We start from the raw sequence: 113904 nt of genomic DNA, 5'->3' as shown, positions 1-113904 counted from the left end.
TGCCGGCGGGCGGCTACGAGATCGCGCACGGCGGTTCGGTGCAGCGGGTCCGCCTGGACCCGGCGGGCTGCACCTGCGCCTGGTTCGCCGAGAACCAGGAGAGCCGGGGCCCGTGCTCGCACCTGCTGGCCGCCCGGATGTCAGCGGGCCAGTCGTGAGGCCGCCTTCGCCGCCTTCGAGGACCCGCTGAACCCGCCCAGCCACTGCCGGGTCTCCGCGCTGATCGCCCCGGCACCCCGCTCGAGCTGTTCCGCGGCCAGCTCCAGCAACGCGAACACCCCGCGCAACCCGGGATCCAGCGCGGGCAGCAGTGCGTCCACAGTGGACAGCACCGCGGCCGGATGCTCCCCCGCCACCACCGACAGCCGCTTGACCAGCCGCGTCGGCGTCAGCTCCGCCCCCAGTACACCCAGCGCCCGGCCCAGTGCCCGCGGCCCCAGCAACCGCTGCTCGAACAACGCCACCGCGACATCCACACCCAGCTGCGCGCCCTCCTCACGCCGGGTGTTGAGGGCCGCGGCGATCATCATCACCCCGGCGAACCCGGGCGCCGACGGCCGGTCCAGGTAGGGGGTCAGCCCCGCGATCTCGGTCGGATCGGCGACCTCGATGTCGAAGTAGAACAGGTGCTGGGCCACCGTGGCGTCCACCCAGTCCCGGTCATAGGGCGAGGACAGCACCTCGTGCGGAAGGGTGTACCCGTCCCACACCCCGTCCCACGGCCACTCGGTCGCCCAGCCCAGCCACAGCCCCTTCGGCGTCACCGGCTCCGGGCTCTCCTCGAAGAACAACTTGGTCAGCCCGAAGGAGTCCTGGCCCACCCGCGCCGACCACACCACCTCCGGCCGCGGCTCGCCCCGCAACGCGGCGAGCGGATCAGCCGCCTCCGGATACCGCGCCCTGGTCGCCGCCAGCCCGACCCAGTCCTCCGCGACCACGCCATCGCCACCCAGCGCGTACCGCACGACCTCCGCGTAAGGCCCGCTCAACCCCGCCGCCAGCGCCAGCGCCTCGCGCCGCCCCTCCGGCGCCAACCGCAGCAACGCGTCCACCACATCAACCTCGGCCACCGCCGGGTGCTCGATCATCCGGGTCACGAACACCACCGGATCCAGCCACCCGCCCTCGTGCGTGGCCGCCGACACCGGCACCGCGGTGCCCGCGAGCAACGCAGCCACCCGATGCCGCAACGGCAGCTGCCACCCCGAGCCCAGCTCCGGCGGCACGACCTCCTGCCCCGCCAGCCCCAGCACCAACGACCCGACCAGCTGCTGCAGCAGGCTGGGCTGCCGCCCACCCAGCACCTTCCTGGCCCGCTTGACCAACGGCGCCACCGCCCCAGCCACATCCCCGTCAACCCGGGACGCCCCACCCAACACCGCCAGGAAGAGATCCGCCTGGTGCTCATCGGCCAGCAACGCCGACAACCCCTCCGCCAACGCGGCAGGCGAATCCGGCACCCCCAACGGCCGCACCAACATCCGCCGCTGCGCCCACGGCACCACCACCGGCTCCGGATACGCGGCGTCACTCACCACCACCGGCGCGGGCGCCGCCAACGGCACATCCAGCCGGGCCGCGGCCAACTCCCGCACATCCGATGCCTCATGCCCCAGCCCAGCCCGGAACACCTCGGCCGCCACCGCGGCCAACTCCGGCCGCCGCTTCACCACGACACCGGCCAACCGCACCGCCAGCTTGGCCGTCCCGGCCCCCCGCCCCGCGGCCGCCGCAGGCAGATGCCGCAAGGCGACCTCGTCATCCAACAACCCCGCCTTGTCCACCGCCCCCAACGCCTTCACCGCGAAAGAGACGGTCCGAGGCAACCCACTCCCACACAACCGCGCGTACCGATGCTGCAACCCGGCGCGTTCCTCCGCCGAGGGCGCCAACCCCTCATGCAACGCCGTGTACCACTGAGCCCGATAAGCCGAGAAGTCCCGCCCCAGCACCTCCACGGTCAGCTCCAGCAGCCGCGCCCGGTCAACCTCCCCACTCCGGCTCAACTCCACCAGCGCGGGCCCCCACTTCTCCGACTCCGCCACGTACTTGTCATAGGCGGCGAAACTCGAATCCCCGGCCCCCTCGACCGGCAACAACTCCCACAGCTCTTCCAGCGCCCCCGGCTCCTTCCGCAACCGCTCGGCCAACGGCAGCTCCGGCTCCCCCCAATGCCACCCGAACCACCCGGCGAAGTACTCCGCGGTCCGCACCGGCTCAAGCTCCCCAGCCCGAACCAACTCCCGCACAACCCCCCACCCCACCGGCCCCCGCACCGCCCGCTCAGCCAGTACCGCCCGCTCAGCAGGCTCCCGCGCCAGCAACACCCGCCGCAGAATCCCCGGATCCCCGACCCGCAACTCCCGCCACAACGGATCCCGAGCCGAAACGGAGGCCATCAACGCCACCGAAGCCCGCTCCGCCCCCTCCGCATCCCGCGCGCCAAAACTCCCCGGCGGCCCCTCGACGACCTCCCGCCCCTCCCGCAACACGGCCGTCAACTCCGGCACCAGTTCCCGCCGCCGCTCCCGCGACAACCCCAGCACCCGGGTCAGCACATCCTCGGGCCCACCAGCCAACACCTCACGCAGCAACACCCCGCCAACCTAACCCCCAACCCCGACAAGAGCCCGCCCAATAACCCAGGTCACAGCCCCGCTCACGGCCCGCACACACCCACCGGCGCCCCAACCCACGCGCAAGCCGCTCCGCTCCCCCACCCCATGCGCGGATCCCACGGCCCCACGCCGGACCACGAACCTGATCCTCACCGGTCGCGCTGACCGCGCCAGCCGGGCCGGCCACTCCAACCACGCCAACCGCACTGCCCGCACGGGCGCACGGGCGCACGGGCGCACGGGCGCACGGGACCGAACTTCGCCCGCCAGCACCGAATGCCGGAGGCGGCCCCAAGCCCGGCAGCGCCCGCCGCCGCCACTGCCCGCTCACGCCGCACCGAACCGCACCGGGCCGGACCGGGCCGGGCCGGGCCGCGGCGCGTCACAGTTCCTCGTCCTCGACCTGGGCCCGGGAGGGGCCGAGGCACTCCAGCACTGGCAGCCCAGGCTGCCCGCCCGCTGCCCAGAACCGCGGGCGAGGCCGGTTGCGGGCACTCACACCTGCCCCGTCACCCGGTGACCCTGCCCCATCACCCTGCAGCCTCGGCCGTCACCCAGCACCACCCAACGCCAACGACCATCCCCCACAGCCGACCGCGCCGCCCTACCTCGGCCATGACCTACAACTCACCCGAGCCCCAGCCCGACTCCGAACACGAGCCCGACCTCAAGCTCGATCCCAACCCGAACTCGATCCCGACCTCGACCTCGGCCCCAGGCACCGACCGAACCGAGCCTCCGGCCCTCCGCCCCGCCACCGCTCACTAGCGGAACGCTCAAACCCCCGTTTTGGTTGCCTCGCCGTCTGGATCTTCTAACCCGACCGGGTGAAAGATCCTCGGCGACCAGGCCCTATGCGCCACCAAATCACCCAGATCGCCCGAAACCCATGCCACCGACGACCCGCCTCAGCAACGGGCACCCCCACCACGACGAGCACCCACCACCACCCCACCAGCCTGGCACCCACCCGACCCAACGCCAAACCAGCCAAACCGACCAAACCGCAAGCCCCGAGAACGCAAGCCCCTGAAACGCAGCCCCCAGAACAAAGCCCCTAAAACGCAGGCCAAGGAATAGGCGGCCAGTCCCCACCCGGAGCCGGAAAAACCCCAGCCCCCAGCAACTTCTCCGTCCGCTCAACCAGCATCCGCACCTCGGTGATCGTCAGGTGCTCATGCAACGACTCCCCGAACTCCCCATCCAGCCCGGCCCGCAACCGCCGCAGCCCGTCCACCGCCTCATCCCCCAGCGGCTCCCCCAGCCACCCCCACAACACCGTCCGCAACTTGTCATCGGCGTTGAGACAGATCCCGTGATCCACCCCGTACACCGCGCCGCCGACCTCGTGCAGCACGTGGCCGCCCTTGCGGTCGGCGTTGTTCACCACCACGTCCAGCGCGGCCAGCAGTCGCATCCGCGGATGGTCGGCGTGGGCCAGTGCCGCGGGGTCGCCGTAGCGGTCGTGCGCGCGCAGCACTTCCCGCCAGCCCGGCGGCACGTCATCCGGCGGCAGCAGGTCGACCAGGTCTGCCTCGGGCTCGGTGTCCACCCACAGCTGGACCATGCCCTCGCCGAAGGGGCCCGGACGCAGGATGGTCGGCGGGACCAGGCCGAAACCGGCCGCCTCCGACACCAGGTAGGTCGCCACCTCGCGGCCGGCCAGGGTGCCGTGCGGGAAGTCCCACAGCGGGCGTTCGCCGCGGATCGGTTTGTACACGCACTGCGCCTGCACACCGTTGTGCTCGATGCCGCAGAACAGCGTCGCGTTGGAGGCGTCGACCAGCCGACCCTGCACGTCCAGTGTGCCACGGGTCAGCAGTTCGACCGCGCCGTCATCCCCAGGTCGCACCGGCGTGCTCAGCTCGGCTCGCCGCGGCGGTAGCCGTTCTGCCGCGGGCACACGTGGCCCTCGGCGTCGAGCGGCTCGTTGCACAGCGGACAGGGTTTGCGGCCCGCGCCCACCACCCGTTCGGCGCGCTGGGCGAACGCCCTGGCCTGCACCGGGGTGAGGAAGACCCGGACGGCGTCGGGGCCCTCCTCGGTGTCGTCGAGCACGACCGACTCGTCGATCTCCTCCTCGGTGACGGCGAGTAGTTCGACGACGACGGCGCTGGCCTCGGCGTCCCAGCCCAGACCCATGGTGCCGACGCGGAACTCCTCCTCGAGCGGCACTTCGAGGGGTTCGGTGTCGACGAGGTCGTCCGGCGCGTCGGGTGGCACCTCAGCGCCGAAGCGCCGTTGTACCTCCTCGAGCAGCGCGCCCAGCCGTTCGGCCAGCACCGACACCTGTTGCTTCTCCAGCAACACGCTGACGGTACGGCCGTTCTCGCTGGCCTGGAGGTAGAACGAGCGGTCGCCTGGTTGCCCGACGGTTCCGGCGATGAACCGTTCGGGCTGGCGGAAGAGGTGAATGACACGTGCCATGGCACCACTGACCCTAGGCCACGGCCCCGAGGGCGGCAGAGGCATCCCCGTCATCCGGGATCGGCGACGCGAATTCACCTGCTGACGATCACTGTGGTGATCTTCTGTCGACATCGGACGGTAGCCGGTTAGGCTCGCGATCGTGGTCACCGTACTGGGGTATGGCAACTGGACATCGCCGATCAGCGCCGCCGACGCGAGCGCCGTCACCGCGCCGCCGCACTGGGTGCGCGCGCACGGTGGCTTCACCTACTGGACCGAGGGCAGGCCCACCGAGGGCGGCCGGGTCACCCTGCTGCGCGGCCGGGCTGGCGCGGCGGCCGAGCAGGTGCTGGCCGCGCCGTGGAGCGCCCGCAACCGGCTGCACGAGTACGGCGGCGCGCCCTACACGGTGCTGACCACCGGCGACGGCGACCGGGTCGCCTTCACCGACTGGGCCGACCAGCGGATCCACCTGGTCGACGCGGCAGGCGGCGAACCGGTCCCGCTGACCCCGGCGCCCGAGCGGGAGCACGGCCTGCGCTACGGCGACCTGCGCCCCGGCCCCGACGGCGCCGAGATCTGGTGCGTCCGGGAGACCATCACCGGCGACCGCCCCACCGACCTGCTGCGCGAACTCATCGCGATCCCGGTCTCCGGCGCGGCCGCCACCGACCCCGCCGCGATCCGGGTGCTGGCCGCCAGTCACCGGTTCATGAGCGCGCCCCAGGCCAGCCCGGACGGCCGTCGGCTGGCCTGGATCGGCTGGAACCACCCAGCCATGCCCTGGGACGGCACCGAGCTGTGCGTGGCCGAACTGACCGGCGACGGCACCGCGGGGCCGCACCGGGTGGTGGCGGGCGGGGCGGCCGAGTCGGTCTGCCAGTTCGCCTGGGCCGATGACCACTCGCTGTACGCGATGACCGACCCGGACGGCTGGTGGAACCTCCACCGGGTGAGTCTGGACGGCACCCAGCGCGCCCTGCACCGGGCCGAGGCCGACTATGGCGGTCCACTGTGGACACTCGGCGCGGCCTGGTTCGTCCCGCTCGGCGACGGCAGACACCTGCTGCGCGGCCGGACCGGGCTCGCCGTGCTGAGCGAGGACACCGGCGAGCTGACCGCGCTGGACCTGCCGCTTCCGGTGTGGCGCACCACCTTCGCCAGGGACGGCGACCTGATCACCGGCGTCGCGGCGGGCCCGGCCACCGCACCCGCGGTGGCTCAGGTCGACCTGAGCACCGGACAGCTGACCATGCTCACCGACCAACCGGCCGGACTGCCCGATCCGGCCTACCTGCCGCCGGTGGTGGAGCGGATCTTCACCGGCCCGGACGGCGTCGGTGTCCCCGCCTACGTCTACCTGCCGCACAACCCCGACTTCACCGCCCCCGATGGCGAGCGCCCGCCGTTCCTGGTGCACGTGCACGGCGGCCCCACCGGCGAGGTCTCCCCCACGCTGAGCGCGGATTTCGCCTACTTCACCAGTCGCGGCATCGGCGTGGTCGCGGTCAACTACGGCGGTTCCAGCGGCTACGGCCGCGCCTTCCGCGACCGGTTGCGCGAGGCATGGGGTGTGGTCGACGTCCAGGACTGCGCCACCGTGGCCGAGGCACTGGCCGCCGAGGGCACCGCCGACCCGCTGCGGCTGGGCATCCGCGGCGGCAGCGCCGGCGGCTGGACCACCGCGGCCTCGCTGACCTCGGTGGCCACCTACCGCGGCGGCGCGGCCTACTTCCCGGTGCTGGACCTGCTGTCCTTCGCCGGGGGCGGCACCCACGACTTCGAGTCCCGCTACCTCGACGGCCTGGTCGGCGCGCTGCCCGAGGCCGAGGCGCGCTACCGGGAGCGCTCCCCGTCCAACCGGGTGGACCAGCTCGCCGGGCCGATCCTGCTGCTGCAGGGCCTGGAGGACCAGGTGTGCCCGCCCGAGCAGTGCGACCGGTTCCTGGAAGCCTTGGCGGGCAAGGGGATCCCGCACGCCTATCGATCGTTCGAGGGCGAGCAGCACGGGTTCCGGCGGGCGGAGAACATCCAGGCCGCGCTGGAGGCCGAGCTGTCCTTCTTCGGTCAGACCCTCGGGTTCAGCCCGGCCGGGGTGCCCGCGCTGGAGCTGCGTTCGTGAGCGGGCTGCGCCGACCGGCCAGGGTGCCGCGCGCCGGTCACGTGGCGGTGATCGCACCGGCCGGGCCGGTCCCGCCCGCCCAGCTGGACACCGGCATCGAGCAGCTCCAGTCCTGGGGGCTGACCGTCTCGGTCGGCGCGCACGTCCGGGACACTCACCCGGAGCTGGACTACCTGGCCGGGCTGGACGCCGACCGGGCCGCGGACTTCGTGTGGGCGTGGACGCGGCCGGAGTTCGACGCGGTGCTGTGCGCCCGCGGCGGCTACGGCTGTCAGCGGATGGTCGACCTGGTGCCGTGGGCGGAGCTGAAGTCGTTGCCGCCCAAGGTGTTCGCCGGATCCAGCGATGTCACCGCGCTGCACACCCGGATCGCGGCCGAACTGGGTCAGGTCACCCTGTTCGCGCCGATGACCGCCAGCGCCATGTTCACCGACGACCTGCCAGCCCGCGAACACCTGCGCTGGTCGCTGCTGGACCCGGCCGCGGTCGGCAAACTCGGCCGCGGCGCCGAACCGATCATCGGCGGTCAGGCGCGCGGGGTCACCGTCGGCGGCACGCTGAGCCTGCTCGCCGCCGATCTCGGCCTGCCCGCCGGGCACCGCCGGCGGCCACCGCCGGGGTCCCTGGCCGTGCTGGAGGACGTCACCGAGGATCCGTACCGCCTCGACGGCCTGCTCACCCACCTGCTGCGCTCGGGCTGGTTCGACGGGGTCACCGGCATCGCGCTCGGCTCCTGGACCTCCTGCGGGCCGATGCCGGAGGTGCGGGCGGTGCTGACCGACCGGCTCGGCGGGCTGGGCGTGCCGGTGGCCTGGGAGCTTGGGTTCGGGCACTGCGCCAACCAGCTCACTGTGCCGCTGGGCGTGTCCGCGTTGCTGGACGCCGACGCGGGCACCCTGCTGCTGGACGAACCCGCGCTGATCTAGAGAGCCTGGGCGGCGGTTGCGCCACGTGAGCGGCACCGCCGCTGAACGGCTCAACCGGGTGGTGACCCAAGGTCAGCAACAGCGCGCCCACCGGCCTGCCCGTCCGCGTGAACCCCGCCGGTCCACGCCCGGGATTCGCCTGCAACTACCGCCGCGGGTTCCCCGCACCGGATGACCTGAGCCCAGGTTTTTCATCCGGTGCGGTGGACTCGTGGCCACCCAGCGCGATGGACGCCGGTGTCGCGTTACTCCACGCCCCGGCCCCGCTCCGTCGGGGAATGCCCAGTCCACGCCGACAAGACCACGCTCGGTAGGTGGGTGCACGCCCATCAGCCAACCGATCGGGGAAGTCATGAAACGCACGGCCCGAGCATTCGCCGCCGCGGCGATCCTGGTTCTCGCCGCGTCCACCACCGCGGTCGCCGCGCCGTTACCGGCCAAACCCGCGCCCAGCCCGGTGACCAGCGCCAGCCCGCAGATCATCCCGGACCAGTTCATCGTCACCCTGACCAAGGGCGGCACCCTGGACTCGCTGGACAAGCTGCTGGACAGGTTCAGCCTCGGCATCCAGGTGAAGTTCCGCTACAGCGGCCTGTTCCTGGGCTTCGCGGCCAAGATCAGCCCGCTGGTGGTGCCGCTGCTGCGCGCGCTGCCGGAGATCGAGTCGGTGACCCCGGACGCGGAGATCAAGCTCGACCTGCCGCCGGCCAACGGCGGTTCGGCACGGGCGGTCGGCTCCTGGGGCCTGGACCGGATCAACCAGCGCTCGCTGCCGCTGGACGGCGCGTATTCGGTGTCCCGCAACGGATCCGGCGTCACCGCCTACATCGTGGACACCGGCATCCAGTTCGACCACCCGGACTTCCAGGGCCGGGCGCGCCCCGGTTTCGACGCGATCGGCGACGGCCGCAACGGCAACGACTGCAACGGCCACGGCACGCACGTGGCCGGCACGGTCGGCGGCGCGGTGTACGGGGTGGCCAAGGCGACCCGGCTGGTGGCGGTGCGGGTGCTGGGTTGTGACGGCCGAGGCAGCTGGGGCGGCATCATCGCCGGACTGGACTGGGTCGGCGCGAACGCGGTGCGACCAGCGGTGGCCAACCTGTCCCTGGGCGGCACCCCGGGCCTCGCCCAGGTCGACGACGCGGCGAACCGCTTGTCCGACAAGGGTGTTTTCGTGGCGGTGGCCGGCGGCAACTCCACCGACGACGCCTGCAAGTACAGCCCGGCCCGCGCGGCCCGGCCGATCACCATCGGCGCCACCACCGTCACCGACGGCTACGCCGGCTACAGCAACCGCGGCCAGTGCATCCAGCTGCTGGCCCCCGGCACCGACATCACCTCGGCCTGGCCCGGCAACCAGATCAAGACCATCAGCGGCACCAGCATGGCGACCCCGCACGTGGCCGGCGCGGCGGCGCTGTTCAAACAGGCCTTCGGCGACCAGCCCCAGGCCCCGATCATGAACTGGCTGTGGAACAACGGCACCCCGGACAAGATCGGCGGCACCCCCGCCGCGACCCCGAACCGACTCCTCTACACCGGCGGCCTGTGATCAGGCGCGGCGCACGGGCGGAGGCGCGCACAACCGCGCCTCCGCCCCACTTCCCAGCCGGTCAGCGCCCCAACTCGGCGAGCACCTCGTCGTTGAACGGCGTCCACGCCTGCACCGCCCACGGCCCGAAATCCCGATCGGCCAGCGCCACACACGCGACTTCCGCCGCCGGATCCACCCACAGGAAGGTCCCGGCCTGCCCGAAGTGGCCGTAGGTCCGCGGCGAGTTCCGCAACCCGGTCCAATGCGGCGACTTCTCCCCCCGGATCTCAAACCCCAGCCCCCAGTCACAGGGCTTGTGCATGCCATAACCAGGCACAACACCGTTCATCCCGGGAAAGGCCACCGAGGTCGCCTCAGCCACAGTCGCCGCCGACACCAGGGTAGGCCGCTGCAACTCAGCCGCGAACCGAACCAGATCCCCACACGTCGACACCGCCCCCGCCCCAGCCGACCCGGTCAACACCGACCCCGTCATCCCCAACGGCGCGAACACCGCTTCCTGGAGATACTCGGGAAACCCGATCCCGGAACTCTTCTCCAGGGTCTCCGCCAGCACCTCGAACCCCGTGTTCGAGTAGATCCGCCGAGCCCCCGGCTGCGCCTGCACCGCCGCGGAGTCGAAGGCCAGCCCCGAGGTGTGCGCCGCCAGATGCCGGACAGTCACCCCCGCCGGCCCAGCAGGCTGATCCCACTCCAACGCCCCCTCCTCCACCGCGACCAGCACGGCGTAGGCGGTCAGCGGCTTGGTCACCGAGGCCAGCCGAAAACTCCGATCCTGCGGCCCGTAGGTGCCCAGGACCGCGCCGTCCGCACGGACCACGGCCGCCGCGACATGCTCCACCGGCCACCGCTCAAGGACACCCAGACTCGTCAGGCTGCTCATACCCCTCAACCTAGGCAAGCCGACACGAGGTCGCCCGTTCGGGGGTCAACCCCACGCAAACGCCAACCCCACCGCCCCCCCACCCCCGCCCCAGCTCACGCCAACGCCAGCTCAACCGCCGCGATCGCATGCAGCCGGGTAGTCGGAAACAACGGCAACGCCGAGTCCCCCTCCCCCACCAACAACTCGATCTCGGTACACCCCAGGATGATCCCCTCCACCCCAGCCGCCGCCAACCGAGCCATGACCTCCCGAAACGCAACCCGCGACTCCGCCAGCACAACCCCCCGGCACAACTCCTCATAGATCACCCGATGCACCAGCGCCCGATCCGCGTCCCCCGGCACCACCACCTCAAGCCCATGCCCAGCCAGCCGCTCCCGATAGAACTCCTGCTCCATCGTGAACGCCGTCCCCAGCAACCCCACCCGCCGCACCCCCCGCGCGAGCACCGCCGCCGCAGTGGCATCCCCCAGGTGCAACAACGGAATCTCCACAGCCGCCGCAACCTGATCCGCGACCTTGTGCATCGTGTTCGTACACACCACGACGAAGTCCGCCCCAGCCCGCTCCAAGGCCCTGGCCGCCTGCCCAAGCCGTTCCCCGGCCCCGTCCCAGTCCTGCGCCCGCTGGAGTTCCTCGATCTCGGCGAAATCCACCGAGTACAGCACGCACCGCGCCGAGTGCAGACCACCAAGCCGATCCCGGACCAACTCGTTCACCAGGCGGTAGTAGATCGCGGAGGACTCCCAGCTCATGCCCCCGAGCAGGCCGATAGTGCGCATACCCGCCACGGTATCCGGTACCCGGCTCGATGATCACAACCGCGGCCGCCGGGTGCACGCACCCACGCACGTGCACCCGCGCCCGCGCCCGCACACGAGGGCCACCACCGGCGACCAGCGGTGCCGGAGTCCCAGCCCGGCTCACCGCCGGCCCACTCGCACTGGCCCGATCAACGCCGATCTGCCCGCCGCCGACCCCCTGGCCGCAAGCCTGCCCGACGCCGACTCGCCCCCCCGGTGGTGGCGGATCGCTCGCCGGTGATCCACCGGCACCGCCGAGCCGACCATGACCACCATCGAAGCCGCGGTAGCCGTGACCCCACCGCCGTGGCCCTCAACCGCGGTGGCCCTCACTGCCATGACGCCCACCGCCATTGTCGCCACCGCAGTGGTCGCCGACGCCGTGGCCATCGAAGCCGTGATCGCCGCCGTGATCGCCCCGGCCACACCCGACGGCCCCAGCCGCCTGGCGTCTCCACGGAACACCATCCGGCTCAACGGCCAGCTCCCGCCCCCAGGCACCCACCGCGACAGCCGCCGCCCACAGCGACAACCAGCGCCCACAGCCTCACTGAGCCCCCGCGCCCACTCACCAAGCACCTGTGCCAACACCCGTGCCCAGGCCCCGTGTGCCGAGACGCAGAGATTCGGTCGCCCAACCGTCGCCCAACCGCGCCTCCGGCCCTCCGCCCCGCACACCGCTCTCTAGCGGAACGCAAAAACCCGCGTTTTGGTTGCCTTCATGTTCCACTCTCCCACCCGATCAGGTGATCCAATCCCGTCCATCCCAAGCCCCACCAGCCAAAACGCCACCGCAACTACCTCCGTTCGAGAATCATCGGCAGCGACACCGGATGGTGCGTTGTATAAGCCGCCGACCGCACCCGGCTCCCCGGCGCCAACCGCAACCGCCACCCCGCCGCGATCGTCGCCGTCGCGATCATCATCTCCGCGATCGCGAACCGCTCCCCGATGCACCTGTGCCGCCCCCCGCCAAAAGGCAGATACGTACCCGCCGCGGGCGGCCTCGCCCACCGATCCGGATCGAACTCCAGCGGGCGCGGGTGATGGCGCGGATCGCGGTGGAGTGCGAGTGGGCTGTACACGACTTCCGTTCCGGGCCGGGCCAGTGCCGGGCCGAGTTGGACCTCGGCCTGGGCGGCGCGCATCGACATCGGTACCGGGTTGTGCAGGCGCAGGGTCTCGTCGACCACTCGGCGCAGGTACGGCAGGCGGGGTAGGTCGGCGAAGGTGATGGGGTGGCCGGCCAGTTCAGTGTCCAGTTCGGTGTGGAGCTGGGATTCGACCTCCGGGTGCTGGGACAGTTCCAGGAACAGCCAGGACAGCGAGACCGCGGCGGTCTCGGTGCCTGCGACGAGCAGGGTCATGATCTCGTCGCGGGCCTGTTGGCGGCTCATGCCCTTGCCGGTGTCGTCGTGGCGGGCGTTGAGCAGCATGGACAACAGGTCGCCGCGATCGGTGTCGTCGTCGGCGTAGCTGGACAGGATGCGGTCGATGATCGCGTCGAGACGCCTGCCCGCCACGTCGTAGCGGCGGGACGTCCAGGCAGGCATCCAGGGCAGCGGGTTCAGGGAGCGGGTGACCGCGCCCTGCAGCACCAGGGGCAGGGATCGGTGGATCTCCGCGGCGGCCTGCTCGCCCAGGTCGCTGTGGAAGAGGGTTTTGCCGATGATGTGCGGGGTCACCGCGTACATGGCCTTTTCCCAGGCGATCCGCTGCCCCGACCGCCAGCCCTTGGTCATCCGCTCCACCTCGGCGCGCATCACCTCGCCGTACCCGGCCAGGCGCTGCTGGTGGAAGGCCGGGCTCATCAGCCTGCGCTGACGCAGGTGGAACTCGCCGTCGGAGGTGGCCACGCCGTTGCCGAAGAACGGGCGGGTCTTGCGGAAGATGCGGCCCTTGGTGAACTTGTCCGCCTCGGTGACGAGCACCTGGTGGATCAGCGCCGGATCGGTCAGCAGCAACGCCTCCATCGGACCGAAGTAGATGCGCACCACCGGTCCGAGATCGAGCAGCGAGGAGTAGAAACCGACCTGGTCCCACGCCAGATAGGGCAGGTGGCCCAGACCGGGCAGCCGATGGGGGGCGACGGGGAGGATGGTGGTCATGGCGGGTCAGGTCTGGGCGAGCCAGTTCTGCGCCAGGGTGCTGGCGCCGACGCCCTCGGGGTCGTCGCCGACATAGGTCTCGCGGCTGGCCGCGAGCCATTCCTGGCGGCTGATCTTGCCGTCGCCGTCGGTGTCGATCTGTTGGAACAGCGCGGTCGCGCCCTCCTTGGGCAGGCCGCTGGCGACGTAGAGCGTGACCAGTTCCTCCTCATCGAGGACTTCGTCACCGTCCGTGTCCGCCGCGTCGAAGGCGGTCAGACCGACCGAGAGCACCCGGTCCAGATACCCGGGCTCGGCCATCATGCCCTTCTCGAAGGCGGAGATGAACGAGGGCCGGTCCACCAGGCCGATGTCGCCGTGGCCGGCGTCGTGTTGCAACTGCGCCCACCACCGTCGATAAGCCTGCAGGTAGAGCACGCATTTCGGGTCGTCGACGGTCATCCCGAGGCGAGCGATCACGGTCAGCGCGATGCGCTCCATGTCCGCCCACTCGATGCGGCCGAGGCCGCTGTGGTCGAACACGTCGAACAGCGCGCCGATGTTCTCGCGCTGCAACGCACTGAGCATGGTCATCTCCTGAAGCCGTGGCGAAGTGGTCACGCAGAGATACAGCATGCCAAGACTCAGTGACGTGTTCGAGCGCTGAGCGGGTCAACCGCGGCATCCGCCCGCATCAGGTGAACGAGGACTCCCCGATCAGCTTATGAACGGAAGATGCACACCATCAATGGCGAAGAACCACGTGCTCCAGTCGGGAAAACGGCGGTTCAGACGTTGGAAGTGGTCACTGAGCGCATCCGGATAGCTCCAGTCACCCAGCAACAGCTGCGCGCCAGCCACGATTTCCGGCAGATCGGCGGCGAAACGGGCCTGGCTCATGCTGGGTGCGTGGGGCCCGCCGGGCTCGTCGACCGGGTCGGGGTCGGCGGCGAACATGCTGTAGCAGGGGAAGCGTTCCCGGTCGGGCAGCACCGAGTAGAACGGCACCCCGTTGAAGTAGTACTCGGGCCACCGGTTACCGGAGAGCGCCAGCCATGGCACGCCGAGAGCGCTCGCGGTGAAGGAGAAGCCCGAGTGCGGGGAGATCAGCAGGTCGCAGGCGGCCAGCGCGCCGAGTTGGTCGACCAGGGGCACGTCCACCGCGGCCACGCTGGGGAAGGCGGTGCGCAGCCGGTCGAGTTCGCCCGCGCCGAAGCTGGTGCCGGTGCGCCCGTCCCCGGTGTCGAGCTTGCCCAGGAAGCAGAACCGCGCGCCGGGGAACTTCTCCGCCAGGCCGCCGAGGATGAGTTCCCAGGAGGCCGTGGACGGGTAGTACTCGCGGGGTGCGCTGCCGCCGGGCAGCACCGCGATCTTCACCGGCGCGTCGCCGAGCAGCGCCGCGCCCCGGTCCAGTTCGGCGCGCGGCAGGTTCAGGCGCAGTTCCTGGTGCGGCCGGTAGGACGGGCCGATCTTGACCAGGCCCGCGGAACCGGTGCCCTTGGCCGCGCGGAAGTGGGTGGCGGCGGTGTCGTAGTAGCGGGCCAGCCCGGGGAACAGCTCCCGTTGGACGTCCTGGGTGCCGCGCAGGTCGCCGACCACCCAGTCCCAGTCCCTCGGGATCCCGGCCAGCGCGGGCGCGGCGTCGAAGTCGCCGTCGAAGAGGTCCACCTCGACCTCGAACACCTCGTCGACGCAGTCGCAGAAGGACGCCAGCTCGACCGGGGTCTTCTTGTTGAGTACCAACGCGATCCGCCGGTCCGGATCGGCCAGGTGGTAGCCGTGCGCGTAGTGCAGGGCCTCGATCGCGTGGCCGACGTTGTGGGCGTAGACGAAGTTCACCAGAACGGACTCGGTAGCCATCGCCGCCGATCATGCTCCCGCCGTCCGGCCGGAGCCAACCGGGTTTGCGCCGCCCTAGGATCGCGGGATGAGTGCGGCGGACTTCGGCAGCAGTGACTGGGCCTGGCTCAACGAGCCACCCAGGTGGAGTGTGGCGGACGGGCGGCTGACCGTGCGGACCGCACCGGACACCGACTTCTGGCGCGTCACCCATTACGGTTTCATCCGCGATACCGGGCACTTTCTCGGCCGCCGGGTCGCCGGGGATTTCACCGCGTCGGTGACCTTCCGCGGCGACTACCACGACCGCTACGACCAGGCCGGGTTGATGATCCGCCTCGACGAGCGGAACTGGATCAAGACCGGCATCGAACTAGACGGCAGGCTGTGGCTGAGCGCGGTCGCCACCAGGGAGTTCTCCGACTGGTCGGTGCTGCCCGCGCCGGGTGGGCTGCGCGAGGTGCGGTTGTCGGTGCAGCGCTCCGGCGACGCGGTGACCGTGCGCTACGGCGTGGACGGTGCGGCCCCGGAGACCATGTTGCGACTGGCCTACCTGCCGCCGAAACGGCCCGCCTGGATCGGCCCGATGTGCGCCTCCCCGGACGGCACCGGGTTCACCGCCACCTTCACCGATTTCACCCTGACCACGTAGGGGCTGTGCCATAGTGGCCGACGTCAACCATTAGTCAGCGCCAGGTCGGTTGGTGGAGCGCGCTGGGACCTTGAGAGAGGACCAGTATGTCCACCAACCAGTTCGACTCGCTCGATGCCGCCTATGTGCCGGATCCCGCGGTCGAGATCCCCGCGATCATCGAGGCTTTCCTGACCCGCCTCACCGAATTGGCTCCCGGCTTCGACCCGGCCGCGGCCCAGTCGCTGGCCGCGGAACTGGCTGAAGCCCAGTCCCACCGGATCGTCGACGAGGCGGCTCGGTACAACATCGCGCTGTCCACCACGGTGCTGGCCGCGTTCCGGCTGCTGCCCGGTGGCACCGACCGGCACACGCTGCTGCGGCGTGCGCTGAACGAACCCTTCGCCGAGCAGATCGCCCAGGGCACCCGGTACGCCCTGGACTACGCCGAGGACGCCTTCAGCACCATGGTCGCGATCAGCAAGACTCGCGAGGAACACGCCTTCGGCGCTGGTTTCACCTTCCACCGCGCGGCCGATGACGACCGCGAGTACCTGCTGGAAGTGCGGCAATGCCTCTACCACGAGGTGCTCAAGGCACACGATGCCGCGGAGCTGACGCCGGTGCTGTGCGAGTGGGACGAGAGCTGGATGGGCGCGATCGATCCAGCCCGGCACGGCCTGACCTTCGAACGGAGGACCACGCTGGGCCTGGGCGGCACGCACTGCCCGTTCTCGTTCCGGCGTAGCTGAGCGCGGAACCGGGGCCGGTATGTCCACAGTGGACTACCGGCCCCGGCTCTCAGTTCTGTCTAGCCCTTGTACTTCTTCAGTTCCCGCCGCGCCAGCGAGGCCAGGTGCACCTCGTCCGGACCGTCGGCCAGTCGCAGTGTGCGGCCCTGCGCCCACAGGTGCGCCAGCGGCAGGTCCTGGCTGACCCCGCCCGCGCCGTGCGCCTGGATCGCCTTGTCCACCACCCATTCGGTCATCCGCGGGGTGGCGATCTTGATCGCCTGGATCTCGGTGTGCGCGCCCTTGTTGCCCACGGTGTCCATCAGCCACGCGGTCTTGAGCACCAGCAGGCGGGTCTGCTCGATGCGCACCCGGGATTCGGCGATCCACTCCCGCACCACGCCCTGCTCGGCCAGCGGTTTGCCGAAGGCGACCCGGTCCAGCGCGCGCTGGCACATCAGTTCCAGGGCACGCTCGGCCATGCCGATCAACCGCATGCAGTGGTGGATCCGGCCGGGCCCGAGCCGGGCCTGCGCGATGGCGAACCCGTCGCCCTCACCGGCGACCAGGTTCTCCGCGGGCACCCGGACGTTGGTGAACACGACCTCGGCGTGCCCGCCGTGCGCGCCGTCGGTGTAGCCGAAGACGTGCATGCCGCGCTTGATGTCCACACCGGGGGTGTCCGACGGGACGATGATCATGCTCTGCTGGCGGTGCCGTTCCGCGCCGGGATCGGTCTTGCCCATGACGATGAGCACCGCGCAGTCCGGGCTCATCGCACCGGAGGCGAACCACTTGCGGCCGTTGACCACGTAGTGGTCGCCGTCGCGGTCGATCCGGGTGGCGATGTTGCTCGCGTCGGAGGAGGCCACCTCCGGCTCGGTCATGCAGAAGGCGGAGCGGATCTGCCCGCCCAGCAACGGTTCCAGCCACCGCCGCTGCTGTGCCTCGGAGCCGAACTCGGCCAGCAGTTCCATGTTGCCGGTGTCCGGCGCGGCGCAGTTGAGCGCCTCAGGGGCCAGGCCGGGGCTGTGGCCGGTGATCTCGGCCAGCGAGGCGTACTGCAGGTTGGTCAGGCCCGCGCCGTGCGCGCCGGGCAGGAACAGGTTCCACAGGCCACGCCTGCGCGCCTCCTCCTTGAGGTCCTCCATCACTGACGGCCGGTCCCACTCCGCGCCGGGCGCGACGTCCTTGCCGAGCAGCTCCTGCTCGGCCGGGTAGATGTGGGAATCCATGAACGCCAGCAGCTTCTCGCGCAGTTCGAGGGTGCGCTCGTCGAGGGCGAAGTCCATCTAGCTCTCCTCTGCCAGTGCGTTCAGCCCGCTGCTCACCAGCAGGGGCGTGAGTTTGCCGATCTTGTCGAAGCCCGCGCCGACGGTCTGGCCGGCCACGAACCGGAAGTGGATGCCCTCCACGATCACCGCGAGCTTGAAGAAGCTCAGTGCCACGTACCAGTTCAGCCGCCCGACATCGTGGCCGCTGCGCTGGGCGTAGTGCGCGATCAGCTCGTCGGTGCCGGCCAGTCCGGGCACAGAGTTGCTGCCGGAGATCTCCTCGCCCGCGGTGCCGAGGTCGTGGTTGTAGACCACGAGCAGGCCCAGGTCGGTCAGCGGGTCACCGAGGGTGGACATCTCCCAGTCCAGCACCCCGGTGATGCCCAGCGGATCCGCACCGACCAGGACGTTGCCCAGCCGGTAGTCGCCGTGCACGATCGCGGGCTCGCCCGAGACCGGGATCCGCGCGCCGAGCTGGGCGTGCAGGTCGTCGATCCCGGCCAGTTCCCGGCTCCGCGAGGCGTCCAACTGCTTCTTCCACCGGTTGACCTGCCGGGTCAGGAACCCGTCCGGTCGCCCGAAATCCGTCAGGCCCACCGACTCCGGCGCCACGGCGTGCAGGTCGGCCAGCACCTCCACCAGCTCGAGCGAGAGCGCCCGCGCCTGTTCCGGCCGCAGCCAGGCGGCGTCGGACCGGGTGCGCAACACCTGCCCTGGCGTCCGGTCCATGAGGTAGAAGGGCGCGCCCAGCACCCCGGGGTCGGTGCAGAGCAGCACGGTGGTCGGCACCGGCACCGCGGTGTCCCGCAACGCGGTGATCACCCGGTACTCCCGGCCCATGTCGTGCGCGGTGGCCAGCACATGCCCGAGCGGCGGCCGCCGCAACACCCAGTCGTGCACCCCGTCGCTGACGGAGTAGGTCAGGTTGGACCGCCCGCCCGCGATGAGTTCAGCGGTCAGTTCCCCGGCGCGCAGCCCGGGTCGCTGCTCGTCGAGGTAGGTGCGGAATCGTCCGAGGTCAAGGCCTGGCAGCTCCTCGGCCCCGCCCGCGGAGGCCCCGGCCCCATCCTGGGTCCGGGCCCTCTCCGGGGCCCCTACTCCTTCTTGGGCCCCGGCCTTCTCCTGCGTCCCGAGCTTGCTCAGCGACCCGTCCTTGCCCAGGGTCGCGGGCTTGCCCGTATTCTCCGGTCCGCTCATGCCGATCCTCCCGCCAGCCCCGGCGCGAGCGCCGTCACAGCCGCGATGGTGCTGGCCGCGTCGGTGTGCCACACCCCGTGCATGCCCACCGCCCGCGCGCCCAGCACGTTCGGCTCCGCGTCGTCGACGAACACACAGCGCCCAGCGGGCAGCCCCAGCCGCTCCAGGGTGTACTCGTAGATCGCCGCGTCGGGTTTGCGCAACCCGACATCGCCGCTGATCACGATCACCTCGCACAGCTCGCGCAGCCGCTCCATCGGGTAGCCGCCACCCCAGCTGTTGGACAGCAGCGCGGTGCGCAACCCGGCTTCGCGGGCATCCCGCAGCAGGTCGAGCATCGCCTCGTCCGGGCCCACCCCGGCGAACATCCGCCGGATCAGTCCCTTGGAGTCGATGGCCCTGCCGTCCACGGTGGTGAGCCGGGCGGCCAGGTGCCGCTCGAACTCGCCGGTGTCCAGCTCGCCGGTCTCCAGCAGGTGGATCGGGTTGCCGGGCTCGGCCCGCGCGCCCAGCCAGTCACCGAGCAGGCCGCGCAGGCTGTCCTGGGTGATGCCGTCGGTCTCGCACCAGTCGCGGAAGGACGACCGGATCGAGGTGGTCAGCACCCCGCCGTAGTCCACCACCAGCGCGTCGATCTCTCGGGTGTCCGTCAATGCCACCCCACGGAGGCTACCGACCGGTTGGAATGTCGGCAATGCCGCTCATCGGGTGCAGCGAATCACCCCACTTAGTGGCACTATCAGCACTGTGTCAGCACGATCCGAGTCCGCACCGACCGACCGGTTTGTCCCAGAGCGACTGGTCGAGGCCGCAACCCGCCTGTTCGCCGACAAGGGCTACCCGGCCACCTCGGTCCAGGAGATCGCCGATGCCGCCGGGGTGACCAAGGGCGGGCTCTACCACTACTTCAAGTCCAAGGCAGAGCTGCTGCACGAGGTCTACCGGCGCCTGCTGTTCCTGCAGACCTACCGCCTCGAACAGATCGCGACCAGCTCGGGCTCGCCGGCCGAACGCCTGCGCGCCGCCGCCGAGGACGTGGTGACCAGCAGCGCGAACAGCCTGCGCGAGGTGACGGTGTTCTTCCGCGAGATGCACCACCTCCCGCCGACCACCCTGGCCACGGTCCGCGCCGAACGCCGCCGCTACCACGAGCGCTTCCGCGGCCTGGTCGAGGAAGGCCAGCGCGTCGGCGAGTTCCGCCCGGACATCTCGGCGGACCTGGTCACGCACTCCTTCTTCGGCGCCATCCACCACATGGCGGTCTGGTACCGCCCGAGCGGCCCGAAGAGCGTCACCGAGATCGGCGCGGACTTCACCGAGCTGCTGCTCAGCTCACTCCGCCCAGTCACACCGGCTACCTGACCGGCACCGGCGAGGTCGCCGCCCCCAAGCCCACCACGCGGGCTCTGACCCGGCGCCGCCAGCACGGTCCGGCCGCCCTAACCCAGGTCAGTCCGGCTCTCGGCCAGTCCGCCGAGATCACTCACCCAGAGCGCGGCCCTGGCCACCTCGGCCATGGCCACCGCCTCGCAGCCGCCACACAGTTCCGACCTGTCAGGCCGGTTCGCGACTGGTCACGTCCTGCCCCAGCCACTGCCCGAGCAAGTCAGGCCGACGACCCGGCCCAGCCGGACGCCACCAGTCTCAGTACCGTGCCAACCTGCCCGGCTACGCCAGTTCATCAGGCGGGAGTGCACTGAAACCCAGCCCGACACGGCCCGCACCGTGCCGATCCTTCGCCAGTTCGGGTCGCCGCCCATCGCCCTGACCGCCGTCCGCGCTGACGGTCATGTCCACGACGGTCGCCTGCCCGTCACTCCAGGCCCTCGCCACCGGAACGTGTCACCAGAGTGGCCGCAGTCCGACCGGTCGCCCTGAATCGCGCACGTAGGCCCAGAGCGAGAATCGCACTTCGTCCAGCGCCTGCTTACCAACCAGTTGTTCCCAACGTTCCTCCTCCTCCATCCACATCAGCTCGACTTCGCGGATGCACTGCCGGCCTCGTTCGGTCAGTTCGACGATCTTGGCGCGGCCATCGTCCGGATGTGGGCGCCGTGTCACGAAACCCTGGTTCTCCAGCTCCTCCACGAGCTGCACCGCCGCCTGCTTGGTGACCCCAAGATGGATCGCCAGCGCCACCGCGGTCGTCGTGGGATTGCAGGACAGGAAGTTGAACGCGTATCCGTAGGCGGGCCGCAGCCCGGGATACCCCTGCTCGTCCATCCGCGTGTGCACGCGGTCGTTCATCAATCGGAACACCATCGCGAGCGTCACAGGAAGCTGCCCCTCGGCCATGGCGCCACCCTAGATCCGCTCGTTCGCCCATCTGCATTCAACACCGACTTGCGCGATGTGGTCAAGCTGCTTTACCTTCAATCTCGACAAGCCGCTTGACCATCTCACTGGAGGGACACATGACCAGAACCAACCCCGGACCGACGTTCTCCTTGGGGGTCAACACATTCAGCCCTCGCGAAGAGGGTTTCGCGTCGGCGGGAGACCCGCTGACCGCGACCGTGGACAGGGTCGAACGGATGGTCACGCCGGGCATGACGCCGACCGTCGCCCCCGGTGCGCTGTTCGCCCTACGCGACACCGCCGAGTGCCCGCGCTCGGTCCTGGCGTGCACGAGCGCGGGCATCTCGGCGGAGCTGCACGGTCAGGTGTTCGTGCCCCCGTAGGCGTAGTAAGGAGGCAGATCACGTACCCAGCCAGAGGAGTCGGTCAACTCCGCCGCGCGCGCAACACGGTCGCGGTCGCCTCGTCGGCGGGGAAGAACGACTCGATCGCCAGTTCGGAGACGGTGATGTCCGCCGGTGTGCCGAATGTGGCGACCATGCTGAAGAAGGTCAGCTCCCGGCCCTCGTGGCGCACGCGTAGCGGCACCACCACCTCGCCCGGTCCGGGCAGCTCGATCTCCGGCTCCGGCTCGGCGCACGGATAGCCGGACAGTTCCTCGTACAGCTCGGTCAACACCGGATCGGCGGTCATCGCCACCTGCCGCCGCAGCCGGCCCAGCAAATGTGCCCGCCACTCCCCCAGGTTCGCGATCCGCGACGCGAGCCCTTCGGGATGCAGGCTGGCACGCAACACGTTCACCGGTGGCATCAGCAGGTCCGGTCGCACCGACTCGGTCAGCACCCCGATGCTGGCGTTGGCCTCGACCATGGTCCAGGCCCGGTCGATGACGATGGCCGGGTAGGGCTCATGGGCGGTGAGGATCTGCCGCACCGCGGTCCGGACCGCGGTCATATGCGGCGAATCCAGTGCCGACTCGGCGTAGACCGGCGCGTATCCAGCAGCGAGAAGGAGGTGATTGCGTTCCCGCAGTGGCAGTTCCAGTTGCTCGGCCAGGTGCAGGAGCATGTCCCGGCTTGGTGTGGACCGCCCGGTCTCCACGAAGCTGAGGTGCCGGGTGGAGATGTCGGCCCGCACCGACAACTCGAGTTGGCTGAGCCGCCTGCGGTCCCGCCACTCACGGAGCAGTTCGCCGACCGGCCGCGTGGTCTGGGTCGTGGTGGCCACACGACCTGGCCCAGGCCGGGAACGCTGAACCGTACCGGCGAGCGTCGTGCCCGACGCGGACGGCGGAGACGCGGTCGCGGCGCCTTCGTGCCGGCCATTCCTGGCCGGAGCGGTCCTGCCACCGACGGCGGGCTCGCCGCGGCCGTCGCGAGCGGGACTGCCTCCGGCGGCGTTCCTCGGCCCCCGGCTACCGGAAGTCGTCGGCATGATCGGCCGCCCATCGTGCGTAGGTGTGAGCGGGCCGGTTCAGCACCCGCTCGACGTCATCGGTCAACTCCGCCGCCCCCACCAGATCCGATTCGGAGACAGGAGCGTCCTCAGGTCCCAGCATCCACTCGACGAAGGTCCGGTCACAGCCCTGGGCCAGCCAGTCCGCCCGCGCCTGGTCCGGGCTGATCGCCTCGAAGCGCAGGTCGCGCCCGATCGCCGCGCCGATCGCGGCGACCTGCTCCGGCGGGGTGATCAGTCCGGGTCCGGTGAGCACGTACTTGGCGCCGTGGTGTCCGTCCTCGGTCAGCGCCGCGACCGCGACCGCGGCGATGTCCGCCTCGTGCACCATGCCCGCGGCGATCTTGCCGAAGGGCGAGCGCACCACACCCGCGGCCCGGATGGCGGGTGCCCAGTCCAGCGTGTTGGCCATGAACTCCCCGGCCCGCACGTGTGTCCACTCCACCCCGGCGGCCTCCACCGCCTGTTCCACGGTCACCTCGTCGGCGTGGTGGTAGTCGGCGTCCCCGTAGCCGGGTTCGTCCTCCACCACCGCGCCCGAGGACAGCGTCACGATCCGCCGCACGCCTGCGGTGGTCGCGGCCGCCAGCACGTCGTTCACCGTCGCCGACACAGCGAAAGCAGGTGCCAGGAAGAGTCGATCCACGTTCTCGAACACCCCGGTGAGGGTCTCCGGGTCGGTCAGGTCCCCGCGGAGGACCTCGGCGGACTCAGGCAGGCTGGCCCGCACCGGATCCCGGGTGAGTGCTCGCACCGTGTGCCCGGCGGCGAGCAGTTGCCGCAGCACCTCGCCGCCGATGGTTCCACTGGCCCCGGTGACCATGATCCGCATGACGCCCCCCGTTACTCAAGTTTGAATGGAGCGCAACTGTAGCGACCACCGAGGCCCACGACAAGCCATGGGACTAGCGGGCGGATCGGCGCAGCCCGACCACCTGCAGTTCGGCGAACACCGCCACCGCCGCAGCCTGGACCAGCACAAACGCCACACCCAGGCCGGTCATCGGCAGGATGGCGGCAACCACGACACTGGCCACCACCCACAGCGCGTTGATCACCACGATCTCCCACGCGCCGACCCGGCTGAGCTGCCGCCGCAGACCCACGGTGGCGACTCCGGCCGCGAACACGACCAGCACCACACCCGCCCCAAGCAGCAGTCCGGCGGACAGGCCCAGCAATTCAGCGAGGAAGGAGCTACCCAGCAGCAGAAGCACACCCATGGCGCCGGAGGCCACCGCGTCCAGCCGCAGGGCGAGGCGGAGCAGACCGGTGGGGTTGGCGGTGGCGGCGGAAACCTGAGTGGTCATCGTGACTCCTTGATCGGAAGTTCGGCTGTCCCTGTGGGCATGACGATCTCCCGCCGCAGGTCAAGCTGTCGATTACCTCAGAGGTAATGCCGCAGGTCAGGACCTCACAAGTCCCTGATCACCCGGCAGGGGTTGCCGGCGGCCAGCACCCGCTCGGGCAGGTCCTTGGTGACCACGCTGCCCGCGCCGACCACGGTGTTGGCGCCGATGGTCACGCCGGGGCAGACGATGACTCCGCCGCCGAGCCAGGCGTTGTCCCCGATGGTGATGGGCGCGGCGGTCTCCCAGCGTTGCCGCCGCAGCTCGTGATCCTCGATCGGGTGCAGGGCGGTGAGCAGCTGCGCCCGCGGGCCGATGGACACGTCATTGCCGATGGTGATCGGCGCGCAGTCCATCAGGATCGCGTCGTAGTTGATGAAACTGTTGTCCCCCAAGCGAATGAGGTAGCCATAGTCACACTGGAACCGTGGCATGATCCACGATCCGGCGCCGATCCCGCCGAGCAGCTCGGTCAGGATCTGTTGCCGTGCCTCGTCCTCACCGGAGCGGGTCGCGTTGAACCGGTCCACCAGCTGCTGGCAGTGCCTGCGCTCGGCGACCAGCGCGGGATCGTTGTCGCGGTACAGCTCGCCGCGCAGCATGCGTTCCTTTTGCTCGCTCATGATCACCCACACTAGCCAGCCGAGGTGCTGGGCGGGCTCGAATGCCATGCCGGGAACGCGAGGGCGCCAGGGAGTTCGATCACTCGCTGGGGACCCGGGTGGGAGTGAGGGAAGGACGAGGTCGCCCACCCGGAGCCTGTGTCGCCCGGCCGAGGACGCTCGCGTGCCGTGCCGTGCCTGGCCGGGCTGGGCCGGGCGATGCGGATCGTGCGGTGCGGTGCCGTGCGGGCATGCGGTGCGGGACGCGTGCTTGGCGTCGTGTCATTGGCCTGGCTCGACGGGCTTCACTCGGTGCTCGACTTGCCGATCATGGCGCTGCGGTGGGATCCGTGCCCATCGTGGTGCCCGTGAGCGCGGACAGGGTTTCCGTGAAGCCGGTCCAGGCTTGTTCGGTGTCCGGGGTTCGGGTGTGTGGGGAGCGGAACCAGTGCAGGAAAGCCGCCATGTCGTCGAGGGCCCAGCGCAGGCGGTACAGCTCCAGTGCCGAGTGATCGACCGGGCGGCCGCTGATCTCGGTGTAGTGGGCCAGGTCCTGGTCGTCCTGGGCGACCAGCCAGAGGTCGCGTTCGGGGGCGGCCAGGCCGACGGTGTCCCAGTCGAGCAGGATGTGGCGGTTTTCCAGACGCATCAGGTTGCCGGGGTGGGGTTCGCCATGGGTGATCACCGGGGTGCCATGCGGAGTGGCGGCTCTGCGATCGAACTCGGCCAGGCGGTGGTGGAGGCCGGTGGCGTGCTGGGCGGTCAGGGCGCGGGCGGGTTCGGCGAAGGGGCCGCCGGTCCAGAGGGTGCGCAGGGAGGTCAGGGCCGCGGTGAGGTAGGCGCGGGACGGTAGCGCCGGCTGGCAGATCGGGGTGGCGGCTGGGGGTTTGGTGCGGTGGAGGTGGGCCAGCAGGGTGAGGGTGGCCGTGCGGTCGGGGCGGGTGACGGGGTCGCCGAAGTGGCCGGTGGTGCCGTCCAGGAATGGGAAGACGCTCAGGGCGTAGTGCGGGCCGAGGCGGCGGAGGGTCTCGCCCTCGGGAGTGGACACCGGGGCGGCGACGAAGTCCAGGGGGAGGGTGGCAGAGGTGGTCATGGCTTGGCGGAGGCCGTGCCAGGCCGTGGCGGGAGTGGGGCCGCAGTGGGGTTTGGCGGTGAGGTCCGCGACGGTGATGAACCAGCGGCGGGTGTGCTGGTCGGTGACGGTCCAGTGGTGGTCGCCGAAGCCGACGGGGGCGTGGGTGAGGGTGACGGCGGTGATGTTCCAGGCGTGCAGGGCCTGGTGCAGGGTGTGGTCGTCCAGGTCCGGCGGCCGGTCTTTCATGGCGGGGAAGCTAGTTGGTGGGGACTGGTCGGGGCACTTGGTTTTGGGGAGGTCGTATCGCCGTGCGGTTGGGCGGGACGGCGGCCAGGGCCGCCGCCGGCGTTTGGCTGAGGTGGAGGGGGCCGGGCCGGGCTGAGGTCGCGTGGGCCGGGCGCGGGCTGGGGCCGGGCGCGGGCTGGGGCTGGGGCTGGGGCTGGGGAGGAGGCTCCCATGCCTTGGGCAGAGGGGAACAACGGCTCGGCGCGAGAGGGCGACGGCGCGGTGGGTGGATCGGGTGGTGTCGGCAGCGCGATGCGGCGCGGGGCAGCGTAGAGCGGCGCGGCGGTGGTGTGGGCGGCGCGGATCAGTCGCGGCGCAGAACGGCGCGGCGCGGCGGTGTGGGGATCGGGTGGCAGGCCGCGTGGCTGCGGAGGTTGGGGTCAGACGGGGTACTGGAGGGCGATGTCGCGTTCGGTTTTGCCGCCGTCGAAGTCGGGGGCCTGGCTGGTGTCCTTGGTGGGGCTGGTTTCCGACAGGGGGATGCGGTCGGGGAGTTTGGCGAACTTGGGTTCTGGCTTGTGCTCGGTCATGGACTCACCCCTTTTCTTTCGAGGTTAGCCGACGCGCAGGCCCAGCGCCGTGACGATGACCAGGGCTTGTTCCGGGTCGATCACGGCGCCTTCGAGTTCGGCGGCGCGGGGGTCCAGGGCCGACAGGTCTGTGCCGCGGAGGTCGGCCTGGGTGAGGTCGATCCGGTGGAGTTGGGCGTTGGTGAGGTCGACTCGGTGCAGGGTGGCGCCGGTGAGGCGGGCGGCGGTGAGGTTGGCCTCGTGCAGGCGGGTGCCGGTGAAGGTGGCTCGGCTGAGGTTGGCGCCGGGCAGGGCGGTGTAGGACCAGTCGCCGCCGGTGACCTTGAGCAGCTCGAAGGTGCAGTGCTCGAAGGTGCTGCCGGTGAGTTTGCAGTCGACGAAGGTGGTGTCGAAGAAGCGGCTGCGGGTGAAGGTGCAGTTCAGGAAGGCCGTGCCGGTGTGGGTGGCGGCGTTGAGGCGGCACTGCCGGAAGGTGCAGTCGAGGAAGTTCGCCTGACGACTGGACATCTCGGACAGGTCGACGTCGTGGAAGGCGACCCTGGTGAAGGTCTGGCCGTCGAGGTCCTGCTCGATGTCCCAGTCCCGGTTGTGGATGGTGGTGTCGGCGGCCGGGGGCTGGGCACGGCGGGGGCGCTCAGGCATGGGGGCGCTCAGGCATCGGCAGGGCCGGCCGGGGTTGGGTCAGTCGGGGTAGGGTCGACTGAGGCGGGGTCGGCCAGGTTGGGGTCGGCCAAGGTCGGGTCGGTTGGGGCGGGGTCGACTGGGGTGGGGATGACGCGCAGGCCGGTGACGCGCTCGGTGAGGGCGGTGACCGGGTCGGGGGCGTCCAGGGTGAGGTTGTACTCGGCCAGGGAGCGGGTGAGGCGTTCGGCGGCGTTGCGGCGGCCTGCGGGGCTGACCGCCATCACCAGGCTCACCGTCACCCCGCCGGGGGTGGTGTCGACGCGGTAGGTGCCGGCGCGCATGGCGCGCAGCGCGTGCTGGACTAGCTCGACGGGGATGGCGGGTTCCGGTGGCACGGGTTCAGAATGCCCTGACCAGGTTCTCAGCCGCGCACGGGGGCGGTGGCCAGGTGGCAGGCGACCTCGATGTCGGTGGCTCCGGTCAGGATGGGCAGGTCGCGGCGGCGGCAGGACTCGGCCACCGGGTCGGCGATGCCGGTGGCCAGGGCTGGGCATCGGGGGTGGAAGCGGCAGCCGCCGGGGACCCTGGTGGGGTCGGGGGCCTCGCCGGTGAGCACCGTGGGTGTCTCGCCGAGCACGGAGAGCAGGGCCTGGGTGTAGGGGTGCTGGGGGTGGGTGAGGACCTGTTCGACCGGGCCCACCTCCACGATCCGGCCCAGGTACATCACCGCGACCCGGTCGGCGATGTTCCAGGCCAGGCCCAGGTCGTGGGTGACGACCAGGGCCGCGAGGTCGAGGTCGGCGCGGAGTTTGAGCAGCAGGGCCAGGATCTCGCCGCGGACGGAGGCGTCCAGGGAGGCGACGGGTTCGTCCGCGATGAGCAGGCGGGGGTGCAGGGCGAGGGCGCCCGCGATGACCACGCGCTGGCGCTGGCCGCCGGAGAGTTCGTGCGGGAAGGTCCGGAAGAACCGTTCGGGTGGGCGCAGGCCCGCACGGGAGAGGGCGTCGGCGACCTGGTCGGCCTCGTTGCCGGGGGTGCGGTGGATGCGCAGGCCCTCGGCGACGGCCTCGTAGACGGTCTGGCGCGGGTTGAGCGCGCCGGTGGGGTCCTGCAGGATGAGCTGGACCTGGCGGCGGTAGGCGCGCAAACCCTTGGTGGAGTAGGGCAGCGGCCGGCCTTCGAAGCTGACCTGGCCGCGGGTGGGGCGTTCCAGGCCGAGCAGGGTGCGGGCCAAAGTTGTTTTGCCGCAGCCGGATTCGCCGACCAGGGCGGTGATCTCGCCCGCGTTGACGGTGAGGTTGACCCCGTCCACGGCGCGGGCGGTGGCGCCGTTGCGGGAGCGGAAGTGCACCGCGAGGTCCTCGGCGCGCAGCAGCGGGCTCATCGGGCGGCCTCCTGGGCGGGGACGTGGGCGTGCACGCAGGCGGCGGTGTGTTCGGGTCCGGCGGGCCGCAGCTGGAGGTCCTGGGTGGCGCATTCCGGTTGGGAGACACCGCATCTGGGGTGGAACGGGCAGCCGCCGGGCAGGTCGGCCGGGTCGGGTGGGTCGCCGGGCAGGCCGCGCGGGGCCATCCGGGAGGCGGGGTCGCCGACGGTGGGGAAGGCGGCTGAGAGCGCCGCGCTGTAGGGGTGCACGGGGGCGGTGGTGACCTGGTGGGAGGGGCCGAGTTCGACGATGCGGCCGGCGTACATCACGGCCAGGCGCTGGCAGGTCTGGGCGAGCACGGACAGGTCGTGGCTGATCATCATCAGGCCGATGCCGCGTTCGGCGACCAGTTCGGCCAGCAGGTCCAGGACCTGGGCCTGCACCATGACATCCAGCGCGGTGGTGGGTTCGTCGGCGATGACCAGGCGCGGGGAGCAGGCCAGCGCGAGGGCGATCATCACGCGTTGTTTCTGCCCGCCGGAGAGTTCGTGCGGGTAGGCGCGGGCGTGCCGGGCGGGCAGTCCGACGCGTTCCAGGAGTTCGGCGACCGCTCTGTCCACATCGGACTGTCGGCTGGAGGCGGCGCCGGCGCCGTTGTGCAGCAGGATGGGTTCGGCGATCTGCTCGCCGATGCGCCGCACCGGGTTGAGCGCGTGCATCGCGCCCTGGAACACCACCGAGGCGGCGGCCCAGCGGACCGCGCGCAGCCGTCCCCAGGACATGCCGGTGACGTCCTCCCCGTCCAGGAGGATCTGCCCGCCGATGGTGGTGCTGCGCGGCAGCAGCCGCAGGATGGACATGGCCACGGTGGACTTCCCGCAGCCGGACTCCCCCGCCATGCCGAGGGTCTGGCCCGCGTCCAGGGACAGGTTCACCCCGCGCACGGCGGGTACCGGGCCGCGGGCGGAGGTGTAGGTGATGGTGAGGTCGCGGAGTTCGAGCAGGGTCATCGTCAGCGTCCCCCCGAGGTCCGCAGCCGTGGGTTGAGCACGGTTTCCAGGGCCCGCCCGCACAGGGTGAAGGCCAGCACGACCAGGACGATGCCGATACCGGGCGGGATCACGTACCACCAGGCCCCGGCGGAGACCGCGCCGCTGTTGAGCGCGTTGCGCAGCATCGATCCCCAGGTGACCTGGGTGGGATCGCCCAGGCCGAGGAAGGACAGGGTGGACTCGGCCACGATCGCGCTGGCCACCTGCAGCGTGGTGTCGGCGAAGACCAGCGGCAGGGTGGAGGGCAGCACGTGTTTGGTGATCAGGTGGGTGTGGCCGCCGCCGAGGGCGCGGGCGCGTTCGATGTAGGGCCTGGCCTCCACCGCGAGGGTCTGCGCGCGGACCAGGCGGGCGGCGCTGGGCCAGGAGGTCAGGCCGATGGCGAAGACGATGGTGACCAGGCCGCGGTCGAGCACGCTGCTCAGCGCGATGGCCAGCACCAGGGAGGGCAGCACCAGGAAGAAGTCGGTGAAGCGCATCAGCACCGCCGACACCCAGCCGCCGAAGTGCCCGGCGAGCAGGCCGACCACGGTGCCGATGAGCATGGTCAGCACCGCCGCGGCCAGGCCGACGGTCAGCGAGATCCGGGCCCCGCCGAGCACCAGCAGCAGCACCGAACGGCCGGTCTCGTCGGTGCCGAGCAGGTAGTCCCCGCCCGGCCCCTGCAACGGGCGGCCGGTGGTCTTGGTGACGTCGAGGTCGGCGGGGTCGGTGAACAGCGGCGCGGCCACGGCCAGCAACGCGAACAGGACCAGCCCGGCCAGGCCGACCAGGCCGCCGCGGTCGGTGCGGAACTGCCGCCAGGCGCGACCGGCGGCCTCGCGGCGGCGGGCCCAGGCCAGGGCGCGCGCGGTCTGGGGGGCGCTCATGAGGCACGCACCCTGGGGTCGAGCACCCGGTAGAGCAGGTCGGCGGCCACGTTCATGGCGACCACGGTTCCGGCGAGCACGGTGAACACCCCTTGCAGCAGCGGCAGATCGGGCACGCTGAGCCCGTCGTAGAGCAGCAGTCCCAGTCCTGGCCAGGAGAACACGGTCTCCACGGTCACCGCGCCCTGCACGACCAGGCCCAGCCGCAGGAACACCAGCGTCACCGTGGGCAGCATGGCGTTCGGCACGGCGTGCTTGCGGCGGACCGCGTCGTCGGTCAATCCCTTGGCGCGCGCGGTGTTGAGGTAGTCCGCGCCCATCTCCTCCAGCAGCGCCGAGCGCATCACCAGCTGGTACTGGGCGAAGACCACCGCGACGAAGGTCAGGCAGGGCAGCACCATGTGGTGGGCGATGTCGAGCACCTGCGGGAAGAACTCATCCGGTGTGGACGGATCGAGCATGCCCCGGGACGGGAAGGCGTTGCCGGTGGCCATCATCAGGATCAGGCCCAGCCAGAAGGTCGGCACCGACCACAGGGTCAGCGAGATCCCGGTGGAGAACTGGTCGAAGCGGCTGCCGTGCCGCCAGGCGCTGCGGATGCCCAGGCTCAGCCCGATGACCACCGCGATCAGCGTGCCGGTGCCCACCAGCAGCACGGTGGGCCCCAGGCGTTCCAGGATCAGCTCCCCCACCGGGCGCCGGTAGGTGTAGGAGGTGCCCAGCTCACCCTGGAACAGCCCGCCGAGGTAGTCCAGGAACTGCATCCACAGTGGACGGTCCAGGCCGAATTCGGCGCGCAGCTGGGCGATCTGCTCGGCCCCGACCGGGCGGCCGCGGGTCATGGTCTGCACGGGGTCGCCGGGGATGACCCGGAACAGCAGGAACCCGAGCACCGCCACGAAGAACACGCTGAGCAGCGCGCCACCGAGCTTGCCGAGCAGGTAGCGCGCGGTGCCGGTGGACCTCCTGGTCTCCTGGGCGGTGGGTCCTGGCTGCTCGGTCGGGGCGAGCAGGTCGCTCACGCACTCACTCCCGGTCGTCGGCGCCGGCCTTGCGGCGGCGGGTCACCAGCAGCACGGCGCCACCGCCGAGCACGAGCACGGCGACCACGATGCCGATGATCAGCCCGGTGTTGCTCCCGGATCCGCTGTCGCCGGTGGCCGCGCCCGCCGGGGTGGCGCTGTAGTAGCCCCACATGCCGTTCTGCTCCCGGATGACCCCGCCGGTGCTGGGCTGGAGGGCGAAGGCGGCGAACTTGTCGCTGCGGTAGGCCTCCAGCGCGTTCTCGTAGTAGAGCACGATGCTGGCGGCCTGATCGACGGCGACCTTCTGCATCCGCTTGACCAGTTCGCCGCGCTTGGCCCGGTCGAACTCGCTGAGCTGGGCCTTGTACAGCTCGTCGTAGGTCTTGTCGCACAGGTAGGCGTCCGTGGTGGCGCCCTTGCCGTCCGGGCCGGGCCGCTGGTCGCAGGTGTGCAGGCCGAGGATGAAGTCCGGGTCGGGGTTGGTGCCCCAGCCGGAGAAGGCGATGTCGTACTGGCCGCCGGTGGTGCGTTCGTTCATCTGGTTGCTGGAGATGGTCTGCAGTTCCACGCCGACGCCGATGTCGGCCAGCCAGCTCTTGATGAACTCCGCGCCGGTGATGTCGTTGGGCCGGTCGTTGCGGGCGTAGAGCCGGAAGGTCAGCGCCTTGCCGTCGGGTCCGACCCGGATGTTGTTGGCGCCCTTGGCATAGCCGGCGGCGTCCAGGGCGGTGTTGGCCGCGCCCGGGTCGAACTTGGCGCCTGCGGCCTCGGGGGTGAGGTGGAAGTCGGCGTAGACCGGGGGCAGGAAGCCGCCGCCGACCTGGCCGAAGCCCTGCAGCACCCGGTCGACCAGGGCCTTGGGGTCGATGGCCTTGGCGATGGCCTGGCGGACCCGGATGTCCTTGAGCGCTGGGTGGCCGTCACCGATGGGGGCGCCCGCCTTGGTGGCCGCGCCGGGGTTGAGCACCAGTTCGGAGAAGCGGCGGCCGTTGGCCTTGTTGAGCGTGACGGTGGCCTCGCTCTGCAGCGACTGGTACTGGGCCGCGGTGAGCCGGTTGACCAGGTCCACCTCGCCCTTGCGCAGGGCCTGCACGGCGGCGTCGCTGTTCTTGAAGTACAGGAAGTGCAGCTCGTCGATCTTGGGGGCGCCGCGCCAGTAGTTCTTGTTGGCCTTGAGCTTCACGTGCTGCTCGGGCTTGTGTTCCAGCAGGGTGAACGGCCCGCTGGAGACCACCGGCTGGGTCTCGTTGGTGAAGTCCTTGAGGTTGCTCACCTTGGACCAGACGTGCTCGGGCACGATCGGCACGTCAAGGGCGAGCATGGTGGCCTGCGGTGTCTTGGTCTTGATCACCACCTGCTTGCCGTCGGCCGAGGCGGTCACCGACTCGAAGTTGGCGACGAAGTTGCCGTTGGCGGTGGCCGCGATCGGGTCGCGCAGCATCAGGTTGTAGGTGTAGGCGACGTCCTTGGCCGTGATCGGCGCGTCGTCGGACCACTTCGCGTTGTCCCGGATGGTGAAGGTCCAGGTCAGCTTGTCCGGGGCGGTGGTCCACTCCTTGGCCAGCGCCTCGCCGGGGCTGTTGTCCTCGACCTTGTAGGAGGTGAGGAAGTCATACATCAGCCTGCCGATCTCCGTGGAGGACTGCAGGCTGGCCAGGAACGGGTTGAGCGAGTCGATGCCCTGCAACAGGCCCACCCGCAGGACGTTGCTCGCGGGTTGCTGCGCGGTGGCGGCGGGCGCTCCCGCGAGCATGGCGGGCGCGGCCATCACCGCACCGGCGAGCATCGCGCCGAGCAGTCCGCGCACCCTGCGTGCCGAGGTCATCGACTTCCCCTTCCAGGCTGGTGCCAAGAAATAACCATCTCGCCACATAACAAGTCAACGAGTACCGCGAAGTACTGACCAGGTCGTAACGTGATCAACCGTGCGCATTCTGATCTCGGCCGATATGGAGGGCGTCACCGGGGTGACCTGGGGCGCCGACGTCAAGCCCGGCTCTCCCGGCTGGGAGCGGTTCCGGCCGGTGTTCACCGGTGACGTCAACGCCTGCGTCGCCGGCCTGATGGCCGGTGGCGCCACCGACATCCTGGTCAATGAGGCCCACTCCTCGCAGCGGAATCTGCTGATCGAGGAATTGGATGTGCGGGCGCGGCTGCTCACCGGGCGGCACAAGCCGCTGTCGATGATGCAGGGCATCGACTCCGGGATGGACGGGGTGGTGTTCCTGGGCTACCACGCCGCGGCCGGTCAGCAGGGCGTGCTGGCGCACACCTACCTGGAAAACTCCGTCACCGGGGTGTGGCTGGACGGGGTGCTGGCCAGCGAGGGCAGGCTCAACGCGGCCCTGGCCGCCGAGCACGGCGTCCCGGTGCTCATGATCACCGGGGACGACCGGTGCTGTGCGGACGCCGCGGAGTACGTGCCGGCGGCCGAGCGGGTGGCGGTCAAGGAGTGCGTGAGCCGCTACGCCGCGATCTGCCTGCCGCCCACACGGTCCTGGGAGCTGATCACCGAGGGGGCGCGACGGTCGATGACCCTGGCCGGGCGCACCGCGGTGGCGCCGGGGCCGCACCGGATCGAGGTGGAGTTCGACGCGGCGCACCTGGCGATGGCCGCGGCGGTGATCCCCACCGTGGAGCAGATCGGGGTGCTGCGGGTGGGTTTCGACGCGCCGGACATGACCGAGGCGATGAAGTGCTTCAAGATCGTCACGGCTATCGCGGGCGGGGCGACCGAACCGGACTGGGGCTGAGTCAGCGGGTCCCGGCGGGCGCGGTGACCGGGTAGTCGGGCAGGTCCACGGCGTGCGCGGCGTGCTGGATCTGCTCGTGCATCCTGGCCGCGATCCGGTTGCGGGTGCTGGAGGGGGTGAGCTTGAGCAGCCGGAAGGACAGGCCGCGCAGGCGGCGCTGCCAGGCGGTGTCGGTGATCATGCCCTTGGCGCTGTCCACGCCGAGCCGCTGGTTGACCTCGACGTAGGGCCGCATGATCCGCTCGTAGCCGGCGAAGGCGGTGGTGTGGTCGGCGTGCCTGACGAGTTCGCCTGCCAGGACGTAGGCGCCGACCAGGGCCAGGCTGGTGCCCTGGCCGGAGGCGGGTGAGGCGCAGTAGCCGGCGTCGCCGAGCAGCACGATCCGGCCGGTGCTCCAGCTGGGCAGGTGGATCTGGGCGACGGCGTCGAAGTAGAAGTCCGGCGCGCTGGCCATCTCGGCCAGCAGGTTGGGCGCCTGCCAGCCGATGCGGGCGAAGGCGGTGCGCAGGGCCTGCTGCTGGGCGGCGACGTCGCGGCCGAGTCCGAGGTCTCCGGCGCCGAACATGAGCATGCCCTTGGCCGGGTCCCGGGGGCTGGTGCGGTAGATGCTGGCGGTGCCGCCGACGCCGTTGTGGAACAGCTCCCAGCGGTCCAGGTCCTGGTGGTGCCGGGTGGTGAAGATCGAGATGTAGCGGCCGAGGTGGCGCAGGTAGTCCGATTCGGGGCCGAAGGCCAGCGCGCGGGTGTTCGAGTGCAGGCCGTCGGCGCCCACGACCAGGTCGAAGGTGCGTGGCGCGCCGTGCTCGAAGGTGACCTGCACGCCCTGCTCGGTCTCGGTGAAGGCGGTGGCGGAGTCGCCGTAGACGAACTCGACCTCCTCCCTGCAGGCCGCGACCAGGATGCGGCTGAGGTCGCCGCGCCAGAGTTCGGCGTCGCCGGTGCCGCGGCCGTACATGAAGTCGGCCTCCATGGTGGCGATCGGCTTGTTCTTCGCGGTCACGAAGGTGACGCCGCGGACCTTGGTGTCCACCGCCTCGATGGCCGCGCGGATGCCCATGCGCTCGCACACGGTGATCGCCGCGCCGCGGACATCGATCTTGTAGCCGCCTTCGCGCGGGGCCGGCGCGCGCTCGAGGACGGTGGGACGGAAGCCGTGGCGGCGCAGCCAGTAGGCGAGGGCGGGGCCGGCGATGCTGGCGCCGGAGATGAGCACGGTCTTGGTCATGACCGGAATCATACGAACGTATAGAACATCTGTCTAGTACGTTTGTATAAGACGTCCGTCTGGATCAGCTCCGAGGAGGGTGACCATGACCAACAACCGGGAATCACTGCTGGCCGGAGCCAAGAAGTGCCTCTACGACAAGGGCTATGCCCGCACCACCGCCCGGGACATCGCCGGCGCCTCCGGGGTGAGCCTGGCCGCGATCGGCTACCACTTCGGCTCCACCCAGGAGCTGATGAACCAGGCCCTCTACGCCGCGATCGGGGACTGGGGCGAGGAGCTGGAGGCCACCCTGGCCGCCGAACTGGACCCGGAAACCACCACGCGGCAACGGTTCGAGACCTACTGGGAGCGGGTGCTGACCAGCTTCCGCACCCACCGGCGGATGTGGGTGGCCACCTTCGAGATCTTCCCGCTCATCGACGAACTGCCCCAGGTACGCGCCGGCCTCGCCCAGGGCATGGAGCACGCCCGGATCGGCCTGGCCACCCTGCTGCGGGGCGTCGGCGCGGGCGGTGGGGACGCGCGGGAGGTCGGCGCGGTCCACCAGGCGCTGCTCAGTGGCATCCTGGCCCAGTGGTTGATCGACCCCGAGGCCGCGCCCAGCGCCGCCGAACTCTCCGCCGGACTGCGCCGGATCGCCCAGGACCTCGCCGATGACTGAGTTGCGGGTGGCGCACACCGCCGACCTGGACGCCCGGACCCGGCACGCGCTGCGGGAGCTGCTGGACCTGACCTTCGACGGCGAGTTCACCGACGAGGACTTCTCGCACTCCCTGGGCGGGATGCACGCGCTGCTCCACGCCGAGGGCACGCTGATCGGGCACGCCTCGGTGGTGCAACGCCAACTCCTCCACGGCGACCGGGTGCTGCGCACCGGCTACGTCGAAGGCGTCGCCGTGCACCCCGGCCACCAGCGCCAGGGCCACGGTGGCCGGCTGATGGCACCCCTGGAACGGATCATCCGCGAGGGCTACGAACTCGGCGCGCTCGGCGCGGCGCAGGACGCCCAGCGCCTCTACCGCGGCCGCGGCTGGCTACCCTGGCTGGGACCGACCTTCGCGCTCACCCCCGCCGGGATCGTGCGCACCCCGGCGGAGGACGACGCCGTCCACGTCCTGCCCGTTGGTCCGGCACTGGATCGCACGAGCGGGCTGACCTGCGACTGGCGAGTGGGCGACGTGTGGTGAAAGTTCACCCGATCGCCGGATGTACGTAGTTACACCGACGCGACCAACCCCGGAATGCGACGAGCATTCGCTGGTGCCACCAGTCCGGGAGGGATCCGCCATGACCAGCACATTCGTCGGCCACGACCTGGGCACGCTGCGCCCCGTCCCGCATGTGGCGACCTGGGCGCCGACCGGCAACCCCGGTCTGCCCGAAGAACTGCCCGAACCGGGCGTGCTCGGAACCCACGACGGAGTTCACTACACCGTGGATCCGGCCACCCCACGGTGGCTGCGCGCCCACCACCCGCGGTCACTGACCCCGGACCCCGACCTGGACATCCCACTCGGTCCGACCCCACTGCCGCTGACCGGGATCCGCGGCGGCCTGCTCACCCCGAACTCCCGCGTCCTGCTCATCGCCGCCGACCCGAACGCGGTGTTCTGCTTCGACCTGCTGCACGTGCCCGGCCAGCTCCACCCGGTCGGGGTGTGCACCGGCGCCCGCCTGCTGCCCGAGGTGCCCGGCCAGGCCACCGGTCTGGTGCTGCGGCCGTGGTGGCACGGCGGGGAGTACACGCCGCTGCACGTGCTCACCGCGCACGGCGGCGCACACGGACTGGCCGTGCCGGAGCCGATCGAGCTGTAAAACCGCCGCCCACGCGCCCGATGTCCGTAGTTTCCACGACGCACGGGCGCACACCGATGACAGAAGCTTGATGTGGTGGAGTCGCCCGCGCTTGGGGGTGGCGGGCGCCTCCCCCATGTCAGCGCCGGCGCGGAAGGACCGTCATGGCCGAGTACAGCACAGAAACCCAGCCGCCCGGCTTGGCGTCCCCCGAGGTGTCGGACTGGACCGAGGTCCGCACCGGATCCGTGTGCTGCGACCACGTCTGCTGGTACCTGCCCACCAGCGCACCCGGCGGCCGGGCCCTGGGCGCGCACGCCCACGACGGCGAGAACCTCGGCCTGCTCCACCCCGCCCCGCCCGTGCTGGCCACCGCGGGCAGCTTCGGCGCCCCGGTCTCCCACCGCGGCCACCTCGACGTCCCCGTCACCGGCCCCGCCGGCATCTGGCGACTACGCCCCGACGGCACCGCCCAGAGCTGGCTGCCCGCCAGGGAACTGCCGGAGGAGGGCCTGTTCACCTGGTGCGGCAACCAACTCGGCCTGCTCTACACCAGCGCCACCCACCACCCGCGCACCCTGCGCGCCTACGACCCCACCACCCTGAGCCACCTCCCCTATTGGGACATCGACCTGGGCCCCAGCCCGCTGCCGCTGACCCACATCCGCGGCGGCGTGTTCACCCCCAACCGCCGCCTGCTCCTGGTCGCCAGCGGCCCCGACGGCGTGAACACCCTGGCCTGCTTCGATCTGGTGCAGAACCCCCGGCACCACCGTCACCCGCTCTCGGCCCGCTGCAGCGGGGCGCGACTGCTGCCGGAGATCACCGGCGAGATCACCGGCCTGGCCATCCGCCCGGTCTGGATCGGCGACACCTACGCCCCCGTGCACATCCTGTCCACCGCGGGCTTCCCCGCCCACAGCTTCCGCGTACCCGACCCCGACAACCTGTGACCCGGGTTCGGTTACGGTCTGGGCGTGCCGGCCCAGCCTGACCCCGACCACCACCCGCTCCCCGCCCCCGTTTCGGCGGCGTCGAAGTGGCTGACGGTCCCGATCCGCCGCCGGGTCCTGTTCATCGCGCACAACCTCACCACCGCCACCCGCCTGCTGGACATCCTCCCGATCTTCGAATCCGATTTCCGGGTCCAGATCACCTTCACCTGGCCGGAAACCGACCCCTTCCGCCACGGCCTCCCCGAATTCCTGGAAAACCACGGCTTCCTCACCATGCCCTGGGCGGAAGCGTGCGCCGCGCCGTTCGACCTGGCTGTCACCGCGAGCCACCATGCCGGGATCGACCAGGTCAGCGCGCCGCTGGTGATCTTGTCCCACGGAATCGGCTATACTAAAAAGTCACCCGAATCCCGAATCCCGAATCCCGAATCCCGAATCCCGAATCCCGAATCGCGGCCACCGCGACAGCAGCCCCAATCCCGGCCGCGGCCGAAATCGCGGACCCGACCGAACCTCCACCAGCCCCGGCCCTCTCCGGCGAAGCGCACTCCCCTGACCCACTCCACCCCGGCGCCACTCCCCCACCGGAGGACGTCTTCGGCCTCTCCGACGAGTGGGTCCTGCGCGACGGCGCCCCCTTCGCCAAAGCCCTCGTCTTCTCCCACCCCGAACAAATCACCCGCCTGACCCCCGCCGCCCGCCCAGCGGCCGTGCTCGCCGGCGACCCCTGCTACGACCGCATGCTCGCCAGCCGCCACCTGACCCCCCGCTACCGCGCCGCCCTGGCCGCCCCCACCGGCCGGACCCTGATCGCGATCACCTCGACCTGGTCCGACACCGCCCTGTTCGCCACCCCGGACCTGATCCGCCGCCTGCTGGCCGAACTCCCCGCCGACACCCACCAACTGGCCCTGATCCTGCACCCCAACATCTGGCACCACCACGGCCCCCAACAAGTCCGAACCTGGCTCGCCGACTGCCTCCGCGCCGGCCTGCTCCTACTCCCCGAACACGAAGGCTGGCGAGCCACCCTCCTGGCCGCGGACCTCGTCATCGGCGACCACGGCTCGGTGACCTGCTACGCCGCCGCCCTGGACCGCCCGGTCCTGCTGGCCACCTTCCCCGCCGACCGTGTGGCCCCGGGCTCCCCCGTCGCCCGCCTCGGCGAACTCGCACCTCGCCTGGATCTCGCGGTGGCGCTGCGGCCTCAGCTTGAGCGCGCCATCGCCGGTCACCGGGCGCCGGTCGTGGGGCTGGTTCGGGGTCAGGCGGGTGATGGGGATTCGGGCCGCCGAGGGCGCTCCAGCGGCGCGTCCAGCCACGATCCAGCGAACCCCGCGAGCGTCGCATGGGCCGCGAGCCCCGCAGGTGCCGAGGGTTCTGCCGATTCCGCGAGCCTGGCAAGTCCCGTGGCCAGCGCGGCTCCAGGCGAGGCCGGGCAGGATCCGCGCGCTGGCGGCCGCTACGCCGAGGTGGCGGAGCTGGTGACCTCGGCGCCCGGCGAGTCGGCGCGGCTGCTGCGAGCGCTCTGCTACCGCCTGCTCCACCTGCCGGAACCACCCACCGAACCGCCGGTCCCGGTCCTGCCGCCGCCATCGGCCACCAGCGCGCCTGGCGCACCCGCCGCACCTGGCGCGGCCAGCGCCACCAGTGCGCTGGGAGCCACCAGCGCGCTCAGCGCACACCGCTGGCTCGCCCCACCTGGCACGCCCGGCTCGCCCGCCGCGCTCACCACCACCACGGCGAGCGCGGGGCGCCCAGCCGCGGGGCCTCACGCCGTAGACCTGGGGGCCGATCCGCTCCGGCGCGACCGGCCCGGCGATGCCGACCAGCCCATCGGCGTCGATCACCCCGTCGGCAGCCAGCTCGGCACCAGTCACCCCGGCGCCAATCCGATCACCGACGTCCGGCCGATCGCCGGCATCCCGGCCGGATCCCCCACCCCACGGCCCGTGCTCCACGCCGCCTGGGTGACCTGCTCGCTGATGCCGCCCCTTGCGGGGTCCGCCGCCGCCACCGTTCCTCTGCGGAACGCAAAAACAGGCGATTTGGTTGCCTTCGCGTTTCTGTCGCGTCACCCGGCCGAGCTAACCGAGGCTCCGGACCACGCTCATCTCGCTGTCCACGCCGACCACCCGCTGCCCGGCCTGCGCAACGCGGCTGATGTGCTGTTCATCCAGTTCAGCGAGTTGCGGGAGACTCCGGAGGAGTGGCTTTCCCTTACCTTAGCGGCTCGGCCGGGGGCTGTTGTGGCCGCGGTGGTGGATGGCCGGAACTGCTGGATTCTCACCCGGACCGGGGACAAAGCCGTGTTCGTCGCGGCGGGTGCCGATGATCCGGTGTGCTGGGCTTCGGTGGCGTACGCGGCGGTGCTGGGTGGGCGGCGGCTCGTCGAGCTGGCCGGGGTGGTGCTGCGGTTCGAGTGACGGGGTGGGGCGGGGGCGGGGGCGGGTCAGCGCTGTTCGTCCAGTTCTCGGCGCAGGTCGTCGAGTTCAGTCTGGGCCTCTTCCTGCTTGTCCGGGATCTTGGCGGCGATCAGCTGGTCCAGGGCGTCCCGGTACGCGGTTTCCGCCTCGGTCCGCTCGCCAAGGGCGCGGTGGACCCGGGCTCGTTCCAGGCGGATTCGGGCCAGGTTGCCGGTGTCGGCGTCGGCGAAGCGGGACTTGGCCTCGTCGAGTTTGGCGGCGGCGGTGTGCGGGTCGCCTGCTTTGCGGGCGATGCGGCCGCGGTGCATGGCGTAGAGGGCCAACGAGCGGGGGCGGGTGGGGCCCGTGGCGGTTTCCTCGGCTTCGGCGAGCAGGGCGTCGGCCTTGGCGTAGTGGGTGGACTGTTCGGCGGCGAGGCCGAGGCCTTCCAGGCAGGCGGCCAGGTAGCGCGGGTGCCGGAGTTCGCGGGCCGGGGTCAGGGAGTCCTCGAAGGCGGCGGTGGCCTCGGCTGGGCGGCCCAGACCTTCGTAGCCGTGGCCCAGTTCGTTGAGCAACACCATGCGCGCCAACGGATCCTCGGTCACCGACAGCGCGAACCGGCGGGTGTCGACCAGTTCCTCATAGCGGTTGGTGTCGTAGTACCAGCGGCACAACGCGTGGCTGACCTGCCAGATCAGCTCACCCCGGCCGAGCCGCTGCGCCAGCGCCTGCATCTCGCGCAGGGTCACCGCGTCCGCGTCCAACTCCCGCCGCGCGACCTCGGCGGTGACCTCGGCCGCCGGGATCTCCACGGCGAGCGGCCCCTCCAGCTCCCGCTGCGAGTAGAGCGCCTTGGCCAGCGCGATCGTCCGGCGGGCGTGCCCTTCGACGATGCCGGTCTGGATCCGCACGATCTCCGCGGGCAGCTCGACCAGGTAGGCCCGCGCCACCGACTCGGCGTACTGGGCGGTCAGCCGGTGCCAGGAGAACCGGGTCTGCTCCCGCTGGAGCACGAACGCCCGTTCCAGCTCCCGCAGCACCGCGTCCCGGGCCGCCTCCTCCAGTCCCAGCAACTCGGTCACGGTGAACAGGCCGAACCGGGTGCCGGGCAGGAACGCGAGCAGACGGCAGGCATCCGCGGCCGCCGGGGACAACTCGGTGAAGGTGACGCGCAGGATCGCCTCGACCGGCTTCTCCCCGTCCACCTCCAGACCGCCCGCGCCGTCCCGCCGGATCCGCGCGATGTACTCCCGCAGCGGCACTTCCGACCAGGCGTGCAGGTAGGCCGCTGCCGCGCGCAGGGCCAGCGGCAGCCTGCCGCACACCTCGACCAGCTCGCGCACCTCGGCGGGTTCCCCGGCCCGTTCGATCATCGAACTGACCATCTCCACCGCGGCGTCCTCGCTGAACTCGGCCAGCCGCAACTCGGCGAAACCGTGGAAGGCCAACGCCTCCAGCTTCTGCCGACAGGACAGCAGCACCGCGCATCCCTTGAGCGCGGGCAACAATCCGGTGAACTGACCCGCGACACGCACGTCGTCCAGCACCACCAGCACCCGCGACCCCGCGCACTCGCGGCGGATGAGCGCGATCCGCGCCGGATCACCCACCGGGATGTCGTCCTCGGCCACTCCCAGCTGCCGCAGCAACTCGGCGTAGACGTCAGCGGGCGGCACGTCTCCCTCGAAAGAGCCGAACAACACCCGATCGAAGTCCTCACCCAGCCGGTAGGCGAGTTCCGCCTGCAGCACCGACTTGCCGATACCGGCCGGACCGGTCAGCGCCACCCACCGCCGCGACCCGGTCAGCCACGCCCGTACCTGGTCCAGCTCGTCAAGCCGGTTGTGAAACGCGATCATCGCCAAGCACCCCCTACCGCCCGACCCTACCGGCCCTCGATCGCGGTGCGCGACCGCATCAGCACACCCGGTCAGCGACCAGTTCCGCCACCCGCGCCACCGCCCCCTCCCCCACGATCCGCTCCCGCAACCCCGCCGCCCGCGACCGCATCCCGGCATCCCCGGCCACCCGCGTCACCGCCCGGTACAACCCCGCCGCCCGCACCGGCGCGGCCACCGGAACCGCCACCCCCAGCTCCACCAGGCGCCGCGCCGTCCCCTTCTGATCCCCCGCCCTCGGCGTCACCACCATCGGCACCCCCGCCGCCAGGGACTCCAGCACCGAGTTCATCCCGGCATGGGTCACGAACACCTCGGCGTGCGCCAGCACCGCCCGCTGCGGCAGGCGGCGGCGGGCGATCACGTTGTCCGGCAACCAGCCCAGCTCACCCGGATCGGTCGCGCCGGTGGCCAGCAGCACCAGCCAGTCGGTGTCGGCGAAGGCATCGGCGGCCGCGCGGAAGAACTCCGGGCCGCGCGCGAACACCGTCCCCGGCGACACCAGCACCACCGGCCGATCCTCGATCTCCCGCCACGGCAACGGATCCGGCCCACGATCCGGCTCGCGCAGCAGCGGGCCGACGAAGTGGAAGCGCGGCGGGAAACTCGCCCGTTCCGGCTGCAACTCCGGCAACGTGGTCACCAGCACCGGATCCACGCCCCGGCCCGAGGGGTGCAACCGGCTCAGCCCGACCCGCCCGGCGAGCGCGGCCGCCAGATCGCCGTAGCGGTGGCGGGCGGTCTCGGCCAGCACCGCGTCGTTGACCGCGTACGTCGTGCTCCACACCATCGAGGGCACCCCGGCCGACCGCGCGATCCTCCCCGCCCAGCCACCCATCACATCCCACACCACCAGACCCGGCCGATCCGCGCGGATCACGTTACGCAGCAACGCTTTGCTCGCCTGGTCCGAACGCAGCCGGGTGCTCACCGCCCGCCCGATCCGCGGCAACTCGGCCCAGCGGAAGCGGTCCGGCACCCAGGTGTCGAACCCCACCGGCACCGCGAGGACCTCCGCGCCGGTGGCGGCGACCGCCTCGGCGAAGGCCGGGCCGACCAGCACCCGCACCCGCGCGCCGCGGGCCACCAGCTCCCGCAACACCGGCAGCAGCGGGTTCACATGGCCGTGGGCGGAGTACGGCACGAACATCACATCGATCACACCAACCGACCGTAATCGGTCCGTCCACCACTGGTGGCAGGATGGGTGAGTGCCCACTCAACACGCCGTCGTCCTCGGGGGCGGACTCGCCGGGATGCTCGCCGCGCACGTGCTCGCCGAGCACGTCGACACGGTCACCATCATCGACCGCGACGAGCTGCCCGAGGGCCCCGAACACCGCAAGGGCACCCCGCAGGCCCGGCACACGCACGTCTTCGTCGAGGGCGGCTACACCGCCCTGGAGGACCTGCTGCCGGGCATCGTCGAGGAACTCACCGGACTCGGCGCGCAACGCCTGAACCACCCCACCACCATCCTCATGCGCACCCCCGCCGGCTGGCGCGAACGCCTGTCCCCGGAGGCAGGCGTGCTCAGCGCCAGCCGCGCGCTCACCGACTGGGTGGTCCGCCGCCGGGTCCTCGCCCACCCCCGCATCACCGTGGCCGCACCGGCCACAGTGGTCGGTCTGCTCGGTGATCGCCGCCGGGTCAGCGGCGTCCGGCTGCGCGACCGCGGCGCCACCGACACCCGCCGCCTCACCGCCGACCTGGTCGTGGACGCCACCGGCCGCTCCTCGCACACCCACGAGTGGCTGGCCGAGTTCAAGATGCCGACCGTGCACCGCGAGCACATCGACTCCGGCATCCGCTACTCCACCCGCGTCTACCAGGCCCCACCCGGCACCCCGGCCGGATTCCCGCTGCTGGTCGTGCAGTCCGACCCGCACTCCAACCGCCCCGCGGTGGCCGGGATGCTCTCCCCGATCGAGAACGACCGCTGGATCGTCACCGTGGTCGGCCCGAAGCACGATCCGCCGCCCACCACCGAGGCCGAGTACCAGCCGTTCCTGCGTGGACTGCCCGATCCGGTGCTGGCCGACCTGGTCGCCGCGGCCACCCCGCTGACCCCGCCGCACGGCTTCGCCAACACCGCCAACCACCGCCACTTCTACGAACGCGCCCGGTTCTGGCCGGACGGACTGCTGGTGCTCGGCGACGCCTACGCCACCTTCAACCCGATCTACGGCCACGGCATGGCCACCGCCGCGCTGGCCGCCCGCGCGCTGCGCCGGCGCTGGCAGCGCCACCACCCGCTGCTGCCCGGCTCGGCCCGCCGCGCCCAGCGCACCATCGCCAGGGTCACCGAACCGGCCTGGCGGCTGGCCACCGCCCAGGACCTGCGGCTGCCACACACCACGACCACCGGCCGCGCCCCTGGCAAGCTGGCCCGGCTCAACTACCGCTACGCCGACCGGATGGTGGCCGCCATCCCCGGCCGCCCCGACATCCTGCGCACCAACCTGCGCGTGCTCACCCTGCTCGCCTCACCGTTGCGGCTGTTCAGCCCACGGATGATCTGGCAGGTCCTGCGCGGCCCGCGCGGCGCCTACCTGCCCGAGGTGCCGCTGACCGCGGCGGAGCGCAAGATCCTCACTCCGGCGAACGGAACGACCGCCGATAGCTAGCCGGGGACACCCCGACCAGCAGCCGGAACCGGTCCCGGAACGCCGTCGGTGAACCGAAACCGACCTGTGCGGCGATCCGGTCCACCGAATGCCCGGTGGTCTCCAGGAGGTGCTGGGCCCGCCGCAACCGCTCCCGCGTGATCCACTGCAACGGGGTGGTGCCGGTCTGCTCGCGGAAGCGGCGGCTCAGTGTCCGGGTGCTCAACCGGGCCTGCCGCGCCAGCTCGACCAGGCTCAGCCGCCGTTCCAGGTTCTCCGCCAGCCACACCAGCAACGGTTGCAGCGAACCACCGTCGGGGGCCGGGTCGGAGTGCGCGATGAACTGGGCCTGCCCGCCCGCGCGCTCCAGCGGCATCACCGAGACCCTGGCGATGTCGGCGGCCACCGCGGCGCCGTGATCCTTGCGCACCATGTGCAGGCACAGGTCCATACCGGCCGCCGCGCCCGCGGAGGTCAGGATCTGCCCGTTGTCCACAAAAAGCACATCCGGATCGACCTCGATCGAGGGATAGCGGGCCGCCAGCGCGGCCGCGCCCAGCCAGTGCGTTGTGGCCCGCGCCCCGTCCAGCAAACCGGCCTCGGCCAGCACGAACGCCCCCGAACAGACCGAGGCGATGCGCACCCCGGCCGCCGCGGCCACGCGCAGGGCGGCCAGCACCGCGGGATCAGCCGGAACGGTGACATCGCGGACGCCGGGAACTATCACGGTGTCCGCACCGGCCAGTCCGCTCAGGTCCCAGCGGGTGCGCAACTCGAACAACCCGGCGTCCACCACACCACCGGCCGAGCACACCCGCACCTGGTAGGCCGGGTGCCCGTCGGGCAGCCGGGTCCGCTCGAACACCTCGCACGGAATGGCCAGATCTGAGGGCACCACATCGTTCAACGCCACAATGGCCACCACCCGCATAAGGCCCCACCCTACCCATCACCGCAGCTCAGCGAGGTGGCTGAAACTCGGTGTTTATTGGCTTTCCAGCCACTCCTCTCCTGGCCCGGCACAGGCCAAGGTGGTCACCAACCCAGAGGGGAAAGGATCACCATGCTCGTCCAGATCGTCCTGTTCGACGGCGTCGACCCACTCGACGCGCTCGGCCCGCACGAGGTCTTCGCCGCCGCGAGCCAGTACGCGCCCGGCCCGCTCACCGCCGAACTGGTCACCGTCGGCACGGCCCGGCCGGTGCTCAGCGGAACCGGCGTCACCCTGCACGCCCAAGCGGCACTGGACCCCGACCGCGCCGACCTGCTGATCGTGCCCGGCACCGCGGGCTCCATGGCCGCCGACGCCGCCGAGATCACCCAGCGCCTCATCGCCGCCCTCACCCCCGAACTGCACCAGGCACTGCACACCTTCGCCGCCCGGCCGGACACCGTGCTCGCCTCCGTCTGCGGCGGCTCCCTGCTCCTGGGCGCGGCGGGCCTGCTCGCCCACCGCCCCGCGGTGACCCACCGCAGCGGCATGGCCCGCCTCGCCGACTTCGGCGCCACCGCGATCCCCGCCCGAGTGGTCGACGACGGCGACCTGGTCACCGCCGGTGGCGTCACCTCCGGCCTGGACCTCGCGCTCCACCTGGTCGAGCGTTTCCACGGCGCGGAAACGGCGATCGCCGTGGAAACGTTGTTCGAGCACGAACGCCGTGGCGTGGTATGGCGGGCCAACGCAGCCCTGGCGGGCTGAGCCGATGACGAAGTTCCTGCTCAGCGTGCACGTGCTGGCCGCCATCGTGCTCATCGGCCCGGTCACCGTCGCCGCCAGCCTGTTCCCCCGCTACGCCGGCGCGGCCCTGCGCGCGGAGGCCGGTGCGGTGCCGGTGACGTTGCTGCTGCGGCGGATCACCCGCGGCTACCTGGTCGCCGGGATCGTGGTGCCCGTCTTCGGCCTGGCCACCGCGGTGCAGATGAAGGTGCTCGGCGACGTCTGGCTGATCGTCTCGATCTTCCTGACCGCGCTGGCCGCGGCGGTGCTCGCGCTGGTGGTAGTGCCCGCGCAGACCACCCTGGTCAACGCCCTGCCCCAGGCCGGCGGCGAGCAGCCGTGGCGCGGCCTGCTGAGCCGGCTGCGGATGGGCACCGGCGTGTTCAACCTGCTGTGGGCGGTGGTCGTGGTCCTGATGATCGTCCGCCCCGGCTCCACCACCGGAGCCTGAGATGCGCCTGCTGCGCTACGCCGCCCTGGCCGAGATGATCACCGTCGCCGTCCTGCTGCTCAACCTGGTCACCGTGCACTGGCGCCCCGTCAGCGCCCTGACCGGCCCACTGCACGGAACGGCCTATCTGCTGGTCATCGCCGCCTGCCTGCTCCGCGAGAACACCCCACCCCGAACCCGCCTACTCGCCTTCATCCCCGCCATCGGCGGCTACCTCGCCCTGCGCCGCCTCCAGCGGAGTTAGGTCCAGGAGGTCCTTCTCCCGCCGGGCCCGACCCGGAACCCAGCTCGGCAGCATCCGCGCTGTCGAGATGATCGGCGCTGTCCGCTCGCCGATCCGGCCAACTTGTTGCGCGACAACACCTTTCGATCACGGCGCGCCAGCCCACGGTCCACCTGCGACGGTCGGGGGCCGGTGGGGTCCAGGGCGAGTAGGGCGAAGCTGAGGTCTTCGTCGTGTTTGACGAAGTTGAGCTGTTGTTCCGGGGCGGGCCGGGGGTTGGGGTGAATCCGTTGCGGCGCAGGGTGTCTGAGAGGTGGACGGCGTCCTCGGTCCAGGCGAGGAAGTCGGCGTCCAGGTGAGGTCGGGTGATGCGGCCCAGCGCGAAGTCCATTGCCTGGCCGCTGCGTAGGCGTATTCGATGTCGGCGGTGGCGGCTAGGCGGAGGACCTCCTTGATCAGCTTGAGTTGGGCTTGCGCGGGCATGCGGGTGCACTTCTTGGCTTCTTGGGCTTTGGTTGGTGACCTTTCACCTTCGCGGCGGCTTGGGTTCGTGGTCGCTGGGCTGCTTGGCCGTTTGGGGTGCTTGATCGCCTGGGCTGCTTGGTTGCTTGCTCCTGCGGTTTGGTTGCTTGCTCCTGCGGTCCTCGGGATTCTCGGCTTCCTGCTTTGCCCCAGCGTTGTCAGCTTCACCAGGTCGAGGCGGGCCTGGGGTTGGTCTGGGCGGGGGTGGGTCTGATTTTAGGTTGAGGTGGATTAATTTCGATTGTCACTGAAATTATCGGAGGAGATGACCTTTTGTTGGTGACGTCCGCCAGGACCTGTCTGTTCCCGAACACAAGCCAGCGCCGGTTTGTCGGCTGGCGGCGATGCACAGCCAGGAATCGAGAGGGCAGGAATGCGGTATAGTAGGTGCACTGACCAGCACTTACCTGACGAACGCACACTCCCCCAGCAAGACCAGCCGAGCCGGTCCTCACCCGATCAGGCGACAAGATCCAGACGTCAAGGCAACCAAAACCGGGGTTTTTGCGTTCCGCAGAGGAACGGTGGCGGCGGCGGACCCGGCACGGGCCACGGACACGGCATGAGGCACGCAGCAGGCACAGCGACTCCCCCGGCCTGGGACCCACAAGGCTGGACTCCCCCAGGGTGGCGAGCTGGCCGGTGGCAGCTGTGGCAGTCGCCCGGGATAGGACTCGCGCGCGGAGCGTGCGGTGGCAGGGGGCGGTGAGCCCGGCAAGCGCCATCGGCGTGCAGCGGCCGCTGGACGTCGGCCGACTCGCGGGATCAGGCTGGCCCCGGTGATCAGCGCGCCACTGCCCCGGCCGTCGTCGTTGCGGGCGCGCGTTGCGGGTGTGTCAGGTTAGTGGCGATTGATCGCACCGGCTGTCCGCGTTGCGGGCCTGACCGGGGCGGCCGTTGTACTCGTTGAGCGCCGCGGTCATCAGGCAACCTCCGGGCAGCGATGGCGCCTCCAGGTAGCCCATCGACTTCTCACGCACCGCGCGCAGCCGCCGCAGCCGCGGAGGCTCGCAGACCTGGCAGCTTGCAGCCCCGGCGGCTCGACTGCCCAGCGGCCCGACGGCCCGGAAGCTCGGTCAGCGTGGGCTCGACCACCCGATGCCAGAAGCCCACGAACGCCGTGTCTGGGGTGGAAACCTGCAGCGTCTCCTTGGTGCCGAAATGCTTGTGCACCCCGGACTTGCCCAGCTCCAGTTCCTCGGCGGGCCGCCCGATGGCGATGCCGTCGAGTCCTCCCGCGGAGGCCATATCAGCGGCCCGACCGAGGACCCGGCCCCGGGTGGCCTGCGCCGCGGCCGCCGAGCGCCGCGGCGACCCGCGACCCGCGACCCGCGACCCGCGACCCGCGACCCGCGACCCGCGACGAAGATAGTGTACGTGCGTTCGCTATTGATTTAGAGGACGGTCGTACGCTAACTTTCCCGGCAGCAACCGGGATGAAGGAGTGGGCGATGCGGGTTCGGCGGTTGGGGTGGGCTGGGGTGGAGGTTGAGGTGGGGGGTGTGCGGCTGGTGATCGACTATGTGCGGGATCTTTCGCCGTTGTTCACCGGGTGGGGGGATGGGGCGGGGTTGGTGGCGCCGGGTGGGGAGGTTTCCGTTGCGTTGCTTACTCATCTGCATCGGGATCATGCCGATGCGGGCGCGCTCGCCGAGGTGCTGGCGGTGGGGGCGCCGGTGTTGCGGCCGGGGGTTGGTTTTGGGGATGAGGTGGACAATGTGACCACGGTGCCGGTGGAGCGGGAGCTGGTTCGGTGTGGGTTGGCCGCCTCGGTTGTGGGTGAGTGGTCGAGTTGGGAGGTTGGGCCGTTTCGGGTTACCGCTGTGCCTGCCGTTGACGGGTTGGGTGATCCGCAGGTCAGCTGGGTGGTGCAGGGGGATGGGCGGCGGGTTTTTCATGGTGGGGACACGATGTTTCATGGGTACTGGTGGCTGATCGCGCGTCGGTTTGGGCCTTTTGACGCGGTGTTCCTGCCTGCCAATGGCGCCGTGGTGGACGCGCCGCACTTACGGCCGCCGAGTCCGTTGACCGCCGCGATGGATCCTCGGCAGGCCGCGGTGGCCGCGGAGATCCTTGATGCCCGGTACGCGGTTCCCATGCACTACGAGGCTGAGCAGCCGGACAAGGTCTCGGGTTATGTCGAGGTCGGTGATCCGGCGGCGGAGTTTCGGGCGCATGCCGGGGGGCGGGCGCGGGTGTTGGCCGTTGGGGAATGGTTGGAGCTGGGCGGCTGAACGGGGCTGGGCTGGGCTGGGGTCAGCCGAAGCGGGCTTCGATGGCGGCTAGGTTCTCGGTGGTCATGACCGTGGCCGCGGTGCGTGGGAGTTCGCCGGTGGTGCGGGATCTGGTGAGGATCTGGGTCACCAGGCGGTGCATCTGGGTGCGGACCTTGGTGAAGGACTCGGGGGCGTTGGGGTTGATGTCGCCGAAGAGGGTCCACCACCACCAGGAGTTGGTGGCGGAGTTGGCCACGAAGTCGGGGATGACCACCACTCCCCTGGCGGCCAGGGCCGTTTCCGCCTCGGGGGTCACCGGCATGTTGGCGGCTTCGACGATGAGTCTGGCCGCGACCCGGGTGTGGTTGGCGGTGTTGACGCAGTAGGAGATCGCGGCGGGGACCAGGACCTCGGTGGCCAGGGTCAGCCACGCTTCGCTGGGGAGTTCCTGGTCGGTGGGGCGGAGCTGGGTGCGGTCGACGGCGCCGAAGGGGTCTCTGGTGAGCAGGAGGCGTTCCACGTCAAGGCCTTCGGGGTTGGCGATGGTGCCGTGGACGTCGGCGATGCCGACCACGCGCAGGCCAGCCTCGGCCAGGAACCTCGCCGTGGCACCGCCCATGGAGCCGAAGCCCTGGACGACCACCCTGGCGCCTTCCTGGGGCAGGCCCAGCTCCGCCATGGCGGTGAGGGCGGCCTGGGCCACGCCGGCGCCGCCGACCAGCTCGTCCAGGGAGATGCCGTCGACCTTCACCGCGAAGGCATCCGCCAGGCGCTGGGTGGCGGCGGGTTCGTCGTCCAGCAGCGGGAACACCGCCTGGATGGAGCTGCGCAGGCCGACCTCGGCGACGACCTCGTCCAGGGTGTCCTGGCGCAGGCCGAGGTCCTCCCCGGTGGTCCAGGACCGTTCCAGGTACGGGCGGACCGCCTGCAGGTAGCGGCGCAGGACGGCCCTGGACTCCGGGTCATACGGACTGCAGTCGATGCCGCCCTTGGCTCCGCCCAGGGGCAGGTAGCGGGCCTCGGGGTCGTAGTTGAGGGCTTCCTTGGCGGTCATGCCGCGGGCCAGCCCTCGGACCTCTGCCAGCGTGCAGCCCTCGCGCATGCGCAGGCCGCCGCTGCACACACCGCGGACCAGGCGGTCGATGACCAGGAAACCGCGTTTGCCGGTGATCGGGTCGGTCCAGGTCAGTTCGAGCAGCGGCGGACGCGGACCGACCTGCTCCTCGGCCGGGGCGACCGGCTGCTGGACGACCTCGACCATGGACCACTCCTCACCACGACGGAACCCGGCTGACTGACCAGACAGTCAGCTTAGTATCGATCACCGCTGGCCGGTGTCAACCGCCGCCCGCCGGTTCTGACGGGAACTGGACAGGTATACCCAGGCATCACGCATTATCCCAGAGCCGCGGACTGTGAGCCTCGACAACCGCCCGTACCCTGCGCAAACACTCCGCCACCGGCATGGCGTCCAGGCGACGGCCGTCACGCAGGCGCAGCGCGACCCGATCTTCGGCGACCTCCCTGGCACCCAGCACCGCCTGATACGGGACCAGGCGGGCATTCCGGACGCGGGCCCCCAGGGACCCCTCCCCCGCGCTGATCACCTCGGCGCGCAGGCCCGCCGCCCGGCACTGGCCCAGCAGGTCGTGGGCGGCGGGTTCCTCCGCCGCCGAGATGGGCAGGATGGCCACCTGACGGGGGGCGAGCCAGGCGGGGAACGCGCCGCCGTGGCCTTCGATGAGGTGGGCCACGGCGCGTTCGACGCTGCCGATCACGCTGCGGTGCACCATCACCGGGCGGTGCTTGCCGCCGTCGGCGCCGATGTAGTGCAGATCGAACTGCTCCGGCTGGTAGAAGTCGACCTGGACGGTGGACAGGGTGGACTCGCGGCCGGCGCTGTCGAGGATCTGGACGTCGATCTTCGGGCCGTAGAAGGCGGCCTCGCCCTCGACCGCCTCATAGTCGAGGCCCGACTCGTCCAGTACCTCGCGCAGCACCGCACTCGCGCGCTGCCACAACTCGGGGTCGGCCACGTACTTGCCGCCGGGGCCGGGCAGGGACAGCCGGTAGCGGGCGTCCTGGATGTCCAGTGCCGCATAGGCTTCCCGGATCAGGGCGAGCGCGCCCGCGGTTTCGGCGGCGACCTGGTCGGGGGTGCAGAACAGGTGCGCGTCGTTGAGCTGGATGGCGCGCACCCTGGTCAGACCGCCCAGCACGCCGGAGAGTTCGGCGCGGTACATGCCGCCGAGTTCGGCCATCCGCAACGGCAGTTCGCGGTAGCTGTGCGCGCGGGAGCGGTAGATCAGCGCGTGGTGCGGGCACAGGCTGGGCCGCAGCACGACCTGCTCGCCGCCGAGGTCCATGGGCGGGAACATGTCCTCGCGGTAGTGCGCCCAGTGCCCGGAACGTTCGTACAGCTCGCGTTTGGCCAGCACCGGGGAGTAGACGTGCTGGTAGCCGGCCCGGATCTCGGCGGCGCGGACGTACTCCTCCAGCTCGTGCCGGATGATCGCGCCGTCGGGCAGCCAGTACGGCAGACCGGCGCCGATGAGCGGGTCGGAGTCGAACAGGTTCAGCTCGCGGCCGAGTTTGCGGTGATCGGGCATCGTGGTCTCCTCGCTGGTGGGCGAGCGGGTGACCACATGGCGAAGCCCCGGGGCACCCGCCCCGGGGCTTCGCGTCAAGTCAATGCTGTCAGCGCGCCGGGACGATCTCCGGCGTCGTGGTGACGTTGGCGCGCTGCATGCGGCAGACCGTAGCAGAGCGCTCAGACCAGCGCGCTGAGTTTGTCCGCGCTGATGCCCAGTTCCCTGGCCACCGCCTCGTGCAGCCACCCGGTGAGGTCCTCCGGCCGCACGGTGCCCTGGCGGGCGACCAGCTGCACGGCCAGGCCGTCGAGCAGCGAGGTGATCCGCCAGGCCGCGCCACGCGGGTCGGGGCAGACGAACTCGCCGTCGGCCACGCCCTCGCCGATGAGTTCCTCCACCACGGCCCGCCAGCGCAGGTCCAGGTTCTGGGCGACCTTGCGCAGGTTGTCATCGTGCAGGGAGGCGGCCCAGCCCTCGATCCAGAGCACCCAGCCCGCGGCGTCGCCGGTGGGGGCGTAGAAACGCAGCACCGAGGACAGCCGGACCAGGGCGCTGCCCGCGGCGCGGAGTTCCTCCAGGCGGCCGAGGTCGTGCTCGGCGGCGGCGGAGAACGCCTCGGTGATCAGGTTCTCGATGGTGCCGAAGTGGTAGAAGACCAACGCGGTGCTGATACCCAGCGAGGCCGCGATGTCCGCGGGCCGTGTGGCAGCGATTCCCCTGGTGCGGATGTGTTCGATCGTCGCGCCGAGGATGTCGTGCCGGCGTCCACCGTTTTGCCTGTTCGACACGCGATCACTCTAACCGTTCCGCCCGGTGCGCTCTTGGGTTGGGGGTTCTGGTGGTCCGATGATTGATCTCATCCGACACTGAAGTTATCGGGAGCATGAAGATTTTTGCCACTGCGAAAGGGCTTTTTCGGGGCGGGTGGGGCTGGGTCAGCCCACGGCGTCGCGGATGGCGTTGTAGACGCCCAGGACCGCGCCGGCCAGGGGCACCACCGAGATCAGCAGGGTGTACTCCAGGGCGTCGAGCAGGCGGGCGCCCTGTGGGGAGTGCTTGCCGCGCACGACCCGGCCGACGTAGCTGACCGAGACTCCCCCGGCCACGGCGAGCACGGCGGCGGCGGCCAGCAGCCACGGGGTGGGCAGGGCGTTGCCGAGCCAGACGCCCAGCACGCCGAGCGCGCCCAGGCCGGCGGCCACGACGACGATGCGTTGCAGGGTGCCGGCGTAGCTGCGGGAGCGCAGGATCCAGGCCAGGCCGGTCACGCCGACCAGCAGCGCGGGCCACATCGACGGGGACTTGATCAGGACCACGGCGCTGCCGAGCACGACCGCGCCGAAGGCGGCGAGCAGCCCGGTGAGGATCTCCTCGGCGGCGGTGGTCTGGCCCATCACGTCCGGGCCGAGGGCGGGTTTCTCATCGGCGCGGAAGGACTTCATGTCGGCGGGCACGGTGGGCATGGGCAGCCGGGCGAAGCGCAGCGCGATCATGGGGGCCGCGGCGCCCAGTGCGGTGGCCACGGGCAGGGCGACCGCGGCGGCGTGCACGGCTTGGAGGTCGAAGAGCAGCACGGTGGCCGCGGTGAGCGCGCCGAGGGCGGCGGCGGTGGCCAGGGCGCCGAACCAGGCCAGGCGGTGGGCCAGGAGCACGGCGGCGATGGCGGCGTAGAGGGTCAGCGCGGCCAGGCCCAGCGCGAGGGAGTCCGGGCGCAGCGGCAGCGGGTTGTGCGGTGGCAGCGCGGTCATCCCCGCCAGGAGGGCCGCGCCGGCGCCGGTGGCGGTGCAGGTGCTGCCCGCGCTCTCATCGGCGTAGGCCCTGGTGAGGGCGGCGCCGATGAGCAGCAGGGCCACCGCGAGCACCCCGGTGACGATGGGGGCGAAGAAGTTCCCGGCCAGGGCCGCCACGGCGAGCAGGGTGGCCGCGGTGAACAGGATCGCGGCCGCGGCCAGGCCGAGGGTGCGGCCCACGGTGGGTTGCCAGGCCCCGGAGCGGGCGGTGGCCGAGCTGGCGATGGCGTCCACGACGTCGTCGAAGAGCAGCGGGGTCTCATACCGTTCGCGTGGGCTGAGGTAGAGCACCTCGCCGTCGCGCACGGCCGCGGCGGCCACGGTGAGTCCCGGGGCGAGGGCGGCCTCGCCCAGCCGGGACAGGCCCCAGCCCGGACCGGGTCCGGTGGGGTGGTCCTGGGCCCCGGCCAGGCGGACCAGCTGGGGCAGGAGTTCGGCGACCGTGCTGGCCATGGGCAGCGCCAGGTCCATGCGGGCGCGCGGGGTCACCACGGTGACCCGCCGTGCCGTCGACGTCATGCGTGTCGTCCTGTCAGAGCTGGAGCCGTCAGAACTGGAAGTTCTCCGAGCGGGAGGCTGATTCGATCACCGGCGCGAACCGGGCGGTGCTGGCCTCGGCGACCTTGCGCAGCCCGTCGTTGACCGCCTCCACCACGTACTCCCCCAGCGCCCGCGCGTCGCCCTGGCGCAGCACCCTCGGGTCGATGGTGACCTCGGTGAGCCTGCCGGTGCCCTGCACGGTGACGCTGACCTCCTCGCGCTGGGAGCGGCCCTGCACCAGCATGCTCTCCACGTTGCGCTGGATGCGCTCGATCTCCTCCTGCTGACGGCGGACCCGCTCGAGCAGGTCGTCGACCTGGGGGGTGTCGCCGCGGTCGAAGGCGGCGAAGGGATCGGGCTGCATGTGACCGTCCTTAGTGGAGTGTTACGGGGTGACCGAACCGCGCTGGCGCAGCTCGTTCATCCGGGTCGGGTCGGTGATGTACTGGCGGATGAGGTCGGGGGTGAGCTGGTCGGGCGGGACCTGGCGGAAGAGCTGGATGCCCATCTCCACCGCGTACTGGTCGGCGGGGTCGGTCCAGTGCCCGCTGGCCAGGTCGGCGGCGTTGGCGCCCTGGTGCAGCTCGAAGGAGTTGAACCCGGCGGCGGTGCCGACGTAGCCGTAGTGCAGGTTGGACCAGAAGTCGTGCCGGATCTGCAGGTTGGTGCCGTCCACGGCGGTGAGGAACCCGGTCTGCCGGTTCATCCCCATCATCTGCCGGATCTCGCCCTTGTGGTCCCACGGGCCGCCGGGGCGGACCAGCCAGGTGAACAGGCCGAGGGCGTGTGCCTTGTTGCGGGCGGAGTCCAGGGGTTCCAGCAGCGCGCCCCAGCCGGGGTTGTTGAGCCGGTGCAGGCCCGCGGTGGTCTGGGAGCGGCCGTTGTAGGACATCTCGTTGCCGATGTAGTCGACCAGGCGCTGGAACGGGGTGCGCAGCGAGGCCGCGGAGGCGGGCCCGTTGTGCGGGAACAGTCCGGTGAGTTCGGCGCCGAGCTGGGCGACGATCTTGCGGGCGGCCAGCACCGCGACCTCGCCCATGGCGTTGGCGTGCACCAGGTAGGGCCGGTAGTCCCCGCCGTGGATGGCCGCGGAGACGGAGAGGCGTTCGACGTTGCGGCCGCGTTCGGTGAAGTCGGCGACCACCTTGTCCATGGCGGTGCGGGCCTTGCGCAGCGCGGTCGCGGCCGAACGCAACCGGTCGGCCTGCTGCCGCAGCTCCTGTTCGGGGCCCAGGCGCAAGGCCACGCTCCAGCGTTCGACGAGGGCGAGGAAGGCCGCGTAGGCCGGGCCGCGCCAGCCGCTGTTGGCCTTGCGCGCGGCCTCCAGGGTGGCCGCGGCCACCGTGTTGAGCCGGTCGGCCAGCCCGAGCAGGCGGGTGGCCTCGGCTTCCAGGGCGGCCGGGTTGCCGGTGACCACGACCTGGAACTGGCGCAGCGCGGCGGCGTAGCCGGACAGGACCGCGGAGACCGGACTGCCGAGCTGGGTGGTCATGCCGACACCTTGCCGTCACCGTCACCGTCGATGGCGACCTTGATCGGCGTGCTGCCGACCGTGGCGGTGACGGTGGTGTCCCGCCCCGAGGGCGCGGTCACCGTGGCACTGCCTTCGCCGGTGGTGACCGTGACGCTCACCCCGGCGCCCGCCCCGATTCCGCTGGGGACGGAGGGTACGGGTGCCGGGGCCCCGGGCGGTGGCGCGCTCGGGGCGGGAGATCCGGGGGCAGGCGCGGGTGCGGCCGGGTCGACCGGGATCCACATGTTCTGCCCGTTGCCCGGCGCGGTGGTGCCCAGCGCGGGCGGCTTGTAGTCGGTGAAGTCCTTGGCGGGCAAGGTGGTCGGCCCGCCGGCCGGTGCCGGGACCTGCTGGCCGCCGGGGCCGGAGCCCGCGCCGGTGCCCGGGTCCTTGCCGGTGACCAGGCCGACCAGCTTCTCCAGGTGGCCGATGACCTCGGACATGGTGGTCAGCTTCGCGGCCAGTTCCACCGCGCCGAGGGATTTCAGCAGGGTGCCCAGTGCGGCCAGGAAGCCCTTGAGGGCGCCGCTGGTGGCGGTGGACAGGGCGACCGCGGCGGCGTAGGTCCACGGGTTGGACATGAGTCCGGACACCGTGGGGTTGATCGCCGAGACGATGGCCTTGAAGGCCGTCTGGGCCTTCTGGATGATCGAGGCGGCCAGGCCGAGTTTCTGCGCGACCTCCTTCACCACCGAGATGATCTTGGTGAAGGACTCCAGCAGGGTGGTGATCTTCTTGGTGGCCGCGCCGGAGGCCGGGCCGCGCCAGACCTTGCGCAGCTGCTCCCCCGCCTGCTTGAGCTGGTCGTAGAGCTGCTTGAACTCATTGGCCTTCGCCACCAGGTCGGTGACCTGCTTGAGGATCTGGCCGGGGTTGCCGTTGATGATCCAGTTGAGGAAGGTGCCCGGCCCGCCGCCGGTGGCCGTGGCGTCCATGGCGGCGCTGACGGGAAAAGTCATCGCGGTCACGCGGATCTCCTCTTCTTCGCCGGTGCCGGGGTCAGGACGCCGAGATCGGGCGGTACACCCGGGTGTCGGCGAGTCCGCTGAAGCTGGGCTGCACCAGGCCGTGGTTGTAGAGCTGTCCTCGGTCGCCGACCACGGCGATCACCGGGTCGGGGCCGCGGTCGAAGGCCAGCACCACGATGTCGCCGGAGCGGACCCCGCCCGGCACGTCGCCGAGGTCGCGGGCCAGGCCCGCGTACACCCCGATCACGCCGGTGGCCTGCTGGTTCGCCGGTCCGGCGTCCAGCCAGCGGGCGAAGGCGACCGCGTCGGCGAAGTTACGGTGCTGCTGATCGCCGATGCCGGCGGAGCGCAGGTAGCCGAGCACGTTGTCCACCGAACCGGGCTGCGCGGTGGCCGAGAGGCTGGCACCGGTCGCGGCGGCGGCCAGCCTCTCAGCACTCGGAGAACTCCACAGGGTGGAGGACACCGCGGCCAGTTCCGTCTGCCGGCCCGCGTAGGCGTCGGCGACTCGCCGGTCCTGGTCCTGATAGGTGTCCGCGACCTTGCGCACGTTGTCGTTGAACTCCTGCAACAACGACAGCAGCGTGTTCAGCGAGCTGACCTGGCTGGCCTCCAACTTGGCGTTCATCGCGGCCACAGCGGCACCGAGGGTGGAGAAGTCCGAGGGGTCCAACTTCATCGACCGCAACGCGCTGACGGTGTTGGCCGCCTGCATGATGATGCCGCTGAGATTGCCCGCCACGGACCGCATCTCCTCGGGGCTGGCGTCGAACCCAGGCAGGCTCACGGCCATCTCACCCTCCCACGTCTGCCGGTCACGTTCTCCGCGACGAGCCTAAGTTCGGCAGGGCCTGCGCACAGACGGCAAAAGTACCCACCACCGCGACGGCCGAAGTGACCAGAATCGGGTGCGTGCAGACCGCCCGGAAGAGTCGACGCCTGCCCGAGCCCGCGGCCGGGGAGATCACCCTGCAGTCCCCGCCCATGCTGGCCAAGGGCGGCAACCAGGGCATGATGGGGCTGCTGTTCATGCTGCCGATGATGCTGGGCATGGGTGCCATGTCCTTCGTCTACATCGGACGCGGCGGCGGGGTGATGACCTATGTCTTCGGCGGCCTGTTCGTCGTGGTGATGATCGGCATGATCGTGATGTCCCTTGCCCAGGGGCGCTCACAGAACAAGGCCAAGATCAACGAGGAGCGGCGGGACTACCAGCAGTACCTGGCCAACCTGCGCAAGCAGGTCCGCGAGGTGGCCGGCGCGCAACGGGCCTACCTGGTCGAGGCCCACCCCGAACCGGGGGATCTGTGGACCTTCGCCGCCGGGGACCGGTTGTGGGAGCGGCGGCGCTCGGAGCCGGAGTTCGGGCAGTTGCGGGCCGGGCGGGGGCCGCAGCGGCTGGCCACCCCGTTGCGGGCGCCGCAGACGGTGCCCCTGGAGGAGCTGGACCCGGTGTCCTCGACCTCGCTGCGGCATTTCATCCGCGCCTACTCCACCGTGCCGGACCTGCCGGTGTCGGTGTCGCTGCGCTCCTTCGCCCGGATCGGCATCAGCGGGCAGCGCCCGATCGTGCTGGATCTGGCGCGGGCGTTGCTGGCCCAGGCCGTGGTGTTCCACTCCCCCGCCGACCTGCGCGTCGCGGTGTGCGTGGCCGCGGACCGGCGTGGTGAGTGGGAGTGGGTGAAGTGGTTGCCGCACGCCCAGGACGCCACCGCCGCGGACGCGGTCGGCCCGGCCCGCCTGGTCTCCGGCGATCTCACCACCCTGGCCGATCTGCTGGGCAAGGACCTCGGGGATCGGGCGCCGTTCACCAAACGGGCCGGGATGGGTTTCGAGCAGCCGCACATCCTGCTCATCGTCGACGGCGGCCGGACCTTCGGCGACCCACGGCTGGCCCCGGCGGGCGGGCAGCACGGGGTGACGGTCCTGGACGTCAGTCACGAGGTGCCCCTGGACACCCCCGGCACCGAGAGCCTGCGGTTGCACGTCTCGCCGCAGCGGATGGGCATGGTCACCGGCGAGGGCTCGGACTCCCGGGTCGCCTACCTCGGTGAGCCCGACGGCCTGGACCTCGCCGCCGCCGAAGCCCTCGCCCGCGCGCTGACCCCACGCTTCCAGGGGGTGGCGATCACCGCCGAGGCCCCGGTGAACACCTCCTTCGGCCTGGCCGGACTGCTCGGCCTGGGCGACCCGCGCGACGTCGACCCCGCCGTCACCTGGCGGCCCCGCACCCCGCGCGAACGCCTCCGCCTGCCACTGGGCCTGGATCCGGAGGGCAGGCCGATCGAGCTGGACCTCAAGGAGTCCGCCGAGAACGGCATGGGCCCGCACGGCCTCGTCGTGGGCGCGACCGGGTCCGGCAAGAGCGAACTGCTGCGCACCCTGGTCACCGGCCTGGCCGTCACGCACTCCTCGGAGACGCTGAACCTGGCGCTGATCGACTTCAAGGGCGGCGCGACCTTCGCCGGGATGACCGGGCTGCCGCACACCTGCGCGGTGATCACCAACCTCTCCGACGACCTCACCCTGGTCGACCGGATGGCCGACGCCCTCAACGGGGAGATGCTGCGCCGCCAGGAACTACTGCGCGCGGCAGGCAACTTCGCCTCGGTCCGGGACTACGAACGCGCCCGCGAGAACGGCGCCCCCCTGGCCCCACTGCCCTCGCTGCTGCTGATCATCGACGAGTTCAGCGAACTGCTCTCCAGCCGACCGGAGTTCGTCGACCTGTTCGTCATGATCGGCCGCCTGGGCCGCAGCCTCGCCGTGCACCTCCTGCTGGCCTCGCAACGCCTGGAGGAAGGCCGGTTGCGCGGCCTGGAAGCCCACCTGTCCTACCGGATCGGCCTGCGCACCTTCTCCGCCGCGGAGAGCCGCACCGTGCTCGGCGTCCCGGACGCCTACCACCTGCCCGCGATCCCCGGCTCGGCCTACCTCAAGAGCGACACCGAGACGCTGCAACGGTTCAAGGCCGCCTACGTCTCCGGGGACCTGCCGCCGAGGGAGATCAGCGACACCGGCACCGTCGCCGCCCCCGGCCGCCAGGTGCTCTTCTACACCCTGGACCGGGTGGAGATCGTCGAACCGGTGCGCGCCGAGACCGCCGCGCTCGTGCAGGCCACCACCGGCGAGACGATCATGGGTGCGATGGTCGACCGCCTGGTCGGCAAAGGCCCCGCCGCACACCAGATCTGGCTGCCGCCCCTGGACGAACCCCCCACCCTGGACCACCTCCTGCCGCCGCTGGGCGAGGACCCCGAACGCGGCCTGTCCCCGATCGGCTGGGGCGGCAACGGGAAACTCACCGTGCCCCTGGCCCTGGTGGACAAACCCTTCGAGCAGCGCCGCGACCTCATGTGGGCCGACCTCGCGGGCGCGGGCGGGCACATGCTCCTGGTGGGTGCGCCGCAGAGCGGCAAGAGCACCTTCCTGCGCAGCCTCATCGGCGTCCTCTCCCTCACCCACACCCCCGCCGAGGTCCAGTTCTTCCTCCTGGACATGGGCGGCGGCGCGCTCGGCCCGGTCGCCGGACTGCCGCACGTCAGCGGCTACGCCGTGCGCCGCGACGCCGACTCCTGCCGACGGCTGGTCGCCGAACTCAGCACCCTCCTCGCCCAGCGCGAGGCCCTGTTCGCCCAGCACGCCGTCGACTCGATGGCCACCTTCCGCCAGCGCCGCAAGGACATCCGGGAAAGCGAACTCGGCGACCGGGAGTTCGGCGACGTGTTCCTGGTCGTGGACGGCTGGACCACCGTGCGCGAGGAGTACGAACAGCTGGAGGAGGCCATCACCCGGCTGGCCGCCCGCGGCCTCGGCTTCGGCATCCACGTGGTCATCGCCGCCAACTACTGGATGGCCGTGCGGCCCCCGCTGCGCGACTCCATCAGCACCCGCTACGAACTCCGCCTCGGCGACCCCAGCGACTCCGCCATCGACCGCCGCGCCGCCCAGAACGTGCCAGCCGACGCACCGGGTCGCGGCCTGACCCCGGACAAACTGCACTTCCTCGGCGCACTCCCGCGCATCGACGGCGTGCAGAGCGCCGAATCCACCACCGCGGGCACCGGCGAACTCATCAAGCGGATCACCGCCGCCTGGACCGGCGAACCCGCCCCCAGAGTCCGGCTGCTCCCCCACGAATTCCCGGCCGGTGACCTGCCCGATGTGGTGGCCCACCCTGGCAAGCAGGTCCCCTTCGGCATCGCCGAGGCCGACCTCAAACCGGTGTTCCTGGACTTCCAGACCGAACCGCACTTCCTGGCCTTCAGCGACGTCGAAGGCGGCAAATCGGGGCTGCTGCGCACCATCGCCGACGGCATCATGGCCCGCTACACCCCACACGAGGCCGCCATCCTGGTCGTGGACTACCGGCGCGGCCTGCTCGGCGCCGTCGACGGCGACCACCTCCTCGGCTACGCCGGCAGCGCCCCGGTCCTGGAAGGACTGCTCGCCGAGGTCGTGCAGGCCATGCGCGCCCGCCTGCCCGGACCCGAGGTCACCCCCGACCAGCTGCGCCGCCGCGACTGGTGGAGCGGACCCGACCTGTTCGTCATCGTCGATGACTACGAACTCGTGGCCACCCAGGGCGGCATCGGCCACCCACTGCTGCAACTGGTCGAATTCCTGCCCCAGGCACGGGATATCGGCCTGCACGTCATCGTCGCCCGCGGCTCCGGCGGCGCGGCCCGCGGCATCTACGACCCGGTGCTCATGCGCATCAAGGAACTCGGCTCCCCCGGCCTGGTCATGTCCGGCTCCCGCGACGAAGGCGTGCTGCTCGGCGACGTCCGCAGCTCCCCGCAGCCGCCGGGACGCGGGCAACTTGTCTCACGGCGCAACGGGAACCAGCTCGTCCAGGTCGCCTGGACCCCGGGGAGTTGAGCGCGGATGTGGGTACAACTACCGGCATCAAAACCGGCACTTGTGCCGTTGGGCGGCAACAACGACCGACCTAGGCTCGTAACCAGGAAACACCCGGTGAATGAGAGGAGGTGGTTCGCCCATGGCCGGTCCCGGCTTTGAGGCAGATGCCGCCGCGATGACCAAGGCGATCAGCGGCTTCCACCAGTCCGCCACCGCCACCAAGTCCACCATGTCGGGTCTCCAGAGCGACCTTGGCTGGGCACTGAGCAACAGCTACCAGGGCAACCAGGCCGCGGCCTTCCAGCAGCTGCACACCACGCTGCAGGACAAGATGGCCAAGGCCACCGGCGCCCTGGACCGCATGTCCAGCCTGATGACCGACGTCAGCCGGAACTACAACACCGGTGACAGCAACGCCACCGACGACATCAACAAGGTGGCCAGCGCCGCGACCAACAGCGCGGCCGGATCGGTCTTCAACCGCCTCGCCGGCGGGGCCTGAACCCGGAGAGGATGCAGACGCCAATGCACACCCAGGGCAACGGCGGAGACGTCGTCTCCGTCAACTTCAGCCAGCTCGCCAACAGCTCGGAGTCGCTCAGCAACCGCGCCAACGCGCTGGAGCGGCACATGCACGAGCTGGACGGCTCCCTCGCCTACCTGCGCAACACCTGGTACCAGTCCGGCAGCGCCGCCGGCGCGCAGGCCCAGCAGGCCGAGAACGACCTGCGGGCCGCGATCGGCGAGATGGTCGCGGTCATCCGCAACTTCTCCGCCAACACCGGCAAGGCCATGACCGACCAGATGGCCATGGAACGCACCAACGCCAACCTGTTCCCCGGCGGCTGATTCAGGCCCCCGCCTGCCGCCCGGCGCCCCTGTCCAGGGCAGACCCGGATTCTTCACCCTGGACAGGGGTTGGCGGGCCGCGTGAGAACCGACAGCAATCGAAGGGGGCAGGGGTGAGCACCGAGAACAACTCCTTCGCCGTGCACCTGGCGTCGCTGGTGGACTTCGCCCGCGAGCTGGGCACCCAGCTCACCGGCATGTCCCAGCCGCTGGCGCACCTGGGCGGACTGGCCGAACGCGAGGTCCAGCTAGGCGCGTTCAGCGAGGCCAGCACCCTGGGCACGCAGCACCTGGCGGCCGCGGAGGAGATGCACGCGCTGCTGGGCCGGGCCGGGCAGGCCATCGACTTCGCCGAGGACGTCACGCACACCATCGCCGATGCCTACCGGCGACTCGACCAGCAGGCGGGCCAGTCGCTGCTGAACCTGGGCAACGTGCTGCACATCAACGATCCGCGCACCGATCCCGGGAGGATGTGAGACCCGTGGAGATCGTCAACGCCGGACCGACCGACTTCGCCCGCTACAGCCATCGCCAGCTCTACGACATGCTGCACGCAGGCGCGCCCAAGACCATGCGCGCGGCCGCGGACTCCTGGGACGCGGTGGGTTCCCGGCTGCACGAGCAGGCGGGCAACCTCGAACAGCAGCTGTCCCGGTTCCGGCACCAGTGGCGTGGTGGCGCGGCCGAGCAGTACCAGGCGATGATCACCGACCTGGCCGCAGGGCTGCGCCGCACCGCCGAGGCCTCGCACGCCATGCGCAACCTGGCGCACGATTCGGCCGAGGCGCTCATCCGCGCCCAGGCCACCATGCCGCCGCCCACCGAGGTCCCCGAGGTCTCCGCGGCGACCCTGCGCATGGCCGGCACGCCGATCCAGCTCGGCCCCGGCACCTCCCCCGAACTCGCCGCCCGCGTGGCCACGCAGCAGGCCGAGGCGGTCGCGGCGGTGCGTCAGCAGCAGCAGGCCGCCCAGGTGGCCAACGCCAACCACGCGCGCGCGGTGCTCATCATGGAGGACCTGGCCAACCGCTACCGGGTCGCCCAGGCCTCCATCCCGGACTCCCCCGCCGGTCAGGTCCCTTCCGGGAACCCCGGCGCCGATCACCCCGGCTCGGGTGCGACGCAGACCCGGCAGCCGCTGTTCGGCGGCATGTTCACCTCCGGTCTGGCGGCCGCCTCGGCCGCGGCGGCGGGCCGGTTCGCCGGGACGCTGCCCAAGATCCCGGACTGGGCGAAGAAGCCCGACCCGCAGACCGGTCTCCCCGCACCCGGCGCGGGTGCGGAGGCGGCCAAGCTCGGCGCGGGCGGCGCGGCGGGAGGCGCTGGACTCGGCGCCGGTCTAGGCAAGATCGGCGGCGGCGGGGGCGGCCTCGGCAAGGTCCCCGGCGCCGGTGGCCAGGGCCCGCAGGCCGCGGCCGGACTCGCCGGCGCGGTCGGCGCGGCCGCGGCAGCGCGTGGCATCGCCGGTGCGATGGGCGCGGCGGCGGCCGGTGCGGCGCAGGGCATGGGCAGCGGCATGCCGATGATGCCCATGATGCCGATGGGCGGCGGGCAGGGCGGCGATATGGGCGGTGGCCGCCGGATCCCGCCGTGGCTGGTGGAGACCGAGGACGTGTGGGGCGAATCCTCGGTGATCACCCCGCAGGTGATCGGCGAGGAACCCGAGAACCGTCCCGACCCACCCTCGTCCTTCCGCTACTAGGAGGTCCCGGCGATGACCAACCCCGTCGTTGATCGCCTCACCGATCAGCAGATCGCCCAGCACGCCTACGACGCCGGGTTCCGTGGCGACCAGCTCAACACCGCGGTCGCGGTCGCGCTGGCCGAGTCCAGCGGCCGGCCAGGGGCGCAGGGCGACCTCACCCTGCAGAACGCGACCTGGGGCCCGTCGGTGGGGCTGTGGCAGATCCGCTCGCTCAACCCCGGCCGCGGCACCGCCCTGGAACAGACCCAGCGGGACCGGGTCGCCAACCTGGACCCGGCCACCAACGCGACCAACGCCTTCGCGATCTCCAACAACGGCAACAACTTCGGGGCCTGGTCGACCTTCACCAACGGCGACTACCAGCGCTACCTCGACCGCGCCCGGACCGCCTCCGGCCTGGTCACCGGCACCCCGGTCCAGCCGGTCCAGCAGACCGAACCGGCCCCCGCGCCGGCACCGGCCGCACCAGTCCCGGCTCCGGCCCCAGCCCCCGCCCGGCCACCGGCCGCGGCTCCGGCACGGGGTGGCAGCGGACAGTCCTTCCACGCCAGCGGCGGCACCCTCGGGCCACTGGCCCAGAAGCTGCACGCCGCCGCGGCCGATCTGCGCACGCTGCGCGGCACCCTGACCGCCGCCCCGCTACCGGCTGACGCCTTCGGGCAGATCGCCGAGTCCGGCCAGGCCGCCCAGTCGCACACCGCGACGCTGAACCGCCTGGCCGGGATCCTCGGGGAGTCGGCGGAGGAGATCGACCGCACCGGCACCAACGTGACCACGGCGCGGGAGAACTACCTGCGCCAGGACCGCCACCACGCCGATCAGTACCGCAAGCTGATCCTGGACCTGTTCACCCGCGATCCGCGCTGATCCGCGTGTACGGCCGCCAGGCAGGGGTCCCGGTCTGCGCCGCCTGCTGGGCCGTGTCACTGAGCCGTGGGTCGCGGTCGGCGAGGGCCTGCCAGTAGCGGCGGCCGTCGGCGGTGAACTCCGCCAGGGGCACCGGGGTGCCGTCGGCGCGCAGCACGGTCAGCTCCTCGAAGGTGACGGTGCCCTCGATGCAGTAGCCGCCGTCGGCGCGGCCGCACTCGTTGAACCAGTACAGCTCACGCGACCCGGGCTCGGGTCCACAGTGGACGGTGAGGCTGGGTTCGGCAGGCCAGTCCGCGGTCAGCGAGGGCTCGTCCAGGAACCGCCACCCGTACAGCTGCCCCGACCAGGTCAGTCCGGCGAAGAACTCCTCCACCGCGGCCAGATCCGCCAGGGGCAGCGCCGGTCCGAAACCGCCGTCGGGCAGGGACTCGCGCAGCAGCACCCGCACCAGGGCGGGCGCGTTCAGCCGCAGGATCCGCCGGGCGTCCGGGTCGAGCGGCCCGGTCTCCGGCAGGGCCAGCACGTGCAGCAGCAGATCGCACCAGGCCGCCGAGGGCCCGATCCGCAGACCGAGCACATCGGACTCGTTGAGCGCTGTCTCCACGGCCGTCCTGGCCTGTTCGTCCCACCGCATCGGGCCATCCTCCGGCACCGGCGCGGTGGCCGCTAACCAATTCGCCTAACCAATCCGCCAGCCGCGGGCCCGGCCACGTCGCGCCGCCGCGGTGGCCACCACCGCGACACCCGCCGCCAGCACCCCCAGCACGGCCAGGGCCCCGGCCAGCCGATCCTGCCTGGGTGTCCGCGCCGGTCCGGCCGCGATCACCACGGTGGGTTTGGGTCCGGCGCTGGGCCGCTCCCCCACCACCGGCGCGGCGATGCCCTCGGGCAGTTCCGCGGTGACCGCCGAGTAGGCGTCGAGGACACCCCAGCCCAGCAGCGGATCGTGCGCCCCGCCCGCGCCGCTGGCGGTGACCAGCAACCGGGTCCGCACCTGTTCGACGGTCAGCTCCGACCGGTAACCGCGCACCAGCGCCGCCGCCCCGGCCACATAGGCCACCGCGAACGCGGGCGCGCCCACACCCCAGCGGTGCCCTCGGCCACCGGCGGACACGCTGACCAGGTCGGACCCTGGCGCGGCAAGGGAAATGTGCTCGCCACCCTCCGCCGACACCGGCGACCCGTTCGCGTCGATCCCACCCACGGCCAGCACACCCGGCAGCGCACCGGGGTAGGTGCGGCTGCCCGGCTTGTCCCCCGCGGCCGAGGCCACCACGACCACGTTGCGGGAGAAGGCGTTGCGCACCGCGGCCGACAGCGCGCCACTGCCACTGGCCGAGGGGCTCACCACCGCGATCACCGTCGCGCCGCCCTCGACCGCCCGGTTGATCCCGGCGGCCAGGGAGTCCGGATCGCCCAGCGGCACACGCACCGAGAGCACCTGGCTGCCCGGGGCGATCCCGGCGAAGGTGGTGCCCGGATCCGTTGGCGCGGCGATGATCCCGGCCGCGAACGTGCCCCGCCCGTCGCAGTCGCTCTGCGCTTCCCGCACCCGCCCGGCAAGCTGACCGGCCGACTCCACCCCACCGGGGGCGACCACGGCGATGCGCTGTCCTGCCCCGTCGGTCAGCGGCCACACCCGCTCGGCCCCGATCAGGCGCTGCGCCCAGTTCACCGGGCCCGTGTAGTTCCCGGCCGGGGCCGCGCACTGCTGGGCCGCCGCGACGGGCGTGAACCCGAAGGCGCACAACGCGCACACCGCCACCAGCGCGGCGGACCGGCGGCTCATCGCGGCACCCACAACGTCACCCTGGTGCCACCGGAGGGCCGCGAGTCCACCTTGGCCGTGCCGCCGACCTCACCCAGCCGCGCGGTGATCGACTCCCGGATGCCGAACCCGGCCGGCCGGTCGGCCAGGTCGAACCCGGTGCCGTAGTCCCGGGTGGTCACCGCGATCCCGCCATCCCGTTCCTCCACCCGCACCACGACCTCACCGCCGCCACCGTGTTTGACCGAGTTCCGCAGCGCCTCCCTGGTGGCGTCCCTGATCGCCGCCCGCCGCACCTGGGTGAGGGAGTCGTTGATCTCCGAGAGCACCAGCCGCGCCCGCAACCCGTCCCCGGCCATGTCGGCGACCAGTTCGGCCAGGTCCTCGCTCAACCGCACCGCCGCCGCACCCACTCCCGGGCGTTCCAGGTTGCGCCGCAACCGGGCCGCCTCCCGCCGGGCCAGCTGCCGCAGCTCGGACAACGTCTCCGCCGCCCGGCTCGCGTCGGCCGGGGTGGCCATGGCCATGACCTCCAGGGCCTGCAACACGGTGTCGTGGATCTGCCGGGCCCCGCGCACCCGCTCGGCGTCCCGGCCGCGGATGATGCCGACCGAGATCGCCAGGCGCACCGCGAGCCCGACGTAGAACAGCAGACAGGCGCCCACCACCACGGCGAGCAGGAAGTCGACGGCCCAGCCGGCGGCCACGGTCCACTCCCCCGGCGGCAGCAACAGCATCGCGCCCAGCACCGCCACCGCGGCCCCGAACACCACCCCGCGCAGCACCGTCCACAGGAACACCAGGCCCAGGAAGTAGGCGCCCACCACGGTGATCGCGTCCCGGAACACCGGCCCCGGACTGAGCAGCCACACCCCGAGCACCGCGCTCATGCCGAGGGCCAGATCAGCCCACAGCGCCGCGTGCACGGCTTCCTTGCGCATGCCGCTGTGGACCACGAACCGCACCGCCACGGCCACGTTCAGCCCGAGCGCCACCACGGTGAACACCGCGACCGGCCAGGCGGCCGCGATCCCCTGGCGGGCCAGCACGATCACCCCCAGCAACGGCAGCCCGACCAGGCGGGCCAGCACCGCCACCAGCAGCACATAGCGGGCCGAACGGGTGAGCACGCTCTCCACCGGCGGCCGGCAGTAGGAGCCCACCATCAGCCACATCCGCTCCGCACCGGACATCCCGGCCGGGTCGACGACCTGCTCGACCCGGTCCTCCGGCGGCGCGGCCACCGTGTGCATCCCGCTGAGCATCAGTCCGGACAGGTAGGTCGAGATACCGACGGCCGGCGCCATCAGCTACGGCCCGCCCAGTCCGTCGGCGTGCTGTGCGCCAGCCCCTCCTCGATCGCGTACCGGGTCAGCTCCGGCCGCCGACGGCAACCGGTCTTGTCCCGGATCCGGTCCAGGTAGGACCGCACGGTGCGCACGCTGATCGCCATCGCCTCGGCGATGTCCTGATCCCGCTCCCCCGCGGCCAGCAACGCCAGCACCTGACGTTCCCGCACCGACAACTCGATCACCGGCCCGTTGTTGCGATCCCGGGAGGCGTTCAGCACGTAGGACGCCAGGATCGGCGAGACGTAACTGTTCCCGGCCGCGATCTCGCGCACCGCACGTAAAATCTCATCCCCGTCACTGTCCTTGGACAGATACCCCCTGGCCCCGGCCGCGATCGCGCCCAGCACCTCCGACTGCCCGGCATGCGCCGAGACCACCAGCACCCGGTGCCCCATGCCGACCACCTCCATCACCGCGGCCGCGTCCCGCACCCCCGGCAACTTCAGGTCCAGCACCACCACCGAACCCGATCCGGTGCGCCGGGCGGCGAACTGCGCCACCGACTCCGCGATCCCGTCCACCTCGATATCGGGGGCGTCCGCGAGCACCCTGGCCACCGCGGCCCGGTACAGCGGGTGATCCTCGATCACCCCGACCCTGATCGGCTCCCTGTTCACCGTGCCATCACCTCCTGCGCCCTGGCGCGGTCGAGGACGGGCCCGGTCCGGAACAACGCCAGCACACTCGCCGGCACCGGTTGCCGGGCCACCGCCCCATACCCCAACGCCTGCACCGATTCCCCACCTGTGATCGGAAACTTCCAGCCCGCATCGGTCACCAGGAACACCGCGCCGGAGGAGGCCCCCGGCGCGGGCTGGTCGGCCACCAGCGCGCCCGCCCCACCGGGCACCTGCGCCACATCGGCCACCCGGCCCCGCTCGTCCACAGTGGACGGCGCGGTCGAGCTGTCGCCGTAGGTCAGTTTCGCCCCGGTGGCCGCGAAATCCGTCGCGCACACCGTCCGCGGCAACCCGCCGAGGGACACCGGTTCCGGCCGCCGCGACGGATACCCGGTCGGCTCCCGCTCCGCCGGGGTCTCCGCCCGCGGCGCCTCGGCCAGCTCGGCCGCGGGCACCGCCAGCACCCTGGCGCGCCGGTCCGGATAGGCCGCGGCGTTGCCCGGCGCGGCCAGCACCAGCCGCGCCTCGGTCTCACTCACCGGCGAGAGCCCGTCGGCGCGCACCAGGTAGAAGCCGTCCGCGACCCCCTCGGCCTGCAGCACCTGCCCCACCCTGGTGTCCACAGTGCCCAGTCGCGGCCCCGGCGCACCGGCCTGCCGCACCGCGACCACCGCCAGATCCCGGCCCACCGGCACCGTGTTCAGCCAGTTGCGCGCCACCGGCAACGCCTGCACCGGCTCGTAGCCCAGCGCCGAGGCGGCCCGGTCATCGGCCAGTCTGAACCGGTGCCCACCGGTGAGCAGGAACCGTTCCCCGCCGCCCAGCCGCACCAGAAGTCCTTGTCCCGCACCCAGTTCCCGGCCACCCGGGGACCGTCCGATCGAGACACTCGACCCCGGCTCCACGTTCGCGGGCAGATCGGTCGAGCCCCGCGAGCAGGTCGTCCACGGCCCGCTCAGCAACCGTCCGGACTCCGGCAACGAGTCCGGCGCCCCCGGGATGCCCACGGTGGCCCCGCGCGGCAGGTCCGCCAGGGTCTTGGCAGGCACCGTCACCGTGCGATCCCCGTTGCCCCCGGACAACAGCCGGGCCGAGGCGAAGTTGAGCACCGGGTGCAGCACATCGCCCTCACCCAGCACGAACCGGGCGCCGGTCTCCTTCTCCACGATCACCTGGCCGCCCTGTTTCCACTCCGCGGCCCGTGCCGGGCTGAGCACGCCGATGATCCCGAACACCGCGGTGACCAGCAGCGCCACCGCCAGTCCGAGCACCGTGCCCAGCAACAGCCGCCTGCTCGGCGACACCGGGTGATTGGCGTCCCCGGCCACCAGCGCGGACACCAGTCGCCTGCGCAGGAACTGGTAAGCCTGCACCTGGTCTTTCTGCGTCCACACCGCCGTTGCCCCCTCGCGCCATTCTCTGCTGGGCCATACTATCGATCACCACTGACACTTCCTGTGGTTCGTTGGCCGGAATCCTTGTGCCGCAAGGCTTTCCCAAACTCTCGGTGGTGCATGCGGATGAGCGATCTCTCGACCGGTCGGCGGGGACGGGTGGTGCCCTTGGGCGCGGGCACAATTGCCGTGGTGGAAATCGCGGCGTTGGCCGTGCTGGCCACCGCGGTCCCCTTCGGACCGGTGAGCATCGCCGCCATCACCGTCGCAACCCTCGCCCTCGCCGTTACCCTGCTCCGCTTCCGCGGCCTGCCGCCGTACCGCTGGGCAGCCCTCTACCTGCGCTTCCTCCGGCGCAGGCCCCGGTTGGCCGCCCGCGAGGCGGCCACCCCGCTGCGGGCGCTGTTACCCGACCTGTCCGTGCATACCCAGGTGGACCGGGCGGGCAACAGGGTAGGAGTGGCAAGCGTTGAGGCAGACGCCTCTTTCTGCACGATGGTGCGGATCGCGCCGGCGGCGCACCCTACGCCGGATGCGCTGATCCGATTGCTGCGAGAGGTCTACGAGCGTTCCGACATCCGGCTCAGCAGCGCCCAGCTGGTGGTGTGGGCCCTGCCCGGCCTGCCCGCCCGCACCGGCGCGGCGACCCCGATCCGGGTGCACTGGCTGTCCCTGCGCTACCGCCCCGCCGAGGCCCCACTGGCCGCGCTGGCCCGCGGCGGCGGCCAGGAAGGCAGCAGGCGCGCGGTGGCCAGTGCCGCCCACCGCCTGGTCAGCCGCCTCGCCGAAGCCGGCTACCCGGCCACCGTCCTGGACACCCTGGAACTGCACCAGGAACTCCTGGTCGCCGTCGGCGCCGACCCCGAGGTCGTCTCCGGCCCGCTCGCCCACGACGGCACCGCCCGCCACCGCGTCACCGAGACCTGGCGCGACGTCTCGGTAGGCCGCCTCCGCCAGGCCTGCTTCGTCCCCAAGGACCCGGCCGACGCGATCGCCTTGCTCGGCCGCTGCGCCCCGGAGGCGATGTTCACCTGCACCTCCTACACCCTGTCCCGCACCGCCCGCGGTGATCTGGTCGCCCAGGCCAGGGCGCGGGTCGGGGTGGCGGCTGGTGGGTTGTGGCTGAGTCCGCAGCGGGCCTCGCAGAGTCTGGGCGTGCCGGTGGTGCCGGTGGACGGGCGGCAGGACGAACACACCATCGCCACTCTGCCGCTCGCGCTGACGCCGTAACCGGGCCGGGGCTCGGGGAGAGGGCGGGACAGGCCACGCGGGTCGTCGAGGTCAGCGACCACGCCCGGGGCGCAGCACCCGGATAGTGCAGCCCGGGTGTCGCCTCTCCCAGCAACTCCCTCCCCTGTCCACGCCCTTTCTCCTCTGGCGCCATCTGCTCGCTCCCCTCATCGCCCCTCTCGCCGCCCCCTCGGTCACTTTCCCCGTCCCGCCTGTCTGCCTCTTCAGGCTCACCGCCCCTCCCTGCCGCTCTCGATTTTCCTCCCATCCATTTGCTTTCAGTTGCCACTGACGCAATCGAGATACCCAACAAAACAAAGCCCAGCACCCCACCACCAACTCACCAACCCGATTCGCGTTGCCGCTCAACGCCTAAGCGGAGCCCAGCCCCCGCAGCCGCCAGCCCAGCGCCGTATGCCGCCGCCCGGCCCCCACCGTCCGCACCGCCTGCCCGATCGCCCGCCGCGACCCCACCAGCACCACGATCCGCTTGGCCCGCGTCACCGCCGTGTACAGCAGATTCCGCTGCAACATCAGCCAGGAACCCGTCGTCAGCGGAACCACCACCACCGGATACTCACTGCCCTGACTCCGGTGGATGGTCACCGCGTACGCGTGCGTCAGCTCGTCCAGTTCCCCGAACTCGTAGTCGACGTCCTCGTCCTCATCGGTACGCACGGTCAGCTTCTGCTCGTCGTTGTCCAGGGCCACCACCACACCCAGGGTGCCGTTGAACACGCCGTTGGCGCCCTTGTCGTAGTTGTTGCGGATCTGGGTGACCTTGTCCCCCACCCGGAACACCCGCCCGCCGAAGCGCCGCTCCGGCACCTCCGGGCGGCTGGGTGTCAACGCCTCCTGCAACACCAGGTTCAACGCCCCCGCCCCCGCCGGTCCGCGGTGCATCGGTGCGAGCACCTGCACATCCCGCCGCGGGTTCACCCCGAACTTCTTCGGCAGCCGCCGCGCCACCACATCGACCGTCAGTTCCGCGGCCGCCTCGGCCTCCTCCACCGGGAACAGGAAGAAGTCGTCCAGGCCGTCGGTGATCGGCTGCTCGCCGGCGTTGATCCGGTGCGCGTTGCTCACCACCCCGGACTGTTGCGCCTGCCGGAAAACCTGGGTCAGCCGCACGTGCGGGATCGGACTGTCCACGGCCAGGAGATCGCGCAGCACCTCCCCCGCGCCCACCGACGGCAACTGGTCCACATCGCCGACCAGCAGCAGGTGCGCGCCCGGCCCGATCGCCTTGACCAACTTGTTGGCCAGCAACAGATCCAGCATGGACGCCTCGTCCACCACGACCAGGTCCGCGGGCAGTGGACGGTCCCGGTCGTAGGCCGCGTCGCCGCCGGGCCGCAGTTCCAGCAACCGGTGCACGGTCGCGGCCGGATGCCCGGTCAACTCGGTCAGCCGTTTCGCCGCCCGGCCGGTGGGCGCCGCCAGGACCACCCTGGCGTTCTTGGCCCTGGCCAGGGACACGATGGAGCGCACGGTGAAGCTCTTGCCGCAGCCGGGTCCGCCGGTGAGCACCGCGACCTTCTCGGTCAGCGCGAGCTTGACCGCCTCCTCCTGGGCCCCGGCGAGTTCGGTGTCGTTCTGCCGCCGCAACCAGGCCAGCGCCTTGGTCCAGTCCACCGTGGCGAACTCCGGCATCCGGTCGTCCCCGGTGCGCAGCAGCCGCAACAGCGCGGCGGCCAGGCTGATTTCCGCGCGGTGGAAGGGAACCAGGTAGATCGCGCCCACCGGCGCCGCCTCGTCCTCCCCCGGCACCTGTTCGCGGACCACGCCTTCCTCGGCGATGAGTTCGGCCAGGCAGTCGATCACCAGGCCGGTGTCCACCTGCAGGATCTTGATGGCCTCACTGATGAGTTCCTGTTCGGGCAGGAAGCAGTTGCCGTTGCCGGTGGCCTCGGACAGGGTGAACTGCAGACCGGCCTTGACCCGTTGCGGGCTGTCGTGCGGGATGCCGACGGATTTGGCGATGGTGTCGGCGGTGCGGAACCCGATCCCCCACACGTCGGTGGCCAGCCGGTATGGCTCGGTGCGCACCACCTCGATGGATTTCTCCATGTACTGCTTGTAGATCCGCACCGCCAGGGAGGTGGACACGCCAACGCCTTGCAGGAAGATCATCACTTCCTTGATGGCCTTCTGTTCCTCCCAGGCGGCCGCGATCAGCTTGGTGCGCTTGGGTCCGAGCTTGGGCACCTCGATGAGCCGCTGCGGGTTCTGCTCGATCACGTCCAGGGCGTCCACCCCGAAATGGGTGACGATCCGGTCGGCCAGCACCGGCCCGATGCCCTTGATCAGCCCGGAACCCAGGTAGCGCCGGATGCCCTGGATGGTCGCGGGCAGCACCGTCGTGTAGTCCTCGACGTGGAACTGTTTGCCGTACTGGGGATGCGAGCCCCACCGCCCGCGCATCCGCAACGACTCCCCCGGCTGCGCGCCGAGCAACGCGCCCACCACGGTCAGCAGGTCGTTGGCGCCGCGCCCGGTGTCCACCCTGGCCACGGTGTAGCCGGTTTCCTCGTTGGCGAAGGTGATCCGTTCCAGGACGCCTTCCAGGACCGCGTGCCGGACGGGTTCGCCGCCGTTCATCCCCGCCACCCCTCGCCGTGTGCCCGCCGGGACAACACCTATCACAGCCCCGGCTGGCCCGAGGGCACGGTGGGCGGGCAGCATTGCCGGGTGGCTGGCACGCGGTGGGTATCGGCGATTCGCGCGGCCCGGTTACGCCTGGGACTCACCCAGGAGGAGCTGGCCGCGCGGGCCGGGGTGAGCGTGCGCACCGTGCGCGGGGTGGAGCAGGGCGCGGTGCGGGATCCGCGCGGGGACACCCTGCGCAGGCTGGCCGCGGCGGTCGGCCTGCCCGGCCCGGATCAGCCCGCGACCGGCGACCTGCGGATCGGCGTGCTCGGGCCGTTGCTGCTGCGGCACGGCACGGTGCTGCTGGACTCCGCCGCCGCCATGCCCCGGCTGCTGCTCGGCCTGCTCGCCTTACGCGCCGGCCAGGTGGTCAGCCACGCCGAGATCACCCACGCGCTGTGGGGCGCCCGCCCGCCGGAGTCGCGGCAGAGCCTGGTGCACACCTACCTGAGCCGGTTGCGCAAACAGCTGCCCGCGGCCGATCGCGATCGCCTGATCACCCTCCAGGGCGGCTACCTGCTCAACCCCGGCCCCGGTCAGCTCGACCTGCTCGAGTTCACCGAGGGCCTGGCCCGCGCGGAGGCCGCCGAGCCGGTGACCGCGCTCGCCGAGTACGACCGGGCCCTGGGCCTGTGGCGCGGCCCGGTGCTGGCCGACCTGCCCGGCAGACTGCGCGAACACCCCGACGCGGTCGCGCTGGGCCACCGCCGCGTCACCGCCGCGGTGGCCCACGGCGGACTGGCCGTGCGGCTGGGCAGGCACGAACAGGCCGTGCGCGTGCTGCGCCCACTCGCCGCCGAACACCCACTGCACGAGGACCTCCATGCCGTGCTGCTGCTCGCCCTGGCCGGCTCCGGCAGGCAGGCCGCCGCGCTGGAGGTCTTCGCCGCCATCCGGGACCGCCTGGGCCACGACCTCGACGTGCGCCCCGGCGCCGCCCTGCGCGAGGCGCACCTGCGGGTGCTGCGCGGGGACATCCCGGCCGCGCACAGCGGACTCACCGCCCTGCTCACCCCCGCCCAGCCCCGGCCGGCGCAGCTGCCGCCCGCCCTCGGCGGGTTCACCGGCCGCGCCACCGCACTGGCCCAGCTCGCCGAGCTGCCACCGGGCAGCGAACCGATCCTGCTCACCGGCACCGCCGGGGTCGGCAAGACCGCGCTCGCCGTGCACTGGGCGCACCGGATCCGCGGTGAGTTCCCCGACGGCCAGCTCTACCTCGACCTGCTCGGCCACTCCCCCGGCAACCCGCTGTCCGCACTGCTCGCCCTGGAGCGGCTGCTGCGCGGACTCGGCGTGCCCGCCGAACGGGTGCCCACCGAACCCGACTCCGCCGCCGCCCTCTACCGCACCCTGCTGGCCGAGCGGAACATCCTGGTGCTGCTGGACAACGTGCGCGATGAGACCCAGCTGCGCCCGCTGCTGGCCGACGGACCCGGCGCGCAGGTGCTGATCACCAGCCGGGCCCGCCTCTCCGGGGTGCGCGTCATCGAACTCGACGTCCTCGACGACACCGAAGCGCACGAACTGCTCGCCGCGAGCATCGGCGCGGAACGCCTCGCCGCCGAACCCCAGGCCGCCGCCGAACTGATCACCGCCTGCGCCCGGCTGCCCCTGGCCCTGCGGATCACCGCCGCGCACCTGGCCGCCCGCCCCACCTGGCCACTGGCCGAGGTCGTCGGCGAACTGCGCGGCGAGGACCGGCTCAGCGCACTGGAGATCGGCGAGGACGAACTCAGCGGGGTGCGCGCCGCCTTCGACTCCTCCTACCTCGACCAGGACCCGCCCACCCGCGCGGTGTTCCGGCTGCTCGGCATCGCACCCCTGACCGACTTCACCGCCGCGGCGGTGGCCGCGCTGACCGGACTCGCGGTCACCGAGGCCGCCGCCGCGCTGGACCGGCTCAGCACCGCACACCTGGTCCGCCCGCACACCGGGCGCCGCTACACCCTGCACGACCTGCTGCGCGACTACGCCGCCGAACGCGCCACCGCCGAACTCTCCCCCGCCGAACTGGCCGCGGCGCGCACCCGGCTGCACGGCTGGTACGTCCAGACCACCGAGACCGCGGCGCAGGAGCTGTACGGCCGCTGGCGACGGCTGGCCACCGAACCGGCGCCACCGGTCCCGCCCGCGATGGGTTTCGCCGACCACCGCCCGGCCACCGCCTGGCTGGACGCCGAGATCGGCAACCTCACCGCACTCATCGCGCACGCCGCCGAACACGGCCCGCGCCCGGCCACCTGGCGGCTGCTCGCGGTGCTGCGCAACTACTTCCTGCTCCGCCCCGGCACCGCCGACCTGCCCGCGGCCACCGCCACCCTGGCCGCCGCGCAGGCCGAGGGCGACCTGGTCGGGCAGGTCGTGGCCTACCTGGGCCTGGCCGACGCGGTCCGGTACCGGCAGCGCGGCGACGAGGCGGGCCAGCTGTACCGGCGGGCCCTGGACCTGCACGCCCAGGCCGGGCTGACCGTGGGCGCGGCCGCGATCCGCACCGACATCGGCTCCTACGGCCTGCGCGGGCACGGTGTCCCGGCGATCAAGGCCAACGAACTGGCCAACCTGGCCCGGCACCGGGCCGAACAACACGACCCGATCTCCGAGATCACCACCCTCAGCGCCCTGGTCGCCACCAGCCTCGACCTGGGCGAACCCCAGGAGGCCAGGCGCTACCAGCGGGCGGCCGAGGCTTTGGCCCGGCGGCCGGACGTGCCCGCGCACAACCCGTGGGTGCGCTACCTGCTCGGCGCGCACAACCGGATGCTGGGCCGCCCCGACCTGGCCGACCTCCAGCTCCGGCACGCCCTGGTGGTCACCCGCGAGGTCCGCGCGGACTGGGCCGAGCGCTACATCCTGGCCGAACTGGCCGAGGTGCGGATGAGCACCGGCCACTACACCGAGGCACTGGGCCTGGCCAGGCAATCCCTGGAACTGGCCCGCCGCTGCGCCGACACCAGGGCCGAGTCCGCCTCCCTGGTCGTGCTCGGCCAGGCGCACACCCGGCTCGGCCGGATCGAGGAGGCGCTGCGCTGCCTGCACCTGGCCCGGCAGCGCTACCGCGCCGACGGCGACAACTTCGGCGAACTGGAGACCCTGCTCCCGCTCGCCGACGCCTGGGCCGCCCGCGATCCCCGCGCGGCCCGCGCCTGTGCCAGGGCCGCGCACACCCTGGCCGCCCGGATGCTGCACCGGCGGGGCCGGGAACAGGCCCAGGCCAGGCTCACCGCCCTCGCCCCGCGGCTCACGCCGAGTGGCTGACCCCGGCCCGCCGGACCACGTGCAGCACCGGGGTCACGTCCACGCCGGTGATCTCCGGCAGTGCGCCCAGGGTGCCGGTGAGCAGGTCGTAGAGGTCCTCGCCGTGCCGGCACACCACCGATACCAGGAGGTTGCTCGGGCCGCTGGTGGTGGCGGCCATCCGGGTGGCCGGGTGCGCGGCGAGCACCCTGGCCACCTTGCCGAGTCCGGCTGGCTGGATGGTCAGCCACAGCAGGGCTTCCAGGTGGTAGCCGAGCAGCCGCGGGTCGACCTCGGTGGTGATGGCGATCGCGCCCTCGCGCAGCAGGGCGTCCACCTTGCGGCGGGCGGTGGACTCCGAGACGCTGCTGTGCCGGGCGAGTTCGGTGAACCCCATCCGCCCGTCCCTGACCAGCAACGCGGTCAGCCGCCGGTCCACCTCGTCCAGGGTGGGCAGCGGCCGCCGTGCCGGCAACGGCCGCACCTCGCCCAGCCGGGCCCTCTCCTCGGCGGAGAGCAGTGGGGCCTGCCAGCCCAGCGCGTCCGGGAAGATCCACAGCAGCCGCCGGGTCTGCCAGGAGTCGATCGAGGAGGTCTTGGGCAGTTCCTTGAGCAGCAACAGTTTCAGCCGATCCGGGCTGCTCACCCACAGCGTCGCGGCGATCTCGTCACCGCCCTCCAGGATCAGCACCTGCCAGGCCTCGGGCAGCGCGGCCAGCGCCTCGGCCACCGGCGGGGTGCGGCCGGGACGGCAGCGGATGCGCAGTGCCAGCCCGGTCAGGTCGGGGTCGAGCACCGGGTTGCGGATCGCGGTCACCCGCACCGTCCCCCCGGCCAGCAACGGCGCCAGCCGCCGGGTGACGGTGCGCTCGGACACCCCGACCGCCGCCGCGACACCCGACCAGGTGGCCCGCCCGTTCACCTGCAGCGCCGCGACCAGTCTTCTGTCAAGATCATCCATCTGCGTTCGCCGGTTCTCGTCGACTGGGGCCGCCTCTGCGCGGGATTTCGTCGTTTCAGCCTACGGGACGACCGGTTCCAGGCAACTCCGCGCTGAAGTGGAGGGCGAACACCAGGATCGAGGAGGCCGAAGTGGCAGAGCTGAACAGGCGGATGGCGCTGGGACTGGCCGGCGGCGCGATGCTGACCGCCGCGGTGCCGGGGGTGGCCGCGGCGGCCGATACGGACGTGGTCGCGAGCACCCCGCTCGGCAGGCTGCGCGGGACGCGCGCCGGGGAGATCACGGTGTGGCGCGGCATCCGCTACGCCGAGGCCCCCACCGGGGAACACCGGTTCACCGCCCCCCGCCCGGTCCAGCCCTGGAGCGGGATCAAGGACGCCACCGAGTTCGGCGCGGCCGCCCTCCAGCTGGCCGGACCACCCCGCCCGCCGGGTCCGCAGAGCGAGGACTGCCTGTTCCTCAACGTCTACTCCCGCGGCACCAGGGGCCGCCGCCCGGTGGTGGTGTGGATCCACGGCGGCGCGTTCACCAGCGGTGCGGGCAGCGACTACGACGGCACGGTCTTCGCCGAGCGCAACGACATCGTGCTGGTGACGATCAACTACCGCCTGCACGCCTTCGGCTACCTGCACCTGTCCGGCCGCCCCGGCTCCGGCAACGCCGCGCTACTGGACCAGATCGAGGCGCTGCGCTGGATCCGCCGCTGTATCAACGGTTTCGGCGGCGACCCCCGCAACGTCACGGTCATGGGCGAGTCCGCGGGTGCGATGTCCATCGGCAGCCTGCTCGGCGCACCCGCCGCGACCGGCCTGTTCCGCCGCGCGGTGCTGCAAAGCGGCGGCGCCCGCCCGCACTTCACCCCCGAGCAGGCCCAACGGACCACCGACTACGTGCTCAAACAACTCGGCATCCCCGGCCAGGACTCCCCCAAGCTGTTCACCGTGCCCGCCGCCGACCTCCTCGCCGCGGCCGCCGCCGCCAACCAGGCCCCCGAGCTGAACGGCGAGGTCTTCCACCAGGTCCTCGACGGCCGCGTACTGCCCACCCACCCGCTGCGCCGGCTCTCCCCCGCCGTCGACCTCATGATCGGCACCTGCCGCGACGAGTCCAAGCAACTGGCCCAGATCTTCCCGCTCTTCGCCACCGGCATGGAGACCAAGCTCAAGTCGGTCGTCGGCGACACCCGCTTCGCCGAAATCCAGGCCGCCTACCGCACACACAGCCCAGCAGGCCGCGACCCGCGCCTGGACCTGGTCAGCGACACCTTCGTCGGCCTCCCGTCGATCTGGCTGGCCGAAGCCGCCCACCGCGCGGGCGCCACCGCCTGGACCTACCGCTTCGACTACGCCGACGCCTCCCCCCTGGGCCCGGTGCACGCCTCCGACCTGGCCTTCACCTTCGGCAAGGTCAACCAGGCCCAACTACACCCCCAGGCCAACCTCAAGTTCGCCCAACGCCTGGCCACCCAGCTCAACGACTCCCTGTGCGCCTTCGCCCGCACCGGCGACCCCCGCCTGCCCGACCTCCCCCGCTGGCGCCCGTTCGAACCCGGCGCCCGCGACACCATGATCTTCACCCGTCATCCGTATGTCCGACAGGATCGGGTGACCGCCGAGATCCGCACCGCCTGGACCGGCGTGCCACCCACGGCTTTCTGATCGCCAACTACACAGCCCGGCTGTAGAGTTGCGGGTATGCGACTCACCAAGTACGGCCACGCCTGCGTCCGGGTCGAGCACGAGGGCGAGACCATCGTGCTCGACCCCGGCGCCTTCACCGAACCCGAGGCACTCACCGGCGCCACCGCCGTGCTGATCACCCACGAGCACTTCGACCACTTCGACGGCGACCGCCTGCGCCAGGCCCTGGAAACCGACCCGGCACTGCGGGTGTGGACAACGGACTCGGTCGCGGCCCAGCTCACCGGGCTGGGCGGGCGGGTCACCGCGGTCGGGCACGGCGACCGGTTCGACATCGGCGCGGTCGAGGTCGAGGTGCACGGCAGCTGGCACGCCGAGATCCACCCGGACCTGCCCCTGGTCCGCAACAGCGGGTTCCTGCTCGGCGGCACGGTCTTCCACCCCGGCGACGCGCTCACCGTGCCCGAACGGCCGGTGGACACCCTGCTGCTGCCGTTGCACGCGCCCTGGTCCCGGGTCGCGCACCTGATCGACTACGTGCGCTCGGTCAAGCCACGCCAGGCCTACCAGGTGCACGACGTGCTGCTCAGCGACACCGGCCGCGCCCTGACCAGCAGCATGCTCGGCGAACGCGGCCCTGGCACCGGCGCGCCGCTGACCCTGCTGGCCACCGGTGAGAGTGTCGAACTGCCTGCCTGATCCCGGCGGTGATCATCGCGACGGATACGCTGCGTCCGGTGATCGCTACGGATCGGGGGTTCGGTGGGCTTCGCGGTGGTGGACGTCGAGACCACGGGCTTCGCCGCAGGCCGCGACCGGGTCATCGAGATCGCCGTGGTCCAGCTCGACGCCCAGGGCGCCATCACCGGCGAGTGGTGCACCCTGGTCAACCCGCGCCGTGACCTGGGCCCGCAGCACATCCACCGGATCACCACCCGCGAGGTCCTGCCCGCGCCCACCTTCGAGCAGATCACCGGCGACCTGGTCACCCGCCTGGCCGGCCGGGTCCTGGTCGCGCACAACCTGACCTTCGACGCCAGGTTCCTCAACGCCGAACTGACCGCCGCGGGCGTCCTGCCCCCGCCCGAGGCCCTCGACGGCCTGTGCACCATGACCCTGGCCCCGCGCTACCTCACCACCGATCGCCGCAACCTGGCCGCCTGCTGCGCCGCCGCGGGCATCCCGCTGACCAACGCGCACTCGGCCCTGCACGACGCCCGCGCCACCGCGGCCCTGCTCGCGCACTACCTCGCCGCGGGCCACGACGACTGGTCCCCGCACCTGGAAGCGGCCCGCTCCCGCCCGTGGCCGTTCATCCCCGCCCTGGACACCCCGGTGGTGCACCGGAGCCCGCCCGGCCAGCCGGTGGCCCGCCGTCCCCGCCGGGACGGCGACCCCACCTACCGCCGAACGACCCGGAACACGGCCGCGTACCGCACCAACCCGGCGCCCGGCTCCGCCACTGCCCCAGCCCAGCACGGCGCTGCCGCTGCCCCTGACCCCGCGGCACCATTCCCGCGCAGTTCCTCGCCCCAGACCCGTCCGCCCTTCTCCGCCGCCAATCACCATTCCCCCGCCGACACCCGTTCCTCCGTCGCCCCCCGCTCCCCCGCCGAACACCACTCCGCCGCGGTCCCCAACCCCCCTGCCAGCGGCTACCCCACCGACGCGGAGCTGCCCGCCGGATTCCGCCTGGATCCCGGCGACCGCATCGCCTTCACCGGCCAGACCGACCAACCCCGCGAGCAGCTCCAGGCCCACGCGGCCGCCGCCGGCCTGGTCACCCACCCGGAGAACGTCTGCCGCTGGACCAAGGTCGTGGTCGCCGCGGACCCGGACTCCCTGTCCACCAAGGCACGCAAGGCCCGCGACTACCAGATCCCGATCATCACCGAACCGGTGTTCGCACGCCTGCTCGCCGAGCTGCGAACGCCAGGATGACCAGGAACCCCAACGGATAGGCGTTCTGGTAGAGCAGTTCCAGCCCGCCGGCGGTCGGCAGCCCGATCAGCCCCAGCGGCGGCAGGTCCATCCGGTGGCCGTTGAGGAAGTGCATCGGCCAGGCGAAACTCAGCACCGCGGCGAACACCCCGACCGCGCGCACCGCCACCCCGTCCACCAGCAGCGGCAGCAGCGCGATCAGCAACGGCACGAACCACACCCAGTGGTGACTCCAGGAGATCGGCGACACCATGGCCGCGGTCAGCCCGACCACCGAGATCGCCAGCAGCAGCCGACCGTCCCGCTGTGCCCGCCGGGCCACCCACAGCCCGGCCGCCGCGGTGAGCGCGGCCAGGGGCAGCCACAGCCAGAGCGGGGTGCTGTCCACGCCGAGGATCCGGGACAGCATCCCGTTGAGCGACTGGTTCATCTGGTTCTCCACGTCGCCGACCCGCTCGGTCACCGCGAACGTGCCGGTCCAGAACCGCAACGTGTCCCCCGGCAGCGACACCAGGCTCACCAGCACGGTCCCGGCCGCGGTCACGGTGGCCGTGGCGGCCGCCCGGTACTGGCGGGTCAGCAGCAGGTGCAGGATGAAGAAGGCGGGCACGATCTTGATCCCGGCCGCGATGCCCACACCCACCCCGCGCCAGCGCTCCGGCAGGTGCAGCAGGTCCACCATCACCAGGGCCATCAGCAGCACGTTGACCTGGCCGAGGTAGGCGGTCCAGGACACCGGTTCCAGCCAGAACAGCAGCGCGGTCAGCCCCAGGGTCAGCTGCCCCAGCTCCCGCCCGCGCGGCACGCCGATCGCCCGCAGCCCCACCCACACCACCGCGGCCAGCGCCGCGAGGTTGGCCGGGAACACCAGGTACTGCCCCAGCACCTCGGGCCCGAAGGCCAGCGGCACGAACAACAAGGCCGCGAACGGCGGGTAGGTGAAGGCGAACATGCCGCCCGCGATCTTGCCCGGGTACAGCGCCTCCCCGGTCAGCACCGCCTCGCCGCCCGCCCGGTAGACCTTGAGGTCCCAGAAGTCCGACATCACCACGTATCCGGTGATCACCCAGTGCACCGCGGCCAGCGTCACGAACAACGCCGCCGAGCCGACCGCGATCGGCACCGCGTACCGGGCCAGCCTGCGCAACGGGAGGGGCAGTTCGGTCATCGGGCACCCGCCTGACAGTCGTAGAGCGTTTCCGGGGCATCGGGCGGACCACTCGGGCCCTGGTAGTCGGCGAAGGGCACGGCGAGGCAATGCTCGGCGACCCACCGCTGCCGTTCCTGGGCGATCGGTCCGCCCATGCCGCCGTGGAAACCGCCGATCATGACGAAGCGCAGCGCGCGGGTACGCACCAGCGCGTCCAGTTCGGACAGTGCGGGCACCCCGGCCGCGCCGGTGAAACCGCCCATGGGCAGCACGCTGTGCCCGAGGCGCAGGTAGGGCGCCGCGGTGTTCACGGTCGGCACGGCGAGCAGGTACTTCTCCCCGCGGTGCCGCTGTCCGACATAGCTGAGCAGCCCCCGGTTCGGGGTGACCATGTGCATGTCACCCAGCTCCGGCGGCAACGGGGTGTCCGGCGGCAACCCGTGCATGGCGGCCATCCCCGCGGCGGGCAGTGGATTGCCCGGCCCCGCGACGGGGTTGAGCGCGGTCAGGCTCGGGAACGGCTTCCCGGACGCCTCGACCGACCAGACCGCCGGTGCGGCCAGCAGCACCAGCACCGCGCCGCCGATCGCCGGGATCCGCAAGCGCGGCAACGGGTGCAGCGCACCCACCACCAGCACGACCACCGTCACCGTGGTCAGCCCGAGCACCAGCACGGTCAGTCCGGGCAGGCCCTCGGCCGCGGCCGAGGGTTCCACGGCCCGTGCCGACAGCACCGCCGCCCACGCCCCGGTCACCGCCACACCCAGTGGCAGCAACCAGGCCGTTGTGCCGCCCGCCGACCACAGTCTGGCCAGCAGCACCAGGCCGGCGCCGGACAGCGCCGCGATCGCCGGGGTCAGGGCGGCCGCGTAGTACGGGTGGATACCGGTGGCCGCGCTGAACACCACCGCGTGCGTGCCCAGCCACAGTCCCCACAGCAGCCATCCGTCCACTGTGGACCCGTGCCGACGACCGAACACCAGTCCGGCCACCAGCGCGAGTACCGCGAACGGCAACAGCCAGGCGATCTGCGTCCCCAGTTCGGCATTCGCCAGCCGCCCGAGGCCGGGCGGACCACCGAAGTCCGCGAGGAAGCTCGCCACCTGTCCGGAGGCGGCGTCGGTGTGGACGAACCGGCCGAGTCCGTTGTACCGGAAGGCCATATCCCACACCGAGTTCGCGGTGCTGCCATCCACATAAGGCCGATGTGCGGCGGGGGTCAACGCCACCAGCACCAGCCAGGCGCAGGCCACCACCGCGGTCGTGAGACCGGCCAGCAGCACCCGCGCGATCCGTGCCCTCACCGGCACGGAAGCCTTTACCAGGTAGGGAATCGCCAGCGCGGGCAACACCAGCAGAGCCTGCCCGAGCTTGACCTGGAAACCCAGTCCCACCCAGATCCCGGCCAGGATCAGTGGCCAGGTCCGCACCGATCGTAGCGCAAGAATCGTGGCGTGCGCGCCACCCACCAGAGCGAGCACCAGAAGTGTGTCCGGGATGTTGACCCTGGCCAGCACCACGGTGATCGGGGTGAGCGCGAACACCAGCGCGGCGAGCAGTCCGGCCCGGGTCCCGGCCCAGCGGCGCACCGCGTCGTGCAGCAGCGGCACGGTGGCCGCGGCCGCGAGCGCCTGGGGAAGCAGCAATGCCCAGTCGTGGAAGCCGAACAGCCGCACCGACAGCGCCTGCGCCCACAGCGCGCCAGGGATCTTGTCCACGGTGAGCGTGCCCGCCGGATCGATCGCCCCGTAGAGGAAGGCGTGCCAGTCGGCGCTCATCGCGCGCACCGCGACGGTGTAGTAGTAGTGCGGTTCCACCGAGCCCGCGGCCCAGAACGTCAGTCCGAAGGTGGCCAGCGTCAGAACCGTGACAGCGATTGTGTTACGGTTCACCTGGACTCGTTCCGCTCCACGTCAGGACCCGCGGGGTTGCGGAACGGCGGTTCCCCGAGCACGTGCACCCGGCGAATGTGCCGCGGCGCGCGGTGGGTGAACGCGGTCCGCCCGTGCAGCAGCGTGTAGTTGTCCGCGATGACGAGGTCACCCTCCTGCCAGGTGTGCTCGTAGTACCAGCGCGGATCATGGGTGGCCGCATGCAGTTCGGTCAGCAGCGCGGGCACTTCCTTGTCCGGCAGTCCGGCGAAGGCTTGCTCGGGCCGGTTGCGGAAGGTGTCGTCGTCGGCACGCGGCGGCTCGTTGTAGCGCATGGTCGGCTCGCCCGTGCGCGGATGTGGCACGACCAGTGGCGAGACGGCCTGGCCGCCATAGTGGCTCAGGTTGGGAATGCGGTAGGTCACCTCGACCCGCGACCAGCGTTCGAGGCTGGCCGACGAGGTGTGCGCCAGCATCCTCGCGCTGTCACAGAAGGTGGTCGCCCCACCCTGGCCGCCACCGGGCGCGCTGACACAGTGGAACACCTGGAATTCCGGGATATAGGGCCGGTACATGCCGTCCCAGTGCAGTGGCACGTAGGAGTGGTCGAAGATGTGGTCGGCGGGAGCCTCGGCCTCGATGAGTTCGAGCACCGCACCGAACGGCCACATCATGATCTCGCCCCAGGTCTCGCTCCACGCGGCCAGTTCCTCCGGACCGGCGAAGGAGGCGAATCCACGCAGCAGCAACAGGTGGTGCGTCCGGGCCAGTTCACGCAGCAGACCCACCGGCAACCGGCGCGGGTCCTGGCCGGAACCGGTCGGTTCGATGAGCAGGCCGACCGGATCCAGCGCGGTGGCGGTGGCGCCGGGCAGGTCGAGGGCGAGGTTCGTCATGGCGGTTGTGCTCCTTGAACGGGGCAATGACGGTCGGAGCGGGCAGGTCAGCCGCGAAGGTCGGGGCAGGGGTCAGGGCAGGACGTGGTGGCGAGGCAGGGACCAGGACAGGAGACGGTCGCGCGACAAGGACCGGGGCGAGGACACGACGGTGCCGTGAAGGCAGGGCAGGGCACGACGGCGAGGCAGGGACCAGAGCCGGACGCGGTGACCCTGCCTGGGCAGGACGTGGTTGCGAGACCGCGGGTTGACGCAGGACGTGCCGGCGAAGTGGTGGCCGGAATCGGACGCGGTGGCGAGATGGCCGCTCATGGCAGGACGTAGTGGCTGGGTCGACCGCCCCGGTGTACGAGCCGCGCACCCAGTTGTTCGGCCTCGATCCGCTTCATCAGGGTGAAACCGCCGGGCTCGTGCACCGCCACCGCGTGCCAGGGCGTGAGCCAGGCGTCCGGGGTGCGGCCGAGCAGCAGGCCGAGTTTGGCCGCGCCGCAGGGCTGCGGGTGGATGGACAGCCGTACCGCGTCCGGGAACCGGGCGCCGACCAGATCGCCCCAGGCCCGGCTTCGGGCGACCACGCCGTAGGCGCGTTGGCGGCTTTCCCGTTGCAGTGCCGAGCGGGTGCCCGAGTAACCGGGGCCGTATCGGTCCTCCAGCAGGAAGCGGACGATGCCGAGGTACATGGCGCGCAGGTCGGCGTCGGCCCCGATCCGCGCACGCAGGTCGGCGATCGGTTCGGTGTACTCCGCGTCGAGCAGGCGGCGCAGTGATTCCGGGCATGAACCGGGCGCGTAATCGTCCAATGTGTACAGATCGAGCCGGTCCGAACCGGTTGCGCGGATGAGCGCGGCCATCTCCTGCTGGTAGGCGGTGATCTCCTCGTCCGGCACGCCGATCAGGTCGCCGAAGACCCGGCCGTCGGAGCAGATGGTGAGCCGGGCGCCCGGTGGGTACAACTCGGTCAAGTCGGCGCACAGGTCGCTGAGGAAGCCGACTGCGAGTTCCTCGGCCAGGTCGGGGAGGTGGCCGAGGACCTTGTCCCGGTTGGGTGATTTGGCCGGAAAGGCGGGCAGTACGAACTGAATCGGCTGGTTCCGCCCAATTGCCCGGATCACCGCGGGCACGTGCGCGGAAAGGCACCGGGGGCACGGACTCTGTCCGCACGGCCCGCCATTGCGTGCTTTCCGCTGGTGCGCCAGCACAAGTTCGAGCACCCGCGTGGCCAGCCGCGCCGGCGTCGTGGAGGACAACATGCAACTCATTAGAATTTGAACAATTCGGCGGGGGCCACTGACACCTCGCCATGACCGCAGAACATGGTTGGGCCGGTCAGGGGACGATCAGCGGCTACGCGGCCAGGTCAGCGGGTCCTAGCATCGAGATCATGGACGTGGAGATCCGGCACCTGCGGATGATTGGGGCCATCAGCGAGGCGGGCAGTCTCAGCGGCGCGGCCACCAGGCTCGGCCTGACCCAGCCGGCCCTGACCCGCCAGCTGCAGCGGCTGGAACGCGCCTTCGGCGGCATGCTGTTCCACCGCGACCGCAACGGAACCCGTCCGACCGCGCTGGGCGAGTTGGTGGTGCAACGGGTACGGGTCCTGGTGCCCTCGGTGGACGAGCTGATCCAGGAGGCCCGCCAGCACGGCGCTCCACTGTCCGACGGCCCGGCCCGGATCCGCGTGGTGGCCCACCCGACCCCGCTGCCGGGTCCGATCACCGAACATCTGCACGAACTGGCCCCCGAGGCCGACATCACCCTGCGGCAGGAACGTTCCGGCCAGACCGCGATGGAACTTCTGGCGGGTGGCGCGGCGGACCTGGGTGTGCTTGCCGAGCACCCTGGCATGCCCCTGGACCGTCCGCCGGGCGTGACGGTGCACACCATCGCCACCGAGCCGCTGTTCATCGCCGTCGCAACAGGACATTCGCTAGCAAACGAATTCGAGATCTCCCTGGCAGACCTTTCCGAGGAGAACTGGATCCTCCCCCAGGGCCTGGAAATCCGCTGCGCCGAATACCTCCGCGGCATCTGTGCCAATGCCGGTTTCATCCCCCGCATCGCCTACCGCCTGGACAGCTTCAACGCCCGCGAATTCCTCCGCCGCGGCCTGGGCGTCATGCTCGCCCAAGCCACCTTCCGCCTGGAGGAGGGCATCTCGGTCCGCCCCTTCGCCGGCGCCCGCCCGGACTTCCGCCACATCCTCGCCTTCCGCACCGACAGTCCCCTGACCCCGCTGACCGACACCCTGGTCAGCAGCGCGATCCGCGCCTACTGGGCCAAGGCGGACCAGGCCCCGGTCTACCGAAGCTGGCTGTCCCGTACCGACGAACTGGCCGGCTGACCCACCCCGCCACCGTCACCACACCCCGGTCATCCCGACCACTACACCTCGGTCGTTCCGAGCACACCCCGGTCGTTCCGAGCCAAACGACCGAACCCGGGCCAGCACACCGGCCACACCGCACCGCATCTCACCGCTCCACCAGCCTGACCCATGCCAGGCGAGGCATCACGCACCACCAGCCACCCTCACCCGCGATCCGCCACGCTCACCCACCGCCAACCACGCTGCTCACACACCACTAACCGCACTCCTCCACCATCCGCCACGCTCACATCACCACCACACCCACGCCATCCGCCACGCTCACACCACCACCGCGCTCACACCATCCGCCGTGCTCACACCACCCACTGCCCTGACCCAGCACCCAGTACCCTCACGCGCCGCCGACCGCCCTGTGCTCCTTCCTCGTCACCCGTGCCCCCCGGGCCATCAGCACCACCCGCGAATTCGGTGCCAACGGCACCTTCGGTGGGCCCGTATCAGCCCGCCCGCGCTGTGTCCGTTGCCCACAACGCCCATTGCCCGCCACGCCCCTGACCGCCACAGCGAACACAGCCGCCCCACGGCCAATCCCGCGACACATGCCCGCCACAACAGCCCGGCCCCTGGCGAAACCACCACCCGGAAGGCGAGCCCGCTCGCACGCCCCGGTGGCGACATCCGGCCTACGCCGCCCGGTGCCGTCGCAGGTCCGGATCCGCGCCCGCATCTCCGCACCTGACCACCGCTCGCCGAACCCGCGCACAGACGTGGCAGGCGACACACTCTGACGAGCGACTCGGCCACACCGCCCTGGATGACACAATCCGCGCCATGACGATGAACGGGCGCCTGTACGAGATCCGCTCTGGCCGGCACACCGCGGTGGTGGCCGGAGTGGCCGCCACGCTGCTGTCCTGGCGGGTTGACGGCGTCGAGCGGCTGCTCACCCACGCGGCTGACGAACTCGGCGACAGCTACCAGGGCAAGACCATCGTGCCGTGGCCGAACCGGATCGAGGACGGGGTCTACACCTTCGGCGGGGTGCGGCACCAGGTCCCGCTGAACGAGCCGGATCGCGGCGCCGCTCTGCACGGGCTGCTGAGCTGGACCGAGTGGTCACTGGTCGAGCACACCGAGGACCGGGTGGTGCTGGCACAGGACCAACGTCCGCAGTACGGCTATCCGTTCGCGCTCTCCTTCCGCATCGAACACCAGGTTGACGCCGACGGCGTCCGGATCACCTTGCAGGCCACCAACACCGGCGCGACCCCGGCACCCTTCGGCGCGGCGCACCACCCGTACCTGGCCACCACCGGACCGGTCGAGCTGACCGTCCCCGCGGCCACCTACTACCCCACCGACAACCGCCTGCTGCCCATCGGCAAGGAGTCGGTGACCGGCACCGCGCTGGACTTCCGCACCGCCCGCTCACTCGGCTCGGCGGCGCTGGACACCGCCTTCACCGACCTGGTCAGGGACGAGCGCGGGCACGCCGTGGCCCGGGTGGCCGACGCGACCGGCACGGCCACCGAGCTGTGGCTGGACGGCGGCTACGACTATCTGCAGGTCTACACCGACGACTACGCCCCGGCGGCACGCACGCCGCGTTCCGGCATCACCATCGAGCCGATGACCTGCGCGCCGAACGCCTTCAACAGCGGCGACGGGCTGATCGTGCTGGAGCCGGGTCAGAACTGGAACGGCTCCTGGGGGTACCGGTCCATCGCCTCCAGTTCCTCCAACGCGGCCTCCGCCTCGGCCTGATCCTCCGGGGACTGGTTGGCCAGCATGCCGAGCAGTTGCAGGCGGTCGTGGCTGACGGTGCCGGGCTCAGCGGAGTAGACCAGTAAACGCTGGTCGTGCTCGGGGGTCAGCAGGATCTCGCAGTGCACCTCGATAAGTCCCATCTCGGGGTGCAGGAAGCGTTTCTCGTCCGACCGGCGCACGGCGACGACGTGTTCGTCCCAGAGTTCGGCGAACTCGGCGCTGCTCGCCCGCAGGGCCCGGACGAACTCCAGCACCTCCTTGTCCTTGGCCCTGCGGGCCACGGTGGCCCGCAGGTCCGCCACGTGCACCCGCGAGTGGTGCGCGTGGTCCTCGGCCGGGAACAACCCGCGGGTCTCCGGGCGGGCGAACCAGCGCCAGTAGAAGCTGCGGTCCCAGCCGTGCGCCGAGACCAGATCACCCATCAGGGCGACCGAGAGCGGGTTCTGCGCGAGCACGACACCGAGGTCGGAGACCACCTGGGCGGGGTAGTCCCACAGCCGGGCGAGCAGTGGGCGCAGGCTGGGCCGGATCGTGGTGGTGGGCTCCTGCGGGACCGGTGGCTCGTGCCCGGCGAGCAGGTACAGGTGGTCTCGTTCGTCGTCGGTCAGGTGGAGCGCGCGGGCCAGGCTGGCCAGCACGTGGGTGGTCGGATGTCGGCCTCTGCCCTGTTCAAGGCGGGTGTAGGTGTCGGTGGAGACACCGGCGAGGCGGGCCACCTCCTCGCGGCGCAGGCCGGGGGTGCGGCGGCGGGTCTTCGCGGCGGCGGCCAGCTCGGCGGGCTGCAGGCGGGCCCGGCAGCGGCGGAGGAAGTCGGCGAGTTGGGTTCGGTCCACGGCTCCACCCTGCCCTGTCGCACCGACAGTTATCCAGGGACTCCGAGTCCCTGGGACGCCCGGTCCCAGGGACTCGGAGTCCTCTCCTCAATTCGGCGCGGGCGGGGCAGGCTCGGTGCAGCGGCAGCTTCGCCGCGGAACCGACTGGAGGATCCACCGTCATGATCACTCGTCCCCTCGGCACCACCGGCCCGGCCGTCGGCGCGCTCGGCCTTGGCTGCATGGGCATGTCGGACCTGTACGGCCCGGCCGACCGGACCGAGAGCGTCGCCACCATCCACGCCGCCCTGGACGCGGGCCTGACCGTGCTGGACACCGGCGACTTCTACGGCATGGGCCACAACGAGCTGCTCATCGCCGAGGCGCTGCGTGGCCGCGCTCGCGAGCAGGCCGTCATCAGCGTCAAGTTCGGCGCGTTGCGCGACGCCGGGAACAACTGGCTGGGCTTCGACGCCAGGCCGGCCGCGGTGAAGAACTTCGCCGCGTACACCCTCAGGCGGCTGGGCACCGACCACATCGACGTCTACCGGCCGGCCCGGCTCGACCCGGAAGTGCCGATCGAGGACACCGTCGGCGCGATCGCCGAGCTGGTGCGAGCCGGGCAGGTGCGGCACATCGGGCTGTCCGAGGTCGGCGCGGAGACCCTGCGCCGGGCCGCCGCGGTGCACCCGATCGTGGATCTGCAGATCGAGTACTCGCTGATCTCCCGCGGGATCGAGGCCGAGATCCTGCCGGTCTGCCGCGAGCTGGGCATCGGTGTCACCGCCTACGGGGTGCTGTCCCGGGGCCTGCTGTCCGGGCACTGGGCCGCCGGCCGGCCGATGCCTGCCGGGGACTTCCGCGCGCACAGCCCACGGTTCGCGCCGGAGAACCTCGGGCACAACCTGAGCCTGGCCGAGGCATTACGCGCGGTGGCCGAGCCCCGCGGCGCCACCCCCGCTCAGGTGGCCATCGCCTGGGTGCTGCATCAGGGGCAGGACATCGTGCCGCTGGTGGGCGCGCGCAGGAGGGAGCGGCTGACCGAGGCGATCGGCGCACTCGACCTGGAACTGTCCGATGTGGACCTCGAGGCGATCGAGCGAGCAGTACCGGCGGACGCCGCTGCCGGAGCACGCTATCCGGAACCGTTGATGGCGCACCTGGACAGTGAGCGGTGACCCCGGATCGGCCCATGTCGCCCGGCGGGGCGGGTGGGTCATGATGGAGGCTCCCCGTCGAGGAGTCCGCCATGACCGAACCCGGCCCCGGATCCCTGTACTGGCGTTACGCGGGTGATCGCCGTTCGCTGCTGCTGCTCGGTCGGGTCGGTCTGCTGGAGCTGATGTTCCCGGCGCTGGGCGCGGGCGTGGTGGAGCACTCGGCGTTCTACACCGAGCCGTGGGCGCGCACCCTGCGGTCGATCCCGCAGATCGCCGGAGTGGTCTACGACGGTCCGGCGGCCGAGTCGACCGCGCACGGCATCCGCGGGCTGCATCACGGCATCACCGGCCGGGATGAGCAGGGGCGGCGGTACCACGCCCTTGATCCGGAGGTGTGGTTCTGGGCGCACGCGACCATGTTCGATGTGGTGCTGCGGCTCGCGGAGGTCTTCGACCGGCCGTTGACCGAGGCGGAGCGGGAGCGGTTCTACGCCGAGTCGGTGCTGATCTACCGGCGGTACGGGGTCAGCGATCGGCCGGTGCCCGCGGACTGGGCGGAGTTCCATGCCTACTTCGAGCGGGTGTGCGCCGAGCAGCTGGAACTCACTCCGGCGGCGCGGGCGTTGCTGGACTTCGTGGAGCGGCCGGAGGCGATGGCGCAGCCGTGGCTGCCCGCTCCGCTGTGGCGGCTGGTCGCGCCGGCGGCGGGCCGGGTGCTGTGGTTCCTGACCCGCGGGTCGCTGCCACCGGTGGTGCGGGCGAAGATCGGCGCGTCCTGGCGGCCGGTGGACGAGCGGCGGTTCCGGCGGTTCGCGGCGGCGGTGGCCCGGGTCTGGCCGTTGCTGCCCTACCGGCTCCGCTACCTGCCTCGGGCGCGGGCCGCCTTCGCCAGGGCCGGGCTGGCCGAGGGCGACCGCGCGGGCGGCAACCGGAGCGGCGGCAGTCGCACTGGCGGCAGCCGTGTGGGCAGCGGCCGTATGGGTGGGAAGCCTGTGGGTGGGAAGCCTGTGGGTGGGAAGCCTGTGGGTGGGAAGCCTGTGGGTGGAAGCAGCGCGGGCGGCGACCGGCAGTCTTGGCTTCGTCGCAGGTCAGCCTCGTTCGCGGATGCGCGTTCCCGGTCCGGCGGCTAGCGTCGCGAGACGGGAGGCGCGGCGAGCGGAGGAGGGGGACTTGCCGGTCCAACAGGTGGTGTTCGCCGAGGAGCTGGCCGAGGCCGGGCTGGAATCGGCGATCGAGGAGTTCCTGCGGGCGCGGGGCGAGGGCGACGTGCGGGCGGGGGTCGATCCGGCGGTGGTGCGGGCCCTGACCGAGTTGGCGCTGGCCGGTGGCAAGCGGATCCGGCCGGCCTTCGCCTGGTGGGGCTGGCGGGCCGCGGGTGGCGATCCGGCCGGTGAGCGGGCCGACTCGGTGGTTCGGGCGCTGGTGGCGCTGGAGTTGTTGCAGTGCAGCGCGCTGGTGCATGACGACGTGATGGACCGGTCCTCGACCCGGCGCGGGCAGCCCGCGGCACAGGTGGTGTTCGCGGGTCGGCACCGGTCGGCGGGCTGGTCGGGCTGCGCGGAGCGCTTCGGTGACGGGGTGGCGATCCTGATCGGTGATCTGGCGCTGGCCTGGGCGGATGACGCGCTGGTCAGTTCCGGGGTCAGCCACGACATGCTGCGGCGGGCCTGGCGGCCGTGGCAGGCGATGCGCAGTGAGATGGTGGCCGGTCAGTACCTCGATCTGCGGGCGCACGCCAAGGGCGAGGACTCGGTGCCCGCGTTGTTGCGGGTGGCCCGGTTGAAGACGGCCAGCTACACCATCGAGCGGCCGTTGCAGCTGGGCGCCGAGCTGGCCGGGGCGGCCGAGCCGATGGTGAGCCGGTTGCGGGCGTTCGGGCGGTCGCTGGGGGTGGCCTTCCAGCTGCGCGATGACCTGCTGGGGGTCTTCGGCGATCCGGCGGTGACCGGCAAACCGGTGGGTGATGACCTGCGCGAGGGCAAGCGGACCCCGCTGCTGGTGCTCGGGCTGCACCTGGCCGAGCGGACCGGGCGGCCCGCGGTGACCGAGCTGCTGACCGGGATCCTGCGTGACAGTGGGGAAAACCCGGTGGAGGAGTCCACTGTGGACCGGGTCAGGCAGGCGCTGACCGAGGTCGGGGCGGTGGACGCGGTGGAGCGGATGATCGAGGAGCACACCGCGGCCGCGCTGGCGGCGCTGGCCTCGGCGGACCTTCGTGCGGGCCCGGCCGGGCAACTGGGTACGTTGGCCAGGGTGCTGACCGAACGCGATCACTGACGGGTTCGGCAGTCGGCGGACGACCGAACGGAGTACGGCCATGCGGCGGGTGACCGGACGGAGCGACCACGTCCTGGTCGTCGGTGGTGGGCTGGCCGGGTTGTCCGCGGCCCTGCACCTGCGCGGCAGCGGCCGCGAGGTGACCGTGGTGGAACGCGAACCGCATCCGGGTGGCCGGGCCGGGCGCCTCGACGTGGACGGGTTCCGCCTCGACACCGGGCCGACCGTGCTGACCATGCCGGAACTCATCGACGAGGCGCTGCACGCCGTCGGCGACTCCCTGGCGCGACGCCTGGAACTGCTGCCGCTGCACCCGGCCTACCGGGCCCGCTTCGCCGACGGCACCAGCCTGGACGTGCACACCGGGGCCGAGGCGATGGCCGAGGAGGTGCGACGGTTCGCCGGACCGGCCGAGGCCCAGGGCTACCTGCGGCTGCGGCAGTGGCTGGGCCGGTTGTACGCGGTGGAGCGGGACCGGTTCATCGGGGCCAACTTCGACTCGCCGCTGGATCTGGCCGGCGTCTCGCTGGCGAAGCTGGCGGCGCTGGGCGGGTTCGGGCGGCTGGGGCCCGCGGTGGGGCGGTTCATCCGGGATCCGCGGCTGCGGCGGGTGTTCTCCTTCCAGTCCCTCTACGCCGGGGTGCCGCCGCAGCGCGCGCTGGCCGCCTACGCGGTGATCGCCTACATGGACACCGTGGCCGGGGTGTGGTTCCCGCGCGGCGGCATGCGGGCCCTCCCCCAGGCCATGGCCGAGGCCGCCGCGGCCGCCGGGGTGCGGTTCCGCTACGGCGAGACCGTGGAATCCCTGGAGGGCCGGGGCGGCCGGGTGCTGGCCGCGCACACCGCCACCGACCGGATCACCTGCGACGCGGTGGTGCTGACCACCGACCTGGCCGCCACCTACGAGCTACTCGGCCACCAGCCGCGCCGCCCGGTGCCCCTGCGCTGGTCGCCCTCGGCGGTGGTGGTGCACCTGGCCGCCGAGCAGACCTCGCCGGACCTGGCGCACCACACGATCAGCTTCGGCGAGGCGTGGGAACAGACCTTCACCGAGATCACCACCGGCGGGCGGCTGATGTCGGATCCCTCGCTGCTGCTGACCACCCCGTCGCTGACCGATCCGACCCTCGCCCCGCCCGGCCGGACCGGGCACTTCCTGCTCGCGCCCTGCCCGAACCTGGTCGACGCGCCGCTGGACTGGGACCGGATCGGCCCGCGCTACGCCGAGGAGCTGGTGACGGTGCTGGCCAAACGCGGCCTGCTGCCGGACCGGGCCGCGGTGACCCGGCTGTCGCTGGTGACCCCGGCGGACTGGGCCCGGCAGGGGCTGTCCGCGGGCACGCCGTTCGCGCTGGCGCACACCTTCGCCCAGACCGGGCCGTTCCGGCCGGGGAACCTGCCGAGGGCGTTCGCGAACGTGGTGCTGGCGGGGGCGGGCACCACGCCCGGGGTGGGGATTCCGCCGGTGCTGATCTCCGGCAGGTTGGCGGCTCAACGCATCACGGGCTGAACGCCGCCGCGGCGACCGCCCCGCCACGAAGGCGGCTGCCTACCGGCCCGGCCGCACCGGGAGACCGGCCGCCGCCCGAGCCCAGGCCGACCGCTCCCTACGATCGTGACCGGCCGGGCCGCACCCTCGCGGCCGACCGCCGCCTAGGCGACCGTGATGTCGTTCAGCTCCAGGGTGATCCCGGCGAGGCTGAGGTCCGCCGTGTTGTCCGGGTTGCGCCGGTACACCCGTCTGCTGGTCGGGAACACCAGTCCGCCCACCGTCCGGTGCTCCCCCGTGTAGTGCGCGACCAGCACGTCCGCGTTGACGTCGACCGTGTAGTCCAGGCGGCGGAGCAGGCCGTCGGGGCCGTAGTGGAAGGTCTGTTCGGCGGTGTGGGTGGCCAGGTCGGCGGGGAAGGTGACGTGCAGGCGTCGCCAGGTCTCGCCGTTCTCCTGCCAGGGCTCGCCTTCCTCGGCGCGGACGCCGTCGAAGGTGAACAGGTAGGGCGTGACCAGGTAGTTCCACATGGCGTAGCCCAGGAAGTAGCCGACCTGCAGCGGTTGCCACGGGGTCAGCGCGTCGTAGCCGCGGTAGGTGCCGCGGGGTTCGGCCAGGCGGTCCACCAGCGCGCCCGTGTTGTCCCGCAGGGTGACCTCCTCGGGCTGGAAGGTCAGGTTGTGGCCGGGGTCGAGCCAGGGGGTGATCACGTGGTGCTGGCGGTGTGGGTCGACCACGAGGGTCTGGCTGGTGAAGGCGTCGGGGTAGCCGCGCAGTCCCCAGAACGGGCCGCCCGCGTTGAGGTGGGCGGTGATCTCGGTGGTGTTCTGCCAGGCGGTCAGGCCGCCGTGCTTTTCCAGGACGAAGTCGAGCAGGTCACTCATTGCCGGTCGCCTTTCAGTGGAACACGCGGTGGTTGGCGAGGAATCGCTCGGCCTGGCTGACGAACAGTTCCGGGTACTGGAACAGCGCGCCGTGGCCGGATTCCGGGTAAATGCTGAGCTGGGCGTTCGGCAGGTGCCGGGCCAGGTCGTAGGAGTTGATCGTCGGCACCATGACGTCCTCGCGCCCGTTGACCACCAGGGTCGGCTGGGTGATGCGGGCCAGGTCGGCGAAGCGGTCCTCGCCGTCGGCCTGCCACTTCGCCCCGGCGATGCCCTGGGCCTGCATGGTCTGCGCGCCCGAGGGCGGGTCGGCGTCGGCGCGGGCGGTGCGGCGGTCCCAGAACTCGCGGCCCGCGTCCTGGCTGGCCTGGGCCGGGTCGAAGAAGAGAAACAGGAAGTCCGCGAGTTCCGGCACCGCGTTGCGGGTGGCCACGTGCGGGTAGTCCGGGTGCGCGCCCTCGCTGGTGCCGCCCTTGGCCCTGGTGCCGACCAGGATGAGCCTGCGTACCAGTTCAGCGTGCCGCAGGGCCACTTCCTGGGCGACCATGCCGCCGATGGAGAAGCCCAGCACGTCCACCGTGCGCAGGCCCAGTCCGCCGAGTGCGGCCGCGACCCCGTCGGCGTGGCCCTCGATGGTTTCCGGGGTCGCTCCGGTGGAGGCGCCGACGCCGGCGTAGTTGAGCAGCAGCACCGGGCGGTGCGCGGCCAGTCCGTCGGTGACCGCCGGGTCCCAGTTGTCCAGGCCGCCGCGGAAGTGCTGGAGGAAGACCAGCGGGGTGCCGGTGTCCGCGCCGAAACGGCGGTAGGCGTACCGGGTCCCGTCGACCTCGACGAATTGTGTCGGTGCGGTGACATGGGTGTGCGTGGTCATGCCCGTTGTCCTTTCCCGAAGTCCGGCCGATCCAGGTAAACCGATCGGTACCCCATTTTCCGTGATCGGCGACACGTGGTTTTCCGGAACGGGAAAACGAGCGGTACCCTGAACGCATGACCACCCAGGCCAGCCCGCGTGAGCGCATCCTCGGCGCGACCAGCGCACTGTTCTACCGGCAGGGCATCCAGGCCACCGGCGTGGAGGAGCTGGCCGAGGCCGCGGCGGTCTCCAAGCGCACCCTCTACAAAGTGTTCGGCAGCAAGGACAACCTGGTCACCGCCTACCTGGAGCAGCTCGCCACCAGATCCCTGGGCAACGAGGCCAACCTGGCCCGCGCCGACCTGTCCGCCCGGGACCGGCTGATCGCCCTGTTCGACCGCCCGGACCAGGCCCTCGGATTCCGCGGCTGCCCCATGCACAACGCCGCGGTCGAACTGGCCGCGGGCAACCAGGCCGCGCACGCGGTGATCCACCGCCACAAGCTCGACTTCCTGCACCGCCTGACCGAGACCGCCCGCGAGGCCGGGGCGAGCGATCCGGAGGAGCTGGGCCGCCAGCTGTTCGTGCTGTTCGAGGGCTCGATGGCCCTGGCAACCTCACTGGATGACGACGCCGCCTTCGACTACGGCCGCCCAGCCGCGCTCAACCTGATCACCGCCGCCACCGGCAGCTGACCCGAATCTCTTTGAGCAATCGCTCAACATGTGCTTAGAATTGAGCGCTCGCTCAATCAAGGAGGTTCAGCATGGAGACAGCACTCCGGGCCCCCGTCTGGCGGATCGTCGCCACCATGGTGGCCGCGGTGGTCATGGCGGCCACCACGCTCACGAAGATCTCGGCGACCACATCCGTCGACCCGACCGAGCAGTACCTGGTGGTGATGTCGCTGGTCGGGTTCGCCCCGCTGTTCTTCATCGCCAACGAGTACGCGTTCCGAGCGGCCTGCCTGGTGGTCGCGATCACGCCCGGACTGACCGTCCCCATGCTCTTCATGGGTCCCGGCCTGGTTCTGCTCGGAGTCGCGCTGTCCGGCCGGTCCTGGCCGGCCAGGGTGCCGTTCATCCTGCTCGCCGCGGCGGGCGGCTACCTGATCATCGTCTCGACCATCTACCGCTTCCACGGCCTGTCATGACGACCCCACCGCGCTGGCTGTGGCGGCTGATGGCGCTGCCGATCACCCTGTCGATGGTCGTCGGCGTGCTGATGTCGATCTCCGTCGGCCCGGCCAGCCCGTTCTTCCTGGCCCTGGCCCTGCTCAGCTTCCTGCCCCTGGCCGGCCGCAGCACCACCCAGCTCGGCGTCCTGTGCGTGCTGGCCGGCAGCGTCCAGTTGGTGATCGGCACCTACCCGTTCATGGTCCTGTTCACCGTCAGCGGCTGGATCATGATCCTGGTGGGGCTGGTGGCCGTGTGCACCCAGCGGCCGGAGGTACCGGGAGGGTGAACTCCGGCCGGGACCAGGTCACCCGGGGCGGCGACGGCGGCAGGATCCGGACCTGCCGCGCGCCCTGCCGGCGGTAGAACTCGGCCGCGGGTGGGTGCGAGACGATCCGCACCGCGGTCAGCCCGCGGCGCGCAGCCTCGGCCAGCATGTGCCGGAGCAGCCGCGCTCCCAGCCCCAGTCCCTGCGCGTGATCGGCCACGAACAGCAGGTCCAGCTCCGGCGGATCCAGGATGAGCCGGTAGAAGCCCAGCGGCCGCTCCGCGCGCATCGCGACGAAGGTGGGTTCGGTGCTCAGATCCGCGGCGGTGAGCCGGAACTCGTGCAGGATCGAGGCGTACTCACCCCGGTAGGCCGAACTGGCGTGCATCAGCTCGGTCAGCTCATCGGCCTGGCCGGGGTCGGCGGGGCGAATGTCGGTCACCCCCGGCAGCGTAGGCGGGGGCACCGACAGCGCTACAGGTACAGCAGCGCGGTCAGGGTCAGGCCGCCCAGGGCGATCAGCCAGGTGTAGGGCAGCGTGGACAGCATCACCCGTTCCGGGCGGGTGCCCGCGTACTGGGCACTCCACACCGTCTGCGTGCTGGTCGGATCGGACACGCCGAGCACCTGGCCCAGGGAGGACATCAGGCCCAGCACCGCGGTCTGCGGGTACACCCCGCCGGAGATCAGCACCCCGGCCACACCCGCGCCCAGACCGTAGATGTTGAGCGGCCCCCGGTACAGCGACAGCGGCGCCAGCACCGCGAAGACCAGCACGAACAGCACCGGACCGGCCGGGCTGACGGCTTGCACGATCGGGTTGAGCGCCGCGACCGCGCCGGGCAGCCGCACCGCGGACAACAGCATCCCGATGGCCACGAACAGCACGATCGGCGGCGCGGCCACCTCGAAGGCCCGGTACAGCGTGCGCAGCGCGCGTTCCTTGGCCCCGCCCCGCCGGTAGGTGCTGACCAGGCAGTAGAGCAGTCCGGCGAGCAGGGCGGGCACGATCGGCAGGTCGAAGCCGAGCGCGAGCACGATCGGCACCAGCGGGGTGAGCAGCGCGTACCAGGGCGCGTCGCCCCGCCGGGCCCGGCGCGAGGCGGAGGCGCGCACCGCCCAGGCGTGCCGCACGCCCTTGCGCCGGGTTTCGATGAGCACGTAGGCGATCCCGATGACCAGCACGATCGGGAACAGCCGCAGCTGGAAGGAGCGGACCTGCTCGATCGGCATCCGCAGCGCGTCGGCCAGGAACTGCCAGCCGATCAGTTCCAGGGGCAGTCCGGCGGAGATGCCCATCAGCACGGTGCCTGCGGCGACCACCTTGGGCACGCCGACCGCGATCATCGCCGGGATCCCCACCACCCCGGCCAGCAGCGCGGCGGGCGCGGAGCCGGTGATGGTGCCGACCAGCAGCGACACCCCGAACACGCCCAGAGCCACCAGCGAGGGCCGTTCCCCGCCGAACTCCACGATCTTGCGCACCAGGGTCGCGGCGATGCCGGTCTCCTCCAGCAGCGCGCCCAGCCAGGAGCCGAGCAGGATGGCGATCATGGTGGCGGCCAGCAGCGGGGCGCCGGTCTGCAGCACGGTGGTGGCCACGCTGTCGGTCTTGCCGAGCAGGCTGGCCCCGGACAGCAGGGCGATGGCCACGGCGAGGAAGCCGAGGGTGAACGCGGTGGGCAGCAACCGGGTGAGCATCAGCAGCACACCCACGGCCATCACGGCCACGATGACAAAACCCATGGTCAACTCCGGGTGGCGGCGAGGTGGCGGCTGAGGGTCTGGGTGAGGCGCAGCGGGCAGTGCCGCCCGCCCAGGACGTGCCGGGCGTAGCTGTGCGCGGCGACCTCGTCCGCGCCGAGCACGTGTCCGCGCAGGCGGATCCGGCCCAGGGTCAGTGCGGTATGGTCGAGGCGGTGGCGTAGTTCGCGGCCCGCTGGACCGTGCAGGCGGTGGTGGGCCTGTTCATGGGCGATCGCGGCTGCCTCGACGAGTTCCGGCGGGAACATCTCGTGCGATCCTTGTGCGCGCAGGATGTCCTGTACCGCGGTGAGCGTGTCGGTGTAGAGCAGGATTCTGGGCCGGTTGGGCCGGTATTCGGCGAGCACCAGTTCGTCCGGGTGGTGGCCGCCCTCGACCCGGTGCACCGGGATCTCCAGTGGCTGTGCGGTGGTGGCGAGTTCGCGGCCGAAGTCCAGGGCGATACGGGCCCAGCGGCGCAGGGTGTGCTCGTCGCGGTGTTCGTGGGTCGGGGTGGCCCGGAGCAGCCACACGGCGCGGTCGAGTTCGGTCATCGCCGTTCCTCCATGATCGCGACCAGGGTTTCACCCGGTGCGCGGGTGCGGAGTTCGGTGTCGGCCAGGGCGAGCAGCGCGTCCACGGCGAGCACGCCGCTGAGGTCGACCACCTTGGCGCCCAACAGCAATCGGACCGCGGGGGCGCGACCGCCGCCGTCGCCGTAGCGGGTGCGGCCGTGGATGAGTTCGAGCAGTCTGGCCGGGGCTTCGGCGACGGTCAGGGTGTCCACGTGCGCGTCGGCGCTGTGCACGCGGACCACGCCCTCGGCGTCGACCACCCGCACGGCCAGCCGCGGTCGCCGGAGCAGGCCGCGCTTGCGGGTGTGGCCGAAGACGCGGTAGTTGCCGTTGTGCGCCAACGGCCGCACCTCGGTGACCGGCACGTCCAGGCTGCGCGCGGCGATCTCGCCTGCCCGCTGTTCGTCCACTGTGGACGCGCGGTCCTTGGTGCGCAGGTCGGTGGCACCGGTGGCGATGGCGCGGACCAGGTTGCGCTGCGGGTCGACCAGGACCTCCACCTCGACCCCGGCCGGATCGGCGCCCTGGGCGACCACGGCGGCCTCGGCCTCGGCGCGCACGGCCAGCACGTCGGCGTGCCCGGGGTTGGGCACGATCCGTTCGACCGATTCCCGCACTAGGGCCAGGGCGACGCCCAGTGGGCTGATGACCTCGCTGTGCGCGGCGATCCGCCAGTCCAGCCGGGTTTCCGCGCCCAGGTGCGGGGTGACGGTGGCCGCTCCCCCACCGCCGCCGACCAGGGTGAGCAGGTCCCGGTCCAGCCGGTAGTCGGCCAGCAACGCGTCGAGGACGGCCCGGATCGGACGGATCGCCTGGTCGAGCACGGCCCGCGCGGCCGCCTCCACCGGCACGCCCAGGGCCAGTGCCAGGGGGGCGAGCGCGAGCCGGGCGAGGGCGGGGTCGGCCTGCGCGTGATCGCCTGGTGGGACCACGCCGAGGGCGTTGGCCGCGCAGGTCAGGGTGATCGCGTAGCGCCCGCCGGCGGCCTCGATGGCCAGGTAGTCGTCGGGGTCCTCCGGTCGTGGGCGCAGGGTGATGAGCCTGGCCCCGGCGAGTTCGGCGGTGCTGGCGAAGCAGGCGTAGGGCAGTCCGGCGATGTGCGCGCTGCGCGGCCCGACGTCGGCGATCTCCTGCTGTCCCGGGGCGAGCCGGATCATCGAGCCGCCGCCGACGCCGACGGTGCGCACGTCCAGCGCGGACAGGTAGGTCTCCCGGCCGCCCAGGCTGGCGTGCCGGATCTGCACCCGGCCGCGGCGGATGACGCTGATGTCGGTGGAGGTGCCGCCGGTTTCCAGGAAGACGCCCTCGCTGATCCGTTCGGCCAGCAGCGCGCCCGCGACCCCGGCGGCGGGGCCGGAGAGCACGGTGAGCAGGGGGCGGCTGCGCATCTCGGCCAGGGACATGACGCCGCCGTCGCAGCGCATGACCATCAGCGGGGCGGTGATCCCGGCCGCGGCGATGCCGCGTTCGACCAGGGTGGCGGTCTCCAGCATGCGCGGCATGATCCCGGCGTTGAGCACGGCGGTGCGGGCGCGTTTGGTCAGGCCGTACAGCTTGGAGATCTCGTGGGTGGCGGTGGCGGGGAGGCCGGCTTCGGCCGCGGCGGCGAGCACGGCCTGTTCGCCGAGTGGGTCGTCCACGCTGAAGGGTTCGACCGCGACCAGCACCTCCGCGCCCGCTTTTCTCAGCGTGGTCACGGCGGTGGCGGCCTCGGCCGGGTCGCGGGCGGCGGCGTAGCTGACCGGCAGGGTGCGGCCGGGGGCGAGTTTCAGCCTGCCCAGGGCACGCAGTCGTGCGGTGGCCCAGCCGTCGAAACCCTTGCCCACGCCCACGATCCCGACCTTGGCGACGTCGCCTTCGAGCAGGGCGTTGGTGGCCTGGGTGGTGCCGTGTGCGAGGAAGCCGACCTCGGCGGCAGCCACGCCGACCTGCGCCAGGAGTTGGGTCAGCGCGGCCACGATGCCGTGCGCCACGCCGTCGGGGTGGTGGTGGCTGGTCGGCACCTTGACCTGGCCGAGCAGCTCGAATGTGCTTGCGCTGACCGCGACCGCGTCGGTGAAGGTGCCGCCGACGTCGATGCCGACCCTGATCCGTCCCACCGCTCCGCCTTCCGGTGTCCGCATGCTCAGTACCCGCGGATGTCCGGCCAGCGGCGTTCCACGCCGGCGCGGTCGAGTTCCTGGGTGAAGCTGTCCAGCAGCTTGGTCTCGGCGTGCACCTGGTGCGGTTCGACTCCGTTGCGTAGCGCGAAGCCCGCCAGGTGCCCGGAAACCTCTCCCACATTCCACTCGACGGGGTGGAGTCGGAAGCAGCCGTTGGTGATGTGGGTGGTGCCCAGATTCTTGGCCGCGGGCAGCAGGTTCCGGACCCGTTGTGGCAGCAGCGCGCCGAGCGGTATCTCGAACGGAACGCTTGCCACGTCTATGTAATTGTCGCCGCCGGTGGAGGGGTGAAGATCGATCCGGTAGCTGCCGATGCCCACCGAATCCGGGTACCTGGTGCCACCGGCCGGACCGACCAGTTCCAGCGCCACATCACGTTCGGTGACTGTCCTTTTGGCACGGATGCGCCGGGATTCGCGGATATATGGTGCTTTCGCGAGGCCGTCAGCCGTTCCGGTGATTTCATTACGCAGCTTCAGTCCTGGGAAGCCGGTTCCGCCGTCGTGGCGTGGGGCTTCGGTCTGCAGCCAGTACAGTACGGACAGCGACAGGTGCTTGGCCTCGTGCAGGGCAGTACGGACACCGTCGGCGTCGACCCCGCCGTCGATCTCCATCGCAGGCATGAGCCAGTAGTCGTTGAGTGGCCAGTTGACCAGGGTGATGTCGGAGTCGAAGCTGCCGGGCTGGTGCAGGCCGCGCGCGAGGATGCGCCGGAAGCCCCACAGTTCCTTGTCCCCGGCGTCCGCGCTCTGGTCGGCGCTGACCGCGAGCGGATCGATGTCCGGGTTCGGGCGGAAGGTGCGTTCGGTCGGTTCGAGCGTGCGTGGATCCGGTGCGCGGAAACCGATCAGCGGGCCGGGCCAGAACTCCGGCCGGTAGGTGCGCCAGAACGAGTACATCTCCGGCCGGTCGATGACATGGTTCTCGCCCTGGTGGTGGGACAACGCGAAACAGTAGGTGATGCCTTGGAGGTTGTATGGATCAGCGAGATCGGGCGCGTGCGGCTCGTTGTGTTCGGCGGCCGCCTCGGCCCCCGTGACGTGTTCGACGCCGGCCATCGGCAGCAGGTCGCCGGACTCGGTGGCGTCCAGGACGTAGGCGGCGCGCACGGTGATCTCGGCGCCGTCCGGCCCGGCGAGGGTGATCGCCTCGACCAGGTCACCGTGCACATGCGCGCGGATCGGCTTGTGCTGCAACAGGATGGTGAGTAGTCCGGCGGCGATCTGGGGCTGGCACAGCTCCTGGAGCACGGCCAGGGCGACCCGCGGTTCGTGGCAGAGCTTGCTGACCCGCCCGGCGCCCGGGTTCAGCTCGCGCTGCCGCAGTGCCTCGGCGCGCAGCGGGTAGGCGCGCCGGTAGTAGGCGCGGATGCCCTCGCGGAGTTCACGGTAGCTGGCGGTGCAGCCGAAGCGCTCGATCCACGGGTGCTCATCCGGTGGCACGGCCTGCGCGGTGAGCTGGCCGCCGATCCAGTCGGTCTCCTCGGTCAGCACCACGGTGTGCCCGGCCCTGGTGGCGGCCAGGGCGGCGGCGACCCCGCCGAGGCCGCCGCCGACGACCAGGATCTCTGTTTCACGCTCGGACAATGCTCAGGACCTTTCGGAAAGGAGTCAGCGATGGGGTGCCGGACCGGTGGTGTCGCCGGTGCGCGGTGGACACGGCAGCAGGTGCTGGTGCGGTGGGTGCTCCGCGCCGGTGACCAGGTCGACCAGCAGCCGGACCGCGGCGCGGGACATCTCGTGCCGGGGCACGGCGAAGCCGCTGATCCGGCGGTCCCGCCAGCCGGTGACCGGTGGCGCGCCGAGCAGGGCCAGCGACACCGTGCTCGGGCAGTCCACGCCGAGTGCGTCCAGTGCCCTGGTCAGGGCGGTGAACACGGCTCCGGTGTCGGTCTCCTCGGTGACCAGCGCGGTGACCCCGGCGGCCAGCCAGCTCTCCAGGAGTCCGGGGGTGATCTCGGCGGCGTCGGCGCGGTGCACCAGGTCGTCGTGGTCGAGTCCGGTGGCCGCGGCGGCCCGGCGTACGCCGAGTTCGCGGTCGGCCGAGGACGGGGCCTCGTCCCGCTCCCGGACGTAGCGGATGTGCCGGTGTCCCAGGGCGTGCAGGCCGTGCACGACCTCGGCGGCGGCGCTGACGTAGTCCGCGCCGACATAGGGGATGCGGCCGTCCAGTTCGTCCCGGCGTCCGATGTGGACGAACGGGTAGTCCTCGGCCAGCAGCACGGCGAGCTGGTCCTCTGGCACGTGCCTGCCCAGGAACAGGCAGCCGTCGGCGACCCGGACCCGGCGCAGGATGTCCTGGCCCGCGCCGGTGGAGCCGGTGAACAGCAGCACGTCCTGGCCCTGGGCGGCGGCCTCGGCCTCCACCCCGGCCAGCGAGGGGTAGTAGGAGTGTTCGACGCCGGTGGGGAAGGTCGCGGTGAAGGTGTAGAGGCCGAGGATGTTGTTGCGGGCCAGGGCGAGCCGGGTGGCCACCGGGTCGGGCGCGTAGCCCAGGGTCTGGGCGGCGGCCAGTACCCGGCGGCGGGTGGTCTCGGCCAGGCAGATGCCGGACTTGTTGCCGCTGAGCACCAGCGACACCGTGGTCTGGGAGACCCCGGCCAGTCGGGCCACATCCGACTGCGACGGACGTCTGCGTCCTCTCGCGGGCAACCGGCACCTCCGGATCTCCAGCGCTAATGCGGATTAGCACCGAACTGTCGCCAGCACCGACGGGCAAGTCAAGGAGCTGACCGAAATGGGTCAGACCGCAGTACTAATACGTATTAGGCCCTTGACCGGCCGTTATGGGCCGAGCACACTCCCCCGCCAACGCCGTGGTTTCGCAAAGGAGCGAACGACATGGACGACACCGCGCACCACCCGGCGACCTTCTCCCGCCGCACCCTGCTCGGCGGCACCGCCGCACTGGGCTCCGCCGCCGTGCTCGGCGCGATGCCCGCCCCGGCCGCCGCGGCCCCTGGCGGCTTCCCCGACTACCGCTACCTCAAGCTGGCCTTCGACAAGGCCACGCTGACCTATCCCCCGGCCCGCCGCGAGGTGATCTTCCCGTGCGTGCGCGGCACCGCGGGCCGGATCGCGAACCCGTTGGGCCGCTTCTACCTCTACTACGCCCCGCACGACGCCCCCGGCGGGATCTGCCTGAGCTACGCCGACTCCCTGGAAGGCCCGTTCCGGGAGTACGGCGGCAATCCACTGGTGCGGCGGGAATGGCCGCCGCACTACGACTTCGTGACGCACGTGTCCAGTCCGCACGTGCTGTGGAACAGCCGGGCCAGGGAGATGTGGCTTTACTTCCACGGGGAGAACACCACCACCCGGCTGGCCCGCTCCACCGACGGCATCACCTTCCGCTACGACAAGATCGTGCTGTCCACCACCATGCTGCCCGCCAGCACCAGGGAAGCCAGCTACGCCAGGGTGTTCGAGCACAGCATCCCGGCACGCGGCGCGCACTACGTGATGGTCTTCATGATCAATACCACCGCGAACCGGCGCTCCATCGGCTGGGGCTGGTCGGCCGACGGGCGGAACTGGAGCTTCGACCAGCAACCGCTGATCCGGCCGGAGGAGATCGGGCGGACCAACCTGTCCGGGCCACATGTGTTGTTCCGCAACGATTCCGCCTACGTCGTCTACCACACCGACCAGGGCGGGATGCGGATCACCGAGGTCGGCAGGGACTTCAGCAGGCGCGTCCACCTGGGTGTCTTCCACACACCGCTGAGCACCGCGCCGGACAACGGCCGTTCCGCCGCCCCGTCCTTCGGTTCCGACGGCGGGCGGGAGTACATGTTCTACGAGGCCGGGGACCGGCTGGGCGGCAACATCGCGATCGCGCGGGCGGTGTGACATGCGGACGTGGACTTCCGTACCCGCGGCGGTACTGGCGGTGCTGCTGACGCTGTGGTCGGCGCCGGTGGCACAGGCCGTCGCACCCGCGCGTGCGGCTGCCCACTGGGTCGCGACCTGGGGCACGGCGATGAGTGAGGGCAGTGCCGAACTGGCCTCCTGGCCGAGCTACACCGTCCGGCACTTCCCGCACACCAGCCTCGGCGGGTCGGCGGTCCGGATCCGACTGTCCAATGTGTACGGAGACGGCGCGGCCCGCTTCGGCCGGGTCACCGTCGCGGTGGCCACGGCTACCAGTCCACGCCGACCGGTCAGCACCCCGCGTGAGCTGAGCTTCGGTGGACGGAGACCGGTGACCGTGGCCGCGGGCGGGACAGCGGTGAGCGATCCACTGCCGTTCACCGTCGCGGCGGGTTCGGACCTGGTGGTGAGCATGTTCCTGGACCGCCCGCCAGGCCTGGCCACCCGGCACCGGGCGGCCTACGCGCACAACCACCTGGCGGCCGGGGACCAGTCCGGGGCACTGGATCCGGCGGTGTTCACCCGCAGCACCACCTCCTGGTACTTCCTCGCCGATGTGGAGGTCGACGCCCCCGGCGGCGCGGTGGTGGCCTTCGGCGACTCGATCACCGACGGCGCCGGGTCCACGGTCGGCACCGATCGCCGCTGGCCGGACCGGCTCGCCGCGCGGGATCGCCGCTCAGGTGTGGTCAACGCCGGGATCAGCGGCAACAAAGTCCTGGCGGACAACCCGGGCTACGGACCCGCCGGGATCTCCCGCGCCCAGCGGGACATCACGCGGCGGGCCGGGGTGCGCACCGCGATCCTCCTGCAAGGCATCAACGACATCCGGCAGGACAACCCGCCCTCGCTGGAGCAGTTGTGGCAGGGCTACCGACGGATCGTGGCCACCGCGCACGCCCGCGGCATCCGGGTGCTCGGCGGCACGCTCACCCCGTTCCAGGGCTCGGCCAGGTTCACCGCGGCCAGGGAATCGTTACGGCAGCAGGTGAACCAGCGAATCCGGTCGGGCGTGCTCTTCGACGGGGTGGTCGACTTCGACGCGGCCGTGCGGGATCCGGCTGATCCGGCCAGGTTGCGGGCGCACTTCCACAACGGCGACTGGTTACACCCCAACGACGCCGGCTATCAGGCGATGGCCGGGGCGGTGCCGCTCAGCGAGTTACCCGCACCGGCAGTGGCCGGGACCAGGTCTGGCCGGTGAGGTCCTTGCCGAAGCTGTGGTGCTTGTCCTCGCTGACCAGCTCGAACCCGAACTCCTGGTAGATCTTGCGGGCCGCGGTGAGCACGTCGTTGGTCCACAGGGTGATCGCGGAGTAGCCGGCGCGTTCGGCGAAGCGCAGGCACTCCTCGACCAGGCGAGAGCCGATGCCCAGACCCCTGGCGCTCGGTTCGACCAGCAACAGCCGCAGCCGGGCGGTCTGCTCGTCCTCGCTCACGCAGAACACGCAACCCACCGGTTCGCCGTCGACCTCGGCGATCCAGCCCGCCTCCCGAGAAGGGTCGTGAGAACCAGCGAAATCAGCGATGATCTTGGCGACCAGGGCCTCGTAGCTCTGGTCCCAGCCGAACTGCTCGGCGTAGAGCACGGCGTTGCGGCTGATCACCCAGCCGTAGTCGCCGGGACGCAGCGCGCGCAGCACCACCGTGCGCGGGCGGGGCCGGGTCGGCGCCAGCACCTCCCGCACCGTGTTCATGGCCGCCACCAGGCGTTCCTGGTCCGCTTCGGCGAGTTCGCCGAGCAGGCCGAGGACCTGTTCGGCCGAGCGGGCGTCCAGGTCGGCGAAGACCGCGCGGCCGGACTCGGTCAGGCGCAGCACCTGGCGGCGGGCGTCGGCGGCGGACTTCTCCTTGGCCAGGAGTCCGTCGGCGGCGAAGCGGCCGACGATCCGGCTGAGGTACCCGGCGTCCAGGGCGAGGTCGCGGCGCAGGTCGGCCACGTCCACGGTGTCGCGCTGGCCCAGCTCGAAGAGCACCCTGGCCTCGGTGAGCGTGTACGGGGTGCGCAGCAGTCCCTCGTCGAGCACGCCCAGCTGGGCGGTGTAGCACCGGGTGAAGGCCCGGACCGCGGCGATCCGCTCCTGCCGCACACTCGTCATCGTTGCCCCAGTCCGCTAGTTCGTTGACTTAGTCAAACATATCATGGGGTTGACCTGGAGTCCGCTCCAGCACCTAGGGTCCGGCGCAGCGAACACCACACTGGGGAGCAGCACTTATGCGTTACCGCACACTCGGCGGCACCGGCATCGAGGTCAGCGTGCACTGCCTGGGCGCGATGATGTTCGGCGCGGTCGGCAACTCCGACCATGGCGACAGCGCCCGGATCATCCACGCCGCCCTGGACACCGGCATCAACTTCGTGGACACCGCGGACATGTACTCCACCGGGGAGTCCGAGGAGATCGTCGGCAAGGCACTGGCAGGCAGGCGCGAGGACGTGGTCCTGGCCACCAAGTTCCACTTCCCGATGGGCGAGGGACCCAACCGCGGCGGCAACTCCCGGCGCTGGATCACCCGCGCCATCGAGGACAGCCTGCGCCGCCTGCGCACCGACTGGATCGACCTGTACCAGGTGCACCGCCCCGACCGGGCCACCGACATCGAGGAGACCCTGGCCGCGCTGACCGACCTGGTCCGCCAGGGCAAGATCCGCGCCTTCGGCTGCTCCAGCTTCCCCGCCCAGGACATCGCCGAGGCCCACCACGTCGCCGAACGCCGCGGCCTGTACCGCTTCCGCACCGAACAGCCGCCGTACTCGCTGCTGGCCAGGGGCGTGGAGACCAACCTGCTGCCCACCGCCCAGCGCTACGGCATGGGTGTGCTGACCTGGAGCCCCCTCGCCTCCGGCTTCCTCTCCGGCAAGATCCGCAAGAACCAGCCGGTGGACCTGGGCACCGGCCGGGCCGCGCTGACCCCGTTCCGCTTCGACCCGTCCCTGCCGGAGAACGCCGCCAAGTTCGACGCCCTGGAGCAGCTGGCCGAACTGGCCCAGGACCTGGGCGTGACCCTGCCCGAACTCGCGGTGGCCTTCCCCGCCGCGCACCCGGCGGTCACCTCGGTGATCATCGGACCACGCACGATGGAGCAGTTCGAGGGCCTGACCAAGGGCGCCGCCCTGGTGCTGGACGACGCCACCCTCGACCGCATCGACGAGATCGTGCCGCCGGGAACGGACCTGTACCGGGCGGACGGGGCCTGGCAGCCACCGTCGCTGGAGCCGGGGCGCCGGCGACGCCCGGTGGCCGAGCGCGCGGCGGACTGACCGAGCGGTTCGCGGGCGGCGGTCGCGGCCCGAGGACGCCCGGCGGCGGACAGCCGCGCAGGGCAACGGGCGGCGGGCGGGTGAGTCAGGGTTGGGTGGTCGAGGCCGACCACTCCTCCCTGGTCAGCTGGTACTCCACGTCGCCCTGCTCGCTGCCCTCGATCTCCTCACCGTCCCAGTCGGCGAAGAAGGTCCGGGCGAACCGCAGCCCGGCCTTCTCCATCACCCGCCGCGACCCCGCGTTCACCGCCATGGTGTTCGCGGTGACCACCCGGACCCCATGCTCCCGGAACGCCTTGTCCACCAACGCGATCGACCCCTCACTCGCCAGGCCCTGACCCCAGGCCGCGGTGGCGAGGCGGTAGCCGAGTTCGACGACCGTCGAGTCGGCCTCGCTGGGATACAGCTCGAACCAGCCGAGGAACTCGCCGGTCTCGCGGCGCCGGGCGATCCAGTAACCGAGGCCACGCGGGTAGCGGGCGCTCATCCTGCTGGTGAAACCCGCCTCGGTCTCGGCCGGGCTCTTGGGCGCGCTGAGGTAGCGCATCACCTCGGGGTCGCCGTGCAACGCGATGACGTCGGGGAGGTCTGCGGGCGCCGGGACGGTGAGGACCAGGCGTTCGGTGGTCAGGAAGATCGCCATGGGGTCAGTGTCCGCGATCGGGCAACTGATTTCCGTTGCAACCGGGTTCATGCTTTCGGCGTAAAGAGGGCATGCGAGTACGTCTGTGGCTGCCGGTGGGGCTGGTTGTCGCGGTGGTGGCCACGGTGCTGATCACCTCGTTCGGGCGCGATCCGTGGCGGACCGGGTGCACCGGGCCGCTGACCGCACCGGGGAATCCGACCGGGTCGGCGGCCGCGGTACGCAAGGCGGTGGACGAGTCCGCCCGCGGGGCGAGTATCGGCTACGAGGTGGTCGACCTATCCTCCTGCCAGGTGGTGGCCGGGGTCAACGCGCAACAGCGGTTCGCCTCGGCCTCGGTGGTGAAACTGCTGATCGCGCTGGACGCGCTGGAACGCCAGGGCGAGGCCGCCGAGGACCTGGTCGAGCGGATGCTCACGGTCAGCGACGACAACGCGGCCAGCGCCCTGTGGACCGCGCAGGGCGGACCGCAGATCGTGCAGCGGATGGCCGACAAGCTCAAGCTGGGCGGGGTGCGGCCGCCGAAGAAGGCCGGGCAGTGGGGCGACACCCAGCTCACCGCGCACGACGTCGCGCTGGTGTACCGGCACATCTCCGCGGTGGCCTCCCGGGAACACCGCCAGCTGCTGACCACGTCGATGGCCGCGGCACCGCGGACCGCGGCGGACGGCTTCGACCAGCACTTCGGCATCCCGGACGGTCTGCAAGGCGCCCGATGGGCGATCAAACAGGGCTGGGGCAGCAGCGCGGAGCGGACCATGGTGCACACCACCGGCCTGGTCGGCGGCGATCACCAGTACGTGGTGGTGCTGCTCACCAGCTGGCCGGAGGGCATGGACCGGCGGGCCGCGGGCCGGGCCCTGACCGCGGGCATCGGCCGGGTCAGCGAACCGGTATCGCCTGCCTGACCCGGCTCGGCCCTGCCTGACCACAGCGGCGGTCGTGCCGCCCCCGGTGGTGAGCGGGGGCGGCACGACCGGTTTCCCGCGGGCGGTGACCGGGCCCTGCTTCCCGGTCACGCGCTCCTCTCGGTTGGCCTCACCGTCCCAGTAGGACGGTTCGTCACGCACTCATCGGCTACCCGCCCCGCCCGACCGGAAACCTGCTGCCACAAAGAAAATCACCCAACCGCATCGGCACCGCCTACACCGAGGTGGCCGCGACCGCCGGTTCCAGGCAGTACACCTGGTAGGCGCTCTTGATCACCGGCTGGGCCACGTTGCGCACCCGCACCCCGCCAGGGGTACTGCCGTGCTCGGTGCCGAAGTGGGCGTGCCCGTGCACGGCCAGATCGGCGCCCGCGCTGTCGATGGCCTCGGCCAGCAGGTAGGACCCCAGGAACGGATAGATCTCCGGCGGCTCACCCTTGAGCGTGTCGGTCACCGGTGAGTAGTGGGTCAGCGCGACCTTCACATCGCAGTCCAGGCCGTGCAGCGCGTCGGCGAGCCGCTCGGCGATCCCGTTGGTGTGGTTGATGAACGCCTTCATCTCCCGCTCCCCGAACGCACTGCCGCACTTCCCGGCGAACCCGCCGCCGAAACCCTTCACCCCGGCCACACCCAGCCTGCACCCGCCCAGCTCCAGCGTGACCGCCTCGCCCTCCAGCACCGTGATGCCGTGCCCGGTGAGCAGTTCGGCGACCTGCTCGGGCACGTCGGCGTGGTGGTCGTGGTTGCCCAGCACCGCCAGCACCGGCACCGCCAGGTCGGCGAACTCCTCGGCCACCACCTGGGCCTCCTCCAGGCTGCCGTGCTTGGTCAGATCACCCGCCAGCAACAGCACGTCGGCGCACTCGCCCAGCTGTTCCAGGGCGGGCCGTAGGTGTCCGGCGGCGTCCGGTCCCAGGTGCACGTCG

General features: G+C 71.5%; 104 protein-coding genes and 1 pseudogene (2 of these 105 only partly in view). 44 read left to right on the top strand and 61 right to left on the bottom strand.

Features of this window, described 5'->3' with window-relative positions:
* Positions 1-158: the final stretch of an SWIM zinc finger family protein gene (locus HNR67_RS26465; RefSeq protein WP_185004922.1), read on the top strand. The gene continues 979 nt to the left of window position 1, outside the view; only the last 158 of its 1137 coding nucleotides appear in the window; the start codon falls outside the window, past its left edge; it ends in the stop codon at positions 156-158.
* Here the strand turns inward: HNR67_RS26465 and HNR67_RS26460 are convergent.
* The 3 genes from HNR67_RS26460 to HNR67_RS26450 all read right to left on the bottom strand — a co-directional run bounded on the left by HNR67_RS26460 (position 141) and on the right by HNR67_RS26450 (position 5045).
* On the bottom strand, positions 141-2597 hold the full coding sequence (locus tag HNR67_RS26460) for a DUF6493 family protein (protein ID WP_185004921.1): 2457 nt from the start codon (positions 2595-2597) through the stop codon (positions 141-143). The two genes, HNR67_RS26465 and HNR67_RS26460, sit on opposite strands and share 18 nt — an antisense overlap.
* Before the next feature lie 1078 nt (positions 2598-3675).
* Entirely contained in the window at positions 3676-4470 is a 795-nt protein-coding gene (locus tag HNR67_RS26455; RefSeq protein WP_185004920.1) for an SCO1664 family protein, read from the bottom strand.
* Positions 4471-4478: 8 nt separating this feature from the next.
* Entirely contained in the window at positions 4479-5045 is a 567-nt protein-coding gene (locus HNR67_RS26450) for a DUF3090 domain-containing protein (protein ID WP_185004919.1), read from the bottom strand.
* Positions 5046-5187: 142 nt separating this feature from the next.
* Between HNR67_RS26450 and HNR67_RS26445 the strand changes: the two genes are divergently transcribed.
* From HNR67_RS26445 to HNR67_RS26435, 3 genes are all read left to right on the top strand, one after another.
* Entirely contained in the window at positions 5188-7149 is a 1962-nt protein-coding gene (locus tag HNR67_RS26445) for a dipeptidyl-peptidase 5 (protein ID WP_185004918.1), read from the top strand.
* Positions 7146-8075 carry a S66 peptidase family protein gene (locus HNR67_RS26440; protein WP_185004917.1) on the top strand — a complete coding sequence of 310 codons (930 nt, stop codon included), beginning with the start codon at positions 7146-7148 and terminating at the stop codon, positions 8073-8075. Before HNR67_RS26445 ends, HNR67_RS26440 begins: the two co-directional genes overlap by 4 nt.
* A 352-nt stretch (positions 8076-8427) precedes the next feature.
* The gene (locus tag HNR67_RS26435; protein WP_185004916.1) at positions 8428-9630 is read left to right on the top strand and encodes a S8 family peptidase; all 1203 of its coding nucleotides are present in this window, start codon (positions 8428-8430) and stop codon (positions 9628-9630) included.
* A gap of 61 nt (positions 9631-9691) precedes the next feature.
* Here the strand turns inward: HNR67_RS26435 and HNR67_RS26430 are convergent, their stop codons facing one another.
* The 5 genes from HNR67_RS26430 to HNR67_RS26410 form a co-directional block, all read right to left on the bottom strand.
* The gene (locus HNR67_RS26430; protein WP_185004915.1) at positions 9692-10516 is read right to left on the bottom strand and encodes a serine hydrolase domain-containing protein; all 825 of its coding nucleotides are present in this window, start codon (positions 10514-10516) and stop codon (positions 9692-9694) included.
* Between the two features lie 95 nt (positions 10517-10611).
* Positions 10612-11301, bottom strand: coding sequence for an aspartate/glutamate racemase family protein (locus HNR67_RS26425; protein WP_185011119.1), 690 nt, complete (start codon positions 11299-11301; stop codon positions 10612-10614).
* A gap of 818 nt (positions 11302-12119) precedes the next feature.
* Complete coding sequence (locus HNR67_RS26420; protein ID WP_185004914.1) at positions 12120-13430, bottom strand: cytochrome P450; 1311 nt, start codon at positions 13428-13430, stop codon at positions 12120-12122.
* Between the two features lie 6 nt (positions 13431-13436).
* Positions 13437-14003 (bottom strand): EF-hand domain-containing protein, encoded by a 567-nt coding sequence (locus tag HNR67_RS26415; RefSeq protein ID WP_221490060.1) that lies wholly within the window; start codon positions 14001-14003, stop codon positions 13437-13439.
* Positions 14004-14126: 123 nt separating this feature from the next.
* Positions 14127-15269 carry a glycosyltransferase family 9 protein gene (locus HNR67_RS26410; RefSeq protein WP_185004912.1) on the bottom strand — a complete coding sequence of 381 codons (1143 nt, stop codon included), beginning with the start codon at positions 15267-15269 and terminating at the stop codon, positions 14127-14129.
* Between the two features lie 67 nt (positions 15270-15336).
* Between HNR67_RS26410 and HNR67_RS26405 the strand changes: the two genes are divergently transcribed.
* Entirely contained in the window at positions 15337-15900 is a 564-nt protein-coding gene (locus tag HNR67_RS26405) for a DUF1349 domain-containing protein (protein WP_185004911.1), read from the top strand.
* An 86-nt stretch (positions 15901-15986) separates the two neighbouring features.
* Positions 15987-16631, top strand: a complete 645-nt coding sequence (locus HNR67_RS26400; RefSeq protein WP_185004910.1) for an L-2-amino-thiazoline-4-carboxylic acid hydrolase — start codon at positions 15987-15989, stop codon at positions 16629-16631.
* Between the two features lie 59 nt (positions 16632-16690).
* On the opposite strand, the gene HNR67_RS26395 is transcribed toward HNR67_RS26400, so the two are convergent.
* Genes HNR67_RS26395 through HNR67_RS26385 form a run of 3 tightly spaced genes read right to left on the bottom strand, consistent with a single transcriptional unit; the run spans position 16691 to position 19740 of the window.
* On the bottom strand, positions 16691-17902 hold the full coding sequence (locus HNR67_RS26395; RefSeq protein ID WP_185004909.1) for an acyl-CoA dehydrogenase family protein: 1212 nt from the start codon (positions 17900-17902) through the stop codon (positions 16691-16693).
* Positions 17903-19081, bottom strand: a complete 1179-nt coding sequence (locus HNR67_RS26390; protein WP_185004908.1) for a phosphotransferase family protein — start codon at positions 19079-19081, stop codon at positions 17903-17905.
* On the bottom strand, positions 19078-19740 hold the full coding sequence (locus HNR67_RS26385) for an HAD family hydrolase (RefSeq protein WP_312988090.1): 663 nt from the start codon (positions 19738-19740) through the stop codon (positions 19078-19080). The genes HNR67_RS26390 and HNR67_RS26385 overlap by 4 nt, the downstream gene beginning before the upstream one ends.
* Positions 19741-19828: 88 nt before the next feature.
* Between HNR67_RS26385 and HNR67_RS26380 the strand changes: the two genes are divergently transcribed.
* The gene (locus tag HNR67_RS26380) at positions 19829-20443 is read left to right on the top strand and encodes a TetR/AcrR family transcriptional regulator (protein ID WP_185004907.1); all 615 of its coding nucleotides are present in this window, start codon (positions 19829-19831) and stop codon (positions 20441-20443) included.
* A gap of 480 nt (positions 20444-20923) precedes the next feature.
* On the opposite strand, the gene HNR67_RS26375 is transcribed toward HNR67_RS26380, so the two are convergent.
* Entirely contained in the window at positions 20924-21376 is a 453-nt protein-coding gene (locus HNR67_RS26375; RefSeq protein ID WP_185004906.1) for a MarR family winged helix-turn-helix transcriptional regulator, read from the bottom strand.
* Between the two features lie 119 nt (positions 21377-21495).
* Between HNR67_RS26375 and HNR67_RS26370 the strand changes: the two genes are divergently transcribed.
* Entirely contained in the window at positions 21496-21762 is a 267-nt protein-coding gene (locus tag HNR67_RS26370) for a hypothetical protein (protein WP_185004905.1), read from the top strand.
* A gap of 43 nt (positions 21763-21805) precedes the next feature.
* Here HNR67_RS26370 and HNR67_RS26365 read toward each other — a convergent pair whose 3' ends face one another.
* From HNR67_RS26365 to HNR67_RS26305, 12 genes and pseudogenes are all read right to left on the bottom strand, one after another.
* A complete protein-coding gene (locus HNR67_RS26365) occupies positions 21806-22606 on the bottom strand; it encodes a helix-turn-helix domain-containing protein (protein WP_312988087.1) in 801 nt (266 codons plus the stop codon).
* Positions 22607-22793: 187 nt separating this feature from the next.
* The gene (locus HNR67_RS26360; RefSeq protein ID WP_185004903.1) at positions 22794-23666 is read right to left on the bottom strand and encodes an NmrA family NAD(P)-binding protein; all 873 of its coding nucleotides are present in this window, start codon (positions 23664-23666) and stop codon (positions 22794-22796) included.
* A gap of 73 nt (positions 23667-23739) precedes the next feature.
* Positions 23740-24144: a hypothetical protein gene (locus HNR67_RS26355; RefSeq protein WP_185004902.1), complete on the bottom strand. Its 405-nt coding sequence runs from the start codon at positions 24142-24144 to the stop codon at positions 23740-23742.
* 104 nt (positions 24145-24248) lie between these two features.
* Entirely contained in the window at positions 24249-24806 is a 558-nt protein-coding gene (locus HNR67_RS26350; protein ID WP_185004901.1) for a sugar O-acetyltransferase, read from the bottom strand.
* 307 nt (positions 24807-25113) lie between these two features.
* Complete coding sequence (locus HNR67_RS26345) at positions 25114-26106, bottom strand: phosphotransferase (RefSeq protein WP_246492601.1); 993 nt, start codon at positions 26104-26106, stop codon at positions 25114-25116.
* A 419-nt stretch (positions 26107-26525) separates the two neighbouring features.
* The gene (locus tag HNR67_RS26340) at positions 26526-26675 is read right to left on the bottom strand and encodes a hypothetical protein (protein WP_185004900.1); all 150 of its coding nucleotides are present in this window, start codon (positions 26673-26675) and stop codon (positions 26526-26528) included.
* A 24-nt stretch (positions 26676-26699) separates the two neighbouring features.
* Entirely contained in the window at positions 26700-27317 is a 618-nt protein-coding gene (locus HNR67_RS26335; protein ID WP_185004899.1) for a pentapeptide repeat-containing protein, read from the bottom strand.
* An 8-nt stretch (positions 27318-27325) separates the two neighbouring features.
* Positions 27326-27694 (bottom strand): hypothetical protein, encoded by a 369-nt coding sequence (locus HNR67_RS26330; protein ID WP_185004898.1) that lies wholly within the window; start codon positions 27692-27694, stop codon positions 27326-27328.
* A gap of 110 nt (positions 27695-27804) precedes the next feature.
* Positions 27805-29675: pseudogene (locus HNR67_RS46730) on the bottom strand (dipeptide ABC transporter ATP-binding protein); the annotation flags it as partial.
* A 2-nt stretch (positions 29676-29677) separates the two neighbouring features.
* A complete protein-coding gene (locus HNR67_RS26315) occupies positions 29678-30586 on the bottom strand; it encodes an ABC transporter permease (RefSeq protein ID WP_185004895.1) in 909 nt (302 codons plus the stop codon).
* A complete protein-coding gene (locus HNR67_RS26310) occupies positions 30583-31608 on the bottom strand; it encodes an ABC transporter permease (protein ID WP_185004894.1) in 1026 nt (341 codons plus the stop codon). The genes HNR67_RS26315 and HNR67_RS26310 overlap by 4 nt, the downstream gene beginning before the upstream one ends.
* A gap of 4 nt (positions 31609-31612) precedes the next feature.
* Positions 31613-33436, bottom strand: coding sequence for an ABC transporter substrate-binding protein (locus HNR67_RS26305; protein WP_246492600.1), 1824 nt, complete (start codon positions 33434-33436; stop codon positions 31613-31615).
* A 100-nt stretch (positions 33437-33536) separates the two neighbouring features.
* On the opposite strand from HNR67_RS26305, the gene HNR67_RS26300 reads away from it, so the two are divergent.
* Positions 33537-34364: a M55 family metallopeptidase gene (locus tag HNR67_RS26300; protein ID WP_185004893.1), complete on the top strand. Its 828-nt coding sequence runs from the start codon at positions 33537-33539 to the stop codon at positions 34362-34364.
* Position 34365: 1 nt separating this feature from the next.
* Here HNR67_RS26300 and HNR67_RS26295 read toward each other — a convergent pair whose 3' ends face one another.
* On the bottom strand, positions 34366-35589 hold the full coding sequence (locus tag HNR67_RS26295) for an FAD-dependent monooxygenase (protein WP_185004892.1): 1224 nt from the start codon (positions 35587-35589) through the stop codon (positions 34366-34368).
* An 85-nt stretch (positions 35590-35674) separates the two neighbouring features.
* Between HNR67_RS26295 and HNR67_RS26290 the strand changes: the two genes are divergently transcribed.
* The 6 genes from HNR67_RS26290 (at position 35675) to HNR67_RS26265 (ending at position 40768) form a co-directional block, all read left to right on the top strand.
* Positions 35675-36253, top strand: coding sequence for a TetR/AcrR family transcriptional regulator (locus HNR67_RS26290; protein WP_185004891.1), 579 nt, complete (start codon positions 35675-35677; stop codon positions 36251-36253).
* On the top strand, positions 36246-36779 hold the full coding sequence (locus tag HNR67_RS26285) for a GNAT family N-acetyltransferase (protein ID WP_185004890.1): 534 nt from the start codon (positions 36246-36248) through the stop codon (positions 36777-36779). The genes HNR67_RS26290 and HNR67_RS26285 overlap by 8 nt, the downstream gene beginning before the upstream one ends.
* Before the next feature lie 100 nt (positions 36780-36879).
* The gene (locus tag HNR67_RS26280; RefSeq protein WP_185004889.1) at positions 36880-37407 is read left to right on the top strand and encodes a hypothetical protein; all 528 of its coding nucleotides are present in this window, start codon (positions 36880-36882) and stop codon (positions 37405-37407) included.
* A gap of 143 nt (positions 37408-37550) precedes the next feature.
* Positions 37551-38339, top strand: coding sequence for a hypothetical protein (locus HNR67_RS26275; RefSeq protein ID WP_185004888.1), 789 nt, complete (start codon positions 37551-37553; stop codon positions 38337-38339).
* 24 nt (positions 38340-38363) lie between these two features.
* On the top strand, positions 38364-39029 hold the full coding sequence (locus HNR67_RS26270; protein ID WP_185004887.1) for a superantigen-like protein SSL4: 666 nt from the start codon (positions 38364-38366) through the stop codon (positions 39027-39029).
* Between the two features lie 23 nt (positions 39030-39052).
* Positions 39053-40768, top strand: a complete 1716-nt coding sequence (locus HNR67_RS26265) for a hypothetical protein (RefSeq protein ID WP_185004886.1) — start codon at positions 39053-39055, stop codon at positions 40766-40768.
* Between the two features lie 26 nt (positions 40769-40794).
* Here the strand turns inward: HNR67_RS26265 and HNR67_RS26260 are convergent, their stop codons facing one another.
* The gene (locus HNR67_RS26260) at positions 40795-42606 is read right to left on the bottom strand and encodes an NB-ARC domain-containing protein (RefSeq protein ID WP_185004885.1); all 1812 of its coding nucleotides are present in this window, start codon (positions 42604-42606) and stop codon (positions 40795-40797) included.
* Positions 42607-42664: 58 nt separating this feature from the next.
* Positions 42665-43807, bottom strand: coding sequence for a nucleotide disphospho-sugar-binding domain-containing protein (locus tag HNR67_RS26255; RefSeq protein WP_185004884.1), 1143 nt, complete (start codon positions 43805-43807; stop codon positions 42665-42667).
* Between the two features lie 49 nt (positions 43808-43856).
* On the opposite strand from HNR67_RS26255, the gene HNR67_RS26250 reads away from it, so the two are divergent.
* Positions 43857-45272: an NAD(P)/FAD-dependent oxidoreductase gene (locus HNR67_RS26250; protein ID WP_185004883.1), complete on the top strand. Its 1416-nt coding sequence runs from the start codon at positions 43857-43859 to the stop codon at positions 45270-45272.
* Here the strand turns inward: HNR67_RS26250 and HNR67_RS26245 are convergent.
* A complete protein-coding gene (locus HNR67_RS26245; protein WP_185004882.1) occupies positions 45238-46182 on the bottom strand; it encodes a GlxA family transcriptional regulator in 945 nt (314 codons plus the stop codon). The two genes, HNR67_RS26250 and HNR67_RS26245, sit on opposite strands and share 35 nt — an antisense overlap.
* Before the next feature lie 132 nt (positions 46183-46314).
* On the opposite strand from HNR67_RS26245, the gene HNR67_RS26240 reads away from it, so the two are divergent.
* Genes HNR67_RS26240 through HNR67_RS26230 form a run of 3 tightly spaced genes read left to right on the top strand, consistent with a single transcriptional unit; the run spans position 46315 to position 47663 of the window.
* On the top strand, positions 46315-46950 hold the full coding sequence (locus tag HNR67_RS26240) for a DJ-1/PfpI family protein (RefSeq protein ID WP_185004881.1): 636 nt from the start codon (positions 46315-46317) through the stop codon (positions 46948-46950).
* 4 nt (positions 46951-46954) lie between these two features.
* Positions 46955-47419, top strand: a complete 465-nt coding sequence (locus HNR67_RS26235) for a hypothetical protein (protein ID WP_185004880.1) — start codon at positions 46955-46957, stop codon at positions 47417-47419.
* Between the two features lies 1 nt (position 47420).
* Complete coding sequence (locus tag HNR67_RS26230; protein WP_185004879.1) at positions 47421-47663, top strand: hypothetical protein; 243 nt, start codon at positions 47421-47423, stop codon at positions 47661-47663.
* Positions 47664-49000: 1337 nt separating this feature from the next.
* Here the strand turns inward: HNR67_RS26230 and HNR67_RS44875 are convergent.
* Both HNR67_RS44875 and HNR67_RS44870 read right to left on the bottom strand, forming a co-directional pair.
* The gene (locus HNR67_RS44875; RefSeq protein ID WP_246492599.1) at positions 49001-49144 is read right to left on the bottom strand and encodes a hypothetical protein; all 144 of its coding nucleotides are present in this window, start codon (positions 49142-49144) and stop codon (positions 49001-49003) included.
* Positions 49137-49412 (bottom strand): hypothetical protein, encoded by a 276-nt coding sequence (locus HNR67_RS44870; RefSeq protein ID WP_246492598.1) that lies wholly within the window; start codon positions 49410-49412, stop codon positions 49137-49139. Before HNR67_RS44870 ends, HNR67_RS44875 begins: the two co-directional genes overlap by 8 nt.
* A 188-nt stretch (positions 49413-49600) precedes the next feature.
* Here HNR67_RS44870 and HNR67_RS26220 point away from each other — a divergent pair, with 188 nt between their 5' ends.
* On the top strand, positions 49601-50398 hold the full coding sequence (locus HNR67_RS26220) for an MBL fold metallo-hydrolase (RefSeq protein WP_312988080.1): 798 nt from the start codon (positions 49601-49603) through the stop codon (positions 50396-50398).
* A 22-nt stretch (positions 50399-50420) separates the two neighbouring features.
* Here the strand turns inward: HNR67_RS26220 and HNR67_RS26215 are convergent, their stop codons facing one another.
* The 8 genes from HNR67_RS26215 to HNR67_RS26180 all read right to left on the bottom strand — a co-directional run bounded on the left by HNR67_RS26215 (position 50421) and on the right by HNR67_RS26180 (position 58569).
* On the bottom strand, positions 50421-51641 hold the full coding sequence (locus tag HNR67_RS26215) for a Glu/Leu/Phe/Val dehydrogenase dimerization domain-containing protein (RefSeq protein ID WP_185004877.1): 1221 nt from the start codon (positions 51639-51641) through the stop codon (positions 50421-50423).
* A gap of 127 nt (positions 51642-51768) precedes the next feature.
* Positions 51769-53025: a threonine--tRNA ligase gene (gene thrS / locus HNR67_RS26210; protein ID WP_185004876.1), complete on the bottom strand. Its 1257-nt coding sequence runs from the start codon at positions 53023-53025 to the stop codon at positions 51769-51771.
* 125 nt (positions 53026-53150) lie between these two features.
* Positions 53151-53759 (bottom strand): TetR/AcrR family transcriptional regulator, encoded by a 609-nt coding sequence (locus HNR67_RS46365; protein ID WP_185004875.1) that lies wholly within the window; start codon positions 53757-53759, stop codon positions 53151-53153.
* 147 nt (positions 53760-53906) lie between these two features.
* Complete coding sequence (eccD, locus tag HNR67_RS26200) at positions 53907-55280, bottom strand: type VII secretion integral membrane protein EccD (RefSeq protein WP_185004874.1); 1374 nt, start codon at positions 55278-55280, stop codon at positions 53907-53909.
* Positions 55281-55308: 28 nt separating this feature from the next.
* Positions 55309-55665: a YbaB/EbfC family nucleoid-associated protein gene (locus HNR67_RS26195; protein ID WP_185004873.1), complete on the bottom strand. Its 357-nt coding sequence runs from the start codon at positions 55663-55665 to the stop codon at positions 55309-55311.
* Between the two features lie 21 nt (positions 55666-55686).
* The gene (locus HNR67_RS26190) at positions 55687-56793 is read right to left on the bottom strand and encodes a polymorphic toxin type 44 domain-containing protein (RefSeq protein ID WP_185004872.1); all 1107 of its coding nucleotides are present in this window, start codon (positions 56791-56793) and stop codon (positions 55687-55689) included.
* Positions 56790-57782: a WXG100 family type VII secretion target gene (locus HNR67_RS26185; RefSeq protein ID WP_185004871.1), complete on the bottom strand. Its 993-nt coding sequence runs from the start codon at positions 57780-57782 to the stop codon at positions 56790-56792. The genes HNR67_RS26190 and HNR67_RS26185 overlap by 4 nt, the downstream gene beginning before the upstream one ends.
* Positions 57783-57813: 31 nt before the next feature.
* Positions 57814-58569 (bottom strand): WXG100 family type VII secretion target, encoded by a 756-nt coding sequence (locus HNR67_RS26180; protein WP_185004870.1) that lies wholly within the window; start codon positions 58567-58569, stop codon positions 57814-57816.
* A 125-nt stretch (positions 58570-58694) separates the two neighbouring features.
* Here HNR67_RS26180 and eccCa point away from each other — a divergent pair, with 125 nt between their 5' ends.
* The 6 genes from eccCa (at position 58695) to HNR67_RS26150 (ending at position 66069) form a co-directional block, all read left to right on the top strand.
* Positions 58695-62663: a type VII secretion protein EccCa gene (eccCa, locus tag HNR67_RS26175; RefSeq protein ID WP_407645141.1), complete on the top strand. Its 3969-nt coding sequence runs from the start codon at positions 58695-58697 to the stop codon at positions 62661-62663.
* A gap of 121 nt (positions 62664-62784) precedes the next feature.
* Positions 62785-63147, top strand: coding sequence for a WXG100 family type VII secretion target (locus HNR67_RS26170; RefSeq protein ID WP_185004869.1), 363 nt, complete (start codon positions 62785-62787; stop codon positions 63145-63147).
* Positions 63148-63158: 11 nt separating this feature from the next.
* A complete protein-coding gene (locus HNR67_RS26165; RefSeq protein WP_185004868.1) occupies positions 63159-63494 on the top strand; it encodes a hypothetical protein in 336 nt (111 codons plus the stop codon).
* Positions 63495-63607: 113 nt separating this feature from the next.
* Positions 63608-63973, top strand: a complete 366-nt coding sequence (locus HNR67_RS26160) for a hypothetical protein (protein WP_185004867.1) — start codon at positions 63608-63610, stop codon at positions 63971-63973.
* Between the two features lie 5 nt (positions 63974-63978).
* Positions 63979-65199: a WXG100 family type VII secretion target gene (locus HNR67_RS26155; protein WP_312988075.1), complete on the top strand. Its 1221-nt coding sequence runs from the start codon at positions 63979-63981 to the stop codon at positions 65197-65199.
* A gap of 12 nt (positions 65200-65211) precedes the next feature.
* A complete protein-coding gene (locus tag HNR67_RS26150) occupies positions 65212-66069 on the top strand; it encodes a hypothetical protein (RefSeq protein ID WP_185004866.1) in 858 nt (285 codons plus the stop codon).
* On the opposite strand, the gene HNR67_RS26145 is transcribed toward HNR67_RS26150, so the two are convergent.
* The 5 genes from HNR67_RS26145 to eccB are packed head-to-tail and all read right to left on the bottom strand — an operon-like array spanning position 66050 to position 71206.
* A complete protein-coding gene (locus HNR67_RS26145; protein ID WP_185004865.1) occupies positions 66050-66706 on the bottom strand; it encodes a hypothetical protein in 657 nt (218 codons plus the stop codon). The two genes, HNR67_RS26150 and HNR67_RS26145, sit on opposite strands and share 20 nt — an antisense overlap.
* Positions 66707-66751: 45 nt before the next feature.
* Positions 66752-67861, bottom strand: a complete 1110-nt coding sequence (locus HNR67_RS26140; RefSeq protein WP_185004864.1) for a S8 family serine peptidase — start codon at positions 67859-67861, stop codon at positions 66752-66754.
* Positions 67858-69147: a sensor histidine kinase gene (locus tag HNR67_RS26135; protein ID WP_185004863.1), complete on the bottom strand. Its 1290-nt coding sequence runs from the start codon at positions 69145-69147 to the stop codon at positions 67858-67860. The genes HNR67_RS26140 and HNR67_RS26135 overlap by 4 nt, the downstream gene beginning before the upstream one ends.
* The gene (locus tag HNR67_RS26130; protein WP_185004862.1) at positions 69147-69809 is read right to left on the bottom strand and encodes a LuxR C-terminal-related transcriptional regulator; all 663 of its coding nucleotides are present in this window, start codon (positions 69807-69809) and stop codon (positions 69147-69149) included. Before HNR67_RS26130 ends, HNR67_RS26135 begins: the two co-directional genes overlap by 1 nt.
* Positions 69806-71206, bottom strand: a complete 1401-nt coding sequence (gene eccB / locus HNR67_RS26125; protein WP_185004861.1) for a type VII secretion protein EccB — start codon at positions 71204-71206, stop codon at positions 69806-69808. The genes HNR67_RS26130 and eccB overlap by 4 nt, the downstream gene beginning before the upstream one ends.
* 126 nt (positions 71207-71332) lie before the next feature.
* On the opposite strand from eccB, the gene HNR67_RS26120 reads away from it, so the two are divergent.
* Complete coding sequence (locus tag HNR67_RS26120; protein WP_185004860.1) at positions 71333-72436, top strand: type VII secretion protein EccE; 1104 nt, start codon at positions 71333-71335, stop codon at positions 72434-72436.
* Between the two features lie 372 nt (positions 72437-72808).
* Here the strand turns inward: HNR67_RS26120 and recD2 are convergent, their stop codons facing one another.
* A complete protein-coding gene (gene recD2, locus HNR67_RS26115) occupies positions 72809-75037 on the bottom strand; it encodes an SF1B family DNA helicase RecD2 (RefSeq protein WP_185004859.1) in 2229 nt (742 codons plus the stop codon).
* Positions 75038-75127: 90 nt separating this feature from the next.
* Between recD2 and HNR67_RS26110 the strand changes: the two genes are divergently transcribed.
* Positions 75128-78340 carry a BTAD domain-containing putative transcriptional regulator gene (locus HNR67_RS26110; protein WP_185004858.1) on the top strand — a complete coding sequence of 1071 codons (3213 nt, stop codon included), beginning with the start codon at positions 75128-75130 and terminating at the stop codon, positions 78338-78340.
* On the opposite strand, the gene HNR67_RS26105 is transcribed toward HNR67_RS26110, so the two are convergent.
* Positions 78324-79280: an Lrp/AsnC family transcriptional regulator gene (locus HNR67_RS26105; protein WP_185004857.1), complete on the bottom strand. Its 957-nt coding sequence runs from the start codon at positions 79278-79280 to the stop codon at positions 78324-78326. The two genes, HNR67_RS26110 and HNR67_RS26105, sit on opposite strands and share 17 nt — an antisense overlap.
* A gap of 131 nt (positions 79281-79411) precedes the next feature.
* Between HNR67_RS26105 and HNR67_RS26100 the strand changes: the two genes are divergently transcribed.
* From HNR67_RS26100 to HNR67_RS26090, 3 genes are all read left to right on the top strand, one after another.
* The gene (locus tag HNR67_RS26100; RefSeq protein ID WP_185004856.1) at positions 79412-80938 is read left to right on the top strand and encodes a carboxylesterase/lipase family protein; all 1527 of its coding nucleotides are present in this window, start codon (positions 79412-79414) and stop codon (positions 80936-80938) included.
* Between the two features lie 36 nt (positions 80939-80974).
* The gene (locus tag HNR67_RS26095; RefSeq protein WP_185004855.1) at positions 80975-81619 is read left to right on the top strand and encodes an MBL fold metallo-hydrolase; all 645 of its coding nucleotides are present in this window, start codon (positions 80975-80977) and stop codon (positions 81617-81619) included.
* 63 nt (positions 81620-81682) lie between these two features.
* Complete coding sequence (locus tag HNR67_RS26090; RefSeq protein WP_185004854.1) at positions 81683-82861, top strand: exonuclease domain-containing protein; 1179 nt, start codon at positions 81683-81685, stop codon at positions 82859-82861.
* Here HNR67_RS26090 and HNR67_RS26085 read toward each other — a convergent pair.
* The 4 genes from HNR67_RS26085 to HNR67_RS26070 form a co-directional block, all read right to left on the bottom strand.
* On the bottom strand, positions 82809-84029 hold the full coding sequence (locus HNR67_RS26085) for a glycosyltransferase 87 family protein (protein WP_185004853.1): 1221 nt from the start codon (positions 84027-84029) through the stop codon (positions 82809-82811). The two genes, HNR67_RS26090 and HNR67_RS26085, sit on opposite strands and share 53 nt — an antisense overlap.
* Positions 84026-85903 carry an ArnT family glycosyltransferase gene (locus HNR67_RS26080; protein WP_185004852.1) on the bottom strand — a complete coding sequence of 626 codons (1878 nt, stop codon included), beginning with the start codon at positions 85901-85903 and terminating at the stop codon, positions 84026-84028. The genes HNR67_RS26085 and HNR67_RS26080 overlap by 4 nt, the downstream gene beginning before the upstream one ends.
* Positions 85900-86778: a TauD/TfdA dioxygenase family protein gene (locus HNR67_RS26075; RefSeq protein WP_185004851.1), complete on the bottom strand. Its 879-nt coding sequence runs from the start codon at positions 86776-86778 to the stop codon at positions 85900-85902. The genes HNR67_RS26080 and HNR67_RS26075 overlap by 4 nt, the downstream gene beginning before the upstream one ends.
* Before the next feature lie 308 nt (positions 86779-87086).
* On the bottom strand, positions 87087-87890 hold the full coding sequence (locus HNR67_RS26070) for an L-tyrosine/L-tryptophan isonitrile synthase family protein (RefSeq protein WP_185004850.1): 804 nt from the start codon (positions 87888-87890) through the stop codon (positions 87087-87089).
* 269 nt (positions 87891-88159) lie between these two features.
* On the opposite strand from HNR67_RS26070, the gene HNR67_RS26065 reads away from it, so the two are divergent.
* Complete coding sequence (locus tag HNR67_RS26065; RefSeq protein WP_185004849.1) at positions 88160-89119, top strand: LysR family transcriptional regulator; 960 nt, start codon at positions 88160-88162, stop codon at positions 89117-89119.
* 819 nt (positions 89120-89938) lie between these two features.
* A complete protein-coding gene (locus HNR67_RS26060) occupies positions 89939-90871 on the top strand; it encodes an aldose 1-epimerase family protein (protein ID WP_185004848.1) in 933 nt (310 codons plus the stop codon).
* Here the strand turns inward: HNR67_RS26060 and HNR67_RS26055 are convergent.
* Positions 90796-91707, bottom strand: a complete 912-nt coding sequence (locus tag HNR67_RS26055) for a helix-turn-helix transcriptional regulator (RefSeq protein ID WP_185004847.1) — start codon at positions 91705-91707, stop codon at positions 90796-90798. The two genes, HNR67_RS26060 and HNR67_RS26055, sit on opposite strands and share 76 nt — an antisense overlap.
* Before the next feature lie 161 nt (positions 91708-91868).
* Here HNR67_RS26055 and HNR67_RS26050 point away from each other — a divergent pair, with 161 nt between their 5' ends.
* From HNR67_RS26050 to crtI, 4 genes are all read left to right on the top strand, one after another.
* Entirely contained in the window at positions 91869-92864 is a 996-nt protein-coding gene (locus HNR67_RS26050; protein ID WP_185004846.1) for an aldo/keto reductase, read from the top strand.
* A 71-nt stretch (positions 92865-92935) separates the two neighbouring features.
* Positions 92936-93976: an oxygenase MpaB family protein gene (locus HNR67_RS26045; protein WP_185004845.1), complete on the top strand. Its 1041-nt coding sequence runs from the start codon at positions 92936-92938 to the stop codon at positions 93974-93976.
* A 40-nt stretch (positions 93977-94016) separates the two neighbouring features.
* Positions 94017-95123 carry a polyprenyl synthetase family protein gene (locus tag HNR67_RS26040; protein WP_246492596.1) on the top strand — a complete coding sequence of 369 codons (1107 nt, stop codon included), beginning with the start codon at positions 94017-94019 and terminating at the stop codon, positions 95121-95123.
* Complete coding sequence (crtI, locus tag HNR67_RS26035) at positions 95116-96633, top strand: phytoene desaturase family protein (RefSeq protein WP_344965482.1); 1518 nt, start codon at positions 95116-95118, stop codon at positions 96631-96633. The genes HNR67_RS26040 and crtI overlap by 8 nt, the downstream gene beginning before the upstream one ends.
* A 143-nt stretch (positions 96634-96776) precedes the next feature.
* Here crtI and HNR67_RS26030 read toward each other — a convergent pair whose 3' ends face one another.
* Together HNR67_RS26030 and HNR67_RS26025 are read right to left on the bottom strand one after the other, a co-directional pair.
* On the bottom strand, positions 96777-97496 hold the full coding sequence (locus HNR67_RS26030; protein WP_185004842.1) for a hypothetical protein: 720 nt from the start codon (positions 97494-97496) through the stop codon (positions 96777-96779).
* Positions 97497-97509: 13 nt separating this feature from the next.
* Positions 97510-98367 (bottom strand): alpha/beta fold hydrolase, encoded by an 858-nt coding sequence (locus tag HNR67_RS26025; RefSeq protein ID WP_185004841.1) that lies wholly within the window; start codon positions 98365-98367, stop codon positions 97510-97512.
* Positions 98368-98483: 116 nt separating this feature from the next.
* On the opposite strand from HNR67_RS26025, the gene HNR67_RS26020 reads away from it, so the two are divergent.
* The 3 genes from HNR67_RS26020 (at position 98484) to HNR67_RS26010 (ending at position 99813) form a co-directional block, all read left to right on the top strand.
* Positions 98484-99044 (top strand): TetR/AcrR family transcriptional regulator, encoded by a 561-nt coding sequence (locus tag HNR67_RS26020; RefSeq protein ID WP_185004840.1) that lies wholly within the window; start codon positions 98484-98486, stop codon positions 99042-99044.
* A 71-nt stretch (positions 99045-99115) separates the two neighbouring features.
* Positions 99116-99502 carry a hypothetical protein gene (locus tag HNR67_RS26015; RefSeq protein ID WP_185004839.1) on the top strand — a complete coding sequence of 129 codons (387 nt, stop codon included), beginning with the start codon at positions 99116-99118 and terminating at the stop codon, positions 99500-99502.
* Positions 99499-99813, top strand: coding sequence for a hypothetical protein (locus HNR67_RS26010; RefSeq protein WP_185004838.1), 315 nt, complete (start codon positions 99499-99501; stop codon positions 99811-99813). The genes HNR67_RS26015 and HNR67_RS26010 overlap by 4 nt, the downstream gene beginning before the upstream one ends.
* Here the strand turns inward: HNR67_RS26010 and HNR67_RS26005 are convergent.
* The 6 genes from HNR67_RS26005 to HNR67_RS25980 are packed head-to-tail and all read right to left on the bottom strand — an operon-like array spanning position 99752 to position 106884.
* Positions 99752-100234, bottom strand: a complete 483-nt coding sequence (locus tag HNR67_RS26005) for a GNAT family N-acetyltransferase (protein ID WP_312988063.1) — start codon at positions 100232-100234, stop codon at positions 99752-99754. The genes HNR67_RS26010 and HNR67_RS26005 overlap by 62 nt on opposite strands.
* Positions 100235-100266: 32 nt before the next feature.
* Entirely contained in the window at positions 100267-101538 is a 1272-nt protein-coding gene (locus tag HNR67_RS26000; protein WP_185004837.1) for a TRAP transporter large permease subunit, read from the bottom strand.
* A gap of 2 nt (positions 101539-101540) precedes the next feature.
* On the bottom strand, positions 101541-102089 hold the full coding sequence (locus tag HNR67_RS25995; RefSeq protein WP_185004836.1) for a hypothetical protein: 549 nt from the start codon (positions 102087-102089) through the stop codon (positions 101541-101543).
* The gene (locus HNR67_RS25990) at positions 102086-104209 is read right to left on the bottom strand and encodes a hydantoinase/oxoprolinase family protein (RefSeq protein WP_312988060.1); all 2124 of its coding nucleotides are present in this window, start codon (positions 104207-104209) and stop codon (positions 102086-102088) included. The genes HNR67_RS25995 and HNR67_RS25990 overlap by 4 nt, the downstream gene beginning before the upstream one ends.
* A 26-nt stretch (positions 104210-104235) precedes the next feature.
* Complete coding sequence (locus tag HNR67_RS25985) at positions 104236-105858, bottom strand: FAD-dependent oxidoreductase (protein WP_185004834.1); 1623 nt, start codon at positions 105856-105858, stop codon at positions 104236-104238.
* Positions 105859-105882: 24 nt separating this feature from the next.
* Positions 105883-106884 carry a LacI family DNA-binding transcriptional regulator gene (locus HNR67_RS25980; RefSeq protein WP_185004833.1) on the bottom strand — a complete coding sequence of 334 codons (1002 nt, stop codon included), beginning with the start codon at positions 106882-106884 and terminating at the stop codon, positions 105883-105885.
* Between the two features lie 228 nt (positions 106885-107112).
* Between HNR67_RS25980 and HNR67_RS25975 the strand changes: the two genes are divergently transcribed.
* Positions 107113-108123 carry a glycoside hydrolase family protein gene (locus HNR67_RS25975; protein WP_221490056.1) on the top strand — a complete coding sequence of 337 codons (1011 nt, stop codon included), beginning with the start codon at positions 107113-107115 and terminating at the stop codon, positions 108121-108123.
* Between the two features lies 1 nt (position 108124).
* Positions 108125-109348, top strand: a complete 1224-nt coding sequence (locus tag HNR67_RS25970) for an SGNH/GDSL hydrolase family protein (RefSeq protein WP_185004832.1) — start codon at positions 108125-108127, stop codon at positions 109346-109348.
* On the opposite strand, the gene HNR67_RS25965 is transcribed toward HNR67_RS25970, so the two are convergent.
* The gene (locus HNR67_RS25965; RefSeq protein WP_185004831.1) at positions 109299-110243 is read right to left on the bottom strand and encodes a bifunctional helix-turn-helix transcriptional regulator/GNAT family N-acetyltransferase; all 945 of its coding nucleotides are present in this window, start codon (positions 110241-110243) and stop codon (positions 109299-109301) included. The two genes, HNR67_RS25970 and HNR67_RS25965, sit on opposite strands and share 50 nt — an antisense overlap.
* Positions 110244-110359: 116 nt before the next feature.
* Here HNR67_RS25965 and HNR67_RS25960 point away from each other — a divergent pair, with 116 nt between their 5' ends.
* On the top strand, positions 110360-111406 hold the full coding sequence (locus HNR67_RS25960; protein WP_185004830.1) for an aldo/keto reductase: 1047 nt from the start codon (positions 110360-110362) through the stop codon (positions 111404-111406).
* An 85-nt stretch (positions 111407-111491) separates the two neighbouring features.
* Here the strand turns inward: HNR67_RS25960 and HNR67_RS25955 are convergent, their stop codons facing one another.
* Positions 111492-112049, bottom strand: a complete 558-nt coding sequence (locus tag HNR67_RS25955) for a GNAT family N-acetyltransferase (RefSeq protein WP_185004829.1) — start codon at positions 112047-112049, stop codon at positions 111492-111494.
* Positions 112050-112120: 71 nt separating this feature from the next.
* Between HNR67_RS25955 and HNR67_RS25950 the strand changes: the two genes are divergently transcribed.
* A complete protein-coding gene (locus tag HNR67_RS25950) occupies positions 112121-112957 on the top strand; it encodes a serine hydrolase (RefSeq protein ID WP_185004828.1) in 837 nt (278 codons plus the stop codon).
* A gap of 235 nt (positions 112958-113192) precedes the next feature.
* Here HNR67_RS25950 and HNR67_RS25945 read toward each other — a convergent pair whose 3' ends face one another.
* Positions 113193-113904 carry the 3' portion of a metallophosphoesterase family protein gene (locus HNR67_RS25945; RefSeq protein WP_185004827.1) on the bottom strand. The gene runs 23 nt beyond the window's last position, so the window shows 712 of its 735 coding nt (coding positions 24-735); the start codon falls outside the window, past its right edge; its stop codon occupies positions 113193-113195.

This window comes from Crossiella cryophila (assembly GCF_014204915.1).
Taxonomy (GTDB): Bacteria; Actinomycetota; Actinomycetes; order Mycobacteriales; family Pseudonocardiaceae; genus Crossiella; species Crossiella cryophila.
This window is presented reverse-complemented; position numbering and strand designations above follow the sequence as displayed.

Excerpts from the sequence above, each read along its gene's own strand:
- HNR67_RS26450 (WP_185004919.1), bottom strand. The coding sequence starts at position 5,045 with ATGGCACGTGTCATTCACCTCTTCCGCCAGCCCGAACGGTTCATCGCC.
- HNR67_RS26435 (WP_185004916.1), top strand. The coding sequence starts at position 8,428 with ATGAAACGCACGGCCCGAGCATTCGCCGCCGCGGCGATCCTGGTTCTC.
- HNR67_RS26430 (WP_185004915.1), bottom strand. The coding sequence starts at position 10,516 with ATGAGCAGCCTGACGAGTCTGGGTGTCCTTGAGCGGTGGCCGGTGGAG.
- HNR67_RS26425 (WP_185011119.1), bottom strand. The coding sequence starts at position 11,301 with ATGCGCACTATCGGCCTGCTCGGGGGCATGAGCTGGGAGTCCTCCGCG.
- HNR67_RS26420 (WP_185004914.1), bottom strand. The coding sequence starts at position 13,430 with ATGACCACCATCCTCCCCGTCGCCCCCCATCGGCTGCCCGGTCTGGGC.
- HNR67_RS26415 (WP_221490060.1), bottom strand. The coding sequence starts at position 14,003 with ATGACCATGCTCAGTGCGTTGCAGCGCGAGAACATCGGCGCGCTGTTC.
- HNR67_RS26410 (WP_185004912.1), bottom strand. The coding sequence starts at position 15,269 with ATGGCTACCGAGTCCGTTCTGGTGAACTTCGTCTACGCCCACAACGTC.
- HNR67_RS26405 (WP_185004911.1), top strand. The coding sequence starts at position 15,337 with ATGAGTGCGGCGGACTTCGGCAGCAGTGACTGGGCCTGGCTCAACGAG.
- HNR67_RS26400 (WP_185004910.1), top strand. The coding sequence starts at position 15,987 with ATGTCCACCAACCAGTTCGACTCGCTCGATGCCGCCTATGTGCCGGAT.
- HNR67_RS26395 (WP_185004909.1), bottom strand. The coding sequence starts at position 17,902 with ATGGACTTCGCCCTCGACGAGCGCACCCTCGAACTGCGCGAGAAGCTG.
- HNR67_RS26390 (WP_185004908.1), bottom strand. The coding sequence starts at position 19,081 with ATGAGCGGACCGGAGAATACGGGCAAGCCCGCGACCCTGGGCAAGGAC.
- HNR67_RS26375 (WP_185004906.1), bottom strand. The coding sequence starts at position 21,376 with ATGGCCGAGGGGCAGCTTCCTGTGACGCTCGCGATGGTGTTCCGATTG.
- HNR67_RS26370 (WP_185004905.1), top strand. The coding sequence starts at position 21,496 with ATGACCAGAACCAACCCCGGACCGACGTTCTCCTTGGGGGTCAACACA.
- HNR67_RS26360 (WP_185004903.1), bottom strand. The coding sequence starts at position 23,666 with ATGCGGATCATGGTCACCGGGGCCAGTGGAACCATCGGCGGCGAGGTG.
- HNR67_RS26355 (WP_185004902.1), bottom strand. The coding sequence starts at position 24,144 with ATGACCACTCAGGTTTCCGCCGCCACCGCCAACCCCACCGGTCTGCTC.
- HNR67_RS26350 (WP_185004901.1), bottom strand. The coding sequence starts at position 24,806 with ATGAGCGAGCAAAAGGAACGCATGCTGCGCGGCGAGCTGTACCGCGAC.
- HNR67_RS26345 (WP_246492601.1), bottom strand. The coding sequence starts at position 26,106 with ATGAAAGACCGGCCGCCGGACCTGGACGACCACACCCTGCACCAGGCC.
- HNR67_RS26340 (WP_185004900.1), bottom strand. The coding sequence starts at position 26,675 with ATGACCGAGCACAAGCCAGAACCCAAGTTCGCCAAACTCCCCGACCGC.
- HNR67_RS26335 (WP_185004899.1), bottom strand. The coding sequence starts at position 27,317 with ATGCCTGAGCGCCCCCGCCGTGCCCAGCCCCCGGCCGCCGACACCACC.
- HNR67_RS26315 (WP_185004895.1), bottom strand. The coding sequence starts at position 30,586 with ATGAGCGCCCCCCAGACCGCGCGCGCCCTGGCCTGGGCCCGCCGCCGC.
- HNR67_RS26305 (WP_246492600.1), bottom strand. The coding sequence starts at position 33,436 with ATGACCTCGGCACGCAGGGTGCGCGGACTGCTCGGCGCGATGCTCGCC.
- HNR67_RS26295 (WP_185004892.1), bottom strand. The coding sequence starts at position 35,589 with ATGACCAAGACCGTGCTCATCTCCGGCGCCAGCATCGCCGGCCCCGCC.
- HNR67_RS26290 (WP_185004891.1), top strand. The coding sequence starts at position 35,675 with ATGACCAACAACCGGGAATCACTGCTGGCCGGAGCCAAGAAGTGCCTC.
- HNR67_RS26285 (WP_185004890.1), top strand. The coding sequence starts at position 36,246 with ATGACTGAGTTGCGGGTGGCGCACACCGCCGACCTGGACGCCCGGACC.
- HNR67_RS26280 (WP_185004889.1), top strand. The coding sequence starts at position 36,880 with ATGACCAGCACATTCGTCGGCCACGACCTGGGCACGCTGCGCCCCGTC.
- HNR67_RS26275 (WP_185004888.1), top strand. The coding sequence starts at position 37,551 with ATGGCCGAGTACAGCACAGAAACCCAGCCGCCCGGCTTGGCGTCCCCC.
- HNR67_RS26260 (WP_185004885.1), bottom strand. The coding sequence starts at position 42,606 with ATGATCGCGTTTCACAACCGGCTTGACGAGCTGGACCAGGTACGGGCG.
- HNR67_RS26245 (WP_185004882.1), bottom strand. The coding sequence starts at position 46,182 with ATGCGGGTGGTGGCCATTGTGGCGTTGAACGATGTGGTGCCCTCAGAT.
- HNR67_RS26240 (WP_185004881.1), top strand. The coding sequence starts at position 46,315 with ATGCTCGTCCAGATCGTCCTGTTCGACGGCGTCGACCCACTCGACGCG.
- HNR67_RS26235 (WP_185004880.1), top strand. The coding sequence starts at position 46,955 with ATGACGAAGTTCCTGCTCAGCGTGCACGTGCTGGCCGCCATCGTGCTC.
- HNR67_RS26230 (WP_185004879.1), top strand. The coding sequence starts at position 47,421 with ATGCGCCTGCTGCGCTACGCCGCCCTGGCCGAGATGATCACCGTCGCC.
- HNR67_RS44870 (WP_246492598.1), bottom strand. The coding sequence starts at position 49,412 with ATGGCCTCCGCGGGAGGACTCGACGGCATCGCCATCGGGCGGCCCGCC.
- HNR67_RS26220 (WP_312988080.1), top strand. The coding sequence starts at position 49,601 with ATGAAGGAGTGGGCGATGCGGGTTCGGCGGTTGGGGTGGGCTGGGGTG.
- HNR67_RS26215 (WP_185004877.1), bottom strand. The coding sequence starts at position 51,641 with ATGGTCGAGGTCGTCCAGCAGCCGGTCGCCCCGGCCGAGGAGCAGGTC.
- eccD (WP_185004874.1), bottom strand. The coding sequence starts at position 55,280 with ATGACGTCGACGGCACGGCGGGTCACCGTGGTGACCCCGCGCGCCCGC.
- HNR67_RS26195 (WP_185004873.1), bottom strand. The coding sequence starts at position 55,665 with ATGCAGCCCGATCCCTTCGCCGCCTTCGACCGCGGCGACACCCCCCAG.
- HNR67_RS26190 (WP_185004872.1), bottom strand. The coding sequence starts at position 56,793 with ATGACCACCCAGCTCGGCAGTCCGGTCTCCGCGGTCCTGTCCGGCTAC.
- HNR67_RS26170 (WP_185004869.1), top strand. The coding sequence starts at position 62,785 with ATGGCCGGTCCCGGCTTTGAGGCAGATGCCGCCGCGATGACCAAGGCG.
- HNR67_RS26165 (WP_185004868.1), top strand. The coding sequence starts at position 63,159 with ATGCAGACGCCAATGCACACCCAGGGCAACGGCGGAGACGTCGTCTCC.
- HNR67_RS26150 (WP_185004866.1), top strand. The coding sequence starts at position 65,212 with ATGACCAACCCCGTCGTTGATCGCCTCACCGATCAGCAGATCGCCCAG.
- HNR67_RS26145 (WP_185004865.1), bottom strand. The coding sequence starts at position 66,706 with ATGCGGTGGGACGAACAGGCCAGGACGGCCGTGGAGACAGCGCTCAAC.
- HNR67_RS26140 (WP_185004864.1), bottom strand. The coding sequence starts at position 67,861 with ATGAGCCGCCGGTCCGCCGCGCTGGTGGCGGTGTGCGCGTTGTGCGCC.
- HNR67_RS26135 (WP_185004863.1), bottom strand. The coding sequence starts at position 69,147 with ATGGCGCCGGCCGTCGGTATCTCGACCTACCTGTCCGGACTGATGCTC.
- HNR67_RS26120 (WP_185004860.1), top strand. The coding sequence starts at position 71,333 with ATGAGCGATCTCTCGACCGGTCGGCGGGGACGGGTGGTGCCCTTGGGC.
- recD2 (WP_185004859.1), bottom strand. The coding sequence starts at position 75,037 with ATGAACGGCGGCGAACCCGTCCGGCACGCGGTCCTGGAAGGCGTCCTG.
- HNR67_RS26105 (WP_185004857.1), bottom strand. The coding sequence starts at position 79,280 with ATGGATGATCTTGACAGAAGACTGGTCGCGGCGCTGCAGGTGAACGGG.
- HNR67_RS26095 (WP_185004855.1), top strand. The coding sequence starts at position 80,975 with ATGCGACTCACCAAGTACGGCCACGCCTGCGTCCGGGTCGAGCACGAG.
- HNR67_RS26085 (WP_185004853.1), bottom strand. The coding sequence starts at position 84,029 with ATGACCGAACTGCCCCTCCCGTTGCGCAGGCTGGCCCGGTACGCGGTG.
- HNR67_RS26075 (WP_185004851.1), bottom strand. The coding sequence starts at position 86,778 with ATGACGAACCTCGCCCTCGACCTGCCCGGCGCCACCGCCACCGCGCTG.
- HNR67_RS26065 (WP_185004849.1), top strand. The coding sequence starts at position 88,160 with ATGGACGTGGAGATCCGGCACCTGCGGATGATTGGGGCCATCAGCGAG.
- HNR67_RS26060 (WP_185004848.1), top strand. The coding sequence starts at position 89,939 with ATGACGATGAACGGGCGCCTGTACGAGATCCGCTCTGGCCGGCACACC.
- HNR67_RS26050 (WP_185004846.1), top strand. The coding sequence starts at position 91,869 with ATGATCACTCGTCCCCTCGGCACCACCGGCCCGGCCGTCGGCGCGCTC.
- HNR67_RS26045 (WP_185004845.1), top strand. The coding sequence starts at position 92,936 with ATGACCGAACCCGGCCCCGGATCCCTGTACTGGCGTTACGCGGGTGAT.
- HNR67_RS26030 (WP_185004842.1), bottom strand. The coding sequence starts at position 97,496 with ATGAGTGACCTGCTCGACTTCGTCCTGGAAAAGCACGGCGGCCTGACC.
- HNR67_RS26025 (WP_185004841.1), bottom strand. The coding sequence starts at position 98,367 with ATGACCACGCACACCCATGTCACCGCACCGACACAATTCGTCGAGGTC.
- HNR67_RS26020 (WP_185004840.1), top strand. The coding sequence starts at position 98,484 with ATGACCACCCAGGCCAGCCCGCGTGAGCGCATCCTCGGCGCGACCAGC.
- HNR67_RS26015 (WP_185004839.1), top strand. The coding sequence starts at position 99,116 with ATGGAGACAGCACTCCGGGCCCCCGTCTGGCGGATCGTCGCCACCATG.
- HNR67_RS26010 (WP_185004838.1), top strand. The coding sequence starts at position 99,499 with ATGACGACCCCACCGCGCTGGCTGTGGCGGCTGATGGCGCTGCCGATC.
- HNR67_RS26000 (WP_185004837.1), bottom strand. The coding sequence starts at position 101,538 with ATGGGTTTTGTCATCGTGGCCGTGATGGCCGTGGGTGTGCTGCTGATG.
- HNR67_RS25995 (WP_185004836.1), bottom strand. The coding sequence starts at position 102,089 with ATGACCGAACTCGACCGCGCCGTGTGGCTGCTCCGGGCCACCCCGACC.
- HNR67_RS25975 (WP_221490056.1), top strand. The coding sequence starts at position 107,113 with ATGGACGACACCGCGCACCACCCGGCGACCTTCTCCCGCCGCACCCTG.
- HNR67_RS25970 (WP_185004832.1), top strand. The coding sequence starts at position 108,125 with ATGCGGACGTGGACTTCCGTACCCGCGGCGGTACTGGCGGTGCTGCTG.
- HNR67_RS25965 (WP_185004831.1), bottom strand. The coding sequence starts at position 110,243 with ATGACGAGTGTGCGGCAGGAGCGGATCGCCGCGGTCCGGGCCTTCACC.
- HNR67_RS25960 (WP_185004830.1), top strand. The coding sequence starts at position 110,360 with ATGCGTTACCGCACACTCGGCGGCACCGGCATCGAGGTCAGCGTGCAC.
- HNR67_RS25955 (WP_185004829.1), bottom strand. The coding sequence starts at position 112,049 with ATGGCGATCTTCCTGACCACCGAACGCCTGGTCCTCACCGTCCCGGCG.
- HNR67_RS25950 (WP_185004828.1), top strand. The coding sequence starts at position 112,121 with ATGCGAGTACGTCTGTGGCTGCCGGTGGGGCTGGTTGTCGCGGTGGTG.